Below are 115343 nucleotides of genomic sequence, written 5' to 3' on the forward strand. Positions count from 1 at the left end.
TGAGAGACCGGCTGTTCTATCCACTGACAGGAGCGGCAGCGTCCGGCGTCATAGAGTGCGCACTGCATATGAAAACCTTAAGAAACACGAGGGCTGCGATTATACACATTATTGCAGGCGGAAGAACCGCCGGCTCGAAGCTGGTGCAAATAGCAGGAACAGAACCAGCATATCCGGCAGTTTTTGCATCACCAGTGAATGGAAAATCTCACGTCGCGACTCACCGGGTATGCTGAACAGCTCCGGATAGCCATAGCCCAGCGAGGCGGCCCACAGGTAGCCTGCGGCTGTGATCTGCGTCAGCAGATACACCCAGCGCGCCCAGTTACGGCCTTTCACCAGCGAGAACGCACAGTAGATCTCAATAAACACCAGCATCAGGCTGCTGAGAAACACCAGCGTCAGATTCCACGTCTGCGCGCTGCGGTGAATAAATTCCCCCATTCCGCGCGGACCCAGCGTGTTCATTATCATCAGCACATCCAGACAGCGGATCATAATAATGGCGAGCGCCGCCACCTGCACCAGTGCAGGGACGTTCGGACGGGCGTGCGAATGACGTGTTTTTTGTAAGAATCCCAATGTTTTTACTTCCCTGAAAAACAGTGCCGCGTCATACGCGGCACATCACTGGAAATAGTAATTCCTTCAGCCGCGTCTTGCACGCTGGATATCGCGCACACGCTGTTTTTCCGCGCGCGCCATCAAATACCAGGCGATAAATCCGACAATTCCGACCACGCCAAGGATGATGGAGGCCAGGGCGTTGATCTCCGGATTCACCCCCATCCGCACGCTGGAGAAGACCAGCATCGGCAGCGTCGTCGCGCCCGGTCCCGACACAAAGCTGGCGATAACCAGATCGTCGAGCGAGAGCGTGAACGCCAGCAGCCAGCCGGAGATCACCGCCGGCATAATCATCGGCAGCGTGATGATGAAAAAGACCTTCAGCGGCGTGGCGCCGAGATCCATCGCCGCCTCTTCAATGGAGCGATCCAGCTCGCGCAGCCGCGAGGAGATGACCACCGCCACATATGCCGTACAGAAGGTGACGTGCGCCAGCCAGATGGTGAGCATCCCGCGATCCGCTGGCCAGCCGATGGCGTGCGCCAGCGCGACAAACAGCAGCAGCAGCGACAGTCCGGTGATCACGTCCGGCATGACCAGCGGGGCGGTGATCATAAATGCAAAACCATTTGCCCCGCGGAAACGGCCAAAGCGCACCATCACCAGCGCGGCAATCGTGCCCAGCACGCAGGCCATCGTCGCCGCCAGCGCCGCAATGGTCAGGCTCAGCCCCACCGCGCTCATCATCGCATCATCGTGGAACAGCTCGCTGTACCAGCGCGTCGACCAGCCCGCCCAGACGGTGACCAGCTTAGAGCTGTTGAACGAGTAGATCACCAGCATCAGCATCGGCGCATACAGGAAGGTAAAGCCGATAATCAGGATCGCAATTCGCCACGGGGAGCGTACTACCGGTAAGTTGTTCATCCGTGGTCTCCCATCTGTTTCTGCTGATGTTTATGGAACCACATGATCGGCACGATCAGCAGCAGTAACATGACGATCGCCACCGCCGAGGCCACCGGCCAGTCGCGGTTATTGAAGAACTCCTGCCACAGCACGCGGCCAATCATGATGCTGTCCGGGCCGCCGAGCAGTTCCGGGATCACAAACTCCCCAACAGCCGGGATAAACACCAGCATCGATCCGGCGATGATTCCGCCTTTGGTGAGAGGGACAATGACGCTGAAGAAAGTCTTCAACGGGCGTGCGCCGAGATCCAGCGAGGCTTCCACCAGCGAGTAATCAATACGCGTCAGCGCCGTATAGATCGGCAGCACCATAAACGGCAGATAGGCATAGACAATCCCGATATACACCGCAAGGTTGGTATGCAGGATCGTCAGCGGCTGGTCGATCACCCCAAGCCACAGCAGGAAGTTATTCAGTATGCCGTTATTCTTCAGGATCCCCATCCACGCGTACACGCGGATCAGGAACGACGTCCACGACGGTAAAATGACCAATAGCAGTAAAATATTTCGCGTCGACGGCTTGCTGTGCGCCACTGCCCACGCCAGCGGGTAGCCCATCAACAAGCAGCAGATCGTAGAAATAGCCGCAACCTGTAACGACTGCAAATAGGCTTCGAAATAGAGCGGATCGTCGGTCAGTTGCAGGAAATTACCGAGGTTTACGGTCAGCGTCAGCTGCCCGTCGGCCCACTCCCACAGATCGGTATACGGTGGGATCGCCCGCGCCATCTCCGCCAGGCTGATCTTAAAGACGATCAGGAACGGCAGCAGAAACAGCAGGATCAGCCAGATATAGGGCATGGCGATGACCAGCTTGCGGCCATGCGCCATCTGTATGCGCGCCAGCCAGAGCGCGAAACCGCCCGGTTTTTTGACGCGGGCTGGAGGTTCAAGTGTACTCATGACCGCTCCTTATACCGTCAGGACTACGCAACTGTCCGCATCCCAGCAGAGGCTCACTTCGTCGCCCCAGGTTGGCTGTCCCTTGCGATACCGGTGTTCGTTCTGTAACTGGGCGCTGAGCATCTGGCCGCTTTTCAGGCGCACATGGTAAATCGACAGATCGCCGAGATAGGCAATGTGCACCACTTCGCCCACGGCAAAGTTATAGCCATCGGCGGGCGGCTCATCGCAAAGCATGATTTTTTCCGGGCGCAGGGCAACGTAAACCGGCACGTTGTCCACCACGGAGTTATCAGAATCAACCTTCAGCGGGTGTACCAGCCCCGGCGATTCAATCACCAGACCGTCGTCCTGGCGCTCCTTCAGCAGCCCTTCGAAGACGTTCACCGAGCCGATGAACTCCGCGCTGTAGCGGGTTGTCGGGTGTTCGTAAATCTCTTCCGGCTCGCCGATCTGCACGAACTTACCGCGATTCATGATCGCAATGCGCCCGGCCATGGTCATCGCCTCTTCCTGGTCGTGAGTCACCATCACGCAGGTCACCCCCACGCGCTCGAGGATATCCACCACTTCCAGCTGCATCCGGTCGCGCAGCTTTTTATCCAGCGCGCCCATCGGCTCGTCGAGCAGTAATAATTTTGGACGCTTCGCCAGACTTCTTGCCAGCGCCACGCGCTGACGCTGGCCGCCGGAAAGCTGATGCGGCTTACGCTTCGCAAACTCCTGCATATGCACCAGGCTCAGCATCTCCGCCACGCGCGCGGTGATTTCGGCTTTCGGCAGTTTGTCCTGCTTCAGGCCGAAGGCGATGTTCTGCTCGACGGTCATGTGCGGGAACAGGGCATAGGACTGGAACATCATGTTGATGGGCCGCTGGTACGGCGGCACGCTGGAGAGGTCTACCCCATCCAGCACGATCTGCCCGGCGGTGGGCTGTTCAAACCCGGCCAGCATGCGCAGCAGGGTCGATTTACCGCAGCCGGATGCGCCGAGCAAAGCAAATATTTCACCTTTGTAGATCGTCAGGCTGACATCGTCCACGGCATGCTGGCCGTCGAAGGATTTGGTGAGGTTACGAATTTCAAGAAGCGGGGTCAGCGCTTTACGGACTTTCGCCTGCGGGCGGGGGATCGCGTCATTCACGGGGTGCTCTCCGGCATAGATCAACACTGGTGCAAACGCACCGTCAGGGTGCGCATCGCCGGGCGGCGCTAACGCTTGCCCGGCCTACGGTATTTGTCGGCCCGGTAAGCGACGGCGCTACCGGGCAACGATATCAAACGCCGTTACTTACCACTTTTCACCTTGGTCCACGCGCGGGTACGCACACGGTCAATTTTTGGTTCCTGCACTTTCAGGGTGAAGAGCTTGGCAAACACATCGGCTGGCGGGTAGATCGCCGGATTATTGCGGATTTCTTCGCTCACCAGCGGCTCGGAGGCCTTGTTACCATTGGCGTAGTAGACGTGGTCGCTGATGTGAGCAATCACGTCCGGACGCATCAGGTAGTTGAGGAACTGATACGCTTCCTCTTTGTTTTTCGCATCAGCCGGCATCGCGAAGACGTCGAAGAACGCCAGCGCCCCCTCCTTCGGAATGAAGTAGGAAACATTCACGCCGTTTTTTGCCTCTTTCGCGCGGTTCGCCGCCTGCCAGACGTCGCCCGCCCAGCCGATGGCCACGCAGATATCCCCGTTCGCCAGGTCGTTGATGTACTGAGAGGAGTGGAAGTAGCGAATATTCGGACGCAGCTTCAGTAGCAGGTCGGTCGCCGGACCGGTGTAGTCGTCGGCCTTGCTGCTGTTTGGATCTTTGCCGAGATAGTTAAGCACGGTGGCGAAAATCTCTTCCGGCGCATCGAGGAAAGAGACGCCGCAGCTTTTCAGCTTCTCGAGGTTTTCCGGCTTCAGCACTACGTCCCAGCTGTCCAGCTTGACGTCCGGGCCCAGCGCCGCTTTGACTTTATCCACGTTATAGCCAATACCGGTGGTCGCCCACAGGTAAGGCATCGCGTATTTGTTGTCCGGATCGTGCTTCGCCACCAGCTTCAGCACGTCCGGATCGAGGTTTTTCCAGTTCGGTAATTTGCTCTTGTCCAGCGGCTGGAAGACACCGGCGGTCAGCTGACGCTCCAGGAAGCTTGCCGACGGCACCACCAGGTCGAAACCGGTGCTGCCCGCCATCAGTTTGCCTTCCAGCACTTCGTTGGAATCGAATACGTCGTACACAACCTTAATGCCGGTCTCTTTTTCAAAATTGGCGACGGTATCCGGCGCAATATAGTCAGACCAGTTATAGACGTGCAGCGTTTTTTGTTCCGCAGCGAGCGTGCCGGCAGAGACGGCCATCAGAGCACCCGCAACCAGACCCGATAACCATTTTTTATTCAAGGCGATCATATTGTTATTCCTTCTGAAAGCTCGTTAACAAACGAACCAAAACTGTGCAGCCTGAAGATATGCAATAATCATGCATAGTTTGTCGCTCTGCCCGAAATAAAATACCCCCCTCATCCCGGCAGGTTCCGCTCGCTTTTTTAAGCACCGCAAGAATAACTGTAGCCCGTGTCTCCGGCTATAGCCCAGACGAAAAAACGCCTTTTATCAATTTTTTATGCAGATTATGTCTACGTGATAAGCCGAAACGGCCGGAGAGGAGGTGAAAAATTCTTTAAAGAAAGGTTAAAAGCAGCAGAAAAAACGGTGTTATGCAGCCGCTCTGGCAGCGACTGCGCAAAAGTCAGACAGGCTTAGTGGAGAAAATTGGGAGATGCATCATTATTCTCGGCGTCATCTTCCGCACTATACAGCAGGTGATGTGCGTTGGCTTCCATCATGACCATGGAAATTTGCTCTTCGCTCAGGCGCATAAACCAGGCGAACTGCTTGAACGAGAGCCCCGCGCCGGAGAATAAAGACTGGCAAACCACCAGCTTTGGCAGATTATCATCCTGTATGTCGAGAAACGCTTTCACCGTCAAAGAACTGGCGTTGATCGCTGACAGATCGGATGCCAGCGCCAGCAGCGCGGACGGCTTTACTTCAGCCAGCGCGGAGAAAAGGATCACGTCGTTAATCAGATCGATTTTGGCATCGAAAATGCCGTCGAAATTTTGCATGTGAGGCAGATGCAGCGCCTGGCAGGAGTCGCATTCGAAGAAAGTAATACCGGCATCATCGAGCCATTGACGTAACGTATCCAGTGTAGGTACGACCTGTAAATCCATCGCAGTGCAGCCTCTTAAATAAAAACGTTGTCCAGATTACGCAAAAAGTGCGCGCCGATCCATTTAACCGCCCGTTTTCAGGCAAAATCCCGGCGTCGCATGGCGTTCAATCCATGCAATCATTTTACCTGCAATATCGACGCCTGTGGTTTTTTCCACCCCTTCCAGCCCCGGCGAGGCGTTAACTTCCATCACCAACGGCCCGCGGTCAGCACGCAGCAGATCGACCCCCGCCACGTCCAGGCCCAGCGTCTGCGCCGCTTTCACCGCAATCTCACGCTCGCGCTCGCTGATAAGGGCCACCCGTGCGATACCGCCGCGGTGAAGGTTAGAGCGAAAATCGCCCTCTTTCGCCTGCCGCTCTATGGCGGCCACCACTTCATCGCCCACCACAAAGCAGCGGATGTCGCACCCTTTAGCCTCTTTAATATACTCCTGCACCAGAATATGGGCATTCAGACCGCGAAACGCATCGATCACGCTTTCCGCCGCCTGACGCGTCTCCGCCAGTACCACTCCAATACCCTGCGTACCTTCCACCAGCTTAATGACCAGCGGCGCACCGCCCACCATGTCGATTAAATCGCTGGTGTCGTCCGGGGAGTGAGCAATCCCGGTGACGGGCAGATCGATCCCCTGGCGCGCCAGCAGTTGCAGCGAGCGCAGCTTATCGCGGGCGCGGGAAATCGCCACGGATTCATTGAGCGGATAGCTTCCCAGCATTTCAAACTGGCGCAGCGCGGCCGTGCCGTAATAGGTGACCTGGGAGCCAATACGGGGAATTACCGCATCAAAATGCGGCAATTTGCGGCCTTTGTAATGAATCGACGACGCCGCAGGGTCGATGTTCATATAGCAGGACATCGGATCGAGGATCTCAACCTGATGTCCGCGTTTCGCCGCCGCTTCTCGCAGGCGTTTACATGAATAGAGCGTTCCATCCCGGGACAATATGGCAATTTTCACCCTGCACCTCTCTAAAGACATGGTAAAAGCCTGCCTATCATACACGAGGAGCAGGAGGAATGGACTACCGCGTTGCCCAGCCCTGTTTGTGCAGGTAGTCGAGAATGAACGGGCGGTTCTCCTTGATGATGGTGCGACGAATATGGTCGCTCCAGGTGTCGCGGCGGTTGTTGCTGTCGCGCGTCAGATAGTAGTTCGCCAGCTCTTCATCGTATTGATGCAGAACGTCCTGGTCGACCGGCTGGTAGTGGTTTTCATGCACCAGCATCGCAGCAGGAATGCGCGGCTTCAGATCCGGGTTATCCGCCGGCCAGCCGAGGCACAGACCAAACAGCGGCAGCACGTGTTTCGGCAGCTTCAGCAGTTCCGTCACGCTTTCGATGTTGTTACGCAGCCCGCCAATATAGACGCCGCCAAGCCCCAGTGATTCCGCCGCCGTGAACGCGTTTTGCGCCATCAGTGCCGTATCCACAACGCCCAGCAGCAGCTGTTCCGCCAGCCCCAGCTCGGCCTCAGGACAGATTTGCAGGTGACGGTTAAAATCGGCGCAGAACACCCAGAACTCAGCCGCCTGGGCAACGTGCTTTTGTCCGCCCGTCAGCGTTACCAGCTGCTCACGCATCGCCGGATCGGTGATGCGGATAATGGAGCTGCACTGCAAAAAGCTGGAGCTGGAGGTACCTCTTGCGCTGTCGATGATCGCGTCCCGCTGCGCCTGGGTAATTGGCTCATCGGTGAAATGGCGAATGGAACGGTGGGAACGAAGCAGGTCAATGGTTGGCGTCATTTTGTCTCTCTTTGTGTTGCGTAAAACGTATGGCAGCCAGTATAGGCAATGATCCACCTGATGTAATTGGCGAAACATAGCCTGACTGTATCAAAGTGACAGGTGAAACCTTCTTTCCATGACGGCAGGTTATCGTGCACTATAGGCGCTATTCGCCGTCAGGCTTGTTTTTTGAGGAGAGAGAAATGTTTGCAGTAATTTTTGGTCGTCCAGGATGCCCTTACTGTGTGCGCGCGAAAGAGCTGGCAGAGAAACTGACTGAAGAGCGTGATGATTTCAACTTCCGTTATGTGGATATCCACGCGGAAGGCATCACTAAAGCCGATCTGGAAAAAACCGTGGGTAAACCGGTTGAAACCGTGCCGCAGATCTTCCTCGATCAGAAACACATCGGCGGCTGCACCGATTTTGAGGCCTACGCCAAAGAACACCTGGGCCTGTTTGCGGCTCAGTAATGCGAAGACGCCCTCACCCTGAGGGCGTTTTTATTTACGGTGCTTCCGCTGTTGCAGCAGGCTGCGCGTAAATAAGAAACAGAGCGCGCCCAGCGCACACCAGAAAACGCCACTCAGTAGCCACGCCACTTCCTGCCAGACGCTTCTCGACGAGAGAAACAGCACGCGCATCAGAAGCAGGCAGAGCGGGGCCGCAAGCATTGCCCCAATAAGCGGCATCACCACCTCGCCTTTACGTGAGAGAAAACCGGCTACTACCCCCGGCAGGATGAAGAACAACAGGCCCAGCTCGGGATGACCGGACGCTCTGAAGGCGCCTTTCACGTTAAAAGCGAGTGACATGCAAACGACCGTAAACAGCAAAAAACAGCTGATTACGCCAGCCCAGTTTCGTTTAAAGTTCAAACTATCCTCCTGACTTATCTCTATCAAATACAAAAATCGTCCGGTGGACGCCCAGTCAGATAAAGCAATGCGGCAATCCTTGCCAAAGCACGCACAGAAGTCGTGCGATAATAGGTGGCTGTCGGTAGCTATTACGATTAAACTAACCGACTGCTAGTGTTTAGGGTATTTATCAGGAAGCAGGGAGATGCAAAGTGATTCCCTGACTCTGAAAACAGTAGCCCAAATTGTCCTTTCATTCAACAACTTACTGGTAAACAAGAAGTTAGCCTCCGTGAATATAAACGTCGCAGACTTGTTAAATGGGAATTACATCCTGTTATTATTTGTGGTACTGGCGCTGGGCCTTTGTCTGGGTAAATTACGCCTGGGTTCAGTTCAACTTGGTAATTCCATTGGCGTTTTAGTCGTCTCCCTGTTATTAGGTCAACAACATTTCAGTATTAACACGGACGCGCTTAACTTAGGTTTCATGCTGTTTATTTTTTGCGTAGGCGTGGAAGCCGGTCCGAACTTTTTTTCCATTTTCTTCCGAGACGGCAAAAATTACCTGATGCTGGCGCTGGTGATGGTCGGCAGCGCCCTGCTGATTGCGTTAGGGCTGGGCAAGCTGTTTGGCTGGGACATCGGCTTAACGGCCGGTATGCTGGCAGGCTCGATGACCTCCACACCGGTGCTTGTCGGCGCGGGCGATACGCTTCGTCATTCTGGCATGGCCGGCACGCCGCTTTCCTCCGCGCTGGACAACCTGAGTCTGGGCTATGCCCTGACCTATCTGATTGGTCTGGTGAGCCTGATTGTTGGCGCGCGCTATCTGCCAAAACTTCAGCATCAGGATCTCCAGACCAGCGCCCAGACCATCGCCCGCGAGCGCGGCCTGGACACGGACTCCAAACGTAAAGTTTACCTGCCGGTGATCCGCGCCTACCGCGTCGGGCCGGAGCTGGTTGCCTGGACCGACGGGAAAAACCTGCGCGAGCTGGGGATCTACCGTCAGACCGGCTGCTACATCGAACGTATCCGTCGTAACGGCATTCTGGCAAACCCGGACGGTGACGCGGTGCTCCAGATGGGCGATGACATCGCCCTTGTTGGCTACCCGGACGCCCACGCGCGTCTCGATCCGAGCTTCCGCAACGGGAAAGAGGTGTTTGACCGCGACCTGCTGGACATGCGTATTGTCACCGAAGAGATTGTGGTGAAAAACCACAATGCCGTGGGTCGCCGTCTGGCACAGCTGAAGCTGACCGACCACGGTTGTTTCCTCAACCGCGTGATCCGCAGCCAGATTGAAATGCCTATCGACGATAACGTGGTGCTCAATAAAGGCGATGTGTTGCAGGTTAGCGGCGATGCCCGACGTGTTAAAACCGTTGCCGACCGTATCGGCTTTATCTCAATCCACAGCCAGGTGACGGACCTGTTAGCCTTCTGCGCCTTCTTCATTGTCGGCCTGATGATCGGGATGATCACCTTCCAGTTCAGCAACTTTAGCTTCGGCATTGGTAATGCAGCCGGTCTGCTGTTCGCCGGGATCATGCTGGGCTTCCTGCGAGCGAACCATCCCACCTTCGGCTATATCCCTCAGGGTGCGCTGAACATGGTGAAAGAGTTCGGTCTGATGGTCTTTATGGCGGGTGTCGGCTTAAGCGCCGGGAGCGGCATTGGCAATGGCCTGGGTGCGGTCGGCTGGCAAATGTTGGTTTCCGGACTTATCGTCAGCCTGGTACCGGTGGTGATCTGTTTCCTGTTCGGCGCTTACGTGCTGCGCATGAACCGCGCCCTGCTCTTCGGCGCGATGATGGGCGCGCGCACCTGCGCACCGGCGATGGAGATCATCAGCGACACCGCGCGCAGCAACATCCCGGCACTGGGGTATGCGGGCACCTATGCTATCGCTAACGTACTGCTCACGCTGGCAGGTACGCTGATCATCATCATCTGGCCAGGACTCGGATAAGTCTCAAGTTTGCGCGTGGTGAAAATTATTTTCGTTACGCGCAGAACTTTTTTATCAGGGGGCAGTCATAACTAGTGCCACTGCTTTTCTTTGATGTCCCCAATTTGTGGAGCCCATCAACCCCGCCGTTTTGGTTCAAGGTTGATGGGTTTTTTGTTTCCTGAAATTAATACCCTTCCCTATCAATTACTTATAACACTACCTTATTTCCATGGCGGTATAGCTGATCTTCTTGCGCGGTTAAATTTTGCCTGGTCAATATCTTAAAAGAACAACGATTGAGCGTAGATATGATCGGGTTTGAACTTCGATACAGGCAGCTGGCATAAGCTGGAACGAATTAATCCACCTGATGACAGGAAAAGGAATGAAGGCTTCATCCGGGTATAGCGGCAGAAGTCTACATAAAGCTCGCTCACCACTCCAATTTCGGAATCGCTCTTCTGAAACCGGAATTTATTTAGGTCCCATGTATGCGTTCACATATCGCGTGCAATTGTATTGAGGTTATTGACGGTGGATATCACTACCCTTGCCCGTAAATGGGGCTCAAGACTACTTAAGGCCGTCTGGTTTGTGTTAATTAGCTTCCTGGCAGGACGTATGCTGGGTCCTTCAACAGCTTATATTAACCACGACGTTGCAACTGCTATTTGCGGCTTCATCTATGGTGATATTAATGGGGAGACAATGTACGAAACATATACAAATATTGATATTTTGATTCTGTTAACATCTGCAACGATCGTCTGTCTCATAACATTGAAGATATTCAACAAAACCAGGAATCATTAATCTTCTAATCCCGCCCTGTCTGTGGCTCAAAGACGACGGCTCAACGTAGTGGTACTTCACTGAGGGCATTTATTTGCCCTTATTGCCCTTCCCTCACCTGCCACAAACATATATGATTTAATGTATATGATAAAAAAACACGCAGGATCCCCAGATGCTTCACCCCGTTCAGCTCTTCAAAACCCTCTCCGACGAAACGCGCCTCTCCATCGTCATGCTTCTGCGTGAGGCGGGCGAGTTGTGCGTCTGCGATCTCTGCTCCGCTACCAACGAGCCGCAGCCGAAAGTCTCGCGCCATATGGCCTTACTGCGCGAGGCCGGGCTGGTCATCGATCGTCGTGAGGGTAAATGGATCTACTACCGTCTCTCTCCCAACATGCCCGCGTGGGCGGCAACCGTTATCGATAACAGCTGGAACTGCCTGCGAGAAGAGACACGTATGAAGCTGAAAAACCGCCTCCCGGGCTCTTGCTGACCACGACACATTCACAAAAACAGATATAACGGAGTAAAAGATGTTTCTGGCAGGGGCTATTTTTCTGTTTACGCTGGTACTGGTTATCTGGCAGCCCAAAGGGCTCAGTATCGGCTGGAGTGCCACCATTGGCGCCGCGCTGGCGCTGGCGAGCGGTGTGATCCACGTTAACGATATTCCGGTGGTCTGGAACATCGTCTGGAATGCGACGGCCACGTTTATCGCGGTAATCGTTATCAGTTTGCTGCTGGATGAGTCCGGTTTTTTCGAGTGGGCGGCGCTGCACGTTGCTCGCTGGGGAAACGGTCGCGGGCGGTTGCTGTTTACCTGGATCGTGCTGCTGGGTGCGGCCGTGGCGGCGCTGTTCGCCAATGACGGTGCGGCATTGATCCTGACGCCTATCGTTATCGCCATGCTGCTGGCGCTGGGGTTCAGCAAGCAGGCCACGCTGGCGTTCGTGATGGCGGCGGGATTTATCGCCGATACCGCCAGCCTGCCGCTGATTGTCTCCAACCTGGTCAACATTGTGTCGGCGGACTTCTTTAAGCTGGGCTTTAGCGAATACGCCTCGGTGATGATCCCGGTTGATATCGCCGCAATTGCCGCAACGCTGGTGATGCTGCATCTGTTCTTCCGCAAGGAAATACCGCCGGAATATGACCTGGCAAAACTCCGCGAGCCTGCTTTGGCCATTCACGACCTGCCGACGTTCAGAACGGGCTGGATCGTGCTGCTGCTACTGCTCGTCGGTTTCTTTGTGCTTGAACCTCTGGGTATCCCGGTCAGCGCTATCGCAACAACTGGCGCGCTGATTTTGTTTGCCGTTGCTAAACGCGGGCACGCCATTAACACCGGAAAAGTGCTGCGCGGCGCGCCGTGGCAAATTGTTATCTTCTCGCTGGGGATGTATCTGGTGGTGTATGGCCTGCGCAACGCCGGGCTGACGGAGTCTCTTTCAGGCGTTCTTGATTACTTAGCCGGGTACGGACTCTGGGTCACCACGCTGGGAACCGGATTTATCACCGCCTTCCTGTCATCCATAATGAACAATATGCCAACGGTGCTGATTGGCGCGCTCTCCATTGAGGGTAGTGCTGCAACAGGGTTGGTTAAAGAGGCGATGATTTACGCTAACGTGATTGGCTGCGATTTGGGGCCGAAAATTACCCCCATCGGGAGCCTGGCTACCCTGCTATGGCTTCATGTGCTGGCACAGAAAAACATGACTATTACCTGGGGCTACTATTTCAGGACGGGCATCATAATGACGCTGCCAGTTCTCTTTGTGACGCTTGCCGCGCTGGCGCTACGTCTCTCCTTCACACTGTAATGAGTAACGGATATGAGCCATATCACTATCTACCACAACCCGGCCTGCGGCACGTCGCGCAATACGCTGGAGATGATCCGCAACAGCGGTACGGAACCCGAAATTATTCTCTATCTTGATAACCCACCGTCGCGTGATGAACTGACCAGGCTGATTGCAGATATGGGGATTTCCATAGGCGATCTGCTGCGCAAAAACGTCGAGCCTTATGAGCAACTGGGCCTTTCACAGGGACATTTCACCGACGACCAGCTTATCGATTTCATGCTGCAATACCCTATTCTGATTAACCGTCCGATTGTGGTGACGCCGCTGGGTACCCGTCTGTGCCGCCCTTCTGAAGCCGTTCTCGACATCCTTCCGGACGCGCAAAAAGGGGCATTTACGAAGGAAGATGGCGAAGTCGTCGTTGACGCCAGCGGGAAAAAAATCTCCTGACATCAGGCGTGGCCGGGGCGAGCGCTATCAGATGGTATCCTCGCCCGCAATCCGCCCCACCATCACCCGGATCTCCTCCCGGGTTAACGGCGACCGGTCGGTTACAAAATGCAGCGTCATTCCCTCGATAAACGCATCCAGCGCACGGGCGGTGGCCGGATCAAACCACTGCTCAAGCGTAGTCTGGCTCATCTTCATCCAGTCCTGCATCACCGTTTTCAGCGCGGCGCTGCGGTGCATAAACGCGTATAACTGATACATCAGCGCCATATTGTGTGGCGTGGTCACGGCTGAACTGTGGATCAGCGTGGTAACGGCCTCGCACGCCCTCTCCCGCCCGGTCACCCCCGCGAAGAAATCCCGGTACTGCTGAGACATCTGCTGCGTAAACCACGTGAAGGCCTCCTCCAGAAGCGACTCCATCCCGTCGAAATAGTAGGTCATCGACCCTAGCGGCACGCCTGCGCAGGTGGCAATTTTGCGGTGCGTGACGGCATGAATACCGTGCTCAGCAATGGTGTCCAGCGTCGCCTGGAGTATCTTCTCGCGGCGGTTAGGGTCGTTCGGTGGTCTGCTCATAAAATCCTCATCCAGTTTGTGTACAAATGTACACAAAGTTGCTAGTGTTGTCGCTATTGTTGTACTTCTGGTGCTGATCCCAATGACGCTAACTTCTCCTCGCAAAGCCCTGCATCTGCGCATGTGGGCGCTGTTTATGTTCTTCTTCATCCCCGGGCTGCTGATGGCTTCCTGGGCAACGCGCACCCCGGCAATCCGCGATACGCTGTCCGTCTCGACGGCGGAGATGGGGATCGTGCTGTTTGGCCTGTCGATTGGCTCGATGAGCGGCATCCTCTGCTCGGCCTGGCTGGTGAAGCGCTTTGGCACGCGCGCGGTGATTCGCACCACCATGTGCTGCGCCGTGGTGGGAATGCTCGGTCTGAGCGTGGCGCTGTGGTTCGCCTCGCCGCTGATGTTTGCCCTTGGGCTGATGGTATTTGGCGGCAGCTTTGGTGCGGCGGAAGTGGCCATTAACGTCGAGGGGGCCGCCGTCGAACAGGCGATGAACAAAACGGTGCTGCCGATGATGCATGGCTTTTACAGCCTCGGCACGCTGGCGGGCGCGGGCGTGGGGATGGCGCTGACGGCGCTGGGCATTGCGGCCAATGTGCACATTTTGCTGGCGGCGCTGGTCTGTATTATCCCGATCCTCACCGGCATCAGGGCTATTCCCGCAGGCACAGGACAACACGCCACGGACGAACAGAAGTCTGCGGAAAAAGGGTTGCCCTTTTATCGTGATTTCCAGCTAATGCTGATTGGCGTGGTGGTGCTGGCGATGGCGTTTGCTGAAGGCTCGGCCAACGACTGGCTACCGTTGCTGATGGTGGACGGGCACGGATTTAGCCCCACCTCCGGCTCGCTGATTTACGCCGGGTTTACGCTCGGCATGACCGTCGGACGCTTTACCGGGGGCTGGTTTATCGACCGTTACAGCCGCGTGGCTGTCGTCCGTGCCAGCGCCCTGCTGGGTGGGCTGGGCATCGCGATGATTATCTTTGTGGATGTGGACTGGATTGCCGGCGTGTCGGTGATCCTGTGGGGACTGGGCGCCTCCCTTGGCTTCCCGCTGACCATTTCCGCTGCCAGCGATACCGGCCCCGACGCGCCGACGCGCGTGAGCGTCGTGGCGACCACGGGCTACCTCGCTTTCCTGGTGGGCCCGCCGCTGCTTGGATTCCTCGGTGAGCACTACGGGTTACGCAGCGCGATGCTGGTGGTATTAGGGTTAGTCATTATTGCCGCCCTGGTGGCGCGAGCGGTGGCAAAACCGGAAGCAGAAACAACGTCAATGGAGAAGGGATATGAGCGTTAAACTGATTGCAGTCGACATGGATGGCTCCTTCCTGAGCGATGCGAAAACCTATAACCGCGCGCGTTTTCTGGCGCAGTACGCGCGCATGAAAGCGCAAGGCATCCGTTTTGTGGTCGCCAGCGGAAACCAGTACTACCAGCTGATCTCATTTTTCCCGGAGATCGCCCATGAAATTGCCTTCGTCGCCGAAAACGGCGGCTGGGTGGTAGATGCGGGCGAAGACGTGTTTAACGGCGAACTGTCGAAAGAGCATTTTCTGACCGTCGCCACCCTGTTAAACGACGTGCCCGGCATTGAGATAATTGCCTGCGGAAAAAACAGCGCCTACACGCTGAAAACGTATAACGACCTCTTCAAAGAGATTGCTGCGAAATACTATCACCGCCTTGAAAGCGTCAGCAGCTTTGACAACCTCAACGATATTTTCTTCAAATTCGGGCTAAACGTCTCTGACGACGAAATTCCGCGCATTCAGGCGCTGCTGCATGAGAAGCTTGGCGACATCATGGTGCCGGTGACCACGGGACACGGTAGTATCGACCTGATTATCCCCGGCGTACACAAAGCTAACGGCCTGCGGATCCTGCAAGCGCGCTGGGGCATTGAGGACAGTGAAGTGGTGGCCTTTGGCGACAGCGGTAACGACGTGGAGATGTTGCGCCAGGCTGGGTTTGGCTTCGCGATGGCCAATGCCAGACCGCATATTAAAGCGGTGGCCCGCTATGAAGCGCCGAACAATAATGACGAAGGGGTTCTGGACGTAATTGATAGGGTGCTGGATGGGAGGGCGCCGTTTAATTGATTCCGTGCGCTCTGGTGCCCTCACCCTAACCCTCTCCCACAGGGCTGAGGGTTCCCCACAAAATAATGCCTGCACAGACGGCCCCCTCTCCCTTGAGGGAGAGGGCTGGGGTGAGGGGGAACATACGGCTCTGGTGGTCATTCCGTTCACTTTATGTTCCTTGCTACTCTGTCACGACATGACCGGTGAACGTGCCAGGGTGGCTCAGTCGCCACCACCCTGGCGACCCGGGCTTCCGGCGGAAAATCGCCGCTTCGCGGTGCCTTCGGCTTATTCCTTCCGGCTTATCGGGGACGGGCGGAGGTAACATCCCTGTAAAGCCCGCCCTCTCGGCGCATCCCTGCGCCTCGCCCCGGCCTACAGGAAACGCCTCAGCGATTTACAGCCGGACCGAGGCATCGCTGAAAGCCCTCAGTTATTCTGAGGCAACGTTATCGCTTTTGCTTTCAAATTACTGGGGATCCCTCAGCCCACAGGGAGAGGGAACTGTCCCGAGCTCGCCCACGGGGGAGAGGGAATAAGGATTACGGTTGCAGCGCGTTTCCGACGCGTTTGTCCTTCAGGAACACCACCATCAGACCTACCCACAGCACACCGTTTGCGAGATTGAACAGGCTGAAGAGCCCGTTTCCGCCAAACGCATAAGCATGCTTGCTCACCTCAATTCCGACGGTGAAAATCAGCATTTGCAGCATCCCCATCGCGGCAGACACCGTGCCTTTACTCATTTCACTGGCGAACAGCGTCAGGCGTACCAGACCGGCATTCGCCACGCCGATACCAAACGCGTAAATGCTCAGCCCCGCCGTCATCCACAGGTACGCATGAGACGAGGCTACGGTCGCCACCGCCGCGATAATCAGCCCTGCCGCTATGGGCCAACCGCCCATAATAATCAGCGAACGCACGGTACGGCGTGACGTCAGACGCGCCAGCACCAGGTTACCGATAATCAGCGCGCCAAAAATCGGCACCTGTAACAGGCCATACTCATAGCTGCTAAGCTGTTCGCCGCTGATGATAATGACCGGCGACTGGGCAATCCACGCCAGCAGCGGCAGGCTGACAAAGCCCGTCGCCAGTGCGCCCGCGACGAAACGGCCATTTTGCAGCACCGCCTTATAGTCACGCCCCAGCTCTTTAAGCGAGAGCTTTTCGCCCAGGCGGGTGGCGGTCTCCGGCATCGCACGGTGCAGACCAAAGAAAGAGATGGCCGCAAGCGCGGCAAAGAGCACGAACATCCCTTCCCACGGCGCGACGTGGACCCATGCGGCTCCCACCAGCGGCCCCAGAAGCGGTGCAATCAGCGCCACGTTCGCCATCAGCGCGGTAATTTTGATACATACCGCCTCCTCAAACGACTCCTGAATAGCGGCGTAGCCCACGGCACCAATAAAGCACAGGCTCACGCCCTGAAGAAAACGCAGCAACGTGAACTGCTCAATGTTCTGCGCCAGCAGCGTGGCGAGACAGGTGACGATAAACCATACCACGCCCGTCAGCATCACCGGGCGGCGGCCAATACGATCCGACAGCGGCCCTAAAAGCCACTGTAAAAACATGCCGCCCGCGAGATAGGCGGTCATCGATGTAGGTACCCACTCAATACCTGCGTTGTACTGCTCAACCACAGCCAGCATGCCTGGCTGGATCATGTCGTTGCCGATGTAGGTAGAGAATTCGTAAAGCACCAGACACAGAGGAAAAAGTAACGCCTGACGACCCAGACGATTACCGGAAGAAGAACGGTTTATCATGCAATCTCTTTAATATGAAAAAATCGCGATGAGTGTAATGAATTGTCGCTGTCTGAGATAGCAAATTAACGTGAAAAAACAGAAATAAGGCACTTATCGTTGTTGTTTAAGGTTTCCTTAAGTTGCCCTCCTTATGATAGTGCTATTTCACGTTATTGACCGAAACTATGACACACGCCGTCAGCCCTTCAGAATTATCTAAGTTACCGACAAATAAGACAAAACGCCTTTACCGTTTGCCTGCCCGCTTTTATGGTTATCAGCTTTTCGTGCTGATCGTCCTTGCGCTGCTTTTTACCTGGCTTTCGCGTGATGAATCGCTTGACCGATGGATCACCGGCTTCTGGTATGACGCGGCGACGCATCATTTCCCGCTACAGCAAAATCCGCTGCTGGATCTGCTCAACCATCGGCTGGCGAAATATGTGGCCATTGCCCTGGCCGTCATCGCGCTGGTTTACGGGACTTACAGACGCAATGCCCGGCTGGTGACAGCCGCGCTTCTGATGGGTCTGGGCGCGCTCGTTGTAGGAGCCCTGAAAAGCATGAGCCACCACAGCTGTCCGTGGGATCTGGTGGAGTATGGCGGCAAAGCCGTCTCGTATCCCCTGTTCAGCGCGATTCCGGCAGACAGCGGACCGGGACGCTGCTTTCCCGGCGGCCACGCCTCAAGCGGGTTTATGGTGATGGGGCTGTTTTTTGCCTTCTGGCGTGAACGTCCACGCCTGGCCTGGACCTTTGTCGCGTTGGGCGTTGTTATGGGGCTGCTGATGGGATTCGGGCAGGTCATGCGCGGCGCGCATTTTTTCTCTCACAACCTGTGGGCCGGGTGGTGGGTCTGGTTTTCCCAGGTGCTGGTTTACGGGCTGGTTTCCGCCTGGTTTGCTAAAGAGTAACGAGATTATGTTAGAAAATCTGAACTACGAACTGTTTTACCTGCTCAACGCCACGCCGTCGTCACCGGAATGGATGATCGATCTCGCCACCTTCATTGCGAAAGATGTGATCAGCATCGTACCGGCGCTGGCGGTGATCCTCTGGTTATGGGGACCTCGTACACAGGTCACCGCCCAGCGCCATCTGGTGATCAAAATGGCGATGGCGATCGGCGTCAGCGTGCTGGCAAGCTACGTGCTGGGCCACGCCTTCCCACACGATCGTCCGTTTGTCGATCGCGTCGGCTACAACTTCCTGCACCATGCGCCGGACGACTCGTTCCCGAGCGATCACGGCACGGTGATCTTCACCTTTGCGCTGGCCTTCCTGTTCTGGCATCGCCTGTGGTCCGGCGTAGTGCTGATGGGCGTGGCGGTCGCCATCGCCTGGTCCCGCGTCTACCTGGGCGTGCACTGGCCGCTGGATATGGTCGGCGGTTTCCTGGTGGGACTGATGGGCTGCGTCAGCGCAGCCATCCTGTGGAGCCTCTTTGGTCCGGCGCTTTATCGTGGATTATCACAGGCCTATCGCGTTCTGTTTGCCCTTCCGATCCGCAAAGGCTGGATACGTGACTAACCCCGGTCCGTCAGGTTACACTTGAGCCCCCGCCCTGCGGGGGCTCACTTTTTTAGCCCGAGGATCTATGGAAACACGTCGCGATGACCGCATTGCTCAGCTGCTCCAGGCGCTGAAGCGCAGCGATAAGCTGCATCTTAAGGAAGCCGCTACCCTGCTTGGCGTGTCTGAAATGACCATTCGTCGCGATCTGAACAGCGACAGCGCCCCCGTTGTGCTGCTTGGCGGGTATATTGTTCTGGAGCCGCGTAGCGCCAGCCATTATCTGTTAAGCGATCAAAAAACACGCCTGGTGGAGGAGAAGCGCAAAGCCGCGCGGCTCGCCGCCTCGCTGGTGCAGCCGCATCAAACGCTGTTTTTTGACTGCGGTACGACAACCCCGTGGATCATCGAGGCCATCGACAGCACCGTTCCGTTTACCGCCGTCTGTTATTCGCTAAACACCTTCCTTGCCTTGCAGGAGAAACCGGCGTGCCGGGTGATTTTGTGTGGCGGCGAATTTCATGCCAGCAACGCCATTTTCAAACCGCTGAATATTCAGGACACGCTGAGCAATGTATGCCCGGATATCGCCTTTTACTCTGCGGCGGGCGTGAATGTGAAACAGGGGGCAACCTGTTTTAATCTTGAAGAGTTACCGGTGAAACAGTGGGCGCTCAACGCCGCACAGCAGCATGTGCTGGTGGTTGATCACAGTAAATTTGGCAAGGTCCGTCCGGCAAGGATGGGTGAACTGTCGCGCTTTGACGCCATCGTCAGTGATTGCCGCCCGGATGACGAGCTGGTGGCATACGCGAAAGCGCAGCAGGTGAAGTTGATGTATTGAGGTTATGCCGGGTGGCGGCTTCGCCTTACCCGGCCTACAACGGCTCGAACGTAGGCCGGGTAAGCGCAGCGCCACCCGGCAAAAACTTAGCTGAACCAGCTGCCAAACCAGCCGTGGAATTTCATTAACACAAAGTCCCATATCCGGCTGAAGAAGCCGCCCTCTTCCACCGCTTCCATTACCACCAGCGGACGCTGCTCAATGGATTTGCCGTTAAGCTGGAAATCTATCGTCCCGACCACCTGGCCTTTTTTTAACGGCGCGGTCAGCTGTGGCTCGGTCAGGGTATAGCTCGCTTTCAGGTTTTTCAGCTGGCCGCGTGGAATGGTGACGGACCCCGCTTCACCTGCCCCCAGGTTTACTTCACTTTTATCACCAAACCAGACGCGCTGGCTGACGAAGGTGGCGTCCGGCTTAATCGGCGTGACGGTTTCAAAGAAGCGGAAACCCCAGGTCAGCAGTTTTTCTGACTCGTTAAAACGAATGCGGTCGGTTTTCGTGCCCAGCACCACCGAGATCAGGCGCATATCGCCCTGCGTCGCAGAAGCCACCAGGTTGTATCCGGCCCCGGCAGTTGTACCGGTTTTCATGCCGTCCACGTTAACGTTACTGCTCCAGAGCAGGCGGTTACGGTTAGGCTGGCGAATATTATTGAAGGTAAACTCTTTCTCTTTATGGATGGCGTACTCATCCGGAACGTCATGGATCAGCGCTTTGCCCAGCAGCGCCATATCGCGCGCGGTACTGAACTGACCCGGCGCATCCAGGCCGTGAACGGTTTTAAAGGTGGTATTGGTCAGACCCAGTTTTTTCGCGTAGCCATTCATCAGCCCAATAAACGAGTCCTGACTGCCCGCGACGTAATCGGCCAGCGCAATACAGGCATCATTTCCCGACTGAATAATGACCCCTTTATTCAGATCGGAAACGGAGACCTGATCACCGGGCTTCAGGAACATCACGGACGAGCCGCGCAGCGCCGGGTTACCGGTCGCCCAGGCATCTTTCCCGACGGTGACCATGTCATTCAGCTTGATCTTGCCTGCTTTTAACGCCTGGCCGACCACATAGCTGGTCATAATTTTCGTCAGGCTCGCCGGGTCGAGTTTTTCGTCGGCGTTACCTTCCGCCAGCACTTTCCCGCTGGCGTAATCCATCAGGATCCAGGCGCGCGCATCAACAGGCGGCGCTTCGGGCGCTGTCTGTTCCGCCGCATGAAGCGTTGGGGCAAAAAGGAAAAGCAGCGCCGAGCCTGCCGCCAGGCTGCGCAGAGAAGAAGTTTTTTGCGTCATAAATGCCACCCGAGTGTCCATTCTAAAAATCACGTCACAATCACCGTGTCGCAAGAAGCGATGAGTAATAGCGCACTACAGCCTTCAAAGAAACCTGTTCCAGGTAAAGTTTTTAAAGTTTATGCAATAACATTCAGATACGCTTTGGTTGCGGCGTTTTTTTTAGCATCTGTTGCGTAATTGTTAGGTTTATCTCACCATGGCGAAAAGCTGACTCGGATTCACATCTCATCGGGAGTAAATATGATTACGCTGTGGGGCAGGAACAATTCGACTAACGTGAAGAAAGTGCTCTGGACGCTGGAGGAGCTGGATTTACCGTTCAACCAAATTATGGCTGGCATGGCGTTCGGGGTGAATAAAGACGCCGACTATCTGGCGATGAACCCAAACGGGCTGGTGCCGTTGCTGCGCGATGACGAGACAGACGCCACGCTGTGGGAGTCCAATACCATTGTGCGTTATCTCGCCGCGCAGTACGGCCAGGGTCGCCTGTGGGTTGAAAATCCGGCCCAGCGCGCGCAGGGCGAAAAATGGATGGACTGGGCAAACCAGACGCTTTCCCCAACGCACCGCGTGATCCTGATGGGGCTTATCCGTACGCCGGAAGCCGATCGTGATTATCCCGCCATTCATGCCGCCCAGGACGCGTGCGAGTCGCTGTTTGCGATGATGGACGACGAACTGGCGAAGCATACCTGGTTCTCCGGCGACACGTTCGGCGTGGGCGATATCGCCGTCGCCCCCTTCGTCTGGAACCTCACTAACATGGGTCTCAGCTGGACCCCGCGCCCTCACCTTGAGCGCTGGATCCAGCAGCTCAGCGAGCGCCCGGCGTATCGCAACGTGGTGATGATCCCGGTGACCTGATTACGACCCGGACGGGCTGACTTTCCAAAGCTGCCCGTCCGTCTCGTCGGTCAGCACGTACAGATAACCATCCGGCCCGACGCGCACATCGCGGATACGCTGATCTTTATCCCCAAGAATTCGCCCATCCTCCGTCACGGTATTACCCTTCACGCTCAGCACGATGACGTCTTTCTCCTTCAGCGCGCCGATAAACAGCTTGTTTTTCCACTGCGGGAAGACGTCGCTGTTGTAGAACGCCATGCCGCTGACGGCGGGCGACACTTTCCAGACAAACAGTGGTTTTTCGGTGCCTTCAACGTGCTCGCCTTTTGCTTCCGGGATTTTCAGGCCGCTGTAATTGATCCCGTGCGTCGCCAGGGGCCAGCCGTAGTTTTTGCCCTTCTCAGGAATGTTAACCTCATCCCCACCGCGTGGTCCGTGTTCGTTGAGCCACAGCGTGTCACTCCACGGGTTCATCGCCATTCCCTGCGGGTTGCGAATGCCATAGGACCAGATTTCCGGGCGCGCTCCGGCGGTGTTCACAAACGGATTATCCGGTGGCACTTTTCCGTCCTCCGTCAGGCGCACCACCTTGCCCTGAAGCTTGTCCAGATCCTGCGCCGTCGGGCGCTGGTTGTTTTCACCCAGGCCAATAAAGAGATGGCCTTTGCCGTCGAACACCAGCCGTCCGCCAAAGTGGTTGCCGCTAGAGAGCTTCGGCATCTGTCGGAACACCACCTGGAAGCCCTCAATGCGCGACAGGTCATCGCTCAACCGCCCATAGCCCACCGCGGTACCCGCTTTGCCATCATTACCTGCCTCGGCGAAGCTGAGCCAGACCCGCCGTGATTGTGCAAAATCCGGGGCCAGCGCGACGTCCAGCAGTCCGCCCTGGCCGCTCGCCCACACTTTCGGCACGCCGACAATCGGATCGGAGAGCCCTTTCCCTGCCTGCCAGTGCTTAAGCTGCCCGTCTTTGAGCGTGATGAGCAGCCCCTTGTTATCTGGCAGAAACGCCAGCGACCAGGGGTGATCCAGTTTTGTCTGTAGCACGTCGACCTTAACCGTCTCAGGCGCTGCAAGCAGTGAAAGCGGGAATAACAAGACTGGAAGGAAAATCAGCGAGGATCGAGGCATAACGCACTCCTTTATCGACATATGGCTTAAAGATTAGCCACTGTTCCCGGGTGCGTTACCACTTTTACAAAAGCTTAATCAGAAGGGGGAGTTGCCTCCCCCGGGTTCAGTGCCGGGCAAGCGTTTCCGGCTTGTTCAGACACATGATGCAAAGCGCGAGCGTGGTCAGGCAGTTTTCAAGCTTCTCCGCGTTAACGGCAATAAAATTCGGGCAGTCGTGACGTCCGTTCATCAAACAGACCCCGGCGATGGAGAGCACCTCGGCGGCGCGGCGCAGCGCCACTAATTCGCTTTCAGCGTAGTGCGCTTTCAGGATGGGTGCTTTTTCACGCATGAAATTGCAAAGTTCAAAGAAGTTATCACGCAGATTTTCGCTTTCGCTGACTGACATATACCCTTTCGCCTTGCGGAGTTGCAGATATGCAGCCAGGTCGATTCGGGCGTTGATCAGCTTGTTAAGCAGATCGCGTTTCAGTCTGTCAACGGACATGCTATTCCTCCTCTGTCAGCCATGTTACCTCATTAAGAATAAGGTCATTTTTTGTACAATGTAATGCCTGGGATCAATAAACGATAACTGATTAACATTCTTTACAATGTTACAACGATTGCCGGCCTCAACTGCGCCATCAAGAGTGTATAAATCCCCTGCGATACGCTGTAAAATCCCGCCCTGATAACTCCATAATTGATGAATTTTTAACCTATGAGCAATGTTACGCACCCGCCGAAAATCGGCTTTGTCTCCCTGGGCTGCCCGAAGAACCTGGTGGACTCCGAACGCATCCTGACTGAACTTCGCACTGAAGGCTATGACGTGGTGCCAAGCTACGACAACGCCGACATGGTGATCGTCAACACCTGCGGCTTTATCGACAGCGCGGTTCAGGAATCCCTGGAAGCCATTGGTGAAGCCCTGACGGAAAACGGCAAAGTGATTGTGACCGGCTGCCTGGGCGCAAAAGAAGACCAGATCCGTGAAGTGCACCCGAAGGTGCTGGAGATCACCGGTCCACACAGCTACGAGCAGGTGCTGGAACATGTTCATCACTACGTCCCCAAACCAAAGCACAACCCGTTCCTGAGCCTGGTGCCGGAACAGGGCGTGAAGCTGACGCCGCGCCACTACGCCTACCTGAAAATTTCCGAAGGCTGCAACCATCGCTGCACCTTCTGCATCATCCCGTCGATGCGTGGCGATCTGGTGAGCCGTCCGATTGGCGAGGTGCTGGCAGAAGCCAAACGCCTGGCCGACGCGGGCGTGAAGGAGCTGCTGGTCATCTCCCAGGACACCTCCGCCTACGGCGTGGACGTTAAACACCGTTCCGGTTTCCACAACGGTGAGCCAGTGAAAACCAGCATGGTCGGCCTGTGCGAGCAGCTGGCTAAGCTCGGGATCTGGACGCGTCTGCACTACGTCTACCCGTACCCGCACGTTGACGATGTGATCCCGCTGATGGCGGAAGGCAAAATCCTGCCGTACCTGGATATCCCGCTACAGCATGCCAGCCCGCGCATTCTGAAGCTGATGAAACGCCCTGGCTCCGTTGACCGCCAGCTGGCGCGCATCAAGCAGTGGCGTGAAATCTGTCCGGATCTGACCCTGCGCTCCACCTTTATTGTCGGCTTCCCGGGTGAAACCGAAGAAGATTTCCAGATGCTGCTCGACTTCCTGAAAGAGGCGCGTCTGGATCGCGTCGGCTGCTTCAAGTACAGCCCGGTTGAAGGCGCAACGGCCAACGAGCTGGCGGACCAGGTACCGGAAGAGGTAAAAGAGGAGCGCTGGAACCGCTTTATGCAGCTGCAACAGCAGATCTCTGCTGAACGCTTGCAGGAGAAAGTGGGCCGCGAAATTCTGGTGATTATCGACGAAGTGGACGAAGAAGGCGCGATTGGCCGCAGCATGGCGGATGCGCCTGAAATCGACGGCGCGGTGTACCTGAACGGCGAAACCAACGTCAAGCCGGGCGATATTATTCGCGTGAAGGTCGAAAACGCCGACGAGTATGATTTGTGGGGCAGCCGGGTTTAATCTCCCCACGCCTCTGTTCCAGGCCGGGTAAGGCGTCGCCGCCACCCGGCACATTCCACAGCACTACCCTTTTATCCGCGGATCCAGCGCGTCGCGCAGCCCATCCCCCAGTAAATTAAACGCCAGCACGGTCAGGAAAATCGCCAGGCTCGGGAAGATCGCCACGTGTGGCGCAATCACCATATCCGCCCGCGCCTCGTTCAGCATCGCGCCCCACTCCGGCGTCGGCGGCTGTGCGCCTAACCCCAGAAACGACAGGCTGGCCGCCGAGATAATCGACACGCCTATGCGCATGGTGAAATAGACCACGATAGACGAGACCGTTCCCGGCAGAATATGGCTGAACAGGATGGTGGCATCGCTGGCTCCCATGCTGCGCGCCGACTCGATAAAGGTCTGCTGCTTCAGCACCAGCGTGTTGCCACGTACCAGACGCGCGAAAGCGGGAATCGAGAATACCGCCACGGCGATGATGACGTTCGCCATGCCGCTGCCCATCACCGCCACCACGGCAATCGCCAGCAGAATACCGGGAAAGGCAAACAGCACATCGCAGATACGCATGATGATGCGGTCCCACCAGCCTTCGTAGTACCCGGCCACCAGCCCCAACACGGTGCCAATTGCTGCGCCCATCAGCACCGCAAAGACCCCGGCCGCCAGCGAGATCTGCGCCCCTACCAGCACGCGGCTGAAAATATCGCGCCCGAGCGAGTCCACGCCAAACCAGTGCATCATCGACGGTCCATCGTTCAGCCGGTCGTAATCGAAGTAGTTTTCCGCATCAAACGGGGCTAACCAGGGGGCGATAATCGCCACCAGGATCAGCAGTAACACAAACAACCCGGCGACCATAGCGACGGGCTGACGACGGAATCGACGCCAGAACTCAATCCACGGGGTGCGAATATGGTCCGGCCTGATCCCCGGCATAGCGTTTAAAATGGCCTGGCGACGCCAGTTCAGTAATCGCATCTTACTTATACCTGATGGCCGGGTTAATGGCGGCGTATAGCACATCCACCACTAAGTTGATAAGAATAAACTCCAGCGAGAAAAGCAGGACTTCAGCCTGAATGACCGGATAGTCACGCATATCGACCGAGTCGACCAGCAGGCGCCCCAGCCCCGGCCAGTTGAAGACCTTCTCAACCACAATAGAGCCGCCCAGCAGGAAGCCGAACTGTAGCCCCATCATCGTGACCACCGGTATCATCGCATTACGAAAACCATGCTTCAGAATGACCCATTTCTCACTCACCCCTTTTGCCCGCGCGGTGCGAATGTAATCTTCGCTCAGCACGTCGACAAACGAGGCGCGGGTAAACCGGGCCATCACCGCCGCAACGGCCGCGCCAAGCGTCATAGAGGGAAGAATGTAGTGCTTCCAGGTGTCGGCCCCGACGGTCGGCAACCAGCCCAGCTCAACGGAGAAAATCTGCATCAGTAGCATGCCCAGCGCAAACGCCGGGAAAGAGATGCCGGTGACCGCCAGCGCCATACCGAGCTTATCCGGCCAGCGGTTGCGCCAGACGGCGGCGACAATCCCCGCGCCCAGGCCAAACACAACCGCCCAGCTCATACTGGCAATCGTTAACCAGAAGGTAGGCATAAAGCGGCTGGCAATCTCCTCCGACACCGGACGACGCGACACCATTGAGATGCCGAAATCGCCCTGAAGGACATTGCCAATGTAACGCAGAAATTGCCTGTACAGCGGCTGGTCAAGACCGAGCTGTTTACGCACCAGTTCAATAACCGTCGCATCCGCTTCCGGTCCGGCAATCAAACGCGCCGGATCGCCGGGCAGCATATGGACAAACAAAAACACCAGCACGGCCACAATCAGCAGCGTCGGGATAAGCCCCAGCAGGCGTTTACACACATAATTCAGCATGAGTTTTATTTTAAATCCGCGTCATCAAAGCTAAAGCCCGTATCCGGCATGATGTAAAAACCGGTCAGCGCTTTGTTGTGGGCTGAGACCAGTTTTTCCACCACCAGCGGCACCCACGGCGACTCTTTCCAGATAATGTCCTGCGCCTCTTTGTACAGGCGCGCTTTCTCTTCCGGTTTGGTGGTTTTCAGGGCATCGGCCAGATCTTTATCCACCTGCGGATTACTGTAGAACGCGGTATTGAACAGCGTTGGCGGCCAGTTCTGGGAAGCAAACAGCGGCGACAGGGACCAGTCCGCTTCACCGGTTGAAGCCGTCCAGCCGGTGTAGAACATCCGCACGCCGCTCTCTTTCTGTCCTTTGCCTTCCACTTCCGCCGCTCGCTGTCCGGCATCCATCGCCGTGACCCTGGCTTTAATGCCCACCTGCGCCAGCTGCTGCTGGGTAAATTGCAGCACCTTCTGCGCGGTACTGTGGTTATGAGACGACCACAGCGTGGTGCTAAAGCCGTTCGGATAGCCCGCCTCTTTCAGCAGCTCCCGCGCTTTCGCCGGATCGTACGGCCATGGCTGGTAGCTCTGCGCATACTCGATGGCTGGCGGCATCACGCCCGTCGCGGGAGTGGCGTAACCGGCAAAGGCCACCTTCACCAGCGCCTGACGGTTAATGGCGTAGTTGATGGCTTCGCGCACCTTCGGGTTATCGAACGGTTTCTGCGTGACGTTCATGCTGATGTAGCGCTGCATAATCGACGGGCTGGCCACCAGCTCCAGCTTGCTGTTTTTCGCCAGCAGCGCCGCCTGTTCGTAAGGGATCGGGAAGGCAAACTGCGCTTCGCCGGTTTGCAACATCGCGGCACGGGTATTGTTGTCCACGACAGGACGCCAGGTGATTGTATCCAGCTTCGGCAGCCCCTGCTGCCAGTATCCGGCGAATTTTTTCACCTTCACAAAATCGGTCTGGTTCCAGGTAAGCAGTTCGTACGGCCCGGTTCCCACCGGGTGGAAGCCAATCTCTTTGCCGTATTTTTTCAGGGCGGCGGGCGAAATCATCGCCGTCGCGGGATGCGCCAGAATATTGATAAACGCCGAGAACGGCTCTTTCAGGACGATCTTCACCGTCGCCGGGTCAACCGCCTCGGTGCTGGCGATATTTTTATACAGGTTGTAGCGCTTAAGGCCGTTCTCCGGATTGCTGGCACGGTCCAGGTTGATCTTAACCGCCTCGGCGTTGAAGTCGGTGCCGTCCTGGAACTTCACGCCGGTACGGAGCTTAACGGTATAGACCAGCCCATCGTCCGACACGGTATAGCCTTCCGCCAGCACGTTTTTCAGCTTCATCTCGCGGTCCAGGCCGAACAGCCCCTGGTAGAAAGATTTTGCCACCGCCTGAGAAAGGGTGTCGTTAGCATCATACGGATCCAGCGTCGTGAAGTTAGACCCCACAGCCACCACCACATCTTTCGCCGCGAACGCGGGGGCGGCGGCCAGCGCAGCCGTCACGCTCGCGGCAAGCAGCCATTGACGAGCAACAAAAGGAACCATTGTGTTCTCCTGCCTGTTGTAAGTTATAACCGCGAGAATGCATTGCCCTGACGCGGTGGTGCGACAAAATGACCGGGACCCACCTCACGCAGCGCCACGCGCTCAAGGGTTTCGCCCCGTTTACGAATATTGCTCGGCATTTCGTCCTGCAACAGCACGCGCTGGGCGTGACGATGCTCAGGATCGGCAACCGGTACGGCGGCCATCAGCTTGCGGGTGTACGGGTGCTGCGGGTTTTCAAACACCGCCCGACGGGGGCCGATTTCAACTATTTGCCCCATGTACATCACCGCCACGCGATGGCTGATCCGCTCCACCACCGCCATATCGTGGGAGATAAACAGAAACGCAATGCCTAAATCCCGCTGTAAATCGAGCAGGAGATTGATGATTTGCGCGCGGATGGAGACATCCAGCGCTGACACGGACTCATCCGCAATCACCACCTTCGGATTTAGGGCTAATGCCCGGGCTATGCAGATACGCTGTCGCTGACCGCCAGAAAATTCGTGCGGATAACGCCAGGCATGCTCCGGCTTCAGGCCCACGCGCTCCAGCAGCCACGCGACGCGGCGCTGCGCGGCTTCACCGTCGAGCAGGTTATGCACCCGCAGCGGCTCCATAATCGAGTACCCCACCGTATGGCGCGGATCGAGCGACGCATAAGGATCCTGGAATATAAACTGAATATCCCGGCGTACCGCCTGCAATTTACTGTTAGGTAGCGTGTCGATGCGCTCACCGTTGAAGGTGATGCTCCCCTCCTGCGACGCCACCAGCCTGAGCAGCGCCCGTCCGGTGGTGGATTTACCGCAGCCGGACTCCCCCACCAGCGCCAGCGTTTCGCCCGGCCAGAGATCAAAACTGACGTTTTCAACCGCATGCACTTCGCGCTTCACGCGATTTAGGATCCCGCTACGCAGCGGGAAACGGGTCACCAGGTCACGCACTTCGAGGATTGGCCTGCCGGGAACCACCGTATCCTGCTCGGTTTCGTCTTCCTGCTTGCCCTGTTCGGTCTGTGAGATCAGCGGAAAACGGCGCGGAAAATCACTGCCATTCATGGCCCCCAGACGCGGGACCGCCGCCAGCAGCGCTTTGGTATAAGAATGCACCGGCGCATGAAAGACCTGCTCCACCGTGCCGGTTTCCACGGCATTGCCCTGATGCATAACCAGCACCCGATCGGCAATGTCCGCCACCACCCCCATATCGTGGGTGATGAAAATCACCCCCATCTCCATCTCCTGCTGCAACACCTTAATCAGTTGCAGGATCTGGGCCTGAATAGTGACATCCAGCGCCGTGGTGGGTTCGTCCGCAATGAGTACCGCCGGACGGCACGACAGCGCCATCGCAATCATCACCCGCTGGCGCATGCCGCCGGAAAGCTGATGCGGGTAGCGGGACAAAATCGCGTGCGCCTCAGGGATACGCACCAGCTCCAGCATCCGTTTTGCTTCGTTGAGCGCCTCATCACCGCTCAGTCCCTGATGCAGGCGGATAGATTCGGCAATCTGCTCGCCCACCGGGAAAACCGGGTTCAGGGAGGTCATCGGCTCCTGAAAAATCATCGCAATATCTGCCCCGCGCACACCCTGCATCCGGGACGCGCTCAGCTCGTTGAGATCGATAACCTGACGGTTGCGACGGCGCAACAGCATACGCTCGCTGGTGACCTGCCCGCCCGTCTGCTCAAGCAGACGCATCAGCGCCAGCGCGGTAACGGATTTACCGGAACCTGATTCGCCAACAATCGCCAGCGTCTCGCCGCGTCTGAGCGAAAACGATAAATTCTGTACTGCGGGGATGAACTGCCGCTCTTCCTGAAACGCAATATTCAGTTGGTGGACAGCCAGCACTTCGCAGTTGTCCAGCTCTTCACGGTGCGGCAAGCAATGCCCCCTTATTCACGATAAATGCCTGTGCTGGGCGCATCGCCGGCATACCCCCACGCCCGGTACATCCCTTCACTGTTAAACGGCAGAGCCACGTTGCCCTCCCGATCCACCGCAATTAAGCCGCCAATCCCGCCCAGCGCCGGCAGTTTCTCCATCACTACCCGCTCGCAGGCTTCACTCAGGCTTAATCCGCCGTAATCCATTAGTGCGGTAATGTCATAGGCCGCCAGCGCGCGGATAAACACTTCGCCGGTGCCGGTGCATGACACCGCCGCGGTGGCGTTATTGGCGTAACACCCGGCCCCCGGCAGCGGGCTGTCGCCGACGCGACCGGGAAGTTTGTTGGTCATGCCGCCTGTCGACGTCGCGGCGGCGAGGTTACCGGCTTTATCCAGCGCCACCGCGCCTACCGTGCCCATTTTGCTGCGTTCATCGAGCGGCGCGGCATGGTCCAGCTGCGTCATCCCCGCTGTACGGGCCTCCAGCAGTTGCCGGTAACGCTCCTCGGTGGAAAAAAGCTCGGGCGAGACCGTGTCCATACCGTGCTCGACGGCAAATTTTTCCGCCCCCGCCCCGGCCAGCAGCACATGCGGGCTTTGTTCCATCACCAGACGCGCGGCCAGCACCGGATTACGCAGACGGCTGACGCCCGCTACCGCGCCCGCTTTCAGGGTGACGCCGTCCATCACGCAGGCATCCAGCTCGTGCGTTTCATCGCGCGTAAAGACCGAGCCAATACCGGCATTAAACAGCGGACACTCCTCCAGCAGGCGCACCGCTTCGGTCACCACGTCCAGCGCGCTGTCGCCCGCTTCCAGCATCCGCTGGCCTGTTTCCACAATGGCGTTCAGCGCATCAATATAACGCTTCTCCTGCTCGGGACTGAGCTGTGCACGGGTGATTGCCCCGGCACCGCCATGAATTGCGATAACCGCTTTACTCATTTCGCATCACCCATCAGCCTGGCTGGCTGCTTTTTCTATAAATATCATTATCGTCGACGAATCTTCAGATGATTTTTGAATATAGAAAGACGCAACTGTGATGTAAAGCGTACACCCATCGGGTCATACAGTTAGCCGCACTTTTCTGCCATAATGAGCGCTTTCGTTGTTACTCCGCAGGAGCCCACCATGGATTTTACCGCCGGACTGATGCCGCTTGAGACGGCACTCTCGCAGATGCTTGATCGTATTACTCCCCTGCACGACGTTGAGACGCTGCCGCTTGTGCGCTGTTTTGGCCGTATTGCCGCGCGCGATATCGTCTCGCCGCTGAACGTGCCGGGGTTCGATAACGCGGCGATGGACGGCTATGCCGTACGTCTGGCGGATCTGCAAACGGGTCAGCCGCTGCCGGTGGCAGGGAAAGCGTTTGCCGGGCAGCCGTTCAACGGTGAGTGGCCAGCGGGCACCTGCGTGCGCATTATGACCGGCGCGCCGGTGCCAACGGGCTGTGAAGCCGTGGTGATGCAGGAAGAGACCGAACAAACGGACGACGGCGTGCGTTTTACCGCCAGCGTCAAAGCGGGACAGAATATCCGCCATATCGGGGAAGACATTACCCTGGGCGCAACGGTCTTTGCCGCCGGGCAAAAACTGACGGTCGCCGAACTGCCGGTGCTGGCATCGCTTGGCATCGCGGAGATTGACGTGGTCCGCAAAGTGCGCGTAGCGGTGTTCTCCACGGGAGACGAGCTACAGCTTCCGGGTCAGCCGCTGAACGAGGGGCAGATTTACGACACCAACCGTCTGGCGGTGCACCTGATGCTTGAGCAGCTGGGCTGCGAGGTGATTAACCTCGGTATCATTCCTGACGATCCGCAAAAACTGCGCGCGGCGTTTATCGACGCTGACGCCTCTGCCGACGTGGTGATCAGCTCCGGCGGCGTTTCGGTTGGCGAAGCGGATTACACCAAAACCTTGCTTGAAGAGCTGGGTGAAATCGCCTTCTGGAAGCTGGCGATTAAGCCGGGCAAACCGTTCGCGTTTGGTAAACTTCCGCACAGCTGGTTCTGTGGCCTGCCGGGTAACCCGGTCTCTGCCGCGCTGACCTTCTACCAGCTGGTGATCCCGCTGCTGGCGAAGCTTTCAGGCAACAATGCCAGCCCGCTGCCGGAACGTCTGCGCGTGCGGGCGGCAACGCGCCTCAAAAAATCACCGGGCCGTCTCGATTTCCAGCGCGGCATTCTGGCGCGCAACGCCGACGGCGAGCTGGAGGTGAGCACCACCGGGCATCAGGGTTCGCACATCTTTAGCTCCTTCAGCCAGGGTAACTGCTTTATCGTGCTGGAGCGCGATCGCGGCCACGTTGAGGCGGGCGAATGGGTTGAAGTGGAACGCTTTAACCACCTGTTCGGAGGCTGACATGACGATGGAACTGAGCGACCCGGAGATGATGCGCTATAACCGCCAGATCGTGCTGCGCGGATTTGATTTCGAGGGTCAGGAGGCGCTCAAGGCGGCCAGCGTGCTGGTTGTTGGTCTTGGCGGGCTGGGCTGCGCGGCAGCGCAATACCTGGCTGCGGCGGGCGTCGGCAGCATGACGCTGCTGGATTTCGACACCGTGTCGGTGTCCAACCTGCAACGCCAGACGCTGCACAGCGACGTGACGGTCGGTCAGCCTAAAGTGGAATCAGCACGCACGGCGCTGGCGCGCATTAACCCCAACGTTCAGTTCACCCTGATTGACGCGATGCTGGATGACGACGCGCTGTTTGCGCAGATTGCACGGCATGACCTGGTGCTGGACTGCACCGATAACGTCGCCATTCGCAACCAGCTCAATGCGGGTTGCTTTGCCCATAAAACGCCGCTGATTTCCGGCGCTGCCATCCGCATGGAGGGGCAAATCACCGTCTTCACCTACGCTGAAGGAGAGCCCTGCTACCGCTGCCTGAGCCGTCTGTTTGGCGAGAATGCGCTGACCTGCGTCGAGGCGGGCGTAATGGCGCCGCTGGTTGGCGTTATCGGTTCCTTGCAGGCCATGGAGGCGATCAAAGTGCTGGCGCACTATGGCACGCCCGCCGCGGGTAAAATCGTGATGTATGACGCGATGACCTGCCAGTTTCGCGAGATGAAGCTAATGCGTAATCCCGGGTGTGAGGTGTGCGAAGGTTAAAGCAAACGGCAACCTTCAGGTTGCCGTTTTAGTGTTTGCTCCCTCTCCCTGTGGGAGAGGGTTGGGGTGAGGGCATCAGGCCACACCCATCAAATAGACGTCCGCCCAAACGCCCCCTGCCAGTCCTGCTCAAACTTCACAATTGCCGCATCCACCGCCGGAGAGGTAATAAACTGCTGCGCCACGTCCAGCGGCAGCGTGATGGACTCGCACCCTGCCAGCAGGCAGTCCAGCGCCTGGCGCGGGGTTTTAAAGCTCGCCGCCAGCACTTTTGACTGCGGCGCGTGCAGGGTCAGCAACTGTTGCAGTTCGACCACCGTCTGGATCCCGTCCCCGCCCTGCGCGTCCACGCGGTTCACGTAAGGGGCCACATACTCAGCCCCCGCCAGTGCGGACAACATCCCCTGCGCGGCACCGTACACCGCCGTACCCAGCGTCGGGATCCCTTCCGCTTTCAGCATCTTGATCGCCGCCAGCCCTTCAGCGGTCACGGGCACTTTCACCACCAGGTCATTGATTATCGCGCGCAGCTTACGCGCGTCTTCCACCATCCCCTCGGCAGTCTTCGCCATCACCTGAGCGAACAGCCGGCCCTTGCCGCCCAGCGCGTCGTGCAGCGCGGGCAGCAGCTCTTCCAGGGGGGTTTTACCCGCCGCCACAATGCTTGGGTTAGTGGTCACGCCCGCCAGCGGGAAGATACGCGCCAGCTTTTTGACTGCCGCAACGTCAGATGTGTCGAGATAAAGTTCCATGATGTCACCCTCAAATTTAGCCTGCACTTACCCTATCACAGCAAAACCTGCTCAGGAATTGACCCATATCAAGATAACTTTCATTCGAAAGTAATTTAATCTTCATATGCAATCCGAGGGCAAAAAAATGATCTTCAATATACAGCGTTACTCCACCCACGACGGCCCAGGTATTCGAACCGTGGTATTCCTGAAAGGCTGCTCGCTGGGCTGTCGCTGGTGTCAGAACCCGGAAAGCCGCTCCCGCAGCCGGGACGTGCTGTTTGATGCGCGTCTGTGCCTGGACGGCTGCGACCTGTGCCAGCAGGCGGCACCGGGCTGCATCGAACGCGCGCTGAATGGCCTGGTCATCCACCGCGAAAAGCTGAGTGAAGAGACGCTTGATGCCCTCACCGACTGCTGCCCGACGCAGGCGCTGACCGTTTGCGGCGAAGAACAGCAGGTCGAAGAGATCATGGCGACCGTATTGCGCGATAAACCCTTCTACGACCGCAGCGGCGGCGGGATCACCCTTTCCGGCGGCGAGCCGTTTATGAATCCGGAGCTGGCGCACGCGCTGTTTAAAGCCAGCCACGACCAGGGTATCCACACCGCCGTCGAAACCTGCCTTCACGTGCCGTGGCACTATATTGAGCCGTCATTACCGTACGTCGATCTGTTCCTCGCCGACCTGAAGCATGTCGACGGAGACGTTTTCAAGCAGTGGACGGACGGTTCGGCTAAGCGCATCCTGGACAACCTGAAACGCCTGGCCGCCGCCGGGAAAACGATCACCATCCGCGTGCCGCTGATCCAGGGCTTCAACGCGGATGAAGCCTCCATCACCGCCATTACCAACTTCGCTGCCGATGAACTCGGCGTCCACGATATTCATTTTCTGCCGTATCACACGCTGGGCATGAACAAATACACCCTGCTCGGCCAACCCTACTCTGCCCCTGACAAACCGCTGGATAACCCTGCCCTGCTGGACTTCGCACAGCAGTATGCCTGCCAGAAAGGGTTAACCGCGACCTTACGAGGATAAACTTATGACCACCCTGAATCTCAACACCCTCAGCGAGCGCATCAAGGCGCACAAAACGGCTCTGGTGCATATCGTTAAGCCGCCGGTCTGTACCGAACGCGCGCAGCACTATACCGAAATGTATCAGCAGCATCTGGACAAGCCGATCCCGGTGCGCCGCGCCCTGGCGCTGGCGCATCACCTGGCCAAGCGTACCATCTGGATCAAGCACGACGAGCTGATCATCGGTAACCAGGCCAGCGAAGTGCGTGCCGCGCCGATCTTCCCGGAATATACCGTCTCCTGGATTGAGAAAGAGATTGACGATCTGGCGGACCGTCCGGGCGCGGGCTTTGCGGTGAGCGAAGAGAACAAGCGCGTGCTGCATGCGATCTGCCCGTGGTGGCGCGGCCAGACGGTGCAGGATCGCTGCTACGGCATGTTCACCGACGAGCAGAAAGGCCTGCTGGAAACCGGCATCATCAAAGCCGAAGGCAACATGACCTCCGGCGACGCGCACCTGGCGGTGAACTTCCCGCTGGTGCTGGAGAAAGGTCTCGACGGCCTGCGCGCCAAAGTGGCCGAGCGCCGCTCACACATCAACCTGACGGTGCTGGAAGACCTGCACGGCGATCAGTTCCTGAAGGCGATCGATATCGTGCTGGAAGCGGTGAGCCTGCACATCAAACGCTTTGCCGAACTGGCGCGCGTGATGGCCTCCAGCGAAACCCGCGAAAGCCGCCGCGACGAGCTGCTGGCAATGGCGGAAAACTGTGACGTGATTGCTCACGAGCCGCCAAAAACCTTCTGGCAGGCGCTACAGCTGTGCTACTTCATTCAGCTAATCCTGCAAATTGAGTCCAACGGTCACTCCGTCTCCTTTGCCCGTATGGACCAGTACCTTTACCCGTACTATCGCCGCGACGTGGAGCTGGACCAGAGCCTGGACCGCGAGCACGCCATCGAGCTGCTGCACAGCTGCTGGCTGAAGCTGCTGGAGGTGAACAAAATCCGCTCCGGCTCGCACTCCAAAGCCTCGGCGGGCAGCCCGCTGTATCAGAACGTCACCATCGGCGGCCAGAAGCTGGTCAACGGCGAGCCAATGGACGCGGTCAACCCGCTCTCCTACGCGATTCTGGAATCCTGCGGTCGCCTGCGCTCCACCCAGCCTAACCTGAGCGTGCGCTACCACGCGGGCATGAGCAACGACTTCCTCGACGCCTGCGTGCAGGTGATCCGCTGCGGCTTCGGGATGCCGGCGTTCAACAACGATGAAATCGTCATTCCGGAATTCATCAAGCTCGGCGTTGAACGCGACGACGCCTACGACTACGCGGCCATTGGCTGTATCGAAACCGCGGTGGGCGGCAAATGGGGCTACCGCTGCACCGGTATGAGCTTTATCAACTTCGCCCGCGTGATGCTGGCCGCGCTGGAAGGCGGCCGCGACGCCACCAGCGGCAAGGTGTTCCTGCCGCAGGAGAAAGCCCTCTCTGCCGGTAACTTCGATAACTTCGAGGAGGTGATGGCGGCGTGGGACACCCAGATCCGCTACTACACCCGCAAATCCATCGAAATTGAATACGTGGTGGACACTATGCTGGAAGAGAACGTCCACGATATTCTCTGCTCGGCGCTGGTTGACGACTGCATCGAGCGCGCGAAAAGCATTAAGCAAGGCGGCGCGAAGTATGACTGGGTTTCCGGCCTACAGGTGGGGATCGCCAACCTCGGCAACAGCCTGGCGGCGGTGAAGAAGCTGGTGTTTGACCAGGGTGTTATCGGTCAGCAACAGCTGGCGGCGGCGCTGGCGGATGACTTCGAGGGGCTAACCCACGAGCAGCTGCGTCAGCGCCTGATCAACGGCGCGCCGAAGTACGGCAACGACGACGACAGCGTGGACATGCTGCTGACCCGCGCCTATCAGACCTACATTGAAGAGCTGAAGCAGTATCACAACCCACGCTACGGCCGCGGCCCGATTGGGGGTAACTACTACGCGGGCACGTCGTCTATCTCAGCAAACGTGCCGTTTGGCGCAGCGACCATGGCGACGCCGGACGGGCGTAAGGCGCATACCCCTCTGGCGGAAGGAGCCAGCCCGGCTTCCGGTACCGACCACCTCGGGCCGACGGCGGTGATTGGCTCCGTGGGTAAACTGCCGACGGAAGCGATTCTTGGCGGCGTGCTGCTTAACCAGAAGCTGAACCCGTCGACGCTGGAAAACGACAGCGATCGCCAGAAGCTGATGGTGCTGCTGCGCACCTTCTTCGAGGTGCATAAGGGCTGGCATATTCAGTACAACATCGTCTCGCGCGAAACGCTGCTGGAAGCGAAGAAACACCCGGACCAGTACCGCGACCTGGTAGTGCGCGTCGCGGGCTACTCGGCGTTCTTCACCGCCCTGTCGCCGGATGCGCAGGACGATATTATCGCCCGTACTGAGCATACGCTGTAAGAAAACGCCTGGTGGCGCTGCGCTTACCGGGCCTACAGAGTCTCCCCGTAGGCCGGGTAAGGCGAAGCCACTACCCGGCTTTCTGACTTTCATTCGAAATTAAATTTGTGCTCCTCGTCACCTTGTTATTAGAATGTTTCAAAACGCAGTGACCCAGGAGCACAGTATGACCGTTAAAGTTATCGTCACCGATATGGACGGAACTTTCCTTGATGATGCCAAGCAGTACGATCGTGACCGCTTCCAGGCACAGTTTGAACAGCTTAAAGCCCGCGACATTGAATTTGTTGTCGCCAGCGGCAACCAGTATTACCAGCTCATCTCGTTTTTCCCGGAACTGAAGGATCAAATCTCCTTCGTGGCGGAAAACGGCGCGCTGGTCTTCGATCACGGCGAACAGATTTTCCACGGCGAACTGACCCGCCATGAGTCGCAGATCGTGATTGGCGAACTGCTGAAAGACAAAGGGCTGAACTTTGTGGCCTGCGGGCTGGAGAGTGCCTACGTCAGCGACCAGGCCCCTGACGCGTTCGTGGCGCTGATGTCAAAGCACTATCACCGCTTAAAGCGCATCAGCGATTACCGCGAAATTGACGACGTGCTGTTTAAGTTCTCCCTGAACCTGCCGGACAGCGATATTCCTAATCTGGTGGATAAACTCCACGTCTCCCTGGACGGCATCATGAAGCCGGTCACCAGCGGCTTTGGCTTTGTCGATTTAATTATCCCCGGCCTGCACAAAGCCAACGGCATCAGCCGCCTGCTGAAGCGCTGGAAAATCTCTCCGCAAGAGTGCGTGGCCATTGGCGACAGCGGCAACGATGCCGAGATGCTGAAGCTGGTGAAATATTCCTTTGCGATGGGCAACGCGGCGGAAAGCATCAAAGAAATCAGCCGCTACAGCACTGACGACAACAACCATCAGGGCGCGCTGAACGTCATTCAGGCCGTGCTCGACAACCACTCTCCTTTCGACGTCTGATCCTTTCCTCGCCGGAGTCCTGCTCCGGCACCCTCACTCATTTTCCCGTCCTGTGGCGCAGGTCAAGTTTTTAAACTTGCATTAACTTATTTTTAACTTAAAGTATCGCTTGTAGACATTTTTACTTTCGAATGAAAGATGCGAGGCAGTTATGACCTTTACCAGTGAAACCTTGCCGGCGGATCACAAAGCGGCAATCCGTCAGTTGAAACGTGAGTTACGCGCGCAGATCGGCGACGTGCAGGCGGTGTTCGACAAGCTCAGCGACAGCATTGCCACCCGCGTGGCGGAAATTAACGCCCTCAAAAATAAAGGTGAATCCGTCTGGCCGGTAATTCCGTTTAACGATGTGAAAAACGGCACGATTACCGACGCGCAGCGCGAGGCCGTTAAGCGCCGCGGCTGCGTGGTGATTAAAGGTCACTTCCCGCGCGAGCAGGCGCTGGCGTGGGATCAGTCGATGCTCGACTACCTCGATCTGAACAAGTTTGACGAGGTGTACAAAGGGCCAGGCGATAACTTCTTCGGCACCCTGACCGCCTCCCGTCCGGAGATTTACCCGATCTACTGGTCGCAGGCGCAAATGCAGGCGCGCCAGAGCGAAGAAATGGCGCAGGTGCAGTCGTTCCTGAACCGCTTATGGACGCTCGAGAGCAACGGCAAGCAGTGGTTCGACCCGGACGTGAGCGTGATTTACCCGGATCGTATCCGCCGCCGTCCGCCGGGAACCACCTCGAAAGGGCTGGGCGCGCATACCGACTCCGGCGCGCTGGAGCGCTGGCTGCTGCCGGCATACCAGCAGGTTTTCGCCCGCGTGTTTGACGGCAACGTCGAGAAATACGACCCGTGGAACGCCGCGCACCGTACCGAAGTGGAAGAGTATACCGTCGATAACACCACCAAATGCTCGGTGTTCCGCACCTTCCAGGGCTGGACGGCGCTGTCGGACATGATCCCCGGTCAGGGGCTGCTGCACGTGGTGCCGATCCCGGAAGCAATGGCCTATATTTTGCTGCGTCCGCTGCTGGACGACGTGCCGGAGGACGAGCTGTGCGGCGTGGCGCCGGGGCGCGTGCTGCCGGTTTCCGAGAAGTGGCACCCGCTGCTTATCGAGGCGCTGACCAGCATTCCTGCGCTGGAGGCGGGTGATTCGGTGTGGTGGCACTGCGATGTGATCCACTCCGTCGCGCCGGTGGAAGATCAGCAGGGCTGGGGCAACGTGATGTACATCCCCGCCGCACCGATGTGCGAGAAAAACCTCGCCTATGCGAAGAAGGTCAAGGAAGCGCTGGAAACCGGCGCGTCGCCGGGAGACTTTCCGCGCGAGGATTATGAAAAAACCTGGCAGGACCGCTTTACCGTGAACGATCTCAACATCCACGGCAAACGCGCGCTGGGCATGGTCTAGCTGTCATACAGCCCTTCCCGCTCCACGGCGGTGCGTCGTTTCCCCTGACGTATCCGCCGTACCGACTCCCGCACGGTCAGCGTGCCGTTCAGCAGCAATGTGCCTACCGGTGCATCCGGGCGCATGAGCCGCTGCTGGAGCATGTGTACCGCTTCCGTTCCCAGCTCATCGCGGGGAACATGCACGGCTGTTAATGGAACATCCTGAATCGCCGCCAGGTTAAAGCCGTCGATGCTCATCACCGAGACGTCCTGCGGCACGCGCAGGCCGTGGTTTTTTAAGGCGCTGATGGTGCCCGCCGCCATAAAGTCGCCGCCAACCAGGAATGCCGTCGGCAGGTCTTTTCCCTGCTGCTGATTTAGCCAATCGCTCACCAGCTGCTCCGTCTCTCTGGCGCTGAAGCTTGGCACCACCAGCAGATCGCGCTTGTCGTTGAACGCCAGGTTGTGGGACTGCCACGCGTCGCGGATCCCCGACAGGCGCAGCTCCATGGTGTAGCGACGCAGGCACAGCACGTTCATCACCTCGCGGTGTCCCATCTCGAACAGGTACTCCGCCGCCCGCTCGCCGATGGCGCGGTGATCCGGGGCGACGGCAGGCAGGCGCATGCGGCGGTCCCGGCAGTTAATCAGCATGCAGGGTTTGCCCACGTCCACCGCCAGATCGTGGATATGCGGATCGTCAATACCGAGAAGAATGGCCGCCTGCGTGTCCGGCTCGTTCATCCGCGCCAGAAACAGCTGGGCGTCGCTGTCGTTCTCCTCCAGCGCGCAGTAGCGCAACCGGACCTCGTGGGAGGCAAGCCCTTTGCTCACGCTCTGGATCACGCGGTAGTAAAAGATGTCGGACCGCTCGTCGAAGGCGCGCTGCGGGGCAAAAACCACCAGGCTGTTAAGCAGCAGACGCCCTGCCGCCATGCCGTCCATTACCCCCAGCTCGCGCGCGCACGCCAGCACCTTTGCCCGTGCTTTTTCGCTGGTGTTTGCCTTCCCCGCCAGCACGCGAGAAACGGTGCTGATAGAGAGCTGGGTACGGGTGGCGATTTCGGTGATTTTAAGCCTTTTGTCCATTTTGTGATCTGGCTCCGGATGTGAAATGAAAAAATTTTCACAACATGTTTATCAGGTAATAACTTGCGAGAGGGCAATAATGCCGAAAATTAAACCTCGGTTATGAGAAAGTTTGCACAAAATCCACTATTCCCTGCTCAATTTCTCTCTTAAGGTGAACCTGTCACACAACTTCCATACTAGTTGTATAGCAGCTTAGTACTCTAAAACAGATAACTTTCAAACGCCTGACGCTGTTTGACACCTGAACCTTTGTCCCCTTACCGTCCGTCTTGTGGAGAAGAAAATGAGTCAGGACATTAATAACACCGTTGCGACAAGCAAAACACGTCGCGTCATCAGGAGCCTGCGCTGGTACGTACTGGTGCTGTTTCTTCTCGGCGTGACCGTTAACTACATCACCCGTAACTCGTTAGGTATTCTCGCTCCTGAACTGAAAGAGAGCCTCGGGATCACCACCGAGCAGTACTCCTGGATCGTCGGCGCGTTCCAGATCGCCTACACCATTTTCCAGCCCCTGTGCGGCTGGCTGATTGACGTTATCGGCCTGAAAATCGGCTTTATGGTCTGCGCCGGGATCTGGGCGCTGATGTGTATTTTCCACGCGGGCGCCGGAAGCTGGCTGCACCTGGCCATACTGCGCTTCTTTATGGGGGCTTCAGAGGCCGCCGCCACCCCGGCGAACGCCAAAACCATCGGCGAATGGTTCCCGAAATCAGAGCGTCCCGTTGCTGCTGGCTGGGCAGGCGTGGGCTTCTCCATCGGCGCGATGCTGGCTCCGCCTATCATCTACTTTGCTCACGCCTCGTTCGGCTGGCAGGGCGCGTTTATGTTTACCGGCGTGCTGGCGCTGCTGTGGGTGATCCTCTGGTGGGCGTTCTACCACAACCCCGAGCAGCACCCGAACCTGAGCAAGGACGAGCTGGCGTTTATCAAGCAGGATAACGAACCAGCGCCGGTCAAATTGCCCTTCCTGACCGCGCTGAAAACCGTTTCAAAAAACAAACGTTTCTACGGTATCGCCATTCCGGCCTTTATGGCAGAACCCGCCTGGGCCGTGCTGAGCTTCTGGGTGCCGCTGTACCTCGCCAAAGAGCACGGCATGGACCTGAAGCAGATTGCGATGTTTGCCTGGCTGCCGTTCCTCGCCGCCGACCTCGGCAGCGTGGCGAGCGGCTACCTGACGCGTCTGTATACCCGCCTGTTCGGCTGCTCCCGCGTGAACTCGGTTGTCGCCAGCTCCGTGACCGGCGCGTTCCTGATGATCTCGCTGGCCATCGTGGCCATTACCCGCGACCCGTATATCACCATCGTGCTGATCTCCATCGGCGGCTTCGGGCACCAGATCATCTCCTGCATGCTCAGCGCCCTGGTCGTGGAGTCATTCGACAAAGGCCAGATGGCGACCGTCAACGGCATGCGCGGCTCGGCGGCGTGGATCGCCAGCTTCCTGTTCTCGCTGTTAATCGGTGTGACCGCCGACAAAATCGGCTTTAACCCGCTCTTTATCGCCATGGGGTTCTTTGACCTGATTGGCGCTCTCTTCCTGGTAGCATTTATTGCTGAACGTCGCGCGAAGCGCGCCTGATAGTGGATGTATTGCATATGAAAACCCTGAAAAACTGGACCCTTGATACGCAGTCGGCAAACCATCTGGAACTGCTGGTCGATAGCCAGCACCGCCTGTGCCTGTATGTGCTGGAAGAGAACCTGTTCCGCGTGCTGATCAAGCGTAAAGGCGAGCTGGCGCTGGACCGCACCTGGAGCATCGCACCGGAAAAAGACGTGCCGTGGGAAGGTCGCCGTCGTGACGATATCAGCGGCTTCTCCTGCCCCGCCTGGACGCTGACGCAGCAGGACGATACGTTAACCGTGGCAACCGAGCAGCTGCGCGTCACTGTCCACCAGCCGCTGTGGCTGGAGTGGCACTACCGCAATGACGCGGGCGAGTGGCAGCCGCTGGTCAATGACCGCCCGACCAGCGCCTACCTGCTGAACGCCCACGGTGACGGCGTGGCGCACTATCTCAGCCGCCGTAATGATGAACGTTTTTACGGTCTGGGTGAGAAAGCGGGCGATTTACAGCGCAACGGCAAACGCTACGAGATGCGTAACCTGGATGCGATGGGCTATAACGCGGCCAGCACCGATCCGCTGTACAAGCACATCCCGTTCACCCTCACCCGTCGCGATGACGTGAGCTACGGTCTGTTCTACGATAACCTGAGCAGCTGCTGGCTGGATCTGGGTAACGAGATCGACAACTATCACACCGCCTACCGCCGCTGGCAGGCGGAAGCGGGCGATATCGATTACTACATCTTTACCGGCAAGCGCGTGCTGGACGTCACTAAAGCCTTTGTTCGCCTGACCGGAAAAACGCTGTTCGGACCGAAATGGAGCCTGGGCTACAGCGGCTCAACCATGCACTACACCGACGCGCCGGACGCGCAGAATCAGCTGATGAACTTTATTCGCCTGTGCGAAGAGCATGCCATTCCGTGCGACTCGTTCCAGCTCTCCTCCGGCTATACCTCGATTAACGGCAAGCGCTACGTCTTTAACTGGAACTACGACAAAGTGCCGCAGCCGAAGGTGATGAGCCAGGCGTTCCACGACGCGGGGCTGCGGCTTGCGGCCAACATCAAGCCTTGTCTGTTGCAGGATCATCCCCGCTACAGCGAAGTGGCGGAACGCGGCCTGTTCATTCGCGATTCAGAAACCGATGCGCCTGAACGTTCCAGCTTCTGGGATGACGAAGGATCGCACCTCGACTTCACCAACCCGCAGACGGTGCAGTGGTGGCAGAACGGCGTGACCACGCAGCTGCTGGAGATGGGCATCGACTCCACCTGGAACGACAACAACGAGTATGAAGTGTGGGACGGGGAAGCGCGCTGCTATGGCTTCGGCCAGGAGATCGCCATCAAGCACATTCGCCCGGTGATGCCGCTGCTGATGATGCGCGCTTCGCTGGAGGCCCAGCAGCGCTTTGCGCCGGAGAAACGTCCGTATCTGATCTCCCGCTCCGGCTGCGCCGGGATGCAGCGCTACGTCCAGACCTGGAGCGGCGACAACCGCACCAACTGGGACACCCTGCGTTATAACATCCGTATGGGGCTGGGCATGAGCCTGTCCGGGCTGTTCAACGTCGGGCACGACGTCGGCGGTTTCTCCGGCGACAAGCCGGACGCTGAGCTGTTCGTGCGCTGGGTGCAGAACGGCGTGATGCACCCGCGCTTTACCATTCACTCGTGGAACGATGACCACACGGTGAACGAGCCGTGGATGTATCCGGGCGTCACGCCTGCCATCCGCGGCGCGATTGAGCTGCGCTACCGCCTGCTGCCGTATCTTTACACCCTGCTCTGGCAGGCGCACGCCGACGACGAACCGATGCTGCGCCCGACCTTCCTCGATCATGAGCACGATGCGCAGACCTTTGAAGAGTGCGACGACTTCCTGCTGGGCCGCGACCTGCTGGTCGCCAGCGTCGTCGAAGCCGGGCAGCGCGAGCGCCGCGTCTGGCTGCCGGATAACGAAACCGGCTGGTACGATTTTTACACCCACGCGTGGTATGCGGGCGGGCAAGCGATCGTCCTTGATGCGCCGCTGGAAAAACTGCCGCTGCTGGTGCGCGCCGGGGCCGGTTTGCCGCTCAGCGAACGCATCCGTCACGTGAGCGCCGATAAAGACGATACCCGTGAGCTGAAGCTGTTCCCGGTGAAAGGCGTCGGCACAACCTCGGGGCTGCTGTTTGAAGACGACGGTGAAAGCTGGGGCTACCTGAACGGCAATGCGCTGTGGGTGGAATGGGAAATGGTGTGTGATGGCGCAAGTATCAACCTGAAGGTGAACGCTCGCGGCGACTATCGTCCGGCATGGAAGGCGCTGAAGGTATCATTACCGGCGGAGGAAAAACGTACGCTGCGGGTGAATGGAGTTGAAGGGGGCGAGTGGGTGGTGTAGTGCGGCCTGTAGCCCTCACCCTAACCCTCTCCCACAGGGAGAGGGGATAAAATGTAGGCCGGGTAAGGCGAAGCCGCCACCCGGCTATTTTTTAACTCTCGATACCTTTACTGCGCAGGTAATCTTCGTAGTTACCGGTGAAGTCCACCACGCGCTCTGGCGTAATTTCGATCACGCGGGTCGCCAGCGAGCTGACGAACTCACGGTCGTGAGAGACGAAGATCAGGGTGCCCTGATACATCTCCAGCGCCATGTTCAGGGATTCGATCGATTCCATATCCAGGTGGTTAGTCGGTTCGTCCATCACCAGAATATTCGGTTTTTCCATCATCAGCTTGCCGAACAACATACGGCCCTTTTCACCACCGGAGAGCACTTTGGCGGGCTTTTTGATGTCGTCCTGGCTGAACAGCAGACGCCCCAGAATGCTGCGTACCGCCTGCTCATCGTCGCCTTCCTGCTTCCACTGGCTCATCCAGTCGAAGACAGTCAGATCGTTTTCGAATTCATATTCATGGTCCTGCGCGTAGTAACCAATCTGCGCGTTTTCAGACCATTTCACGGTTCCGTTGTCCGGTTGCAGTTCACCCACCAGGGTTTTCAGCATAGTGGATTTACCCACGCCGTTGGCGCCGAGGATGGCAATCTTCTCGCCCACTTCCAGCAGCAGGTTGAAGTTTTTGAACAGCGGGCCTTCATCGAAGCCTTTGGTGAGGGCTTCCACTTCCAGCGCGTTACGGAACAGCTTCTTGTCCTGCTCGAAGCGGATGAACGGGTTCTGACGGCTGGAGGCTTTAACCTCTTCCAGCTTGATTTTGTCGATCTGACGCGCACGCGAGGTCGCCTGACGCGACTTAGAGGCGTTGGCGCTGAAGCGGCTGACGAAGGATTGCAGGTCCGCAATCTGCGCTTTCTTCTTGGCGTTGTCGGCCAGCAGACGTTCACGTGCCTGGGTTGCCGCCGTCATGTACTCATCGTAGTTGCCTGGATAAACGCGCAGCTCGCCGTAGTCCAGATCCGCCATGTGGGTACACACCATGTTCAGGAAATGACGGTCGTGCGAAATGATGATCATGGTGCTGTCGCGATCGTTCAGCGTCTGCTCCAGCCAGCGGATGGTGTCGATGTCCAGGTTGTTCGTTGGTTCGTCGAGCAGCAGGATGTCCGGGTTAGAGAACAGCGCCTGCGCCAGCAGCACACGTAGCTTCCAGCCTGGCGCAACTTCGCTCATCGGACCATAATGCTGTTCAACAGGAATGCCGACGCCCAGCAGCAGTTCGCCCGCACGCGCTTCCGCAGAGTAGCCGTCCATTTCGCCGTATTGCGTTTCCAGGTCGGCCACTTTGTAACCGTCTTCTTCGCTCATCTCAGCGAGACCGTATATACGATCGCGCTCCTGCTTCACTTCCCACAGCTCCGCATGCCCCATGATCACGGTGTCGAGCACGGTGAACTCTTCGAAGGCGAACTGATCCTGACGCAGCTTACCGATGCGCTCGTTAGGGTCGAGCGACACGTTACCGAGCGTTGGCTCCAGGTCACCGCCGAGGATCTTCATAAAGGTGGATTTTCCGCTACCGTTGGCACCAATCAGGCCGTAACGGTTGCCGCCGCCAAATTTGACGGAAATATTTTCGAACAGCGGCTTACTGCCAAACTGCATAGTGACGTTGCTGGTAACTAACACGGAGAGATTCCTGCGAAAAGTGTGATAAACGCGGCATTATGCCACAATTCCGAATTGAGATCCCGTGTTGCAGTAATCCACTAAACTTTAACAAAATCGAAAAAAATGTGATTTCGTACACATCTGAATTCCCAGTTAACGGGAATGCACATATAATGCGCTCCCATTACTGATTCAGACTTATCAACTCATCGCCAGAATGGCTTAGATACCTCGCATAACATGAACATGAAATTAACAACGCTTTTTGCGGCGGCGTTAGCCGTAGTAGGTTTTTGTAAGACCGCGTCTGCGGTGACGTATCCCCTGCCGACAGACGGAAGCCGTCTGGTGGGTGAAAACCAGGTGGTGACGGTGCCGGAAGGTAACACTCAGCCGCTGGAATACTTCGCGGCGCAGTATCAGCTCGGCCTGTCTAACATGCTGGAAGCGAACCCGGGCGTTGACCCGTATCTGCCGAAAGCGGGTACCGTACTCAACATTCCACAGCAGCTGATCCTGCCGGATACCGTGCACGAAGGTATCGTAATTAACAGCGCCGAAATGCGTCTGTATTACTACCCGAAAGGCACCAACACCGTGATCGTTCTGCCTATCGGTATCGGTCAACTGGGTAAAGACACCCCGCTGAACTGGACCACCAAAGTGGAGCGTAAGAAAGCGGGCCCAACCTGGACGCCGACCGCCAAAATGCACGCTGAGTACATTGCTGCCGGTGAACCGCTGCCAGCCGTTGTGCCTGCCGGCCCGGATAACCCTATGGGTCTGTACGCGCTGTACATTGGTCGTCTGTATGCCATCCACGGTACAAACGCCAACTTCGGTATCGGCCTGCGCGTAAGCCACGGCTGCGTGCGTCTGCGTAATGAAGACATCAAATTCCTGTTCGATAACGTGCCGGTTGGTACGCGCGTGCAGTTCATTAACGAACCGGTGAAAGCGACGTCAGAGCCGGACGGCAGCCGTTACATTGAAGTGCATAACCCGCTGTCCACCAGCGAAGATCAGATCAACAACAACGAAATCGTACCGATTAAGCTGACCAGCGCGGTGCAGTCCGTTACCTCTCAGGCGGATGTTGACACGACCATCGTTGACCAGGCGATTCAGAACCGTTCCGGTATGCCGGTGCGTTTAAACTAATCGTGATAATTAAAAAAGCGGACCTTGAAGTCCGCTTTTTTTTATCCGTTATTCACGATAACGATGCCGCCATGGTCATAGCGATAGTGACAATGGGCGTACTCCAGCGGCGTACCATCTTCCAGATAGATCACCTGCTCTACCTCCAGCACCGGGTCGGTTGGCTCGCAGACAAGGTGCTGCATATCCAGCGCACTGGGCTTCAGCGCCCGCACCACCCGATACGATCCCATGATCTTCAGCCCCAGCGTCTCCTGTACATACCGGAATACCGAACTTTCAAGATGGGTTTTGTTCAGACCGGGGACCAGATTGAGCGGCATTACCGTGGCGTCCAGAGACATCGGCTCACCGTTCAGTAAACGCAGACGGATAAAGTCATAGATCGGCGTATCCGGATTTATCATCAGCGATGCCTGCTCTTTCTCGTTCGGGAAGCGCAGTTCGAAGTGCACCACCTGGCTCGTCACCGTGCCTAAATGTTCCCAGGTTTTGGTCGCCCCAAAGTAGTCGCTGCCGGAGAGATCCCACTGGGAAAGCTGGAGGAAATTTTTGCGGATGAACGTGCCCTGCCCCTGTCGGGTATAGACCAGCCCTTCGACAATCAGCTGACGCATCGCCTGCTGAATGGTCATCCGGCTGGTGCTGAACTCCGCCGCCAGCGCGAACTGGTCCGGCAGCGGTTCATTGGCGGCGTACTGCTGGCTGATGATGCGTTTTTTAATTTCCCGCGCTATGGTGATGTACTTCGCCGCCATCGTCCTTCCTTAAATTAGTGTTCTGTCCCGCTGTTTTTTAAAGCCACTCGCTCGGCAACTTTGAGGAAAGGCAGGTAGAAGAATACACCAAATACGATGATTGCCAACTGCACCACCACCGCCCGCCAGTCCCCCGCCGTCGCCAGCCAGGCGCTGAGGATCGGCGGGGTCGTCCACGGGATCATCACCACGCAGCGCGACATGAACCCCAGCGTGGTACAGAGCCACGCAAAGTAAATCCCGATAGCAGGCAGCAGCACAAACGGGATCATAAGCGGCAGGTTAAAGACTATCGGCAGGCCGAAAATCACCGGCTCGTTGATGTTGAACAGACCCGGCGCCAGCGACAGACGCGCCACCTGCTTCGCTGATTTCTGTCTTGAGAAGATGAAGATAGCGATCAGCAATGAGATTGTGCTGCCCGTCCCGCCCACCATGCCAAAGGTCGGCACAAAGATGTTGTTGATGATATGCGGGATCGGCTGACCGTTGGCGAAGGCCAGCATGTTCTCGTTGGTGTTGATCAGCAGGAACGGCTCCAGCACCACGCTGTTAACGACTGACTGATGAATACCGAGGGTGAACAGAAAGTTACCGAAGCTGTAGATGAAAATCGTCCCCGGCAGGCTGGTGTTGATCAGCCGCAGCGGCTGCTGGATAAAGGTCGTAATGAGATGGATCAGGTCCGTGTGTAGAACGTTTGCCAGTATGGCCGCCAGCACCGCAAACAGGGAGAGCGTGAGGATCGTCGGGATCAGCGCGGTAAAGGATTTGCTCACCGCTGGCGGTACGTTCTCCCCGAGCGAAATGTGCAGTGCTCTGAGCCGTGAAATGGCGATAAACAGCTCGGTTGAGAGCAGCCCAATCAGCACCCCGGCGAAAATCCCGGTGGAGCCAATGTTGGCGAACGTCAGCACCTGGGTGACGTTCACCGTGGCGTCGCTGCCGACGGGGGTAATCTGTAAGCGCATCGGCATCATGATAATGAAACTGCTGACGGCGATAACCACTGCCGAGACCGGATTGTCGAAATCTTTGTTACGCGCCAGCGACCAGGCGATCATCGGGGCCAGCAGCAGCGCGGCGATGTTCAGCGTGCCGTTGATAATCGCCTCGCCCCACACCTTAAATTGCGTAAGCGTGTCGCCCGCAAAAATCCACGGGAACACCACGTTATTCACCAGCACCGCCAGACCGGCAAGGATGAAAATCGGCATTACCGTGGCGAAGGCATCGCGCAGGGAGCGAAGATGCACCTGGTTTGCCAGGCGCGCCGAGAACTCTACAAATTTATCGACAAAAGACTGCATGTGCGGTGTTATTTTTGTTTCAGACATAGCGGAGTGTTCCCATTAATCAGTCACAAAAACGGCCCGGCAGCGTACGGCTTACATCTCGCGTCCGTTGGTATGGATAACCTGTTTTAACCACGCGTAGCTCTTCTTCGGCACGCGCTTCAGGTCTTTCAGGTCGTGATTTTCACGGTTGACGTAGACCACGCCGTAGCGCTTGCGCATGTCACCCTGGGAGCTGAGAATGTCAATCAACCCCCAGCCGAGATAGCCCATCACCTCTGCCCCATCCTCGAATATTGCCGCTTTCATCGCCTCGATGTGCGCCCGGTGGTAGTCGATGCGGTAGGTGTCCTCAACCGGATTCACGCCATCCCAGGACTCAATCACCCCAATACCGTTCTCAATCGGGAATACCGGCATCCGCCAGTCGTTGGCGTAGCGGGTGATGATGGTGCGAAAGCCCAGCGGATCGATCTGCCAGTTCCACTCGGTGGCCTTCAGGTACGGATTGTTTTTCTCGCCGTGCAGCAGGTAATAGTTAACCGGCGTGCCTTCCGGGATGGCATCGCTGTCCAGCGTTTTGCTGGCGTAGTAGCTGAAGGCCATAAAGTCGTTCTTCGTGCGCGCAAACAGCGCGAGATCGTCTGCGCGGTAGATATCGCCGAAGCCCTCCTGCTCCACCACCGCCATTACCGCCGGGCTGTAGCCCTGGCCCGCGAAGACGCGCAGCAGGTTCTGGTTGAGGAATTCGTCGTACTGCTGGGCGCAGAAGATATCGCGCGGTTTGCAGGTGGCCGGATAAATCAGCTGGTGCGCCAGCATGCCGCCCATCAGCTTGCCCGGCTTAGTCTGGTGCAGGTATTCGGTCAGAGTCATGTGCGCCACCATCGCATGGTGCTGAAGCTCATACAGCTCGCGCAGGGTTTGCTCACCTTTCATGTAACCGGAAATGCGAAAAGCTTCCGGCATATGGAAAATGTTCTGCTCGTTGAAGGTCAGCCAGTACTTCACCCGGTCACCGAAGCAGTCGATCATCTTTTTGCCGTAGCGGATAAAGGCGTCCACCACGCGGCGATCGTTGAAGCCGTTGTACTCCTGCGCCAGCGCCAGCGGCATATCGAAGTGGTAGAGACAGACCATCGGCTCGATACCGCGGGCGAGCAAATCGTCAATAAAGCGGTCGTAAAACGCGATACCTTCGTCGTTGAACTCGCCGTCACCCTGCGGGCAGACGCGGCTCCAGGAGATCTGGAAGCGGTAGCAGTTCATGCCCAGATCCTGCATCAGGTCGAAATCTTCCCGGTAGCGGTGGTAGGAGTCGGTCGCCACTTTCCAGTCAGAGATGTTTTCACCGGCTTCCCGAATGTCATACACCGACATCCCCTTCCCGCCCTCATTCCAGGCCCCTTCCGTCTGCATGCTGGATACCGAGTTGCCCCATAAAAAGTTGGCTGGCAGTGATTTGTTCATGGTTGCTCCTAATATGACTAGTCATTTAAATTTCATGATTAGTCATATAGGCGAAGATGAAATGTCGATCAAAGGTGTGGATCGTTTTTTGTGAGGTTGATGGAAATAAAAAGCCCCGGCAGTTGCCGAGGCTAAGTTCCTGTTTAACGTTTAAAGCCCGCTTTCGGCTGCAACTTTTGCCTGGGCAATTGCTCCGGCATTGAATATGGGATGCTCGTGATTGTTCGTTAAGTCACGAACGCGGTAGATTTTCCATGCATCATCTTCACGACGAAGAAATACTTCAAGGTGAATGCTCCTCCCGCCACCTGCCCCTTCCATCACCTGGACTACTTCCCCGTTTAAAAATGGCCTTACGTTTTCCACCCGTAACGCAGGTATCCATTCGCGGGCGTAATCCTGGGTATACGTAAAATAGTCAGACTCTATTAATTCTTGTTCCGGGATTTCCTGAATAGCACCAATGCGAGCAATAGTATCAGCAGAAACATATTTACGCAGTTCGTCGGCAGGATAGGGCCTGGCTTCATTACTGCCGAATGCACAAAGATAGGATTTATAAAATGATTCGGTAGTATCTTTCGCACTCTGATCTTGACTGGCAGCAGAACTACATCCCACCAGCAACATAGCGACTGATAAAAATATCCTTTTCATCAATGCATCCTGTAAATTTTAAAGGATGGTTGCATTTTGCGGTACCCAGGCTCCGGATACATGCTTTTTTGAACAAAATCAGAAATCCACTGCGTGCCGTCATACATAGTCATGTGACCTATGCCGTTTCCTCCGGGATAAGGCTGTATCACAGCCACATCGCCAGCTATTAAAGTCGAACCGGGCGGCAGCTCACGGAATCCAGCACGTAATAATTCCGCCCCATAATCTTTTGCATAATCTGTATTAGGCACCTTAACACCTCCAGCCAGAATCGCCAGACGGGTAAACTTAGCACATTCACTATGAGAGTGCCCCAGCGCGTGTGAACGGAGATACGAAACAGCAACATCTTTATTCCAACTCATTCTTAGTTCCCTTAAGTAAGTAAGAACGGAATTATTGTGCCAGTCATTAACCTGATGTTGGTTAAATAATGCTTAAATTTGTCCGGCCAAAATATTAATTTCGCGCCCAATAAAAAGGCCGGATTCGCTGCGCGGATCCGGCCAGAGTCATCGCTGTTAAAAGATTATCCGCGCGGGGCGTCGCCAAAGACGCTGTAGTCTGGCAGCCGCACCTGCTGATACGGCTCCCAGCCGCCGCCGAGGGCTTTGTAGAGCGCCACCAGATCAAGCGCGCTCTGCACCTGCGCCTGCGCCCGCTGCTGTTCGGCCTGAGCGAGCTGACGCTGGGCGTCCAGCACGTCAATAAAGCTGGCGATCCCCTGCCGGTAGCTGTCGCTGGCGAGATCAAAGGCGTTTTGCAGCGCGTCGATGGTTTTCGCCAGGCCCGCTTCACGCTGCTGGTCGGTGCGATAGCTCACCAGCGCGTTTTCAACGTCGCCGAGCGCCGTCAGCACCGTCTGACGATAGTCCAGCACCGCCGCCCCCTGCTGCGCGCGCGCCACCTTAACGCTGGAGACCAGCCGACCGCCCTGGAAAATCGGTATGGAAACCTGCGGGCCAAAGCTGTAGAAGTGGCTGCTCCAGTCGGTTAGCCAGTTGGATTCGCTGTTGCGCAAGCCAAACTGCCCGGAGAGGGTAAAGCTCGGGAACAGCTCTGCCACCGAGACGCCAATCTGCGCCGTGGCGGCATGGAGATTCGCCTCCGCTTCGCGCACGTCCGGGCGACGGCGCGCCAGGGTGGACGGAATACCGGTCTGCACAATATCCGGCAGGGCAGGCATCGACTGCACGGATTGCAGTTCGGCATCCAGCGCCCCCGGCGGTTTGCCAAGGAGGATCGCCAGCCCGTTCATCGCCTGGCGTTCCTGCGCCTGATACTGCGGCAGCTGCGCTTCAAGGTTGCCCAGCTGCGCCCGGGCGTTCTCCACGTCCATCTGCGGCGACAGCCCGCCCCGCTGGCGGCTTTCGGTCAGATCCAGCGTCTGCTGTGCGCTTTCAATTTGCGTATTAAGCGTGGCAATGATGCTCTGCGCCCCACGCAGCTGTAGCCACGCCCGCGCCACTTCGGCTTCCAGCGAGACCAGCACATCGTTACGCTGCTCGATCGCTGCCCGCTGCTGCGCCTCGGCCGCTTCTACCTGACGGCGCACCTTGCCCCACAGGTCGATTTCCCACTGGGCGTCGAAGCTGCCCTGATAGAGGTTAATCGGCTGCGTCAGCGGGCCTAACGCGCCCCGCAGTTCAGGATCGACATTATTCAACTGGTCGTACACGCCGTGGGATTTCAGCTCCCCTTCCAGCCCAAGCTGCTGGCGCGTCGCCTGCACATTGCCATTCACCGACGGGAAAAACGCCCCGCCGGCCTGGTTAATCTGTTCGCGCGCGCCGGCAATGCGTAATACCGTTTGCTGTAGCGTCAGATTCCCGGCGATGGCGCGTTCAATCAGGCTGTCGAGCTGCGGCGAGCCGAAGGTTTTCCACCAGCGCGGGTTAGTGGCGGCGGAGGAAGTTTGCGATTTCACCGCGCTGTCGCCCTTATCGTTCCAGTGCGTGGTAGCGGGCGGTGCTGGCTGTTGGTAGTCCGGCCCGACGGCGCAACCCACCAGCAGCATCATTATCATCAGGGGGTGTAAACGTCTGTGTATCATCAGTGTGCTCCTGCACTCCCCTCGCTCTTAACCGGCGAGAGCAACAAACAAAACGGAATCAGTAATAAGGCCACCGCGCTCAGAATGGTGAAGACGTCGATGTAGGCCAGAAAGCGCGACTGCTCGATCATCGTCTGGTACATCCGCCCGGTGGCAATGCCGGTCGGATCGCCCACCTGAGTGGTGAAGTTCTGGATCGCCTGGGCGCTTTCGCGTATCTCCAGCTGGAACTGCTCATTAAACGGCGAAGCGTGGTAGGCCAGATGCGCGCTGTGCGCCTGCGAGCGCTCGGTGATCGCCGCCGTCGAGAGCGAAATCCCAATCGAGCCGGCCACGTTGCGGAACATGGTAAACAGCGCCGCCGCGTCGGCGTTAAGCCGCCTCGGGATCGAGATAAAGGCGATGGTGGTCAGAGGCACAAACAGGAACCCCAGTCCAATCGACTGGGCGCTGCGGAACAGCACCAGCGTTTCGAAATCGATATCCGGCGTCAGCGTGCGGGACCAGAAGAACGACACCGCCAGGCAGGTAAAGCCGAAGGCGATGATCCAGCGCGTCTGCACCACCGGCATTAGCTTCAGCACCAGCGGGATGGTCAGCACAATCAGCACCGCGCCGGGCGAGAGCACCAGCCCGGACCAGGTGGCGGTATAGCCCAAATCCTGCTGCGCCAGCTGAGGAATAACCACCGAACTGCCGTACAGGATCATCGCCATCCCCGCCATCAGCAGGCTGGAGATCGCAAAGTTGCGATCCTTCATGCAATGCAGATCCACCACCGGCTTTCTGGCATACATCAGCCAGTAGATGGCGCCGATAATACCGACCAGCGTCAGTACCGCGAAGGTGCGGATAAAGTTCGAATAGAACCAGTCATCATCTTCGCCCCGGTCGAGCATCACCTGCAAACAGCCAAGACCGAGGGCGATCAGGCCGATCCCAGTCCAGTCGACGGTGAGCTTCTCTTCCGACTTTTTCTCCCACGGCGGATCTTCCAGCAGCTGATAGATGGCCAGCACCGTCACAATCCCTACCGGGATATTGATAAAGAACACCCAGCGCCAGGAGTAGTTATCGGTGATCCAGCCCCCCAGCGTGGGGCCGAGTACCGGCGCGACGATAATGGCAATGGATGAAAGGCCAAAGGCTTTGCCCCTGTCCTCCGGCTTAAAGTAGTCGAGTAGCACCGACTGCTGGGTAGGCTGCAACCCGCCGCCAAAGAACCCCTGCATCACGCGGAACAGGATGATTTGCCATAGCTCGGTGGCGATACCGCACAGGAACGAGCAGATGGTGAACATCACAATGCAGATCAGGAAGAACTGTTTGCGGCCAAACAGGCGGCTGAGAAAGGCCGAAATCGGCAGCACGATGCCGTTCGCCACCAGGTAGCTGGTGAGCACCCAGGTGGATTCGTCATAGCTGGCCGAGAGCGACCCCGCGACGTGGGGCAGCGCCACGTTGACGATGGTGGTGTCCAGAATTTCCATAAACACCGCCAGGGTGACCACAATCGCCACCGCCCACGGGTTACTGGCGGGCTTCCAGTTATCGTGGCTGTGATCCGTCATTCCACGGTGACCTTCGGTTCAACCGACAGCCCCAGCGGCAGCGGCTTGTTCGGATCCAGCCCTTTGTCAATCACGATTTTCACCGGTACGCGCTGAACGATCTTCACAAAGTTACCGGTGGCGTTTTCCGACGGGAAGGCGGAGAAGCGCGAGCCGCTGCCCTGCTGGATGCTGTCGATATGGCCTTCCAGCTCCATATCCGGCCAGGCATCGACGGACACGGTCACTTTGTCGCCCGGCTTCATGCGCTCAAGCTGCGACTCCTTGAAATTCGCCACCACCCACACGTTCGGGGAAACCAGCGAGAACAGCGCCGTGCCGGCCTGCACCAGCGTACCGGGCTGGACGTTGCGTTTAGTGACGAAACCGTCGCACGGGGCGCGGACTTCGGTATAAGAGAGGTTCAGGTTGGCGGTTTCCAGCTGCGCTCTGGCCTGATCGACCTGGCGTTCGCGGGCTTCGACGTTGGTCTCCTGCTGGCGGATTTGCAGCTGGACCTGCTCCGCCACCTCCAGCTGCGCCTGGGCGCTGGCCAGCCCCGCCTGCGCACTGCGCAGCTGAGCGTTCGCGGCATCGATACTTTGTTGCGTGGTCGCGCGCGGGTCAACGCCGCGCTGACGGCGGTACTCCGCCTGCGCGTTGGCCATATCCGCCTGGGCTTTAAGTACCTGGGCTTTGGCTTCATCACGCTGGGCGGGATATTGCACCTTCGAGAGCGCCAGCTGCGCCTGGGCCTGATGCAACTGCGCAACCGCCAGCCCAAGCTGGGCCTGAGCCTGATCGCGCTGAGCGGTGGTATCACGCGGATCGATCACCACCAGCACATCCCCTTTTTTCACGCGCTGGTTATCCCGTACGCGAAGTTCTGTGACGTAGCCTGCCGTTTTTGGGGCAATGGTCACTACGTCGCCATCGGTGAAGGCGTCGTCGGTGGTCTCTTCGTTACGGGTTAAAAACCACCAGACCAGCGCCACAATCACCATCACGATGACCACGATACCAAGGATAATTAACGGTTTTTTCCCCGGGCGCTTGCGCTCGTTATTGTTTTGATCCTGCTCGTCAGCAGGTGGGTTTTGATCTTCTGCCATAGTTCAGCAACGGTCCTGTCAGTGAGCGGCATCACACTATGCCGTTCACTAAAGCTAGGACGTTGCTATACATTTGCCAGGAAAAACTGACAAATTGCGCACTATATGAGAAGGAATAGTCCGAAACCGACCGCCGCTGACCAGAGCAGCATCGGGATTGACCATAAATGGAAGCGCCACCAGATGCGGCGATCGTTGGCCATCCGCAGGGCGATGAGGTTAGCCAGCGAGCCGGGCAGCAGCCCAAAGCCGCCGACGTTGACCGCCCACGCCAGCAGTACCGTAGGGGGAACATAGTTAAGCAGCAAAATGGTGGACGGCACGTTACTGATCACCTGCGAGAGACCAATCGCCGTCAGCCATAATCCCGGCTGCGACAGACCGCTGACGCTATGGAGAACGTTCTGCAATACCGGGAGCTGGATCAGCAGATGGACGTCAATAAACATCGCCATAAACACCAGCAGCAGCGTCCAGTCAACGCTCACCAGCACCCGCCGGGCGAGGAACAGGAAGCCGCACGCCACCAACAGAGCGCCAGCCAGCGCCTGGTTTAACTCCAGCGCGATAAGAAAAACGATATACAGCCCCAGGCAGCTCCAGACGAGACGCGGCTGCCACTGGGGGCCGGTTGTACCGCTGTGGTACTGCAACGATTTATTCGGGAAAGCAAACCAGCCCACCGCCAGCAGCGACGCCACGATCGCCAGCGCCAGCGGCGCCATCTGCCCGGTAAATGCGGTAAACGACAGGCCGGAGCGTCCCCACAGCAGAATGTTCTGCGGGTTACCGATCGGCGTGAGCAGCGAGCCCGCATTGACGGCCAGCGCTTCAAAGATAATCAGACGGGTAACCGGTATTTCACACAGCTTACGCAGCGTGAGCGTAAGCGGCACCACGATAAACAACGCCACGTCATTAGTGAGAAACGTCGACAGCAGCGCCGCCGAAAAGACCATGAACAGGGCCAGCTTGCGCTCGGTGGCGAAGCGGCGCACCATTTTGCGCCCCAGCACGTCAAAATAGCCGCTCAGCTCCACGCCTTTGGTGAGCATCATCAAACCGCTCAGGCTAATAATGGTGCGCCAGTCTATGGCCGCCGGCCAGGTGTGCGGCGTGAAGGGCACAAAGACGCTGAGCCCAACGCCAGTGATAAGTAAAAGATGGAAAAAGCGATCGCGTTTCAGGGCCTGCAAGCCGGGGATGTTCATTCAGCGGAGGGACCGTATTTGAGCGTAAATTCGCGGAACTTCACCAGCGTCTCTTCGTTGACGTGGTGTTCCATACCTTCGGCATCCCGACGGGCAATTTCCGGGCTGACGCCCAGCACCAGTAAAAAATTCTCGACGATCTGATGGCGCTCGCGGCTCTCCTGCGCCAGTTTTTCGCCTTCAGCGGTGAGAAACACCCCGCGCCAGGGGATCATCTCGATCAGCCCGACCGACGCCAGACGTTTTAACATTTTGGCAACGGTTGGCTGCGACACCCCAAGGCGTGCGGCCATATCCACCTGGCGCGCTTCTCCAACCTCACGAATCAGATCAGAGATCAGTTCGACATAATCATCAATCAGCTCCCGGCGATGCGCCTCGCGCACCTGGCGGAAGCCTTCCACATGCTCTTCAACGTTCACCAGTTGCGTCGTTTTTTTTGTTGTTGGCTTACCTGCGCGACGGTTCATTGTGCTTCCTCAATGGGGTTGACGCTTCCAGCGCCCTGTAACGGAGCGCACATTGTAAACCATAGCTCTACAAGCACAAAAAATTAACGAATTAGCCATAGCTATACAATATAGCCTGTGCTATATCTGTATGTAATGCAGTCACCCTTCACGGATCGAAGGGATCATGAATCAGGAGGTCTTATGAATGAATTCAAGAGGTGTATGAACGTGTTTACCCACTCTCCTTTTAAAGTGCGCCTGATGCTGTTGAACATGCTGTGCGATATGTTTAACGCCAAACCCCAGCAGGACGACAACTCTTCCCACTAAGCGGCGTCGCGGTACGCCGCTTCATTTTCCTGTCACACTTTCGCTGTAAGCTGGCCTGTTCCCGATTATTTTTGCGTATTTGCAGCCCCCTTCGCAAAACATCTGTTTAGCAACTGTTGACCTTAATTCACGCTCGCACTATCTTCTTGCAGCCCTGCACAATTTGCGGCTCGCTGAAGCGGACCTCTCATTCCCTTTCCACGCACTGTCCGGCAGGCTTTGACCCTTGACGCCAGGGTGAGCACATGGCGTTTTCGTGATAGTGATCTATGAACGTAACCCTGATTGATACACTTGTTACCCGCAGCCGGGGCTTAAGCCCGTGGACGGGATTCTATTTTTTGCAATCGCTGTTGATTAACTTTGCTCTTGGCTACCCCTTTAGCCTGCTTTATGCCGTCGGGTTCACCTGTATTCTTCACCTTCTCTGGCGAAGCGCACCGCGCATGCAGAAGGTGCTTATCGGGATCTGTTCTCTGGTTGCTGCCGCCTATTTCCCGTTTGGCCAGGCCTATGGCGCGCCAAACTTTAATACCCTGCTGGCGCTCCACTCCACCAATATGGAAGAGTCCACAGAGATCCTGACGATCTTTCCGTGGTACAACTACGTGGTTGGCCTTTTCATTTTTGCCCTCGGCGTGATTGCGGTTCGCCGTAAGCCCGTCGGGAAAAAGGCATGGGGTAAAATTGAAAGCCTGTGTCTGGCCTTTAGCGTGGTGACGTTTTTTGTTGCGCCGGTACAAAATCTGGCCTGGGGCGGCGTGTTTAAGCTTAAAGATACCGGGTATCCGGTGTTTCGCTTCGTCAAAGACGTGGTGGTGAATAACGAGGAAGTGCTCGACGAGCAGGCACGTATGGCCGAGCTTTCCACCATGAAAGACACCTGGAACGTGCTGGCGGTGAAACCGAAGTATCACACCTACGTGGTGGTGATCGGAGAAAGCGCGCGTCGCGATGCGCTCGGCGCGTTTGGCGGTCACTGGGATAACACGCCGTTTGCCAGCGCCGTTAACGGTACGCTGTTTACCGACTACGTGGCGGCCAGCGGCTCGACGCAGAAATCACTCGGTCTGACGCTCAACCGCGTGGTGGATGGAAAACCGCAGTTTCAGGATAATTTTGTCACCCTGGCCAACCGGGCAGGTTTTCAGACATGGTGGTTCTCTAACCAGGGACAGATCGGCGAATATGATACCGCCATCGCCAGCATCGCGAAGCGTGCCGACGAGGTACAGTTCCTGAAAAGCGGTGATTTCGAAGCCGATAAAAACACAAAAGATGAAGCGTTGCTAAAAATGACGGCGCAGGTCTTTGCCACCCAGCGCACCCAGCCGCAGCTGATTGTCCTGCACCTGATGGGGTCACACCCGCAGGCATGCGATCGTACCGGGGGAAAATATGCGGAGTTTGTGCAATCCAAAGAGACGTCCTGCTACCTCTACACCATGACGCAAACCGACGATCTGCTCAGCAAGCTGTACGGGCAGCTGCGCAACAGCGGCGACAGCTTCTCGATGGTCTATTTCTCTGACCACGGCCTGGCGTTTAAGGAGCGCGGAAAAGAGGTGCAGTATCTGGCCCACGATGACAAGTTCCAGCAGAACTTCCAGGTACCGTTTATGGTGCTGTCGAGTGATGACAAAACGCATCGCATTATAAAAGCGCGCCGTTCCGCGAACGATTTCCTGAAATTCTTCTCACAGTGGACGGGGATTAAGGCGAAAGAGATAAAAAATGATTACCCGTTTATCTCCGGGAAGAAGGGCCCGCCAGTTTACATTACCAACTTTAAGTTACAGAAAGTCGACTATAACCATCTTGGGACGGATATTTTCGATATTAAGAGTAAGTAATTTCTGCCGTTTCGTGCGGGCTAATGCCCTCACCCTGGCCCTCTCCCACGGGGAGAGGGTACAAACAAAAAAATCCGCCTCAAAGGGCGGATTTTTTACTGGCTCACCGAAGTGATTAGAAGCGGTAACCTACGCCCGCGATCCAGGTGCCAACGTCAACGTTGCGGATACGGCTCTGCTCATAGGAGAAGTCCAGAGCAACGTTTTCGATTGGGTTGAACTGCATACCTGCGCCATAGGAGAAACCATAGTCGCTGTTGCTTGCAGTACGGTTCAGACCCTGGTTTTCGGTCTGCTGGAATTTACCGTAGCCAACACCTACAACACCGTAGATGCTTGCCCAGTCATTCAGGCGGTAAGCAGGACCCGCGGTGATGCCGTAGTACTGACCTTTATTGTAAGAGCCATTTTCAGTACGATCTTTCTCGGTGTAAGTGAAAGAACCGATCACACCCAGCGGGTTGTTGTCTTGCTCGTAACGGTACTTCAGGTTGAAACCGTTGGTTTTGTTCATCACGCCCTGCATATCGCTCTGAGCGTAACCACCAGTTACAGTAGAAGTTGCCGCTACAGCGGTACCTGCGGAAACAGCCAGAACAGCTGCCAGTGCTGAAAGACATGCAATTTTTTTCATAACCACCTCAAATGTGCTTCAAGTAAGTCCGTAAGTTTTAAATATATCAAAAAAATCTGTGAAACTCTTTGTCATTCACGATGTCTAATGCGACCTTTCCTGTAACAGAACATTTCCAGCACCAGCTATCTTGTTAAAATAACTCCAGATTTTCACCTTCAAACGCTAATAGTGCGCGTCATCGCCAGAAAGTTCATCCAGATTATTCCTAATCTTTCAGGCGATAAAAGCATCAACCTTTCCTCATTTTACGGATTTTCCCTGGATTTTTTTCAACAGTAGCTCAACCGTCGCAGCTTATTTCCATTACACTGCCACTTTTACCTCTTTTGACAAAAATTGACAGGAGAAAGGATGCCAGGTTTACCCCGTAAATCGTCGGTCTGGATGCCGGTGGCAGTCATACTTATCGCGATGATGTCCATACAAAGCGGCGCGTCGCTGGCAAAATCGCTGTTTCCGCTGGTTGGTGCGCCCGGCGTCACGGCGCTGCGTATCGCATTAGGCACCCTGATCCTCGTGGTTATCTTTAAACCCTGGCGGCTACGGTTTAAAAAGGAGCAGCGACTGCCTTTGCTTTTTTATGGGCTGGCACTGGGAGGGATGAACTACATGTTCTATCTCTCTATTCAGACTATCCCGCTGGGGATCGCGGTCGCGCTTGAATTTACCGGCCCGCTGGCGGTTGCCCTCTTCTCTTCTCGTCGTCCGGTAGATTTTATCTGGGTCATACTGGCCGTGCTGGGGCTATGGTTCCTGCTGCCGCTCGGGCAAAGCGTTTCACAAATCGATTTGACAGGGGCAGCTCTGGCGCTGGGCGCGGGGGCATGCTGGGCGGTGTATATTCTCACTGGCCAGCGTGCGGGCGAAGAGCACGGCCCCGCGACGGTCGCCTTAGGCTCACTAATTGCCGCCGTAATCTTTGTCCCAATCGGAATGGCACAAGCGACAGACTCAATATGGCAGTGGTCAATCCTGCCGGTTGGTCTGGCGGTTGCCATTCTCTCTACGGCCCTGCCCTACTCTCTGGAGATGATCGCCCTGACGCGCCTGCCCACGCGCATTTTTGGTACGCTCATGAGCATGGAGCCCGCGCTGGCCGCCATCTCAGGAATGATTTTCCTCGGTGAAACCCTGACCCTGGTACAAACGCTGGCGCTCTGTTCCATTATCGCGGCGTCAATGGGCTCCACCCTGACCATGCGCCCGGAACCTAAAGTGCAAAAAATCGATCTCAACTAGGCCTTAAATTCTGCATGGCTAACCCGCCATGCAGAATATACGCCTCGTCAGTACTTCAAATAATTTCTTACAAACTATCTTGTATTGCCAAAATATTTCACCTGCCCGGCTTCCCGAAGAATGAATTAAGATTGATCTGTATCAACTTTAATAAACTACTTATTTTTCAATCAGTTGATAATACAATCTTACTTTCACTATTAAACCAATAGGCAGAGCCAAACCGCAGAGAAAAAATCCGGTGCTATACTTAGTCCCGTAATTACCTGGGACACAAACATCAAGAGGATATGAGATTATGAGTACCGCTAAACTGGTGAAAACGAAAGCGTCTAATCTGCTTTATACCCGTAACGATGTATCGGATAGCGATAAAAAAGCGACCATTGAGCTGCTGAATCGCCAGGTGGTCCAGTTCATCGATCTTTCGCTGATCACCAAACAGGCTCACTGGAATATGCGCGGTGCAAACTTTATTGCCGTTCATGAAATGCTGGATGGCTTCCGCACAGCACTGGTGACTCACCTGGATACCATGGCCGAACGTGCCGTACAGCTGGGTGGCGTGGCGCTGGGTACCACACAGGTGATCAACAGCAAAACGCCATTGAAAAGCTATCCGCTGGATATCCATACCGTTCAGGATCACCTGAAAGAGCTGGCGGACCGCTACGCGATTGTGGCGAATGATGTTCGTAAAGCGATTGGCGAAGCCAAAGATGAAGATACTGCTGATATCTTCACTGCCGCATCACGCGACCTGGATCAGTTCCTGTGGTTCATTGAGTCCAACATCGAATAATCCCTGCGGATTTTCCGAATAACCCTCGCCCCTGGCGGGGGTTTTGCACATTTATGGTGCGCACTTTTGCCCGCAACGGCCGCAAAAGTGAATAAAATGTAATAATCACCTCACACAACCGTTAACGGAAGATTGTTTTTTCGTCAGATTCTGCGCTAAATATCCCCCTGTCAGAAGACCTTAACGAAGCGCACCAAAACGGTGCTCCATTCTGGTGCAACCTGGCAGAATTGCCACGCTTTTCGTGCAATGCGTGACATCATCCCCTTTGCAAAACAACAGCTTGTAAAATTGGCACGATTTTTTCATTGTGCCTGAGGTTCTCGCAGGGGATCGCCCCGTGGATATAAAAGGAAATGCTATGAAGTCTGTATTAAAAGTTTCACTGGCTGCACTTACCCTGGCGTTTGCGGTGTCCTCGCAGGCTGCCGACAAACTGGTTGTGGCGACGGACACGGCGTTCGTACCGTTTGAATTTAAACAGGGTGATAAATACGTTGGTTTTGACGTGGATCTGTGGGCCGCTGTCGCAAAAGAACTCAAACTGGATTACACCCTGAAGCCAATGGACTTCAGCGGCATTATCCCGGCACTGCAAACCAAAAACGTTGACCTGGCGCTGGCAGGCATCACCATTACCGAAGAGCGTAAAAAGGCCATCGATTTCTCTGACGGCTACTACAAAAGCGGCCTGCTGGTGATGGTGAAAGCGGATAACAACGATGTGAAAAGCGTGAAAGATCTCGACGGTAAAGTGGTCGCCGTGAAGAGCGGCACTGGCTCAGTTGATTACGCGAAAGCCAACATCAAAACCAAAGACCTGCGTCAGTTCCCGAACATCGACAACGCTTACATGGAACTGGGCACCAACCGCGCGGATGCGGTGCTGCACGATACGCCTAACATCCTTTACTTCATCAAAACTGCCGGTAACGGCAAGTTCAAAGCGGTAGGTGATTCTCTGGAAGCTCAGCAGTACGGTATTGCATTCCCGAAAGGCAGCGACGACCTGCGTAACAAAGTTAACGGCGCGCTGAAAACCCTGAAAGAGAACGGCACCTATAACGAAATCTACAAAAAATGGTTCGGTACCGAGCCTAAATAATTTCACCTGACTTCAGGTTTGTAACGCCCGGTGGCGCTTACGCTTACCGGGCCTACGTTTTTCGTTTTTCACCACGGTATATAGGAATACATCATGCAGTTTGACTGGAGCGCCATCTGGCCTGCCATTCCACTCTTGCTTGAAGGCGCTAAAATGACCCTGTGGATTTCGGTCCTCGGTCTGGTTGGCGGGTTGATTATCGGTCTTGTCGCCGGTTTCGCCCGCACCTACGGTGGCTGGATTGCAAATCACATCGCACTGGTTTTCATCGAAGTGATCCGCGGCACACCCATTGTGGTGCAGGTCATGTTCATCTACTTCGCCCTGCCGATGGCCTTCACCGACCTGCGCATTGACCCGTTCAGCGCCGCCGTTGTCACCATCATGATCAACTCCGGCGCCTACATTGCGGAAATTACCCGCGGTGCGGTGCTGTCGATTCATAAAGGGTTCAGTGAAGCTGGCCTGGCGTTAGGTCTTTCCCGTCGCGAAACCATCCGTCACGTGATCCTGCCGCTGGCGCTGCGCCGCATGCTGCCGCCGCTGGGTAACCAGTGGATCATCAGCATCAAAGACACCTCGCTGTTTATTGTTATCGGCGTGGCCGAGCTGACCCGTCAGGGCCAGGAGATCATCGCGGGTAACTTCCGCGCCCTGGAAATCTGGAGTGCGGTCGCCGTTGTCTACCTGATTATCACGCTTGTCCTGAGCTTTGTTCTGCGTCGTCTTGAAAGAAGGATGAAAATCCTGTGATTGAATTTAAAAACGTTTCCAAGCACTTTGGCCCAACCCAGGTGTTGCACAATATCGATTTGAACATCAGGCAGGGCGAAGTGGTGGTGATCATCGGGCCGTCCGGTTCCGGTAAATCCACCCTGCTGCGCTGCATTAACAAGCTTGAGGAGATCACCAGCGGCGATTTGATCGTCGATGGTCTGAAGGTTAACGATCCGAAAGTGGACGAGCGCCTGATCCGCCAGGAAGCGGGCATGGTGTTCCAGCAGTTCTACCTGTTCCCGCACCTCACGGCGCTGGAAAACGTGATGTTTGGTCCTCTGCGCGTGCGCGGGGCCAGCAAAGCGGCAGCGGAAGCGCTGGCAAAAGATCTGCTGGCGAAGGTTGGTCTGGCGGAGCGTGCCCACCACTATCCTTCCGAGCTGTCCGGCGGCCAGCAGCAGCGCGTGGCCATTGCCCGTGCGCTGGCGGTGAAGCCAAAGATGATGCTGTTCGATGAGCCAACGTCGGCTCTCGACCCGGAGCTGCGTCACGAAGTGCTGAAAGTTATGCAGGATCTGGCGGAAGAAGGCATGACGATGGTCATCGTTACCCACGAAATCGGCTTTGCCGAAAAAGTGGCGTCCCGTCTGATCTTCATTGATAAGGGCCGCATCGCGGAAGACGGTAATCCGCAGACGCTGATTGCGAACCCACCAAGCCAGCGCCTTCAGGAGTTCCTGCAACACGTCTCCTGATAACCACACACAGAGCCGGGCATGCCCGGCTTTTTTATGCCGGATTGTTCCCAAAAACTCCCCTCCGCTCCGCGCGCTCTATACTTATCATTTTGCACGATATTTTTGTCGGAGGACGCCGTGCCGTGGATCCTGTTGCTACTGTTTAGCCTGTTTAGCGCGCCATCACTTGCTGTAACCCTTCCCGGCGTCACCACCGGAGCCACCGCCAGCCAGCAAAATGCGCCGCCAGAGCCAGACGCTGAAAAGAAAAAAGCCGCTTACGGCGCGCTTGCCGACGTGCTTGAGAACGACACGTCACGGCAGGAGCTGATCGATCAGCTGAGGAAGGTGGCCGCCACGCCGCCTCAGGATCCGGTTCCAGCTGTTGCGCCGCCGGAAGCCGAAGAAGAAAAAACGGTGCTGGAAAACGTCACCGACATCAGTCGCCGCTACGGGGAAGCCCTGTCGTCGCGTTTTGCCCAGCTCTATCGCAACCTGGTTGGCACCTCACATAAGCCTTTTAATCCTCACACCTTTTCCGCCGCCGCCACCCAGTTTGCTATTCTGGCTGGCGCCGTCTTCATTTTTTACTGGCTGTTGCGCCTGTCTGTCTGGCCGCTTTACCGGAAAATGGGACAGTGGGGACGCAAAAAGAATCAGCATAAAAGCAGCTGGCTGCATCTTCCGGCAATGATTACCGGGGCGTTTGTCATCGATTTGCTGCTGCTGGCCCTGACGCTGTTTGTCGGTCAGCTGCTGGCTGACCGCCTTAATACCGGAAACAAAACCATCGCGTTTCAGCAGGGACTGTTCCTCAATGCGTTTGCCCTGATTGAGTTCTTTAAAGCCCTCCTGCGGTTGATCTTCTGCCCGCGCGTGCCGGACCTTCGCCCCTTCGCCATTTCGGATCAGAGCGCCAAATACTGGGCGGTGCGGCTTAGCGTGCTGAGCGGGTTGATCGGTTATGGCTTGTTGGTTGCCGTGCCGATTATTTCCAACCAGGTTAACGTGCAGTTCGGGGCGCTGGCGAACGTGCTGATCATGCTGTGCATTACCGTCTGGGCGCTGTACCTCATCTTCCACAATAAAAAAGCGATCACCGACAGCCTGCTGCACCTGGCCGATCGCTCCCTCTCCTTTTTCAGCCTCTTTATTCGCGCCTTTGCGCTGGTGTGGCACTGGCTGGCCAGCGCCTATTTTATTGTGCTCTGTTTCTTCTCCCTGTTCGACCCGGGCAATAGCCTGAAATTTATGATGGGGGCGACGTTCAAAAGCCTGGCGATTATCGGCATTGCGGCCTTTGTCTCTGGCCTGCTTTCCCGCTGGCTGTCGAAAACGATCACCCTGTCGCCGCAGGTTCAGCGTAACTACCCGGAACTGCAAAAGCGGGTGAATGGCTGGATGACCGTATCCCTGAAGGTGGCGCGTATTCTGACGGTCTGCGTGGCAATTATGCTGCTGCTGAACGCGTGGGGGCTGTTTGATTTCTGGAACTGGCTGCATAACGGCGCGGGGGAAAAGACCGTTGATATTCTTATTCGTATCGCGCTGATCCTGTTTTTCTCCGCCGTCGGCTGGACGCTGCTGGCAAGCCTTATCGAAAACCGTCTGGTGTCGGATGTCCACGGCAGGCCGCTACCGAGCGCCCGCGCCCGCACGCTGCTAACCCTGTGCCGCAACGCGCTGGCGGTGATCATCAGTACCATCACCATCATGATTGTGCTGTCGGAAATCGGCGTGAATATCGCCCCGCTGCTGGCGGGTGCCGGTGCGCTGGGGCTGGCGATCTCCTTCGGTTCTCAGACGCTGGTGAAGGATATTATCACCGGCATTTTTATCCAGTTTGAGAACGGGATGAATACCGGGGATCTGGTGACCATCGGTCCGCTCACCGGCACGGTCGAGAGGATGTCCATTCGCTCCGTCGGCGTGCGTCAGGATACCGGCGCGTACCACATTATTCCGTGGTCATCGATCACCACCTTTGCCAACTTTGTGCGCGGCATTGGTTCGGTGGTGGCGAATTATGATGTCGATCGTCACGAAGATGCAGATAAGGCGAAGCAGGCGCTGCGGGATGCGGTGAACGAACTGATGGAGATGGAGGATATTCGCGGGCTGGTGATTGGTGAACCATCGTTCGCGGGCATCGTCGGGCTGACGAACACTGCCTTTACCCTGCGCGTGTCGTTCACCACCCAGCCGCTGAAGCAGTGGACGGTGCGCTTCGCCCTCGACAGCATGGTGAAAAAACACTTCGATCTGGCGAACGTGAGAGCGCCGGTGCAGACGTATCAGGTATTGTCGCCGCCCGCTTCGCCGCTCCCTCCGCAGGAGCCGACGCTGTAAACGAGCCGGGTGGCGGCTTCGCCTTACCCGGCCCGAGAAACGATTATTTGCGGCGTTTGTTATCGTCCATAAAGGACCAGGCAATAAAGCGGCTCTGCTTCTGGCCCTGCGCCATCTCTTTTTTAACCACTTTCACCGCGCCGACGTCGGTCAGCGCGCGGTAAAGCGGCGGCAGGTTATCGCCACGGGAGACCAGCGTGGTAAACCATTTCACCTGACGACCGAAGCCCTTACTCTCGGCAATCATGCGCAGAATAAATGCCACTTCCCCGCCCTCGCACCACAGCTCCTGCTGCTGGCCGCCAAAGTTCAGCGCGCCATCTTCAGCCTGGCCCAGGTTACGCCGCTTGCGTTCACTTCCCGCACGAGCGGAGGCGGCGGAGTCGTGGAATGGCGGGTTGCACAGGGTGGCATCATATTGTTCGTTCTTATGAATAATGCCGTTGAAAATAGCAGCGGCATCCTTCTGACGACGCAGACGAACGGCCCGGCTTAACCCCGGGTTAGCGTTGATAATGGCCTGCGCGCTGGCGAAGGCCTCGGCACCGATCTCGCTACCGGTAAACCGCCACTGATATTCATGTGCGCCTATCAGGGGGTAGATCAGGTTCGCGCCCGTACCGATATCAAGCACGGTGGCCTGTTTTGGCACCACGCCGCCATTGTCATCCGCCAGCAGATCGGCAAGATGATGGACGTAATCCGCACGTCCTGGCACCGGTGGGCAGAGAAAGCCATCCGGGATGTCCCAGTGCGTAACGCCATAAAAATGGGCCAGCAGCGCTTTGTTCAGCGTCTTAACCGCCAGCGGATCGGCAAAGTTTACCGACGGTTCACCGGCTGGTGTCTGAACAATAAAATCCTGCAATTCGGGGCAGCTCAGGCACAGGGCTTTCATGTCGTAGCGGCTACGGTGGCGGTTACGCGGGTGCAATCCCGGCTTTTGGGAAGTCATGGCATTCTCCTTTAAACAGCCGCGTAAGATACCCTGTGACGGCGCGGGGGTAAATATCTGTCTGAGTCGCACAAAAAAACGACAAAAATCATCGACCTGTATGTCTATGATCTGTCAACAAATTGTCAGAATTTATCGTTCAAAAAATAAGCAGATCATCATCAAATTTTTGCGCTAAATCACACGCGTCAGGCTTCTAAACTTAAGAGGAATCACCTGTTGTTTCCCCTGAGGATGTGATTATGAAAAAATATCTGACCTTTATTATTGCGGGTGCGCTGGCAGGCGCATCTTTCTCAGCCTGGTCCGTTCAACCTCTGACCGACAGCAACGACACCAGCCAGCTACGTGCGGCGGGGACGGTCTCTGTCAGCCGGGCAAGCAACCTTGATGACCTTCAGGACAAGCTGGCCGAAAAAGCGCGTCAGGAAGGGGCTAAAGGCTTCGTGGTGAACGCTGCCGGTGGTGATAACCATATGTACGGCACCGCGACCATCTATAAATAATCGATTTCCTTCCCACACTGCATCTGCCAGGCAGATGCAGTTCTCATTCCCTTCCTTCGCCTTGACTGTGCGTTTTTTAACCCCATATTAAGATGAATGGCTTAAACAGATCAGGAGAACATGATGGCTTCCGGCTGGGCGAATGACGACGCCGTTAACGAACAGATCAACAGTACTATTGAAGATGCGGTCGCGCGTGCTCGCGGTGAAATTCCACGCGGCGAAAGTTTGACGGAATGCGAAGAGTGCGGAGATCCGATTCCTGAGGCACGGCGTAAAGCCATTCCTGGCGTACGGCTATGTATTGCCTGTCAGCAGGAGAAAGATTCGAAAAATGCGACACATTCAGGATATAATCGCAGAGGATCGAAAGACAGCCAGTTACGTTGACTTTCCTTTACCGAAGTTAACCGCGCCAGCCGTTTACTTTACGCTCACGACTTTTAGCGATACGCGTAGCAAATCGTGCCCTTCCGATGGCTTCTGTAAAGCGCATCCACAAGAAGTGTCAATTCCGCTTCTGAATTTATTAATAATCAATAAGTTATTTGTCATTCAATTTTTTTGAGCAACCACGTCAATTCTCTTCGATTTTATCTTCCGCTAAAAACCGTGATACTTATCACATCGACGGAACATCGTCCCTTTAACAGAATAACCTGCGAGAATTGACCTATGAAAACCATCAAATATGCTGTTGCCGCTGTTGCCCTGTCCGCTCTCTCTTTCGGCGCTTTCGCCGTAGAGCCAGTCTCCTCTACTCAGGCACAGGATCTGAACAAAATCGGGGTGGTGAGTGCTGAAGGCGCGACCACGCTGGACGGTCTGGAAGCCAAACTGGCGGAAAAAGCAGCCGCTGCCGGCGCAAGTGGATACACCATCACGTCCACTAACGGTAATAACAAACTGAGCGGTACTGCGGTTATCTACAAGTAATCGAACGAATTATGCTCCACCCTCACCATACCCTCTGGTGATATGCTCCAACCCTCATTGACCCTGTTGTTGTTACCCTTGTTTGCCCGTCCGCCACTGGACGGGCTTTTTTTTGCTTAAAACGACTGTGCCACGCGCTGCAATCCGGCTTCCACGGATGCCACTTCCCCTGCCGCCAGCAGGCAGCAGGCCATTTGCAGCTTGATCGACTGAGGAACCGGCACCTTTCCGGCCAGACACTGTACGATCCAGTGCGCGGTGACCTGCGGATCTTTTGACTCGGGCAAGATCACATCGCAGTTCTCTTCCCCACGTTCCAGTACGACCCGCGTCCCGGCAGGCTCAATCAGCATCAGCTGTGGACAACGCTGCGGGTTGGCATAAACCTCCCCTTCCGTCCCGTGCATCAGCAGCGCCCGCCCGCCGATTTCGGCAAAAAATTGTCCGACCCGCGTCACGTACTCCGGATGGGAGACGCTGGAAAGACGTAGCGCGGCGTCTTCGGCAAACGGCGTCGCCAGCTTCGCCAGGGTGTGGGCGCTGTTACGTACTCCCATTCGCCATCGCATGTCCAGCTGCTTTTCCAGCGGCGGGCAGAGCGCGCGCACGGGAATATAGACCGGCTGGTTCCCCTCCAGTTTGGCCTGCGCCTGGCCAGCATGGAGAGTAGGTTCGATGCCTAATAATTCCAGAATGGTTTCTGTCAGCACGCGCGTTGGATCTTCGCTCACGCCATGCACCACCACCGGGAAACCGAGTTTCTGCAACAGAATAGCCAGCAGCGGCGTGAGGTTTGCCTGCTTACGCGCGCCATTGTAGGTCGGGATCACTATCGGCATCGGCTTCGTGACGGGCGGGGTTAAACGCATCGTCTGCGACTGCATGGCCTCATAAAAACCCCGCATCTCCGCCTCACCTTCCCCTTTGATTCGCAGCGCAATCAGAATGCCGCCCATTTCCAGCTCCGGCACGTCGCCATTCAGCATATGCGTGTACAACGCACGGGCCGTGTCCTGGTCCAGATCGCGAGCATGGTTTTTCCCACGCCCTACCTCTTTGATAATTTTGCGGTAATCCACGACATTTCTCCTGACAGCATCATCTTGTTAACAATATAGCCCGATGGACACGCACCCGATAGTGTTTTGTGATCATTATCAACCTGCTGTTTTCAGATAAAAAAATAAACTCAAGCATTATTTGCAATATTTGTGATTGGGACAAAAGATTCGTCTCTGTCCTTTTTTTGATTAAATAAACATCGAAAAGTCATTAAAGGTCAACGGTGAAACGTCCAGGCAACGTTTTTGCCAGAAACACATCGGGATTTACTATGAACAAGGTTGCATTAGGGTTGTTTATCGCCGCAACGGTGGGATGTTCTGCATCTACATTTGCGGCAACCAACGGTGAAGGGCAGATTAATTTCACCGGAGAAATTATCGATTCTGCTTGCCAGGTCGTGAATGGATTAAGTAATCCATTAGATGTTCAGTTGGGAAAAGTATCTAAAACGGTATTTACCGGCGCAGGCTCTACCAGCACATTAACGAAGTTTGATATTAAGTTAACCAATTGTCCGGAAACCGTAACCTCGGCAGCGATTAACTTCGGTGGTACCCCGGATGCGGATAATAATGCCGCGCTGGCGTTAACGCCCGATACCGATGCGGCTACCGGTGTGGCTATTCAGCTGGTTGACACGTCCGGGCAGCCTGTCAGCCTGTATACCCCTTCGAAGCAATATCCTTTAGCCTCCGGCACGGCGGTTAACGATCTGGAGTTCGGTGCGCGTTATATTCAAACCCAGGCGGCAGTCACCGCAGGCCCTGCTAACTCTGTATCAACCTTCACCGTTATTTATAACTGATCTTATCAATCCTGAGATATTAATGCTTTTGCGAGCATTAATATCTCATCTTTTTATTGAGAAATCTTTATGCGCCACGGTTATTTACTGAGCACTCTTTTACTGGTAGCAGCCTCGGCACAGGCGGGGGTCGTGATTAATGGCACCCGGCTGGTCTATCAGGGAGATAAAAAGGAATCTTCTCTTGGTCTTTCAAACCCGGATACCACGGATTATCTGGTGCAGTCCTGGGTCGATTCTGGCGGTAAAAACCAGGCCAAAGCCCCGTTCCTGATCACGCCGCCGCTTTTTCGTCTGGATGCGAAAGAGGATAACGTCCTGCGCGTAGTCCGTACGGGAGGAAATTTACCGGAAGACAGGGAATCTCTGTACTGGCTGAATATTAAAGCGATCCCGTCCTCGAAGCATGTCGAAGGGGTAAATACGCTGCAAATTGCCATTAATACCCGCATTAAATTGCTCTATCGCCCGTCAGCGGTAAAAGGCAGACCAGAAGATGTGGCCGATAAACTTGAATGGCATCGCGAAGGGAATGATTTAGTGGTGAATAATCCCACACCTTTCTTTATGAATTTTCAGACCGTCACCCTGAATGGTCAAAAAGTCAAAAAAGCCACCTGGGCTGTGCCGAAAACTGAAACGCATTTTGCTTTACCTGGCAACGTCGGAGGTTCTACCGTCGCGTATTCCATTATTACCGATTACGGCAGCATCAGTCAGACATGGTCTAAACCCGTTCATTAATCGTATTACCCGGTAATAAAATCATCATGTACAGCCATAAAAAGCCGTTCACCTGCCGATTTTCGTCATTGCTGATGGCTATTTGTTGCCTGGCAATGGCGATCTTTGCGCAGCAGGTTTTGGCTGATGATTATTTTAACCCTGCCCTGCTGGACATTGATAACCCGCAGCAGGGAAAGACCGATCTGTCTGTCTATGAAAAAGGTCCCGGCCAGGCGCCAGGTAACTATCAGGTCGCGATCTTTATCAATAACAATAAAATTGATACCCGCGACGTGACCTTCAACTTAGTTAAAGATCCACAGGGCACCAGCACGCTCCAGCCTTGTTTTACACTGGACGAATTAAAGAGCCTCGGGATCAAAACGCAAAAATATCCGCAGCTGAGGGCAGAAGGTCAGTGCGCCGATCTACACGCCATCCCTTCGGCATCCGCGACCTTTCGCGTGCGCAATCAGCAGCTGCTGCTGAGCATTCCGCAAAAGGCGCTCGGTCAGGTACCTCGCGGTTACATCGACCCGAAAGAGTTTGACGAAGGGATCAACGCGGGCCTGCTTAATTACAGCGTCAACGCCAGCCAGAGCCATGCGCGCCAGCAGGGTGAAGAGAATAGCAGCAGCCAGTACGTTAACCTGCGTCCCGGCTTCAACATCGGGGCATGGCGCGTTCGTAACTACTCCACTTGGAATCGCAGCACCACGGGTCATGAGGAGAAACAGAAATTCACCTCCGTTTATACCTATGCGCAACGCGATATTGTGGCGATGAAAAGTGACGTGACGGTGGGCCAAAGCACCTCACCTTCCGACGTTTTTGACAGCGTCCCCTATACCGGCGTGGAGCTAAAATCCGACAGCGACATGCTGCCGGACAGCGAGAAAGGCTATGCCCCTATTATTCGCGGCAGCGCCCACAGCAACGCGCTAGTGATGGTCCGCCAGAACGGGTACGTAATTTATCAGAATACGGTCGCGCCGGGTGCGTTCGAGATTAACGACCTCTACCCCACCGGCAGCAGCGGCGACCTCCAGGTCACGGTGAAAGAAACAGACGGCAGCGAAAGCCACTTCGTGGTGCCGTTTGCCTCCGTGCCGGTATTGCAGCGTGAAAAAAACCTGCGCTACAGCGTAACCGCCGGGCGTTATCGCTCTTATGACAAAGACGTTGAAAAGACCCCGTTTGCCCAGGGAAGCGCCATCTACGGTTTACCCTTCGGCTTCACGGTCTACGGCGGCGTGCAGCAGAGTAACCATTATCAGTCACAGGCGATTGGCGCCGGGAAAAACATGGGCGATCTGGGGGCGTTCTCCATTGACGTAATCCGCGCCAGAGCCCTGTTGAAAAAACAGCAGTCCAGCAAGGGTCAGTCATGGCGCATCCGTTACAGCAAAGATTTCGCCGGTTCGGGCACCAACTTTACCCTTGCGGGCTATCGCTATAACAGCAAGGGGTTTTACACCCTGGACGACACCATGGAGTCGTATACCCGCTCCGACGACTGGTCTGCTCCCCAGCAGCGCCGCGCCCGTACCGAAGCCACCGTTGACCAGACGCTGCCAGAAGGCTGGGGGTCGGTCACGCTGAGCATGGTGAAGGAAACTTACTGGAGCCAGAGCCAGAACATGACCTCCCTGAGCGTCAGCTACAACAATAGCTGGCACGGGGTGAGCTACAGCCTCAGCTACAGCATGAACAAAAACACCCAGGACAGCGATGAAGACGGTAACGAGGTGACAAACGACAACCAGTTCTCGCTGAGCGTCTCGGTGCCGCTGGACCGCTGGATGCATAACACCTGGGCCACCTACAACCTGAACAACACCAAAGACGGCACGACGCAGAACATCGGCCTGAACGGCACGGCGATGAAAGAGGACAACCTGAACTGGAACATCCAGGAAGGGCTGAGCAGCACCGGCAGCGGTAACTCCACCAGCATCAACGCCGATTACAAAGCGACCTATGGCGAAGTGAGCGCAGGCGTCAGTCAGGATAAGTATCAGCAGACCCTGAACGTCGGTTTGCAGGGCGGCGTGGTTGCCCATGCGAACGGAATAACCCTGAGCCAGCCGCTCGGTGACACCATCGCGCTGGTGAAAGCGCCGGGCACGCACGGAACCCATATCACAAACCAGACGGGCGTCGAGACCGACTTCCGCGGCTACACCGTCGTGCCGTTTGTTACCGCGTATCGCCGCAACACCATCGCGCTGGATACCGAAACGCTACCGGACAACGCCGACGTCACCCACGCGGCGCAGATCGTGACGCCAACCCGCGGGGCCGTGGTGCGCGCCAGCTTTAATACCCGCGTGGGTAACCGCGTCCTGATGACGCTTATGCAAAAGGGTAAACCGCTGCCCTTCGGCGCAACGGTCACCACCGAGGATAAGGACAGCGAATTTATTGTCGGCAATGACGGTCAGACCTACCTCTCGGGTCTGCCACAGCAAGGGCATCTCAACGTTTCCTGGGGACAGGAGGCGAGCGAGCACTGCGTCGCTGACTATGCGCTAACGGATGAGAAAGAGAAAACCAGCATCATTAACGCTGCCGCGCAGTGTCACTGATCCACCGTTCAGGCTAACGATTATGCAAATGATTAAACAGTGCTTTTTCTTACTGGTTCTGGGAACCGCCGCGTTATTTATGCCGCATGCGAAGGCGACATGCACCACGCCGGATCTGCCCAAAATGATTAACGTGGCCTCTATCTCCGTTCCCACGACGCTGGCCGTTGGCGAAACGATCCCGGGTACAGAGCAGAGCGTTCATGTTGCCGGGCACTGCGATCAGAGTATCGACAGCGGACTGGAAATTGTCTCGTGTTACTACGGTACCGGAGCGGAAATTCCGGGGCTGAAGGGAGTATACGAATCCGGCGTACCGGGTGTCGGGGTCGCATTGATGAACGATCAGGGTCAGCGAATCAGCGGAGCAGGCGGAGTACAGTGCGATTCACGCGGAACGCCTGTTGGCTATGTTTCTGGCGATGGCACACAGTCGTTTAACTTCGACGTCACGCTTGAACTGGTCAAAACAAGCGACGCCGTGACCTCCGGCACGCTGGTGCAGTCTCAGACCGAATTCGGCATTGGCGTTTTCGGTCACGAAGGGATCGGCAGCCCTAACCATATTGCGTATGCAGGTAACGTCATTTTGCATCAGGTCACCTGCTCTGTTTCGCCAAAAAATCTCACCGTTAATTTGGGTGATTTTCCCGTCAGTGATTTTATGAGCGTGGGTTTTTTATCCAGCCCCGCTCAAACGTTTAAAATCACCGTTAACTGTGACACAACCGTTCAGCCTGAGCTAAAAATCACCAGTGCTAACGGCTACGAGACGGCATTCGAGGGGGTGATCAAACTGACGAAGCAGACAGGCATGGCAACGGGCGTCGGGGTGAGAATGCTGTTTGATGACCGCATTGCGACCTTTGATACCTACGTCAACACTCAAAGCCAGGCCGTTGCCAATGAAACGCTGGAGATCCCCTTTCAGGTTCGCTACGAGCAGATCAACGATGTGGTGACGCCCGGCCCCGCCAACACCGTAGCAACCATCACTCTCGCCTATAAGTGACCAACATGAAAAAGACAATCGCGTTTCTGACGATGGGCTTACTGGCCCAGGCCCACGCAGACGATATTCAGATCCAGATGACGGGAAATATTTACGCCAATACCTGCATCATTGACAGCGCCAGCCGCAACCTGACGGTGGACTTAGGCCAGACGGTGTCGGGCAGTTTTAAAGACGTGGGGGATACCGGCGAGTGGAAAGACTTTTCCCTGTCAGTATCGCACTGTCCTGCCACGCTGGCGCTTGCCACGGCCTTTTTCTATGGCCAGGCAGACAGCGTGCATCCGACCAAATTTGCCAATATCGGCAGCGCAAAGGGGCTGGCGCTGGAGCTGGCAGACCGGCAGGACAAAATACTGATTGCCCCGCAGGCCGCCTTTAACGCCGCCATCAATCCGAGCGACCACACGGCAACCTTTCCCCTGTCCGCGCGCTACTACGCCACCTCAATGCCCGTCACTGCCGGGACGTTCAGCAGCGTGATTCAGGTGACATTCACTTACCAGTAGGACCGCGCCTCTTTGCACGGATGCTTTTTGTACGCCCGGCAGAGGGTTTTGCCGGGCGTTTTTTTACCTCCGGCACTTCTGGCTGCTCAATCGGGAAGATCGGCAGCGCATTCAGCAGCCGTTGGCCGTAGTTTTTGGTGAGCAGTCGTTTGTCATAAATCACCACCTCGCCCCAACAGCCGTGGCTACGGATCAAACGCCCGACCTGCTGAATAAGGTTAAACGACGCCGCAGGCAGGCTTTGCACTTCAAACGGATAACGGTTCAGGCTTTTCAGCCATTCGCCTTCGGTGATCACCACCGGGCTGTCGATGGGCGGGAAGGCAATTTTGTGGATATGCACCTGCGTCAGGTAGTCACCTTTCAAATCAAGCCCTTCCGCAAAGGACTGTAACCCCACCAGCACGCTGCGCTCGCCGTTATCAATGCGTTTACGGTGGGTTTCCACCAGCCGATAGCGCGGCTGATCGCCCTGCACCAGCAGGAGCAAGCGCAGATCGGTGACGTGCTCCAGGAAGCGTTGCATCGCGCGGCCGCTGGCAAACAGCACCAGCATACCGGGGTATTTTTTACTCTCAACCTGCTCGCGGAAGTAGGCCGCCATTTCCGCAATATGCTGCTCTTCGTTATCGATAAGCGGCTCATAGTTCATGCGCGGGATCACCAGCTTGCCCTGCTCACAGTGGTTGAACGGCGAGTCCAGGGCCACAAAACGGTCCCCCGCTTTCTCTTTCAGGCCGCTCATTTCCTGCAACCTTGAGAAGCTGTTCAGTGAACGCAGGGTCGCCGATGTCACTACCACGTGCGGCACGCTGCGCCAGATCAGCTTTTCCAGCTGATCGGCCACGCGGATGCCCACGCAGTGGAAGAAAAGATGTACCTGCCCGTCTCGCACTTCGCGGGTGGCCCACTTTGTCACCGGCGCGCCGGACGCCTGCGCCATTGAGGCCAGCCGCCAGAGTTTGCTCTGCGCCTCAAACATGCCCAGCGCGCGGTTCATTTGCAGCAGAATGCGGTGCAAACGCACCACGTCATGGGTACCGGTTTTCTCGCTGAGATCGTTTAAGAACATCTCCGCCAGCCCGCGCAGCTTTTCAAGGTGCTTCGCCAGCTGCTGACAAATTTCCATCACTTCCTGCGGCAACTCCCCCATCGCAAAGCGGTGTTCCGCCTCCTGGGTGGCGGGGAGATACAGGTTAAGAATGTTATTCAGCGAGGCGATGAGGCCGTACACCTCTTCACAGTGCTCGCTCAACCGCTCCGGAACCGCCAGCGGCGGCGTGGTTTTCGGGCGGAACTGCTCCATGCAAGTTGCCACCAGCTTACAGAACAGATCCAGTTGCAGGCGAAACCACGGGGCGGTAATTTCCGCGCTCATCTCCAGCGCATCCCGCGCCACGTCGGGCAGATGATGACCTTCATCGAGCACCAGCAGCAGGTTTTTGGGCTCCGGCAGGACCGCTTCACTCTCCAGTGCGGCCATCACCAGCGCATGGTTGGCGACAACCACCTCCGCTTCCTGAATCTCACGCCGGGCAACAAAGAAAGGGCATTCGCGGTAGTAGTGACAGTTGCGGTTCAGGCAGCTCGCTTTATCGGTGCTGAGCCTGCGCCACAGGTCGTCGCCGATCGCCTGGCTGGTGTGATCCCGCAGGCCGTCCCACCTGTAGCTGTCGAGATCGGCCTTCAGCTTTGCGCACTGCTCCTGCTCCGCCTTGTTGTTTGGCGTCAGCTCGTCATCAAGAAACGCGAGCAGATCCTGCTGGGCGGGTTCACTGCTGGCCAGCGCCGCCAGATTGCGCGGGCAGACGTAGCGCCCGCGACCAAAGGCGGCGGTGAAGCGTAAATCGGGGATAATTTTGCGCAGCAGCGGCAAATCTTTGCTGAAGATCTGATCCTGCAAGGCCACGTTGGCGGTGCTGACCACCAGCGTTTTGTCCTCCTCCCGCGCGATGGCGATGCCGGGAATGAGATACGACAGGGTTTTCCCGACGCCGGTCGGGGCTTCAATCGCCAGATGTCGCCCGTCGTCCCCGGCGAGCGTTTTTGCCACGTCGGCAATCATCTGCCGCTGCGGCGCTCGGGGGATAAAATCGGGGATCTGCTGCTGTAGCGCCTTATACCAGGCGCCTATTTGCGCTTTCAGCGCAGCGGTTAAAGCCATCGGAAAACCTGAAATACTGTATAAACAGCCACTATTGTGGCACTTTCTCTCCGCTGCCGCAAAAAGAAAAGCCCGGCTTTACGACCGGGCTTCCAGATTACTGCGGGTTAGCAGGTTTACGCGGGCGGCGTCGGCGCTGCCCCTCGCCTGCCGGTTTCCCTTCGCCGCTACGCCACGGGTTTTCACCGGCTGGTTTGCTGTCGTTATTACGACGCGGCGGTTTGCCCGAAGATTTCGGCGCGCCACCTTCTGAACGACGCGGCTGCTGACCGCGACCACCGCCGCCCTGACCGCGTCCGCCACCCTGACGACCGTTCTGAATTGGCTCGGCTTTGATCGACGGGTCCACTTCATAGCCCGGGGTTTCAATGCGCGGGATCTCTTTCTTCAGCAGGCGTTCAATGTCGCGTAGAAGCTTGTGTTCATCCACGCAAACCAGAGAGAGCGCTTCCCCGGTTGCCGCCGCACGGCCGGTACGGCCGATACGGTGAACGTAATCTTCCGGCACGTTTGGCAGCTCGTAGTTCACCACGTGCGGCAGCTCTTCGATATCCAGACCGCGTGCGGCGATGTCGGTCGCCACCAGCACGCGAATGTCGCCAGATTTAAAGTCCGCCAGCGCGCGGGTACGCGCGCCCTGGCTCTTGTTGCCGTGGATCGCCGCGCTGCGGATGCCGTCTTTATTCAGCTGTTCCGCCAGGTGGTTGGCGCCGTGCTTGGTGCGGGTAAAGACCAGCACCTGCTGCCAGTTGCCCTGGCCGATCATCTGGGAGAGCAGTTCCCGCTTGCGCTTCTTATCTACAAAGTGCACGTGCTGCGTCACCTGCTCGGAGGCGGTGTTGCGGCGCGCGACTTCCACTTCCAGCGGGTTATGCAGCAGCTTTTCCGCCAGCGCCTTGATCTCGTCGGAGAAGGTCGCGGAGAAGAGCAGGTTCTGACGACGCGTCGGCAGCTTCGCCAGCACGCGACGAATGTCGTGGATGAAGCCCATGTCCAGCATACGGTCGGCTTCGTCCAGCACCAGGATTTCGATGTTATCGAGCTTCACCGCGTTCTGGTGTTCCAGATCCAGCAGACGTCCCGGTGTTGCCACCAGCACGTCCACGCCGCCGCGCAGCTTCATCATCTGCGGGTTAATGCTTACCCCGCCGAAAACTACCAGCGAACGAATGTTGAGGTAGCGGCTGTATTCACGCACGTTCTCGCCAATCTGGGCCGCCAGCTCGCGGGTTGGGGTGAGGATCAGCGCACGCACCGGACGACGGCCTTTGGCGTGCGGCTGGTTTTTTACCAACAGCTCCAGCAGCGGCAGGGTAAAGCCCGCGGTCTTACCGGTACCGGTCTGCGCGCTTGCCATCAGGTCACGGCCCTGCAAAACGGCCGGAATGGCCTGCTGCTGGATAGGGGTTGGCTCAACGTAGCCCTGCTCTGCGATGGCGCGCAGAATTTCCGGGTTCAGACCAAGGGAATCAAAAGACATAAAAACTCCGAACCGCCCCGACCATCACAGGTGTAGTTTTCAGGGAGATATAACGAATAGAAGGACAAAAACCACAATGTCGCGAAGGTGCGGAGTGTAGCAGCTTTTGTGACGTGGCGCATAAAATATCCCCGGCGATGACTCGACGTTTGCGCAAATCAGGCATAATCTTAATCAATCGATTGATTAATTTTTAATGCTGCTATGAATACAACCCCAACGACAACCAAAGGCGAACAGGCGAAAAGTCAGCTTATCGCCGCCGCGCTGGCGCAGTTTGGCGAGTATGGTCTGCATGCCACCACGCGGGATATCGCCGCTCAGGCCGGGCAGAATATTGCGGCCATCACCTACTATTTTGGCTCAAAAGAGGATTTATACCTCGCCTGCGCCCAGTGGATCGCGGATTTTATCGGCACCAGCTTTCGCCCGCACGTGGAAGAAGCCACCGCGCTGTTCAGCCAGCCAGAGCCTGACCGGGCTGCCATCCGCCAGCTGATCCTTAACGCCTGTCACAACATGATCCGCCTGCTGACGCACGACGATACGCTGAACCTGAGCAAATTTATCTCCCGCGAGCAGCTCTCCCCCACTGCCGCGTACCAGCTGGTGCACGATCAGGTGATCGCCCCGATGCACAGCCATCTGACCCGGCTGATCGCCGCCTATACCGGACGGGACGCCAGCGATACCGACACCATTTTGCATACCCACGCCCTGCTGGGCGAAGTGCTCGCCTTCCGTCTGGGGCGTGAGACCATCCTGTTACGTACGGGCTGGACACAATTCGATGAGGATAAAGCCGCGCAAATTAGCCAGGTCATTACCTGTCACGTTGATCTGATCCTGCAAGGCTTAACGCAAAGGAGCCAGAAGTCATGAAAAAACCTGTCGCCATCATTCTGGTGGTTGTTGTCTTGCTTGCCGCGGGAACAGGCGGCTGGCTGTGGTATCAGAGCCAGCAGGATCGTGGCCTGACGCTGTATGGCAACGTGGATATCCGCACCGTGAACATGAGCTTCCGCGTTGGCGGACGGCTGGCCTCGCTGAACGTTGACGAAGGCGATGCCATCAAAGCCGGGCAGACGCTGGGGATGCTGGACAAAGCCCCGTTTGAGAACGCGCTGATGCAGGCAAAAGCAGGCGTCTCCGTCGCACAGGCGCAATACGACCTGATGCTGGCGGGCTATCGCGACGAAGAGATCTCCCAGGCGGCCGCTGCCGTTAAGCAGGCAAAAGCCGCCTATGACTATGCGCAGAATTTTTATAACCGTCAGCAAGGCTTATGGAAAAGCCGTACTATTTCCGCCAACGACCTGGAAAATGCGCGCTCATCCCGCGACCAGGCACAGGCGACGCTGAAATCTGCCCAGGATAAGCTAAGCCAGTACCGCACCGGTAACCGTGCGCAGGACATTGCCCAGGCGAAGGCCAGCCTTGAGCAGGCGCAGGCGCAGTTAGCCCAGGCGGAGCTGGATCTGCACGACACCACGTTAATCGCCCCGTCTGACGGCACGCTGATGACCCGCGCCGTGGAGCCGGGCAGCATGCTCAGCGCGGGCAGCACCGTGTTAACGCTCTCCTTAACCCGTCCGGTGTGGGTGCGCGCTTACATTGATGAGCCGAATCTTGGCCAGATGCAGCCGGGCCGCGAACTGCTGCTCTATACCGACGGTCGCCCGGACAAGCCGTATCACGGCAAAGTGGGCTTCGTCTCTCCTACCGCCGAGTTCACGCCAAAAACCGTTGAAACCCCGGACCTGCGTACCGACCTGGTGTATCGCCTGCGCATCATCGTCACCGATGCGGACGACGCGCTGCGTCAGGGCATGCCTGTTACCGTGACCTTAAACGACGGGGAACGACATGAATGACGCGGTTATCCAGCTCAACAATCTGGTCAAACGCTTCCCGGGAATGGCTAAACCGGCGGTCGCACCGCTGAATTGTACGATTCAGAAAGGCTATGTGACCGGGCTGGTGGGGCCGGACGGCGCGGGTAAAACCACGCTGATGCGGATGCTGGCGGGATTGCTGAAGCCGGATGAAGGCAGTGCCAGCGTGCTTGGCCTCGATCCGATCAAAGACGACGCGGCGCTCCACGGCATACTCGGCTATATGCCGCAGAAGTTTGGTCTGTACGAAGACCTGACGGTGATGGAAAACCTCAACCTGTACGCCGACCTGCGCAGCGTCACCGGCGAAACCCGGGAGAAAACCTTCGAGCGCCTGCTGGCGTTCACCTCCCTCGGCCCGTTCACCGAACGGCTGGCGGGCAAACTTTCCGGCGGGATGAAGCAGAAGCTGGGGCTGGCCTGCACGCTGGTGGGCGAACCGAAGGTGCTGTTGCTGGATGAACCCGGCGTCGGCGTGGACCCGATTTCCCGCCGTGAACTGTGGCAGATGGTGCACGAGCTGGCGGGTGACGGCATGCTGATCCTCTGGAGTACCTCATACCTTGATGAAGCAGAACAGTGCCGCGACGTGCTGCTGATGAATGAAGGCGAACTGCTCTATCAGGGCGAACCCACCGAGCTGACGCAAACCATGGCCGGGCGAAGTTTTCTGCTGCACAGCGCGCAGGAATCCAACCGCACGCTGCTGCAACGGGTGCTGAAGCTGCCCCAGGTGAGCGACGGGATGATTCAGGGCCGTTCGGTGCGCGTGATCCTCAAAAAAGAGGCCACCGCCGACGATATCCGGCGTGCGCAGGGGATGCCTGAGATCGACATGACAGAGACCTCGCCGCGCTTTGAAGATGCGTTTATCGATCTGCTGGGCGGGGCGGGAACCTCAGAATCACCGCTTGGCGCCATACTGCACACGGTGGAAGGTACGCCGGGCGAAACGGTCATTGAAGCGAAATCGCTCACCAAAAAATTCGGCGATTTCGCCGCCACCGATAACGTCAATTTTGCCGTGAAGCGCGGCGAGATATTTGGCCTGCTCGGGCCGAACGGCGCAGGGAAATCCACCACCTTTAAAATGATGTGCGGCCTGCTGGTACCAACCTCCGGCAAAGCGCTGGTGCTGAACATGGATCTCAAAGTCAGCTCCGGCAAGGCGCGCCAGCACCTGGGCTATATGGCGCAGAAGTTTTCGCTCTACGGCAACCTGACGGTGGAGCAAAATCTGCGATTTTTCTCCGGCGTCTACGGCCTGCGGGGACGGGCACAGAATGAGAAGATCGGCCGCATGTGCGACGCCTTCGGCCTGACCGATATCGCCTCACACGCTACCGACGCTCTGCCGCTTGGCTTCAAACAGCGGCTGGCGCTGGCCTGCTCACTGATGCACGAGCCGGATATCCTGTTTCTTGATGAACCGACTTCAGGCGTGGATCCCCTCACCCGCCGTGAATTCTGGTTGCATATCAATAGCATGGTGGAAAAAGGCGTGACCGTGATGGTCACCACCCACTTTATGGACGAGGCGGAGTATTGCGACCGTATCGGGCTGGTCTATCGCGGCAAGCTGATTGCCCACGGCACGCCGGATGACCTGAAAGCGCAGGCCGCCGACGACGCGCAGCCAGACCCGACCATGGAGCAGGCGTTTATCACCCTCATTCACGACTGGGATAAGGAGAATACTCATGCGCAGTAACGCCCTCTCCTGGCGCCGGGTGCGCGCCCTGTGCGTTAAAGAGACGCGTCAGATCGTGCGCGATCCCAGCAGCTGGCTGATTGCGGTGGTGATCCCCCTGCTGCTGCTGTTTATTTTCGGCTACGGGATTAACCTCGATTCCAGCAAGCTGCGGGTCGGGATTTTGCTGGAGCAGCAGAGCGAAGAGGCGCTGGACTTCACCCACGCCATGACCGGCTCGCCCTACATCGATGCCACCATCAGCGACAGCCGGCAGGAACTGATCCAGAAAATGCAGGCCGGAAAAATTCGCGGTCTGATCGTCATTCCGGTCGATTTTGCCGCTAACATGGCACGCCCGGGCGCCGATGCGCCAATTCAGGTGATCACCGACGGCAGCGAGCCGAACACCGCGAACTTTGTGCAGGGTTACGCGGAGGGGATCTGGCAGCTCTGGCAGATGCAGCGCGCCGAAGACCGGGGGGAGGAGTTTGAACCGCTGATTGACGTGCAGACACGCTACTGGTTTAACCCCGCCGCCATCAGCCAGCACTTTATTATTCCGGGCGCGGTAACGATTATTATGACGGTGATCGGCGCGATTCTGACCTCGCTGGTGATCGCCCGCGAATGGGAGCGCGGCACCATGGAGGCGCTGCTTTCAACTGAAGTGACGCGCGTCGAGCTGCTGCTGTGCAAGCTTATTCCCTACTACTTCCTCGGCATGCTGGCGATGCTGCTCTGCATGCTGGTGTCCGTCTTTATCCTCGGCGTGCCGTACCGCGGCTCGCTGGTGGTGCTGTTCTTTATCACAAGCCTGTTTTTACTCAGCACGCTGGGGATGGGGCTGCTCATCTCCACCATCACCCGCAACCAGTTTAACGCCGCGCAGGTGGCGCTGAACGCCGCTTTTCTGCCGTCGATAATGCTCTCCGGGTTTATCTTCCAGATAGACAGTATGCCTGCCGTCATCCGCGCCGTGACCTACATTATCCCGGCGCGCTACTTCGTGAGCACGCTGCAAAGCCTTTTCCTGGCGGGGAATATTCCGGTGGTGCTGATTATCAACACGCTGTTTTTAATGGCGTCGGCGTTGATGTTTATCGGGTTGACGTGGATGAAAACCAAACGGCGGTTAGATTAAGGAGCGCGCATGTTTCACCGTTTATGGACGTTAATACGCAAAGAGCTGCAATCCCTGCTGCGCGAGCCGCAAACCCGCGCCATTCTGGTGTTGCCGGTGCTGATCCAGGTTTTACTGTTCCCGTTTGCCGCCACCCTTGAGGTGACCAACGCCACCATTGCCATTTACAACGAAGACAACGGCAAACACTCCGTCGAGCTGACGCAGCGCTTTGCGCGTGCGAAAGCCTTTACCCACATCCTGCTGCTGAAAAGCCCGCAGGACATTCAGCCCACCATCGACACGCAAAAAGCGCTGCTGCTGGTGCGCTTCCCGGCGGATTTCTCCCGCAATCTGGATACCTTCCAGACCGCGCCGATGCAGCTGATCCTCGACGGGCGTAACTCCAACAGCGCCCAGATCGCAGCCAACTACCTCCAGCAGGTGGTGAAGGATTACCAGCAGGAGCTGATGGACGGCAAACCGAAGCCCAACAACAGCGAACTGGTGGTGCGCAATTGGTATAACCCAAATCTGGACTACAAGTGGTTTGTGGTGCCGTCGCTGATCGCCATGATCACCACCATCGGGGTGATGATCGTCACCTCCCTCTCCGTCGCTCGCGAGCGCGAACAGGGCACGCTGGATCAGCTGCTGGTCTCTCCGCTCGCCACCTGGCAAATTTTCGTCGGCAAAGCGGTGCCGGCGCTAATTGTCGCCACCTTCCAGGCCACCATCGTGCTGGGGGTGGGAATTTGGGCCTACCAGATCCCGTTCGCCGGATCGCTGGCGCTGTTTTACTTCACGATGGTGATTTACGGGCTGTCGCTGGTGGGGTTTGGGCTGCTGATCTCCGCACTATGCTCAACGCAGCAGCAGGCGTTTATTGGGGTGTTTGTCTTTATGATGCCGGCGATTTTGCTTTCTGGGTACGTTTCGCCAGTGGAGAACATGCCGGTGTGGTTACAGGATTTGACGTGGATAAACCCGATTCGTCACTTCACGGATATCACCAAGCAGATCTATCTGAAGGATGCGAGTCTGGATATTGTGTGGGGAAGTTTGTGGCCGCTACTGGTCATCGCGGCCACTACGGGCTCAGTGGCCTATGCGATGTTTAGACGGAACATCGCGTAGCTTTTTCTCTTTGGTGAGCAACGACACCACCGCGGGTCCTGCGAGGATAGCCAGACCCGCCAGGGCCAGCAGCAGGTTGTTTTGCAGCACGCGTGACAACAGCCACAGGACGATCATTGCCGCACCAAAATACCAGGTGGTGGTGAGCTCTTCGAGCACATCTCCCACTTCGCGCCAGCGCGCGTCGTGATGACGCTGTAAAAACAGCATCGACAGCACGGTCACGCCGTAAACCACGCATAACCCTAAGCCAACACGCACCAGCGTGCCGCTCATCCAGCCCATCACCAGTACGGCCACGACCAGTAAATGCAACATTATCTGCCAGCAACTCAAACCGGTTGCGACACGAACGCGTTGTTGCCACTTCATGGCTTCTCTCCTGAAGGATTTTTCTCTGCTAATTCAGACTACCGCACTTTACGGAAAATTCCGTAACGCCGCATCTTTTTGTGACGCCTACTACACTTTATTTTCATCGGGATAGTCACCCAGGAAGGTGTTTATGAGCAAAAAAACGCAGCATTTCTCGCTTAAGGTGCTGACGATAAACATTCATAAGGGCTTCACAGCATTTAACCGCCGCTTCATTTTACCGGAGCTGCGCGACGCGGTGCGCACCGTCAGCGCCGATATTGTCTGCCTCCAGGAGGTCATGGGCGCGCATGAAGTGCACCCGATGCATTTCGAAAACTGGCCCGACACGCCCCACTACGAGTTTCTGGCGGATACCATGTGGAGCGATTACGCCTACGGGCGCAATGCGGTCTACCCGGAGGGGCATCACGGTAACGCGGTGCTGTCGCGTTTTCCTATCGAGCATTATGAGAACCGGGACGTCTCCGTTGGCGAGAGTGAAAAACGCGGGCTGTTATACTGTCGTATCACCCCCCCAGAGCTCGATTTTCCCATTCATGTAGGCTGTGTTCATCTTGGCCTGCGTGAAGCCCACCGTCAGGCCCAGCTACAGATGCTGGCAGACTGGACAAATGCGCTGCCGGAGGGCGAGCCCGTGGTGGTGGCCGGTGATTTCAACGACTGGCGACAGCGTGCCAACCATCCGCTGAAGGTGAATGCGGGGCTGGAGGAGATTTTTACCCGCGCACGCGGTCGTCCCGCGCGAACGTTTCCGGTGCGCTTCCCCCTGCTGCGCCTTGACCGCATCTACGTAAAAAATGCCCACGCCAGTAGCCCGACGGCGCTGGCCTTGCTCAACTGGCGACATCTCTCCGACCATGCCCCACTCAGCGCGGAGATCCACTTATGAAATGCACATGGCAGGAAGGTAACCGTATTACGCTGCTGGAAAATGGCGATAACTATTATCCGGCGGTTTTTGAGGCGATTAGCCACGCACAGCAGAAAGTCTTTCTGGAAACGTTTATCTGGTTTGAAGATGACGTGGGCAGGCAGTTGCATAGCGCACTGCTGCATGCCGCTCGTCGCGGTATAAAAATCGAGGTCCTGCTCGACGGATATGGTTCGCCGGATCTCAGCGACGAATTTGTTAACGAGCTCACCGCCGCAGGGGTGGTGTTCCGCTATTACGATCCCGGCCCGCGTCTGTTCGGCATGCGCACCAACCTGTTCCGCCGTATGCACCGCAAAATTGTGGTGGTGGATGAAACGGTGGCCTTCGTGGGCGGCATTAACTACTCCGCCGAGCATATGTCGGATTACGGTCCCGAAGCGAAACAGGACTACGCGATCCGTATCGAAGGGCCGGTAGTGCAGGACATCCAGCTGTTCGTGCTGGAAAACTTACCCGGCAAGGAGGCCGTCCGCCGCTGGTGGCGACGCCGTCACCGCCCGGAGGAGAACCGCAAGCCCGGCGAGGCGCAGGCCCTGTTCGTCTGGCGTGATAACGAGGAGCATCGGGACGATATCGAGCGTCATTACCTGAAGATGCTGGCGAACGCGAAGCGCGAGGTGATTATCGCCAACGCCTATTTCTTCCCCGGTTACCGGATTTTGCATGCCATGCGCAACGCGGCCCGACGCGGCGTGAGCGTGAAGCTTATCGTGCAGGGTGAGCCCGATATGCCGATTGTGAAGGTGGGCGCGCGTCTGCTCTATCGCTATCTGGTCAAAAGCGGCGTGCAGATCTATGAATATCGCCGCCGCCCGCTGCACGGCAAAGTCGCCGTGATGGATGACCACTGGGCGACCGTCGGCTCCAGCAACCTCGATCCGCTGAGCTTATCGCTGAATCTGGAAGCGAACCTCATCATCCACGATCGCCAGTTTAATCACACCCTGCGCGATAACCTTCAGGGTCTTATTAATAAAGACTGCGTGCGTGTGGATGAGTCCATGGTGCCGAAACGGAGCTGGTGGAACGTGGGCATCGGCGTGGTGGTGTTCCACTTCCTGCGCCACTTCCCGGCCATGGTGGGCTGGCTGCCCGCGCATACGCCGAAACTGGCGCTGGTGGATCCGCCTGTGCAACCCGAAATGGAAACCCAGGACCGCGTAGAGGCGGAAGATGGAGGGAAAACCTGATGTCGAAATCTCATCCTCGCTGGCGGCTGGCGAAAAAAATCCTGACCTGGCTGTTCTTTATTGCCGTCGCGGTCCTGCTGGTGGTGTATGCCCAGAAGGTGGACTGGGAAGAGGTGTGGAAAGTTATTCGCAACTACAACCGGACAGTCCTGCTGGGTGCCGTTGGGCTGGTGATTGTGAGCTACCTGATGTACGGCTGCTATGACCTGCTGGGACGCGCCTACTGCGGGCATAAGCTTGCCAAACGGCAGGTTATGCTGGTGTCATTCATCTGCTACGCCTTTAACCTGACGCTGAGCACCTGGGTGGGCGGGATTGGTATGCGCTATCGCCTGTACTCCCGCCTTGGCTTACCGGGCGGCACCATTACGCGTATTTTCTCCTTAAGCATAACCACCAACTGGCTGGGGTATATTCTGCTGGGCGGGGTGATTTTCACCATCGGCGTGGTGCAGCTGCCTGCGCACTGGTACATCGATGAGGCCACTCTGCGCATTCTGGGCATCGTACTGCTGCTGATCATCGCGGCCTACCTGTGGGCCTGCGCCTTTGCCAAACGTCGTCACATGACCATTAAAGGCCAGAAGCTGGTGCTGCCGTCATGGAAGTTTGCCGTCCTGCAAATGGTGGTTTCCAGCGCCAACTGGATGGCGATGGGGGCTATTATCTGGCTGTTAATTGGCGAAGATGTGAATTACTTCTTCGTGCTGGGCGTGTTGCTGGTAAGCAGTATTGCCGGGGTGATTGTGCATATTCCGGCGGGTATTGGCGTACTGGAAGCGGTGTTTATCGCGCTGCTTGCGGGGGAGCATGTGTCTCACGGGACGATTATCGCCGCCCTGCTCGCGTACCGCATGATCTACTACTTCCTGCCGCTGGCGCTGGCAACGGTCTGTTATCTGGTGCTGGAGAGTCGGGCGAAGAAGCTGCGCGCGAAGAACGAGAAGGCGATGGCAAAATAAAAGCAAAACGGCAACTTCGTTGCCGTTTTTAGGGTTTGTTCCCTCTCCCTGTGGGAGAGGGTCAGGGTGAGGGCATCAGACAGCGCCACCCTCACTAACGACGGTTGCCGAAGATACGCAGCAGCATCAGGAACAGGTTGATGAAGTCCAGATAAAGCGTCAACGCGCCCAGAATCGAGTATTTGCGCAGGTTTGAACTGTCACGAACATCAATTTGTTCACCGATGTTTTTCAGCTTCTGGGTGTCGTAGGCGGTTAAGCCCACGAAGATCACCACCCCGATATAGGTCACCGCCCACATCAGCGCGTCACTTTTCAGCCACAGGTTCACCAGCGACGCCAGCACAATCCCAATCAGCCCCATAAACAGCATGTTGCCGAAGCCGCTCAGGTCACGTTTGGTGGTGTAACCGTACAGGCTCATCACACCGAACATCCCGCCGGTCACCACAAAGGTGCTGGCGATGGAGGAGTAGGTGTAAACGATGAAAATACTGGAAAGCGTCAGCCCGGTCAGCGCCGAATAGAGCATAAACAGCGTGGTCGCCATACCCGAGCTGAGCTTGTGCACCAGCCCGGAGAGCACAAATACCAGCGCCAGTTGCGCAATAATCAGCCCAAAGAAGGTGATTTTGCTGGAGAAGATAAACATCATCAGTTCAGGCGTGTTTGCCGCATACCACGCGATAAACGCGGTAAGCAGCAGGCCAACCGTCATCCAGCCATATACCTGAGCCATGTAGGTTTGCAGCCCGCTACGGGTCTGCTGAACTATCGAATCGGAACGCGGAAATCGGTCCATGATTCACTCCTGATTAAGTAAACACACATGTTAAGACTAACACATCCACGTAAACCTGTTACCAACGGCTGGCGGCATGCTTATCGCTGTCGCGTGATTCCACCCAGCGCTCACCTTCCGGCGTCGCTTCACGTTTCCAGAACGGCGCTTTGGTTTTAAGATAATCCATGATGAACTCCCCCGCCGCAAACGCACTCCCGCGATGGGCGCTGGTGACGCCGACAAACACAATCTCTTCGCCGGGCCACATTTCGCCGATGCGATGGATAACCGTAACGCGTCCCAGCGGCCAGCGGCCTCGCGCCTCTTCGACAATGGCCGCCAGTGATTTTTCGGTCATCCCCGGATAGTGCTCCAGCGTCAGCGCTTTTACGCTGTCGCCGAGGTTGTGGTTACGCACTTTTCCGGTAAACGTCACGACCGCGCCGTCTTCATCGCGCTCTGCCAGCCAGCTGTATTCGGTACCGACGCTAAAGCGCTCAGGGCCGACCAGAATTCGGGTTTCCGTCATCTTAACCCCCTGTTACCGGCGGGAAGAAGGCCACTTCGTCCCCATCGGCCAGCGGGTGGGTCAACTCCACCAGCGTCTGATTCACGGCGGCCAGCAGTTTGCCTTCATCCAGCGCCAGCGCCCAACGGTCGCCTTGCGCCGCCAGATGCGCGCGCAGGGCGGCGACGTTTTCGAAAGAGCCGTCCAGCGTCAGGCTGTCGGTATTGACCAGCTCACGGACCTGGGCAAAAAAAAGCACCTTAATCATGGCTTTCTACCTTAAAATCGCCGGATTTGCCGCCGCTTTTTGCCAACAGACGCACCGGGCCAATCACCATATCTTTCTGCACCGCTTTACACATGTCGTAGATGGTCAGCGCCGCCACGGAGGCCGCCGTCAACGCCTCCATCTCCACGCCGGTTTTCCCGGTTAAGCGGCACAAGGACTCGATACGCACGCGATTATGCGCCGGCTGCGCCTGCAAATTTACCTCCACTTTGCTGAGCATCAGCGGATGGCAGAGCGGAATGAGGTCCCAGGTACGTTTAGCGGCCTGAATACCAGCGATACGGGCGGTGGCAAACACATCACCCTTGTGATGGCTGCCGTCGATAATCATCGCCAGCGTCTCCGGCAGCATGGTGATGAACGCTTCAGCACGCGCCTCGCGCACCGTTTCGGCTTTGGCGGAGACATCCACCATATGCGCTTCGCCAGCGGCGTTTATGTGGGTCAGTTGTGACATAGCTTATTTCTTTAAATGGGGATGGAAGTTACACGGACGGGTACGAGCATCCAGCTGCGGGGCAATAATGTTTTCCCACGCGGTGCGGCAGGCTTTGGTCGACCCCGGCATGGCGAAGATCAGCGTCTTGTTCGCCACCCCCGCGACAGCACGGGACTGAAGCGTAGAGGTACCAATCTCTTCAAACGAGAGCATGCGGAACACTTCGCCGAAGCCTTCCACTTCGCGATCGAACAGCGGGAGCAGCGCTTCCGGCGCCTGGTCGCCTGCGGTAAAGCCGGTGCCGCCAGTGATCAGCACCACCTGGACGTCATCGTTCGCAATCCACTGTGAGACCTGAGCGCGAATGGCGTAACGGTTTTCTTTGACGATCGCTTTATCAACAATCTGGTGTCCGGCTTCGTGTGCCGCCTCGCGCAGCCAGTGGCCGGAGGTATCATCCTCTTCACCACGACGTTCGGAAACGGTAAGAATAGCAATGCGTGTCGGGATAAATTCCGCGCTTACTTGACTCATCTTCTGGTTCCTTCTAAAGCCTGATTACCCGCCGATATAGGACAGGTTCTGAGTAATGCCGGTGTTGCCCTGATGCAGGAAATGGGTCTGCTTTTTGTGCGTCAGCGCCTCGGAAATGCGTGCTTCAAGCGCGTCCTGTTGAGCGTCATCTTCCAGCAAATCGCGCAGATCGACGCCGCCATCCCCGAACAGGCAAAGATGGAGCTTGCCAACGGAGGAGACACGCAGGCGGTTGCAGCTGGCACAGAAGTCTTTTTCATAGGGCATGATCAGGCCGATTTCGCCTTCATAATCCGGATGACAAAAAACCTGCGCCGGGCCATCGCTGCGCTGGCGGATCTGATGGATCCAGCCGCGTTTCAGCAGCTCGTCGCGCAACACCATGCCGGAAATATGGTGACGGCGGAACAGCTCGCTGCCCTCGCCCGTTTCCATCAGCTCGATAAAACGCAGTTGAATGGGACGGGATTTAATCCACGCCAGGAAGGTGTCCAACTGATGGTGGTTTACGTCGCGCATCAGCACCGTGTTGACTTTGACTTTTTCGAACCCGGCGGTAAACGCCGCATCGATGCCGTCCATCACCTGGCGGAACTTGTCCTGACCGGTAATGGCGTGAAACTGCCGGGCATCAAGGCTGTCCACGCTGACGTTGATCGCCGTCAGCCCCGCATCGCGCCAGTACGCCACGTCACGCGCCATGCGGTAACCGTTGGTGGTCACCGCGATCTGGCGGATACGTTCGTTTTCACGCACGGCGGCAATAATGTCAGGGAAATCACGACGCAGGGAGGGCTCTCCCCCGGTAAGACGCACTTTTTCCGTGCCGAGTTCCGAGAACGCACGCGTAACGCGGCGTACTTCATCCACGGAGAGAAAGCCATTATTGGTGACGCTGCCCGGCTTGTAGCCATCGGGCAGGCAGTAGGTGCAACGGAAGTTGCACACATCGGTAATCGACAGACGCAAGTAGTAAAACTTACGCGCGAAAGCATCAGTAAGTTGTGAAGCCATGTACACCTTTCCAGATCGGGAGGCACAGTCATTTCTTTCTGTACCCTGGTGGCAAATCCGCCACGGCCAGGGCGCCATATCTCTCGACACAGGCGCCAGGGCTAGAGTGTATGTTTTCAGTTTTGAAAACGTGGTTATGGCGATAGTAGCGTGGAAATCGCCACTTCGCCATTGTCGCTTTTCGCTATATAAATTTATACATAACGATGTTATCGTGCATTTTCACTACAGAATACGCAAAAACAGCGCTTTCGCATTGATATACGTCATTATGGATTGTGAGAGGCATCGTCTTTTAGGAGTAGTTGCGTTACTGTGACGCAAGCTTAACAGGATAAGGAATAGGTATGCGCAATCGCACTTTTGCGGATCTGGACCGCGTGGTCGCTCTTGGCGGAGGTCACGGGCTGGGACGGGTTATGTCGTCGTTATCGTCACTGGGCTCACGCCTGACGGGCATCGTGACAACAACGGACAACGGCGGCTCAACCGGGCGGATCCGACGTGCTGAAGGCGGGATAGCCTGGGGCGACATGCGCAACTGCCTCAACCAGCTCATCACTGAGCCAAGCGTGGCCTCGGCGATGTTTGAGTACCGTTTTGGCGGGAATGGCGAACTTTCAGGCCATAACCTTGGAAATCTGATGTTAAAGGCGCTGGATCACCTGAGCGTGCGCCCTCTGGAAGCGATCAATTTAATTCGTAACCTGCTAAAAGTGGATGCGTTCCTGATCCCAATGTCCGAACAGCCGGTAGATTTGATGGCGATCGATGCTGACGATCACGAAGTGTATGGTGAAGTGAATATCGACCAGCTTCTTCTGCCGCCAAAAGAGCTGATGACCTACCCCAGCGTACCCGCAACGCGTGAAGCGGTAGAAGCGATTGGCGAGGCCGATCTGATCCTGATTGGGCCGGGAAGTTTTTACACCAGCCTGATGCCGATCCTGCTGGTGAAAGAGCTGGCGCAGGCGCTGCGCAGAACGCCTGCGCCCATGGTCTATATCGGTAATTTAGGCCGCGAACTCAGCCCGGCGGCGGCAAGCCTGTCGCTGGCGGATAAGCTGGACCTGATGGAACAGTACGTTGGTAAGAAAATTATCGATGGTGTCGTGGTCGGACCGAAAGTGGATGTATCAGGGATTGGCGATCGCGTGGTGGTACAGGAGCCGCTGGAAGCCAGCGATATTAAATATCGCCACGACCGCCATCTGCTACGCGAGGCGCTGGAGAAGGCGATTCAGGCATTAGGTTAGGTTCGTTTTGTGCGGCCTGATGCCCACACCCCGGCCCTCTCCCACAGGGAGAGGGAGAAAACGCCACCGGGCAAAAAATTCACGATGCCGCAATAAACAGATCCCGCAGCTGATGCAGCTGATCGCGGATTTGCGCAGCCTCTTCGAACTCCAGGTTCTGCGCATGCTGCATCATCTGCCCTTCCAGCTCGTGGATCTTCTGCTGCAACGCTTTCGGCGTCAGCGCGACGGTATCCTCTTCCACCACTGAACGGGCCTTGCCGCGGCCTTTCGCTTTGGTCTTCGCAATGTTCTGACCCAGCGCCAGGATATCCACCACCTTCTTGTTCAGCCCCTGCGGCGTGATGCCGTGCTCTTCGTTATAGCGCTGCTGCTTCTCGCGACGACGTTCCGTTTCGCCAATCGCTTTGGCCATCGACGGGGTGATTTTATCCCCGTACAGGATCGCCTTCCCGTTGACGTTACGCGCGGCGCGGCCAATGGTCTGGATCAGCGAGCGCTCGGAACGCAGGAAGCCCTCTTTGTCCGCGTCCAGAATCGCCACCAGCGACACCTCCGGCATATCCAGACCTTCTCGCAGAAGGTTAATTCCTACCAGCACGTCGAACTCGCCCAGACGCAGATCGCGGATGATCTCCATACGCTCCACGGTATCGATATCCGAGTGCAGATACCGCACCTTCTCGCCGTGTTCTTCCAGATACTCCGTCAAATCTTCCGCCATACGTTTGGTGAGCGTGGTAACCAGCACGCGCTCGTTGATGGCGGAACGGGCACGTATTTCCGAGAGCAGATCGTCCACCTGCGTCGCCACCGGACGCACCTCGATAATCGGATCCAGCAGCCCGGTCGGACGCACCACCTGGTCCACCACGTCATCACCGGATTTTTCCAGCTCGTAGTTGCCCGGCGTCGCCGATACGTAGATGGTCTGCGGAGCAAGCGCCTCAAATTCTTCAAACTTCATCGGACGGTTGTCCAGCGCTGACGGCAGTCGGAACCCGTACTCCACCAGCGTCTCTTTACGCGCGCGGTCACCGCGGTACATCCCGCCGATCTGGGGGATCGTAACGTGTGATTCGTCGATCACCAGCAGGCCGTCCGCCGGAAGGTAGTCAAACAGCGTCGGCGGCGCTTCGCCCGGCCCGCGCCCGGATAGGTAGCGCGAGTAGTTTTCGATGCCGGAGCAGTAGCCCAGCTCGTTCATCATCTCCAGATCGAACTGGGTACGCTGGCTCAGGCGTTGCTCTTCCAGCAGCTTATTGTTCGCCAGCAGCACCTTGCGGCGGTCCGCCAGCTCAATTTTGATCTCTTCCATCGCCTGCACGATACGCTCGCGTGGCGTCACGTAGTGCGTTTTCGGGTAGATGGTGAAGCGCTGGATCACCGACTCGACGTGACCGGTCAACGGATCGAACAGCGACAGGCGTTCAACCTCTTCGTCGAACAGCTCCACGCGCAGCGCCATGTCGTCCGATTCCGCCGGGAAGATATCAATCACCTCGCCGCGCACGCGGAAGGTCCCGCGCTGGAACGCCTGATCGTTACGGGTGTACTGCAACTCCGCCAGACGGCGCAAAATCGCCCGCTGATCGATGATCATCCCCTGCGTCAGGTGCAGCATCATCTTGAGATAGAGATCCGGATCGCCCAGGCCGTAGATCGCCGACACCGAGGCCACCACCACCACATCACGACGCTCCAGCAGCGCCTTGGTCGCCGACAAACGCATCTGCTCGATATGTTCGTTCACCGAGGCATCTTTCTCGATAAACGTGTCGGAGCTGGGAACGTAGGCTTCCGGCTGGTAGTAGTCGTAGTAGGAGACGAAATACTCCACCGCGTTTTCCGGGAAGAACTCTTTCATCTCACCATACAGCTGCGCCGCCAGCGTTTTGTTCGGCGCGAGGACCATCGTCGGACGCTGGAGATCGGCAATGACGTTGGCAATGGTGAAGGTTTTGCCCGAACCGGTAACCCCCAGCAGAGTCTGGTGCGCCAGCCCGTCCTCCAGCCCCTCTTCCAGGCGACGAATAGCCTCGGGCTGATCCCCGGAAGGACGGAAAGCAGAATTCAGTTTAAACGGTTTACTCATGGGCGACGACCTGATGACAGAATAAGCGGCAGGTGAGTAATTTTACTCGTTGTGGCCAGGATTGCCAGTAAAAAACACTGGATGAAAAACCAGTGGCGTGTCAGGATATTTAGCGTAGCGCAGAGAGGATTAGAGCGTTCGCGAGCCAAATTTCGACTGTGACAAAATAAAACACCAGCCTCAGGGGGTTATCCCCAGAACTATTACTTTTTTAACATTTGTCAAGGGCGGTTATGAAAGTTTTATGGCAACAGGTGTCGCTGGCGTTGAGGGAATTGCTTTTATCTAATTCGTTAAAAAATAAAGACTAATTTATTAAGCCGCGTTTCCCATCAATTTGGTCGTAACCCGCGTATTCTCTCGCTTATCGCGTGTTTTCTAACTCTAATGCACAAGGTTATCCACAGGAATAGTGGATAACTGCCTCCAGCCCGTACAGCATGCACTTCAGCAAATTCCCGGTTTTTCCCACGAAGCGGCAGTAAAAAATTTTTATCACTCTTTTTTGCCTGAAAAACGTTCATTTTTTCATAAGCAACTGGCGAGATCTTAATCACAATTCTGTCATTTCTCCTGCACCACGATTCGACATACGCGGCACCGGGAATGTGCATTTCGTATAAACGTACTGCTTTTGATAGTGAGTTATTCCTAAAAATGGCCTTTTTTTAATCATTATGAAGTTCCTGGCAGGCGTTTTGCAGACATCACTCTGTGCATCACCCCCACACATTTTTAAGGAGAGAAAGATGTTGAGTCTGCGTGCTGTAAATCAGTTTTACGGAAGCCAACATACGCTATGGAACGTGAATATCGATTTCCCGCAAGGCATCTGTACGGGCATTGTTGGCCTGCCTGGCATGGGTAAATCCACGCTCATGAACTGCATTACCGGAAAGGTGCCCGTTGAGAGCGGCACCATCATCTGGCATGAGGCTGGCGCGCCGCCGCGTAATTTGCTCAGCCCTGCGTCAGCATTCACGGCGCCGCCGACGATAGGCTACGTCCCGCAGGATCGGCGGATATTTTCCCAGCTGACCGTCGATGAAAATCTGCATATCGCTATGCGGGCGACAGGGAAACCTGACCCGACATCAAAAAGTGACGTGTATGCCCTGTTTCCGGAGCTCTATCCGCTGCGACAGAGCCGTGCCTCTTCGCTGTCCCCTGACGACCAGTATCAGCTGGCCCTCGCCAGTGCGCTGGTTAATCGCCCGCGCGTGTTGATTCTGGATGAGCCCATGCATGGCGCAGGGCACGGTTTCGCGCGCAGGCTGGGGCAGCTGCTGGTGCGGCTGAATCGGGAGCTGGGAATGACGGTGCTGTTAGCTGAGCAACAGCTGTCGTTTATCCGCCGGGTAGCGGATCGTTTCTGCATGCTCTATCGCGGGCGTAACGTGGCACAGGGCCACGTTAACGAGCTGGATGACGACCTTATTGCGCACTGGATGGCGCGGGACATAAGGCGCTAAGGTCAAGATAGCGTCCGGTTTCCGCCTGCTCTGCGCCGTCGGCAAGCCACGGGATCTCGCCGAGAAACGGCGCAGGCAGCCCCCGCTTCAGCGTCGCCAGATACTCAGCATGACGTTTACCCGGCGCAACCACGTCATTGGCAATCCACCCTGCCAGACGCAACCCGGCCTGCTGCACGGCCTGAGCGGTCAGCATGGCGTGATTGATACAGCCAAGCTTCACGCCGACCACCAGAATGACAGGAAGCTGCTCGGCCTGCACCCAGTCAGCAAATGTCTGCTCGTCGGACAGCGGGGTAAACCAGCCGCCAGCCCCCTCCACCAGCACCCAGTCGGCCTGCGTTTCCAGGTCGCGTAACCCGGAAGAGAGCACCGAAAAATCAATCGGACGATCTTCATCGGCGCTGACGATGTGCGGCGAGGTGGGTTCAGCAAAGGTATAGGGGTTCACCGCAGAATAGGCCAGCGCAAGGCTGCTATTACGCTGTAGCGCCAGCGCATCGGTATTGCGTAAGCCTTCCGGCGTCATCTCGCTGCCGGAGGCTACGGGCTTATACCCGGCAGTTGTTTTCCCCAGCAGACGCGCCGCCTGCAACAGCGCGGCGCTGGCAACCGTTTTACCGACTTCAGTGTCCGTGCCGGTAACAAAATAACGTTCAGTCACGTTCAATAATCCCATGAAAAAGATGATAAGAGAGCGGGAACCGGCCCCGCTCCTGCGGCCAGGCCAGCTCGAGACGCTGGAGTTGTCCGCGGGTAAGGGGTTTCTTCTCCCGTCCGGCGTGCAGGTGCGTCGCGCCTATGCCCTTAAGCGATCGCATGGCGCTTAACGCATCGCTAAATTCGAGGGTGACGGTCTGGACCACGCTGCGATAGCGCCAGCCTGCCAGCGCCTGAGTGACCTGTTCGTGCGAGAGAAACCGGTTGGCATGAGGCTGTGCATCCACTGCCCTCCACGCCTGATTCAGCTCCGGCAACGAACTTTCCAGCAGGGTGGTAAAGGCCACCGCTCCGCCGGGCCGCGCCACGCGGTATAACTCGCGTAGGGCCTGCGGCAGGCTGGCGCACCACTGCACCGCCAGATGGCTCCAGACGAGGTCAAACAGCGCATCCTCCAGCGGGATGGCCTCGATATCGGCCACCAGATAACGGTCTGCTGACTGCTGCTGGCGGGCTTCATCCAGCATCTGCGCGGATAAATCCAGCGCCGTGACGTGGCTACCTGTTGCGCGCCAGTAACGGCTATTGCCGCCTGGCCCGCAGCCTGCGTCGAGCACCTGCGCAAAACGCCCGTCACCGAGCGCGGCCAGCAGCCCGCGGGCGCTCAGGCGTTGCAGCTCATCGTGCTGTGAATAGCTTTGCGCTGCCCGGCCAAACGCGGCGGCAACGGCCTGTTTATTGACGAGAGACATACAGTGCCTCCAGAAGCGTATCGATATCCTGCGGCTCATGCGCTGCCGTGAGCGTCAGACGCAAGCGCGCGGTGCCTGGTGGCACGGTGGGTGGGCGGATCGCCGTGACCCACTGCCCGCGTTCTCGTAGCGCCTGTGCCACCATCAGCGCCCGATGGTTTTCACCCACAATCACGGGCTGAATGGCGCTGTGCGAGTCGGTAAGCCGGTAAGACAGCTCGCTTATCCCCCGGCGAAAACGCTGAATATGGTCGGCCAGGCGCGCTCGGCGTTCAGCGCCGTCTTCGCCGCGGATCACCGCAAGCGACGCAGAGAGCGCCACGGCCTGCGCCGGGGGCATGCTGGTGCTGTAGATCAGGTGACGGGCGAACTGCACCAGGTAATCGGCCACCGGCTCGCTGCACAACACCGCGGCGCCGCTGACGCCGAAGCCTTTGCCGAAGGTGACCACCAGCAGTTCCGGCCTGACGCGTTGCTGGTGCGCGCTTCCGCGCCCCTCCTCGCCGGTGACGCCAATGCCGTGGGCATCGTCGACCAGCAGCCAGGCGTTCTGCTGTTTTGCGACGTCATGCAAGGTGGCAAGGGGCGCGCTGTCGCCGTCCATGCTGAATACCCCTTCCGTCACCGCCAGCTGAAGCCCTGAACAGGGTTTACCCAGCAGGACGTTCAACTGAGAGGCATCGTTATGGGCAAAACGCCGCAGCTGCGCCGGGCTGAGACTGGCCGCTTCAAGCAGAGACGCGTGGCTCAGGCGGTCCGCGATGATGCGGTCGTCTTTGCCCATCAGGGCGGCAATCACCGCCTGATTCGCGGCAAAACCGGAGATAAACAGCAGCGCCCGCGGGTAGCCCAGCCAGTCGGCCAGCTCTTCCTCCAGCGCCTGATGCGCCGTGGTGTAGCCGCTGACGTGCCCGGAGCCACCGCTGCCCACGCCGTAACGATCCGCGCCCTGCTGCCAGGCGCGAACGATCTGCGGGTGCTGGCTCAGTCCCAGATAATCGTTGCTGGAGAAATTACAGAACCGCTCTCCTTCCCGGGTGAGAAAACGGCCTGCACCGTTTTCCACTACCCTGCGCACCCGAAACGCATCCGCCGCCCGCCGCTCGTCGAGCGCGGTCCTGATACGTGCCTGCCAGGTCATACGGCTGCCGCGTTGTAGAACTGGTCGGTGTCGGCGTTAAAAATCTGCTGCTCCAGCTGCTGCTGTTGCTCGTTATCCCCCGCCTGTACCCCGGTCTGGTGTGTGTTCAGCCCCAGCTTGCGGAACAGCTGGACATCTTTGTCCTCTTCCGGGTTTGGCGTGGTCAGCAGTTTGCAGCCGTAGAAGATGGAGTTGGCCCCGGCCATGAAGCACATCGCCTGGGTCTGCTCGCTCATCTGCTCGCGACCGGCAGAGAGGCGAACGTAAGAGGTCGGCATCATGATGCGCGCCACCGCGATGGTGCGGATGAAATCGAAGGCATCCACGTCCTCGTTATCCGCCAGCGGCGTGCCTTTTACCTTCACCAGCATGTTGATGGGCACGCTTTCCGGCGGGGTCGGCAGGTTTGCCAGCTGTAACAGCAGGCCGGCACGATCTTTTACCGTCTCGCCCAGTCCCACGATCCCGCCGGAACAGACCTTGATCCCCGCATCACGCACTTTATCCAGCGTGTCCAGACGCTCCTGATAGGTACGCGTGGTGATGATGTTGCCGTAGAACTCCGGCGAGGTATCAAGGTTGTGGTTGTAGTAATCCAGCCCCGCCGCCGAGAGACGCTGCGCCTGCTCTTCGTTCAGCGTACCCAGGGTCATGCAGGCTTCAAGCCCCATCTCCTTCACCCCCTTCACCATCTGCTCCAGATAGGGCATGTCGCGGTCATGCGGATTTTTCCACGCCGCGCCCATGCAGAAGCGGGTCGAGCCAGCGTTTTTGGCCTTGCGCGCGGAGTCGAGCACTTGCTCGACTTCCATCAGGCGCTCGGATTCGAGACCGGTTTTATAGCGCGCGCTTTGCGGGCAATATTTGCAGTCTTCCGGGCAAGCCCCGGTTTTGATCGACAGCAGCGTGCTGACCTGAACATGACGCGGATCGAAGTGCTGGCGGTGCACCTGTTGCGCCTCAAACATCAGCTCCAGGAAAGGTTTATTGAATAATTCAGTGACTTGCGACATCGTCCAGCGTGCGTGGTGAGCCATCGGGCTTCTCCAAAGGGTTTTGTTAATTGTCGGTTCGGTTTATACTTGTAAACCTAAAACTTTTCAAAATGGTTTACAAGTCGATTATGACCCAGGACGATCTCGCCTTCGACAAGCAGCATATCTGGCACCCTTACACCTCCACGACCCGCCCCCTTCCCGTCTATCCGGTAGCCTCTGCCCACGGCTGCGAGCTGCATCTCGCCAGCGGCGAGCGGCTTGTTGACGGGATGTCCTCCTGGTGGGCGGCGATCCATGGCTACAACCACCCGCGTCTGAACGCGGCGATGAAAGCGCAGATTGACCAGATGTCACACGTGATGTTTGGCGGGATCACGCACCAGCCCGCGGTGGATTTATGCCGTCGCCTGGTAGCGATGACGCCTGAATCGCTGGAGTGTGTTTTCCTGGCCGACTCCGGCTCGGTGGCCGTGGAAGTAGCGATGAAAATGGCGTTGCAGTACTGGCATGCGAAGGGCGAAACGCGCCAGCGGTTCCTCACCTTCCGCAACGGCTATCACGGCGACACCTTCGGGGCGATGTCGGTGTGCGATCCGGACAACTCCATGCACAGCCTGTGGAAAGGCTACCTGCCGGAAAACCTGTTTGCGCCAGCCCCGCAGAGCCGCTTCGACGGCGAATGGGACGAGATGGACATGGTGGGCTTCGCGCGGCTGATGGCGGCCCATCGCCACGAGATTGCCGCCGTTATTCTCGAACCGATTGTGCAGGGCGCGGGCGGAATGCGGATCTATCACCCCGAGTGGCTGAAGCGCATTCGGAAGATGTGCGACCGCGAAGGAATTTTGCTGATTGCCGATGAGATCGCCACCGGCTTTGGCCGTACCGGGAAGCTGTTTGCCTGCGAGCATGCGGGGATCGCGCCGGATATTCTGTGCCTGGGGAAAGCGCTCACCGGCGGCACCATGACGCTCTCCGCCACGCTTACCACGCGCCAGGTTGCCGACACCATCAGCGACGGCGACGCGGGCTGCTTTATGCACGGCCCGACGTTTATGGGCAACCCGCTGGCCTGCGCCGTGGCAAGCGAAAGCCTCGCCATTCTGGAGAGCGGCGCGTGGCAGACGCAGGTGGCGGCGATTGAGGCGCAGCTGAAGCAGCAGTTAAGCGCGGCGGCGGAAGCGGAATACGTCGCGGACGTCCGCGTACTGGGCGCCATCGGGGTAATCGAGACAACGCATCCGGTGAACATGGCCGCGTTGCAGCGCTTCTTCGTTGCCCAGGGCGTGTGGGTGCGACCTTTCGGTAAGCTGATTTACCTCATGCCGCCGTACAGCATTTCTGCGGATCAGCTCCGCAAGCTGACCGGGGCAGTGGTTGAAGCCGTTAACACTTCAGCGCATTTCGCGATTTAACCCCATGCGTTACACTTTCTGAATGAGTGAGTAACGTGGGAAATCGGATGAAAATCATCAGTAAAGATTTGCGCGACGGCGAAAAGCTGCCGGAACGTCACGTGTTTAACGGGATGGGTTATCAGGGGGATAATATCTCTCCCCATCTGGCGTGGGACGATGTGCCAGCGGGAACCAAAAGTTTTGTTGTGACCTGCTACGATCCGGATGCGCCAACCGGGTCGGGCTGGTGGCACTGGATCGTGGCAAACCTGCCCGCCGACACGCGCGTATTACCGCAGGGCTCCGGTTCCGATCTGGTTGCTCTGCCTGACGGTGCGATTCAGACGCGCACTGACTTTGGCAAAGCGGGCTACGGCGGCGCGGCGCCGCCAAAAGGGGAAACGCACCGCTATATCTTCACCGTGCACGCGCTGGATGTAGACAAGATTGAGGTCGACGAAGGGGCGAGCGGCGCGATGGTAGGCTTTAACGTGCATTTCCATTCGCTGGGTAGCGCGTCGATTACGGCGATGTATTCGTAATCGTGCGGGCTGATGCCCTCACCCCGGCCCTCTCCCACAGGGAGAGGGTTAGGGTGAGGGTAAAAATCACAGCACGGAAGGCAATAACCCCACCAGCCGCCCTTCTTCCAGAAGCTGCATCGCCTTATCAATATCCGGCGCAAAGAAGCGGTCGTCATCGTAGTGCGTAACGTGCTCGCGCAGCGTATGACGCGCCTGCTCCAGCAGCGGGCTGGATGTTAGCCCTTCGCGCAAATCAATACCCTGACACGCCGCCAGCCACTCCACCGCCAGCACGCCGCGGGTGTTAGAGGCCATCTCCCACAGACGACGCCCGGCAGCCGGGGCCATCGACACGTGATCTTCCTGGTTGGCTGAGGTTGGCAGGCTGTCCACGCTGTGCGGGTGCGACAGCGCCTTGTTCTCGCTTGCCAGTGCCGCGGCGGTGACCTGGGCGATCATAAAGCCCGAGTTCACGCCGCCGTTACGCACCAGGAATGGTGGCAGCTGGGACATGTGCTTATCCATCATCAGCGCGATTCGACGCTCAGACAGCGCCCCGATTTCGGCAATCGCCAGCGCGATATTATCTGCCGCCATCGCCACCGGCTCGGCGTGGAAGTTGCCGCCAGAAACCACCTCGTTTTCCTGGGCAAACACCAGCGGGTTATCGGACACCGCATTGGCCTCCACCAGCAGCACTTCTGCCGCCTGGCGCAGCTGCGTCAGGCATGCGCCCATCACCTGCGGCTGGCAGCGCAGGGAATACGGATCCTGCACCTTCTCGCAGTTGTGATGCGAATCGGCAATGTCGCTGGTATCAGTAAGTACGTGGCGGTACATGGCAGCGGCATCAATCTGACCGCGCTGGCCGCGCACCTCGTGAATACGCGCGTCGAACGGACGACGCGAGCCGAGCACCGCCTCGGTGGTCAGCGCACCGCACACCACCGCGGAGGCGAACAGATCTTCCGCTTCAAACAGGCCGCGCAGCGCGAAAGCGGTCGAGGCCTGCGTGCCGTTGAGCAGCGCCAGCCCCTCTTTTGCCGCGAGGGTAATCGGCGTTAACCCGGCTTTTTTCAGCGCCTCTTTCGCAGACAGCCACTCGCCCTGCCAGCGCGCCTGGCCTTCACCCAGCAGGAGCAGTGACATATGCGCCAGCGGCGCCAGATCGCCGGAGGCGCCGACGGAGCCCTTCGCCGGGATCCACGGATAAACTTCCGCATTGACCAGCGCCATCAGCGCCTGGATCACGCTCAGACGAATGCCGGAAAACCCACGCGCCAAGCTGTTGATTTTCAACACCATCATCAGGCGGACGATCTCATCGTCCAGCGGCTGGCCAACCCCCGCCGCGTGCGACAGCACCAGCGAACGCTGTAAATTCTCCAGATCGTGCGTGGCGATGCGGGTCTGCGCCAGCAGGCCAAACCCGGTATTAATGCCGTAGGCGGTGCGCCCCTCCGCCACAATCGCCTCCACGCAGGCCACGCTGTCGTTAATGGCACGGTGGGCGCTTTCATCAAGGGAGAGTGTCACCGGCTGACGCCAGACGTGACGCAGCTGTTTGAGCGTCAGCGAGCCGGGAGTAAGTGTTAACGCGTTCATGCAGGCTTTCCTTGTGTGGCGGGGATCATCGGCAGGTTCAGCCCCTGCTCTTTGGCACAATCAATGGCAATCTCGTAACCCGCATCCGCGTGACGCATCACGCCGGTTGCCGGGTCGTTGTGCAGCACGCGAGCGATACGCGCGGCCGCTTCATCAGTTCCGTCACAGACGATGACCATCCCGGAGTGCTGGGAGAAGCCCATCCCGACGCCGCCGCCGTGGTGCAGCGACACCCAGGTCGCGCCGCTGGCGGTGTTCAGCAGGGCATTCAGCAGCGGCCAGTCGGAGACCGCATCCGAGCCGTCGCGCATGGCTTCGGTTTCACGGTTCGGACTGGCGACAGAGCCGGAGTCCAGGTGGTCGCGGCCAATGACGATCGGCGCGGAGACTTCGCCGCTGCGCACCATTTCGTTAAAGGCGAGGCCGAGTTTTTGCCGCCACTCCAGCCCGACCCAGCAGATACGCGCCGGCAGGCCCTGGAAGTTAATGCGCTCGCGCGCCATATCCAGCCAGCGATGCAGGTGTTCGTCATCGGCGACAATCTCTTTCACTCTGGCATCGGTTTTGTAGATATCCTCCGGATCGCCGGACAGGGCAACCCAGCGGAACGGCCCGATGCCGCGGCAGAACAGAGGACGGATATAGGCGGGCACGAAGCCGGGGAATTCAAAGGCGTTATTCACCCCCATTTCTTTCGCCATCTGGCGGATGTTATTCCCGTAATCAAAGGTCGGAATACCCATCTTACTGAAGGCCAGCATCGCGGAGACGTGTTCCGCCATGGCGCGTTTAGCCGCCAGTACCGTGCCCTCAGGATCGGTTTCCGCTTTTTGCTGGTAGTCTTCCCACGTCCAGCCTTTTGGCAGATAGCCGTGGAGCGGATCGTGAGCGCTGGTCTGGTCGGTGACCAGATCCGGACGCACGCCGCGCGCCACCAGTTCCGGCAGAATATCCGCCGCGTTGCCGCACAGGGCAACCGACACGGCTTTGCCTTCAGCGGTGTACTTTTTGATGCGCGCCAGCGCGTCATCGAGGTTGTCGGCCTGTTCATCGACATAGCGGGTACGCAGACGGAAATCGATGCGGCTCTGCTGGCACTCAATGTTCAGGGAGCACGCGCCCGCCAGCGTCGCGGCCAGCGGCTGCGCGCCGCCCATGCCGCCCAGTCCGGCGGTGAGCACCCAGCGGCCTTTCAGTGAGCCGTTATAGTGCTGACGGCCCGCTTCCACGAAGGTTTCATAGGTGCCCTGCACAATCCCCTGGCTGCCGATGTAGATCCAGCTACCGGCGGTCATCTGGCCGTACATGGCCAGCCCTTTTGCGTCCAGCTCGTTGAAGTGTTCCCACGTCGCCCAGTGCGGCACCAGGTTGGAGTTGGCAATCAGCACGCGGGGCGCATTTTTATGGGTTTTGAATACGCCAACCGGTTTGCCGGATTGCACCAGCAGCGTTTCGTCGTTTTCGAGATTCGTCAAAGACTCGACAATCGCGTCATAGCACGCCCAGTAGCGTGCGGCGCGGCCAATGCCGCCGTAGACCACCAGCTCGTGGGGATTTTCTGCTACCTCAGGATCAAGGTTGTTCATCAACATGCGCAGCGGTGCTTCGGTGAGCCAGCTTTTTGCGGTGAGCGTGGTGCCGCGCGCGGCGCGGACATCCTGCTTGCGGTATTTATCTGACGACATTGTGTGTTCCTCATAAGGGACAGATGATGCATTTAGATATACTTGTATAGACAAGCACACACAAGGTCGGATTTAACAAAAAAGATACAATTTTGCTATATTGCGTTAGCGATCACGCTTATAAAACTTATGACATAAAGTGGCCCTGCAACCGGTAGCGATTTCCCGGGAACAGCAGCTTCGCATGCGACACAATTTGTGAGGACGACCAGGTACGACGGCGGATCAGCAGGCAGGGATCGTGCTCTTTAATACGCAACAGCTCGCATTCCTGCGGCGTGGCGCGCACGGCTTCCACGATATGCTCCCCTTCCGTCAGCGGGGCGACGAGCGAGAGATACGCATGCGGTGTGGTTTGGGTGTAATCCTGATTCAGATAGTCCGGTATCCGCTCCGCGTTGACGCAGCGATCTTCAATCTGGACCGGAATGTCGTTCTCATAGTGCACCATCACCGAATGGAAAATCCGGGTGCCCTCGGTAACGTTCAGCTCGATGGCCTGTTCGGCGCTGGCCTGCGTCTCTTCAAGCACCAGCACCTCGCAGTGGTGCTGATGGTTGCGGGCGGCAATTTCATCGGCAATGCTGCGGATTTCAAACAGCGCCGACTGTCCTTTTGGCTCCGCCACAAATGTCCCCACCCCTTGCAGGCGCACCAGCAACCCTTCATCGGTCAGTTCACGCAGTGCGCGGTTGATGGTCATTCGGCTAAAGCCAAACTGCGCCACCAGCTCGGCCTCGGACGGAATGCGGTCATGCGGGCGCCAGACGCCGGCTGCGATTTTTTCGCTGATCGCCTGCTTCACCTTTTCGTAAAAAGGCGCGGGAGGGCTCGGCTGCGGCAGGGGCGAGCGTGAAAACATCATGACTCCTTGAATGTTGTTATGCCCACCAGTGAGCAATTTGCCAGGCCAGTCGGGCGGCGAGCTTAGCGCCCTGACCGTCCCGATCGTAGTGCGGATTAAATTCCACCAGATCCGCCGCCTGTAGTTTACCGCTTCGGCAGATACGCTCAATCACCGGGAACAGATCCAGCGCCGGGATCCCCAACGCCGCAGGGGCGGACACGGCGGGCATTTCTGCGGCAGGCAGCACATCGAGGTCAACGGTGAGATAAACCCGGTCTGCCTGCGTAAGCACGCTATCCAGCGCGGATAGCGCATCCCGGCGAAAATCGAGATCTTCAACCAGCGTCACGTTCAACCGCTCAGCTTCCTCCCACAGCGCCTGAGTATTCGCCGCACGGCTTACCCCCAGGCAGGCGTAGTGAAACACCCGAGACTGAGACGCGCAGTAGTGCGCCAGCTGGCGGAACGGCGTGCCGGACGTTGCCCGTTCAGCCTTGCGTAAATCGAGGTGCGCATCCAGGTTGATCACCGCAATGCGATCGTTCGGAAAGGCGTCCAGCACGCCGCGCCCGTGCGCCCAGGCGGTTTCATGTCCACCGCCGAAAACCAGAGTACGCATCCCGGATTGCTGGCACGCGGTTATGGCCTCGCTCAGCGCCTGCTGTGCCGCCTCCAGCGCGTGTCCTTCAACATAAACAGAACCCATATCCACGAGGCGCGCATGCCCCTGATGGCTCGCCATATTCGCCAGCGCGCCGCGCAACACATCGGGCGCCTGTGCAGCACCGGGCCTGCCCTGGTTACGCTTAACCCCTTCATCACATTCAAAGCCCAGCAGGGCAATGCCTGACGGCACGGGAGAAAAGTGTTCGCGCTGCTGTATGGTCTGGAAGAGACGTTTCGCGGTGCTGGACTCGGCGCTGTCGTCACGCCCCTGCCAGACCTGCGGGGAGACGGGATGCCACAGTTTCATGCTACCTGCCCCCGAAACACGCGTTGATACAAAGGATTCCGCCCCGGCTCGTAAACCATCTCAACCGGATGATTCGCCTCCCAGACGACGAAATCAGCCACATAACCGGGCTTTAACTGCCCGTGCGTCGCAGCACGTCCTAGCGCCTGCGCCGCATGCCGCGTCACGCCAGCCCAGGCCTCTTCCGGCGTGAGGCCAAACTGGACGCAGGCCATGTTCATTGCCAGATGCAGGCTGGCAAACGGACTGGTGCCCGGGTTGTAGTCGGTAGCCACCGCCATCGGCACACCCTGCTCTCTGAGCTGAGCCACCGGTGGACGCTGGCGCTCCTGAAGAAAATAGAACGCGCCGGGGAGCAATACCGCCACCGTGCCGCTTTGCGCCATCGCCTGAATACCTGCATCATCGAGATACTCAATATGATCGGCCGACAGCCCTTTATACTGGCTGACCAGCGCCGCGCCGCCAAGATTCGACAGTTGTTCTACATGCCCTTTTACCGGGATCCCGAGCGCGGCGGCGGCCCGGAACAGGCGCTCGGTTTGCGCCGGGGTAAAGCCGACGTTTTCACAAAACACGTCCACCGCTTCAAATAACTCTTTTTGCCACAGCGTGGGCATGATCTGCTCACAGACCAGCGCCAGATAGGCATCCGGATCTTGTCGGTACTCGGCAGGAACGGCATGCGCGGCCAGCAACGTCGGGCTGATATCGACCAGATTATTCAGGCTGAGCTGGCGGGCAACCAGCAGCATTTTCTCTTCGGCTTCGGCATTCAGACCGTATCCTGATTTTATTTCAACGGTCGTTACGCCTTCATTCATCAGCCGCTGGAGTCGCTGCTGCGCCACCGTCAGGAGCGTTTCCGGCGAACTGTTGCGGGTGGCCGTGACCGTGGCGTTAATTCCGCCGCCCTGCGCGCTAATGGTCTGATATGACACGCCGTTAAGCCGTTGCTCCCATTCCGCTGCACGATCGCCGCCGAACACCAGGTGGGTGTGGCAATCGATCAGGCCGGGAGTAACCAGACGCCCGTCGAGATCGACACACTGACAATGCCCGGAGGGGATCTCGGATTCAGGAATAATGGCCAGAATCGTCTGGCCGCGCACAACGAGGGCATGTTGTTCTCTCAGGCCGTAGGGTTCCGCCTCGCCTGTCGCCAGGGTTGCCAGTCGCGCATTTCGCCATATAACATCATCGGGATTAAGCTGCTGCATGTGCCTTCCACTTGTCATGGGTTGTATAGACATTTATTTTCATCTGCCGCCTGCTGTCAACCGCATTGGGGGAAAATGTTATTTATTTGTGATGACTTTCCCGTCGCCTGCGGGCAAAAATGCAACTTTTCCGGTTTTTATCTTCCCGTTTCGCTCAACTTAGTATAAAAAAGCAGGCTATTTCGTCTATCCAGATAAGACTTGCATACCCAGGAGCATTACCTTGAATATTTCCAGGATTTCCCGTCTGGCGTTGGCACTCGCCTTTGGCGTGACTTTATCCGCTTGCAGTTCAACACCACCGGATCAGCAACCTTCTGAGCAGGTTGCTCCGGGCACCGCTTCCCGTCCGATCCTGTCAGCGGCTGAAGCGAAGAACTTCACCCGTGCGCACTATTTCTCGGCGATGGATCCCAATGCAGCCCCGTGGACGCCTTCTTCTATTAACCTGCCGAAACAGCCAGACTTCGTTGTCGGCCCGGCCGGGGCGCAGGGCGTTACACACACCTCTATTCAGGCAGCCGTTGATGCCGCAATCACCAAACACAGCGCATCTCGTCAGTACATTGCCATCCTGCCGGGTGAATACGAAGGAACCGTTTATGTTCCGGCGGCACCGGGAAGCATTACACTTTACGGCCTGGGCGAAAAAGCGGTCGACGTAAAGATTGGCCTGGCGATTGATTCAGAGATCGACAGCACCACCTGGCGCCATCTGGTAAACCCGGCCGGTAAATACATGCCAGGTAAACCGGCGTGGTATATGTTTGATAACTGCCAGCGCAAGCGTGCCGCCACCATTGGCGTGATGTGTTCGGCGGTATTCTGGTCACAAAACAATGGCCTGCAATTGCAAAACCTGACCATTCAGAACACCCTGGGCGACAGCGTTGACGCAGGTAATCATCAGGCCGTGGCGCTGCGTAGCGATGGCGACAAGGTACAGATTAACAACGTCAATATCCTGGGCCGCCAGAACACCTTCTTCGTGACCAACAGCGGCGTGCAGAATACCCTTCAGAACAACCGTCTGACGCGTACTCTGGTCACCAACAGCTACATTGAAGGCGACGTGGATATGGTCTCTGGCCGCGGCGCGGTGGTATTTGATAACACCGACTTCCGCGTGGTGAATTCACGTACGCAGCAGGAAGGTTACGTCTTTGCACCGGCCACGCAGTCTAACCTGTTCTATGGCTTCCTGGCCGTGAATAGTCGCTTTACTGCTGCTGGCGATGGCGTGGCGCAGCTTGGTCGCTCTCTGGACGTGGACTCCGCCACTAACGGCCAGGTAGTGATCCGCGACAGCGTGATTAACGAAGGCTTTAACATGGCGAAACCGTGGGCGGATGCGGCGATCTCGAAACGTCCTTTCTCCGGCAACACCGGCACGGTGGATGATAAAGACAACGTGCAGCGTAACCTGAACGACGCTAACTTCAACCGCATGTGGGAATACAACAACCGCGGTCTGGGTAGCAAAGTGGTTGCTGAGCCGAAGCAGTAAAATGCCTGCTGCCGGGTGGCGGCTGCGCCTTACCCGGCCTGCCACATGCATTAACCGCGCATAAAAAACCTCGCATTTGCGAGGTTTTTTTTCGTCTACGGATCAATGAGCGTTAATCACAACCCACATCGGCCCTTGTCCGACCGCATAGCGTCCTTTCTCTTCCAGTAGACCCTGCACGCCCTGGATTTCATAGAGCGCAATGTGGTGGGATTTCTGCCCCGCCGCAATCAGGTACTTGCCGCTGTGGTCGACATTAAAGCCGCGCGGCTGGGTTTCAGTTGGCTGGAAGCCTTCAACTGCCAGAACGCTGCCGTCTTCAGAGACGCTGAAGACGGTGATCAGACTGGAGGTACGGTCACAGGCATACAGGTGACGGCCATCCGGCGTGATGTGAATGTCTGCCGCCCAGCGTGTGTCAGAGAAATCAGATGGCATCATGTCCAGCGTCTGTACGCACTCGATCTGCCCGTTAGGATCGTTCAGCTCCCACACGTCTACCGAGCTGTTCAGCTCGTTAACGACATAGGCATACTGCTGATTCGGATGGAAGACCATGTGGCGCGGGCCTGCGCCTTCAACGGTGGTGACTTCCGCCGGGCTCTGCGCGACCAGATGGCCGTCATCGCTCAGGGTAAACAGGCAGATGCGGTCCTGCTTAAGCGCTGGCACCCACAGCGTGCGGTTATCCGGCGAAATGTTGGCTGAGTGGCAACCTTCGAGCCCTTCTACCACGTCGACGGTTTCAACGGGAATACCGTCTTCCAGGCGGGTGACGCTCACGGAGCCTGCATTGTAGGAGCCGCTGAAGATAAAGTTGCCTTTATGGTCAGTGGAAATATGGGTCGGGCTGCCCGGCAGCGGGGCTTCTGCGGTATAGGTCAGCGCGCCGTCATCCGGGGAGATGCGGTATGCCAGTACGCGGAATTCGGGGCGTACGCCGACATAAAGAAAACGTTTATCCGGGCTGACGACCATCGGCTGCACCTGGCCTGGCACATCAACAACCTGAACCAGCGTAAGCGAACCTTCTGTATTCAAACGCCAGACATGGATCTGCTGACTTTCAGGACTGGCGGTATAAACGGTTTGTTTCATGAATACTCCTGATTATTTTTAACGGTGAATGCTGAATTGTAGTCCGGGATTTTGCAGGGTTCCGCTCTCGGTGTACCATCCCGACAGACCTTAAATTCAACATTAACCCGGAAGAAAAAATGACCTCGCGAGTGATTGCCCTGGATTTAGACGGAACACTGCTTACCCCTCAGAAAACCCTGCTCCCCTCTTCTCTTGAGGCCCTCAAACGAGCCCAGGAAGCGGGGTATCAACTTCTCATCGTAACGGGTCGACATCACGTAGCCATTCATCCTTTTTATCAGGCACTGGGCTTAGATACACCTGCAATTTGTTGTAATGGCACCTATTTGTATGATTATCAGGCAAAAAAGGTTTTAGCCTCCGATCCGCTTCCCGTTACGCAGGCGCTGCAATTGATTGATTTACTGGATGAGCACGCCATTCACGGCCTGATGTATGTGGATAACGCCATGGTGTATGAACGCCCTACCGGCCATGTGATCCGCACCAGCAACTGGGCTCTGTCTCTGCCGGAAGCGCAGCGTCCGGTGTTTACTCAGGTTTCCTCCCTGCGCCAGGCGGCGGAAGACGTCGAAGCAATCTGGAAATTTGCCCTGACCGATGAAGACACCGCCAAACTGAATACCTTCGCAAAACTTGTCGAGCATACGCTGGGTCTGGAATGTGAATGGTCCTGGCACGATCAGGTGGATATCGCCCGCAAAGGCAACAGCAAAGGAAGGCGTCTGACCCAGTTCGTTGAATCGCAGGGCGGATCAATGCAGGACGTAATTGCTTTCGGCGATAACTATAACGACATCAGCATGCTGGAAGCGGCCGGAACGGGCGTGGCGATGGGTAATGCCGATGACGCGGTGAAAGCGCGCGCTGACGTGGTGATTGGTGATAACACCACCGACAGCATCGCGCAGTATATCTATACCCACCTGCTGTGATCAGGCGGTTATGGAAACGCTCTTGATTTGCGCGTAAAGCCACAGGCCAGGCTTGATACCCAGCTCATCCCTGGCCCACGGGCTGATGCGCGCCCACAGCGTTCTGCTGCCCACTTCCAGCTGCACTTCCACCTGGCCGTTATCATCAAAACACTGCGCCACTTTTGCGCGCAAAATATTGCGGATACTGGTTTGCAGCGGCGGTTGCAGGACCAATGAGACATCCGACGCCTGAATGCGGATCCGTAACGTGGACTGAATCGGCGTATCGATTTTATTCACCCACAAATGCTGATCGCCCAGCGCCAGCGCGGTCATCGCGTAGTGCGGATGGTGCTCCAGCACGCTCACCTTCAGAATGCTGCTCTGCTGCTCCTTTGGCAGCCATGGATGCATAACGCTGCTGCCCCACACCTCCTCCAGATTGCCGAATGCCTTCACCCTGCCCGCTTCGAGCACCAGCACTTTGTCGGCCAGATGTAAAATCTCATCCAGCGAATGGCTGACGTAGAGCATTGGCACATTGATTTCCCGCGCCAGACGTTGCAGATACGGCAGCAGCTCGCGCTTGCGCGGAATATCCAGCGAGGCCAGCGGCTCATCCAGCAGCAGCAGTTCCGGCGCGGTTAACAGGGCGCGGCCAATCGCCACACGCTGTTTTTCACCACCCGACAGCGACGACGGCAGACGATCCAGCAGCGGTTCGATGCCCAGCAGCGCCACCAGCTTATTGAACTGTCCGGCCATGCTTTTTGCCATGCCGTAACGCAGGTTCCCGCGAACGCTGTAGTGCGGAAACAGGCGCGCATCCTGAAACACATAGCCGATACGGCGTTTGTCCGGTGACAGGCAGACCTTCTTCTCCGCGTCATTTAAGACGCGGTTATTTAGCACAACACGGCCAGACTGGGGACGCGT

108 protein-coding genes and 1 riboswitch (2 of these 109 cut by a window edge) are annotated in these 115343 nt (G+C 57.1%); of the genes, 51 read left to right on the top strand and 57 right to left on the bottom strand.

Going from position 1 to position 115343, the window contains the following annotated elements; translation table 11 throughout:
• From rlmC to nfsA, 9 genes are all read right to left on the bottom strand, one after another.
• Positions 1–68 carry the start of a 23S rRNA (uracil(747)-C(5))-methyltransferase RlmC gene (gene rlmC / locus SK53_RS08280; protein ID WP_048209036.1) on the bottom strand. It extends 1060 nt beyond the left edge of the window, so 68 of the gene's 1128 nt are visible here — the first part of the coding sequence; the start codon lies at positions 66–68; its stop codon lies beyond the left edge, outside the window.
• Positions 69–108: 40 nt separating this feature from the next.
• Entirely contained in the window at positions 109–606 is a 498-nt protein-coding gene (locus SK53_RS08285) for a YbjO family protein (protein WP_086527936.1), read from the bottom strand.
• A 42-nt stretch (positions 607–648) separates the two neighbouring features.
• Complete coding sequence (gene potI / locus SK53_RS08290) at positions 649–1494, bottom strand: putrescine ABC transporter permease PotI (protein ID WP_003858378.1); 846 nt, start codon at positions 1492–1494, stop codon at positions 649–651.
• Positions 1491–2444: a putrescine ABC transporter permease PotH gene (gene potH, locus SK53_RS08295; RefSeq protein ID WP_003858381.1), complete on the bottom strand. Its 954-nt coding sequence runs from the start codon at positions 2442–2444 to the stop codon at positions 1491–1493. Before potH ends, potI begins: the two co-directional genes overlap by 4 nt.
• A 9-nt stretch (positions 2445–2453) precedes the next feature.
• Positions 2454–3587 (bottom strand): putrescine ABC transporter ATP-binding subunit PotG, encoded by a 1134-nt coding sequence (gene potG, locus SK53_RS08300; protein WP_017693732.1) that lies wholly within the window; start codon positions 3585–3587, stop codon positions 2454–2456.
• A 143-nt stretch (positions 3588–3730) separates the two neighbouring features.
• The gene (gene potF / locus SK53_RS08305) at positions 3731–4843 is read right to left on the bottom strand and encodes a spermidine/putrescine ABC transporter substrate-binding protein PotF (protein ID WP_022650689.1); all 1113 of its coding nucleotides are present in this window, start codon (positions 4841–4843) and stop codon (positions 3731–3733) included.
• A gap of 350 nt (positions 4844–5193) precedes the next feature.
• Positions 5194–5670, bottom strand: a complete 477-nt coding sequence (locus SK53_RS08310) for a YbjN domain-containing protein (RefSeq protein WP_003858385.1) — start codon at positions 5668–5670, stop codon at positions 5194–5196.
• A gap of 63 nt (positions 5671–5733) precedes the next feature.
• A complete protein-coding gene (gene rimK / locus SK53_RS08315) occupies positions 5734–6636 on the bottom strand; it encodes a 30S ribosomal protein S6--L-glutamate ligase (protein ID WP_048209039.1) in 903 nt (300 codons plus the stop codon).
• A gap of 64 nt (positions 6637–6700) precedes the next feature.
• A complete protein-coding gene (gene nfsA / locus SK53_RS08320) occupies positions 6701–7423 on the bottom strand; it encodes a nitroreductase NfsA (RefSeq protein WP_003858388.1) in 723 nt (240 codons plus the stop codon).
• A gap of 185 nt (positions 7424–7608) precedes the next feature.
• Between nfsA and SK53_RS08325 the strand changes: the two genes are divergently transcribed.
• The gene (locus SK53_RS08325; RefSeq protein WP_006809455.1) at positions 7609–7878 is read left to right on the top strand and encodes a GrxA family glutaredoxin; all 270 of its coding nucleotides are present in this window, start codon (positions 7609–7611) and stop codon (positions 7876–7878) included.
• A gap of 30 nt (positions 7879–7908) precedes the next feature.
• On the opposite strand, the gene SK53_RS08330 is transcribed toward SK53_RS08325, so the two are convergent.
• Positions 7909–8283: an inner membrane protein YbjM gene (locus SK53_RS08330; RefSeq protein ID WP_017384878.1), complete on the bottom strand. Its 375-nt coding sequence runs from the start codon at positions 8281–8283 to the stop codon at positions 7909–7911.
• 274 nt (positions 8284–8557) lie between these two features.
• Here SK53_RS08330 and SK53_RS08335 point away from each other — a divergent pair, with 274 nt between their 5' ends.
• The 4 genes from SK53_RS08335 (at position 8558) to arsC (ending at position 13281) form a co-directional block, all read left to right on the top strand.
• Positions 8558–10243: an aspartate:alanine antiporter gene (locus SK53_RS08335; protein ID WP_032610193.1), complete on the top strand. Its 1686-nt coding sequence runs from the start codon at positions 8558–8560 to the stop codon at positions 10241–10243.
• Between the two features lie 949 nt (positions 10244–11192).
• Complete coding sequence (locus SK53_RS08345; protein ID WP_022650686.1) at positions 11193–11513, top strand: metalloregulator ArsR/SmtB family transcription factor; 321 nt, start codon at positions 11193–11195, stop codon at positions 11511–11513.
• Between the two features lie 40 nt (positions 11514–11553).
• Positions 11554–12843 carry an arsenic transporter gene (locus tag SK53_RS08350; RefSeq protein WP_022650685.1) on the top strand — a complete coding sequence of 430 codons (1290 nt, stop codon included), beginning with the start codon at positions 11554–11556 and terminating at the stop codon, positions 12841–12843.
• Between the two features lie 12 nt (positions 12844–12855).
• Entirely contained in the window at positions 12856–13281 is a 426-nt protein-coding gene (gene arsC, locus SK53_RS08355) for a glutaredoxin-dependent arsenate reductase (protein WP_032608927.1), read from the top strand.
• Between the two features lie 27 nt (positions 13282–13308).
• On the opposite strand, the gene SK53_RS08360 is transcribed toward arsC, so the two are convergent.
• Positions 13309–13860: a TetR/AcrR family transcriptional regulator gene (locus tag SK53_RS08360; RefSeq protein ID WP_048209040.1), complete on the bottom strand. Its 552-nt coding sequence runs from the start codon at positions 13858–13860 to the stop codon at positions 13309–13311.
• Between the two features lie 82 nt (positions 13861–13942).
• On the opposite strand from SK53_RS08360, the gene SK53_RS08365 reads away from it, so the two are divergent.
• Both SK53_RS08365 and SK53_RS08370 read left to right on the top strand, forming a co-directional pair.
• Complete coding sequence (locus tag SK53_RS08365; protein ID WP_022650682.1) at positions 13943–15157, top strand: MFS transporter; 1215 nt, start codon at positions 13943–13945, stop codon at positions 15155–15157.
• Positions 15147–15959 (top strand): Cof-type HAD-IIB family hydrolase, encoded by an 813-nt coding sequence (locus tag SK53_RS08370; RefSeq protein WP_015571023.1) that lies wholly within the window; start codon positions 15147–15149, stop codon positions 15957–15959. The genes SK53_RS08365 and SK53_RS08370 overlap by 11 nt, the downstream gene beginning before the upstream one ends.
• 524 nt (positions 15960–16483) lie before the next feature.
• Here SK53_RS08370 and SK53_RS08375 read toward each other — a convergent pair.
• The gene (locus SK53_RS08375; protein ID WP_022650680.1) at positions 16484–17716 is read right to left on the bottom strand and encodes an MFS transporter; all 1233 of its coding nucleotides are present in this window, start codon (positions 17714–17716) and stop codon (positions 16484–16486) included.
• A gap of 167 nt (positions 17717–17883) precedes the next feature.
• Between SK53_RS08375 and SK53_RS08380 the strand changes: the two genes are divergently transcribed.
• The 3 genes from SK53_RS08380 to deoR all read left to right on the top strand — a co-directional run bounded on the left by SK53_RS08380 (position 17884) and on the right by deoR (position 20054).
• Positions 17884–18612 (top strand): phosphatase PAP2 family protein, encoded by a 729-nt coding sequence (locus SK53_RS08380; protein WP_032657833.1) that lies wholly within the window; start codon positions 17884–17886, stop codon positions 18610–18612.
• Between the two features lie 7 nt (positions 18613–18619).
• Complete coding sequence (ybjG, locus tag SK53_RS08385) at positions 18620–19228, top strand: undecaprenyl-diphosphate phosphatase (RefSeq protein ID WP_003858405.1); 609 nt, start codon at positions 18620–18622, stop codon at positions 19226–19228.
• A 67-nt stretch (positions 19229–19295) separates the two neighbouring features.
• Positions 19296–20054: a DNA-binding transcriptional repressor DeoR gene (gene deoR, locus SK53_RS08390; protein WP_022650678.1), complete on the top strand. Its 759-nt coding sequence runs from the start codon at positions 19296–19298 to the stop codon at positions 20052–20054.
• Positions 20055–20140: 86 nt separating this feature from the next.
• On the opposite strand, the gene dacC is transcribed toward deoR, so the two are convergent.
• Entirely contained in the window at positions 20141–21346 is a 1206-nt protein-coding gene (dacC, locus tag SK53_RS08395; RefSeq protein WP_022650677.1) for a serine-type D-Ala-D-Ala carboxypeptidase, read from the bottom strand.
• A gap of 243 nt (positions 21347–21589) precedes the next feature.
• Between dacC and SK53_RS08400 the strand changes: the two genes are divergently transcribed.
• On the top strand, positions 21590–22216 hold the full coding sequence (locus tag SK53_RS08400) for a glutathione S-transferase family protein (RefSeq protein WP_003858411.1): 627 nt from the start codon (positions 21590–21592) through the stop codon (positions 22214–22216).
• Here the strand turns inward: SK53_RS08400 and SK53_RS08405 are convergent, their stop codons facing one another.
• Positions 22217–23335 (bottom strand): PQQ-dependent sugar dehydrogenase, encoded by a 1119-nt coding sequence (locus tag SK53_RS08405; RefSeq protein WP_048209043.1) that lies wholly within the window; start codon positions 23333–23335, stop codon positions 22217–22219.
• Positions 23336–23441: 106 nt separating this feature from the next.
• On the bottom strand, positions 23442–23825 hold the full coding sequence (gene bssR, locus SK53_RS08410; protein WP_003858412.1) for a biofilm formation regulator BssR: 384 nt from the start codon (positions 23823–23825) through the stop codon (positions 23442–23444).
• 216 nt (positions 23826–24041) lie between these two features.
• Here bssR and rimO point away from each other — a divergent pair, with 216 nt between their 5' ends.
• Positions 24042–25367: a 30S ribosomal protein S12 methylthiotransferase RimO gene (gene rimO / locus SK53_RS08415; protein WP_022650675.1), complete on the top strand. Its 1326-nt coding sequence runs from the start codon at positions 24042–24044 to the stop codon at positions 25365–25367.
• A 63-nt stretch (positions 25368–25430) separates the two neighbouring features.
• Here the strand turns inward: rimO and gsiD are convergent, their stop codons facing one another.
• From gsiD to iaaA, 5 genes are read right to left on the bottom strand one after another with little or no spacing between them, the layout of a single operon-like run.
• On the bottom strand, positions 25431–26342 hold the full coding sequence (gene gsiD, locus SK53_RS08420; RefSeq protein WP_003858425.1) for a glutathione ABC transporter permease GsiD: 912 nt from the start codon (positions 26340–26342) through the stop codon (positions 25431–25433).
• Position 26343: 1 nt separating this feature from the next.
• Positions 26344–27264 (bottom strand): glutathione ABC transporter permease GsiC, encoded by a 921-nt coding sequence (gsiC, locus tag SK53_RS08425; protein WP_006809475.1) that lies wholly within the window; start codon positions 27262–27264, stop codon positions 26344–26346.
• 5 nt (positions 27265–27269) lie between these two features.
• Positions 27270–28808: a glutathione ABC transporter substrate-binding protein GsiB gene (gene gsiB, locus SK53_RS08430; RefSeq protein ID WP_023324374.1), complete on the bottom strand. Its 1539-nt coding sequence runs from the start codon at positions 28806–28808 to the stop codon at positions 27270–27272.
• A 23-nt stretch (positions 28809–28831) separates the two neighbouring features.
• Positions 28832–30703, bottom strand: a complete 1872-nt coding sequence (gene gsiA / locus SK53_RS08435; RefSeq protein ID WP_048209045.1) for a glutathione ABC transporter ATP-binding protein GsiA — start codon at positions 30701–30703, stop codon at positions 28832–28834.
• A gap of 11 nt (positions 30704–30714) precedes the next feature.
• Positions 30715–31653, bottom strand: coding sequence for a beta-aspartyl-peptidase (gene iaaA, locus SK53_RS08440; protein WP_023315701.1), 939 nt, complete (start codon positions 31651–31653; stop codon positions 30715–30717).
• Positions 31654–31842: 189 nt separating this feature from the next.
• Between iaaA and moeA the strand changes: the two genes are divergently transcribed.
• Positions 31843–33075 carry a molybdopterin molybdotransferase MoeA gene (gene moeA, locus SK53_RS08445; protein WP_045343722.1) on the top strand — a complete coding sequence of 411 codons (1233 nt, stop codon included), beginning with the start codon at positions 31843–31845 and terminating at the stop codon, positions 33073–33075.
• Position 33076: 1 nt separating this feature from the next.
• Positions 33077–33829: a molybdopterin-synthase adenylyltransferase MoeB gene (moeB, locus tag SK53_RS08450; RefSeq protein ID WP_048209047.1), complete on the top strand. Its 753-nt coding sequence runs from the start codon at positions 33077–33079 to the stop codon at positions 33827–33829.
• 89 nt (positions 33830–33918) lie between these two features.
• Here moeB and fsa read toward each other — a convergent pair whose 3' ends face one another.
• Entirely contained in the window at positions 33919–34581 is a 663-nt protein-coding gene (gene fsa, locus SK53_RS08455) for a fructose-6-phosphate aldolase (protein WP_017384896.1), read from the bottom strand.
• A 127-nt stretch (positions 34582–34708) separates the two neighbouring features.
• Here fsa and SK53_RS08460 point away from each other — a divergent pair, with 127 nt between their 5' ends.
• The 4 genes from SK53_RS08460 (at position 34709) to SK53_RS08475 (ending at position 40435) form a co-directional block, all read left to right on the top strand.
• Positions 34709–35608 carry a glycyl-radical enzyme activating protein gene (locus tag SK53_RS08460; RefSeq protein ID WP_008501194.1) on the top strand — a complete coding sequence of 300 codons (900 nt, stop codon included), beginning with the start codon at positions 34709–34711 and terminating at the stop codon, positions 35606–35608.
• A gap of 4 nt (positions 35609–35612) precedes the next feature.
• On the top strand, positions 35613–38045 hold the full coding sequence (locus tag SK53_RS08465; protein ID WP_048209048.1) for a formate C-acetyltransferase/glycerol dehydratase family glycyl radical enzyme: 2433 nt from the start codon (positions 35613–35615) through the stop codon (positions 38043–38045).
• A 166-nt stretch (positions 38046–38211) separates the two neighbouring features.
• Positions 38212–39027, top strand: a complete 816-nt coding sequence (locus tag SK53_RS08470; protein ID WP_048209049.1) for a Cof-type HAD-IIB family hydrolase — start codon at positions 38212–38214, stop codon at positions 39025–39027.
• Positions 39028–39178: 151 nt separating this feature from the next.
• Positions 39179–40435: a DUF1479 domain-containing protein gene (locus SK53_RS08475; protein WP_048209050.1), complete on the top strand. Its 1257-nt coding sequence runs from the start codon at positions 39179–39181 to the stop codon at positions 40433–40435.
• On the opposite strand, the gene SK53_RS08480 is transcribed toward SK53_RS08475, so the two are convergent.
• Positions 40432–41505, bottom strand: a complete 1074-nt coding sequence (locus SK53_RS08480; RefSeq protein WP_048209051.1) for a LacI family DNA-binding transcriptional regulator — start codon at positions 41503–41505, stop codon at positions 40432–40434. The two genes, SK53_RS08475 and SK53_RS08480, sit on opposite strands and share 4 nt — an antisense overlap.
• Before the next feature lie 286 nt (positions 41506–41791).
• Between SK53_RS08480 and SK53_RS08485 the strand changes: the two genes are divergently transcribed.
• Together SK53_RS08485 and SK53_RS08490 are read left to right on the top strand one after the other, a co-directional pair.
• Entirely contained in the window at positions 41792–43093 is a 1302-nt protein-coding gene (locus tag SK53_RS08485) for an MFS transporter (protein WP_048209052.1), read from the top strand.
• Between the two features lie 17 nt (positions 43094–43110).
• Positions 43111–45474, top strand: a complete 2364-nt coding sequence (locus SK53_RS08490) for a glycoside hydrolase family 31 protein (protein WP_048209053.1) — start codon at positions 43111–43113, stop codon at positions 45472–45474.
• A 91-nt stretch (positions 45475–45565) separates the two neighbouring features.
• Here the strand turns inward: SK53_RS08490 and SK53_RS08495 are convergent, their stop codons facing one another.
• The gene (locus tag SK53_RS08495; protein WP_003858434.1) at positions 45566–47161 is read right to left on the bottom strand and encodes an ABC-F family ATPase; all 1596 of its coding nucleotides are present in this window, start codon (positions 47159–47161) and stop codon (positions 45566–45568) included.
• A gap of 222 nt (positions 47162–47383) precedes the next feature.
• Between SK53_RS08495 and ldtB the strand changes: the two genes are divergently transcribed.
• On the top strand, positions 47384–48304 hold the full coding sequence (ldtB, locus tag SK53_RS08500; RefSeq protein ID WP_003858435.1) for a L,D-transpeptidase: 921 nt from the start codon (positions 47384–47386) through the stop codon (positions 48302–48304).
• A 41-nt stretch (positions 48305–48345) separates the two neighbouring features.
• On the opposite strand, the gene SK53_RS08505 is transcribed toward ldtB, so the two are convergent.
• The 10 genes from SK53_RS08505 to mntR form a co-directional block, all read right to left on the bottom strand.
• A complete protein-coding gene (locus SK53_RS08505) occupies positions 48346–49062 on the bottom strand; it encodes a GntR family transcriptional regulator (protein WP_048209054.1) in 717 nt (238 codons plus the stop codon).
• 14 nt (positions 49063–49076) lie between these two features.
• Complete coding sequence (locus tag SK53_RS08510; protein ID WP_048209055.1) at positions 49077–50399, bottom strand: PTS sugar transporter subunit IIC; 1323 nt, start codon at positions 50397–50399, stop codon at positions 49077–49079.
• 51 nt (positions 50400–50450) lie between these two features.
• A complete protein-coding gene (locus SK53_RS08515; protein WP_048209056.1) occupies positions 50451–51827 on the bottom strand; it encodes a glycoside hydrolase family 1 protein in 1377 nt (458 codons plus the stop codon).
• A 150-nt stretch (positions 51828–51977) separates the two neighbouring features.
• Complete coding sequence (locus SK53_RS08520) at positions 51978–52484, bottom strand: YqhG/Tai3 family protein (RefSeq protein ID WP_048209057.1); 507 nt, start codon at positions 52482–52484, stop codon at positions 51978–51980.
• Positions 52484–52852: a hypothetical protein gene (locus SK53_RS08525; RefSeq protein ID WP_048209058.1), complete on the bottom strand. Its 369-nt coding sequence runs from the start codon at positions 52850–52852 to the stop codon at positions 52484–52486. Before SK53_RS08525 ends, SK53_RS08520 begins: the two co-directional genes overlap by 1 nt.
• A gap of 164 nt (positions 52853–53016) precedes the next feature.
• On the bottom strand, positions 53017–54540 hold the full coding sequence (locus SK53_RS08530) for an efflux transporter outer membrane subunit (RefSeq protein ID WP_048209059.1): 1524 nt from the start codon (positions 54538–54540) through the stop codon (positions 53017–53019).
• Positions 54540–56111, bottom strand: a complete 1572-nt coding sequence (locus SK53_RS08535; protein ID WP_048209060.1) for a DHA2 family efflux MFS transporter permease subunit — start codon at positions 56109–56111, stop codon at positions 54540–54542. Before SK53_RS08535 ends, SK53_RS08530 begins: the two co-directional genes overlap by 1 nt.
• Entirely contained in the window at positions 56108–57202 is a 1095-nt protein-coding gene (locus tag SK53_RS08540; protein WP_048209062.1) for an HlyD family secretion protein, read from the bottom strand. Before SK53_RS08540 ends, SK53_RS08535 begins: the two co-directional genes overlap by 4 nt.
• Before the next feature lie 101 nt (positions 57203–57303).
• Positions 57304–58413, bottom strand: a complete 1110-nt coding sequence (locus SK53_RS08545) for an anion transporter (RefSeq protein WP_048209063.1) — start codon at positions 58411–58413, stop codon at positions 57304–57306.
• Complete coding sequence (gene mntR, locus SK53_RS08550; protein WP_048209064.1) at positions 58410–58883, bottom strand: manganese-binding transcriptional regulator MntR; 474 nt, start codon at positions 58881–58883, stop codon at positions 58410–58412. Before mntR ends, SK53_RS08545 begins: the two co-directional genes overlap by 4 nt.
• A 183-nt stretch (positions 58884–59066) precedes the next feature.
• On the opposite strand from mntR, the gene mntS reads away from it, so the two are divergent.
• Entirely contained in the window at positions 59067–59195 is a 129-nt protein-coding gene (gene mntS / locus SK53_RS08555) for a manganase accumulation protein MntS (RefSeq protein ID WP_017384915.1), read from the top strand.
• A 269-nt stretch (positions 59196–59464) separates the two neighbouring features.
• The gene (locus tag SK53_RS08560; protein ID WP_032608903.1) at positions 59465–61048 is read left to right on the top strand and encodes a phosphoethanolamine transferase; all 1584 of its coding nucleotides are present in this window, start codon (positions 59465–59467) and stop codon (positions 61046–61048) included.
• Between the two features lie 115 nt (positions 61049–61163).
• On the opposite strand, the gene ompX is transcribed toward SK53_RS08560, so the two are convergent.
• Positions 61164–61682 (bottom strand): outer membrane protein OmpX, encoded by a 519-nt coding sequence (gene ompX / locus SK53_RS08565; protein ID WP_003858450.1) that lies wholly within the window; start codon positions 61680–61682, stop codon positions 61164–61166.
• A 354-nt stretch (positions 61683–62036) separates the two neighbouring features.
• Between ompX and rhtA the strand changes: the two genes are divergently transcribed.
• The 6 genes from rhtA (at position 62037) to ybiO (ending at position 68634) form a co-directional block, all read left to right on the top strand.
• A complete protein-coding gene (rhtA, locus tag SK53_RS08570; RefSeq protein WP_022650655.1) occupies positions 62037–62924 on the top strand; it encodes a threonine/homoserine exporter RhtA in 888 nt (295 codons plus the stop codon).
• A gap of 298 nt (positions 62925–63222) precedes the next feature.
• Complete coding sequence (dps, locus tag SK53_RS08575) at positions 63223–63726, top strand: DNA starvation/stationary phase protection protein Dps (protein WP_000100801.1); 504 nt, start codon at positions 63223–63225, stop codon at positions 63724–63726.
• Between the two features lie 361 nt (positions 63727–64087).
• Positions 64088–64831 (top strand): glutamine ABC transporter substrate-binding protein GlnH, encoded by a 744-nt coding sequence (glnH, locus tag SK53_RS08580; RefSeq protein ID WP_003858455.1) that lies wholly within the window; start codon positions 64088–64090, stop codon positions 64829–64831.
• A 93-nt stretch (positions 64832–64924) separates the two neighbouring features.
• Positions 64925–65584, top strand: a complete 660-nt coding sequence (gene glnP / locus SK53_RS08585; protein ID WP_003858462.1) for a glutamine ABC transporter permease GlnP — start codon at positions 64925–64927, stop codon at positions 65582–65584.
• Positions 65581–66303, top strand: coding sequence for a glutamine ABC transporter ATP-binding protein GlnQ (gene glnQ / locus SK53_RS08590; RefSeq protein WP_003858465.1), 723 nt, complete (start codon positions 65581–65583; stop codon positions 66301–66303). The genes glnP and glnQ overlap by 4 nt, the downstream gene beginning before the upstream one ends.
• Before the next feature lie 120 nt (positions 66304–66423).
• Positions 66424–68634: a mechanosensitive channel protein gene (ybiO, locus tag SK53_RS08595; protein ID WP_045331575.1), complete on the top strand. Its 2211-nt coding sequence runs from the start codon at positions 66424–66426 to the stop codon at positions 68632–68634.
• Between the two features lie 43 nt (positions 68635–68677).
• Here ybiO and rlmF read toward each other — a convergent pair whose 3' ends face one another.
• The gene (rlmF, locus tag SK53_RS08600; RefSeq protein WP_023315680.1) at positions 68678–69589 is read right to left on the bottom strand and encodes a 23S rRNA (adenine(1618)-N(6))-methyltransferase RlmF; all 912 of its coding nucleotides are present in this window, start codon (positions 69587–69589) and stop codon (positions 68678–68680) included.
• 242 nt (positions 69590–69831) lie between these two features.
• Here rlmF and mcbA point away from each other — a divergent pair, with 242 nt between their 5' ends.
• The 3 genes from mcbA (at position 69832) to ybiJ (ending at position 71031) form a co-directional block, all read left to right on the top strand.
• Positions 69832–70095, top strand: a complete 264-nt coding sequence (mcbA, locus tag SK53_RS08610; protein WP_003858470.1) for a DUF1471 family periplasmic protein McbA — start codon at positions 69832–69834, stop codon at positions 70093–70095.
• Between the two features lie 123 nt (positions 70096–70218).
• Positions 70219–70485 carry a DksA/TraR family C4-type zinc finger protein gene (locus tag SK53_RS08615; protein WP_003858472.1) on the top strand — a complete coding sequence of 89 codons (267 nt, stop codon included), beginning with the start codon at positions 70219–70221 and terminating at the stop codon, positions 70483–70485.
• A 285-nt stretch (positions 70486–70770) separates the two neighbouring features.
• Entirely contained in the window at positions 70771–71031 is a 261-nt protein-coding gene (ybiJ, locus tag SK53_RS08620) for a DUF1471 family protein YbiJ (RefSeq protein ID WP_003858474.1), read from the top strand.
• Positions 71032–71147: 116 nt separating this feature from the next.
• Here the strand turns inward: ybiJ and ybiB are convergent, their stop codons facing one another.
• Positions 71148–72110: a DNA-binding protein YbiB gene (gene ybiB, locus SK53_RS08625; protein ID WP_023324357.1), complete on the bottom strand. Its 963-nt coding sequence runs from the start codon at positions 72108–72110 to the stop codon at positions 71148–71150.
• 254 nt (positions 72111–72364) lie between these two features.
• Here ybiB and SK53_RS08630 point away from each other — a divergent pair, with 254 nt between their 5' ends.
• The 5 genes from SK53_RS08630 to SK53_RS08650 all read left to right on the top strand — a co-directional run bounded on the left by SK53_RS08630 (position 72365) and on the right by SK53_RS08650 (position 77736).
• The gene (locus SK53_RS08630) at positions 72365–72901 is read left to right on the top strand and encodes a fimbrial protein (RefSeq protein WP_048209067.1); all 537 of its coding nucleotides are present in this window, start codon (positions 72365–72367) and stop codon (positions 72899–72901) included.
• Between the two features lie 69 nt (positions 72902–72970).
• A complete protein-coding gene (locus SK53_RS08635) occupies positions 72971–73645 on the top strand; it encodes a fimbrial biogenesis chaperone (protein WP_023315677.1) in 675 nt (224 codons plus the stop codon).
• A gap of 26 nt (positions 73646–73671) precedes the next feature.
• Positions 73672–76215 (top strand): fimbria/pilus outer membrane usher protein, encoded by a 2544-nt coding sequence (locus SK53_RS08640; protein WP_156174852.1) that lies wholly within the window; start codon positions 73672–73674, stop codon positions 76213–76215.
• A 22-nt stretch (positions 76216–76237) separates the two neighbouring features.
• Positions 76238–77227 (top strand): fimbrial protein, encoded by a 990-nt coding sequence (locus tag SK53_RS08645; RefSeq protein ID WP_048209071.1) that lies wholly within the window; start codon positions 76238–76240, stop codon positions 77225–77227.
• A 5-nt stretch (positions 77228–77232) separates the two neighbouring features.
• Positions 77233–77736 carry a fimbrial protein gene (locus SK53_RS08650; RefSeq protein WP_003858483.1) on the top strand — a complete coding sequence of 168 codons (504 nt, stop codon included), beginning with the start codon at positions 77233–77235 and terminating at the stop codon, positions 77734–77736.
• On the opposite strand, the gene dinG is transcribed toward SK53_RS08650, so the two are convergent.
• Positions 77723–79900: an ATP-dependent DNA helicase DinG gene (dinG, locus tag SK53_RS08655; protein ID WP_023315673.1), complete on the bottom strand. Its 2178-nt coding sequence runs from the start codon at positions 79898–79900 to the stop codon at positions 77723–77725. The genes SK53_RS08650 and dinG overlap by 14 nt on opposite strands.
• A 97-nt stretch (positions 79901–79997) precedes the next feature.
• The gene (rhlE, locus tag SK53_RS08660; RefSeq protein WP_003858487.1) at positions 79998–81380 is read right to left on the bottom strand and encodes an ATP-dependent RNA helicase RhlE; all 1383 of its coding nucleotides are present in this window, start codon (positions 81378–81380) and stop codon (positions 79998–80000) included.
• Positions 81381–81584: 204 nt separating this feature from the next.
• Here rhlE and cecR point away from each other — a divergent pair, with 204 nt between their 5' ends.
• Genes cecR through SK53_RS08685 form a run of 5 tightly spaced genes read left to right on the top strand, consistent with a single transcriptional unit; the run spans position 81585 to position 87225 of the window.
• On the top strand, positions 81585–82262 hold the full coding sequence (cecR, locus tag SK53_RS08665; protein WP_003858489.1) for a transcriptional regulator CecR: 678 nt from the start codon (positions 81585–81587) through the stop codon (positions 82260–82262).
• Positions 82259–83254 (top strand): secretion protein HlyD, encoded by a 996-nt coding sequence (hlyD, locus tag SK53_RS08670; protein WP_023315672.1) that lies wholly within the window; start codon positions 82259–82261, stop codon positions 83252–83254. The genes cecR and hlyD overlap by 4 nt, the downstream gene beginning before the upstream one ends.
• A complete protein-coding gene (locus tag SK53_RS08675) occupies positions 83247–84986 on the top strand; it encodes an ATP-binding cassette domain-containing protein (RefSeq protein WP_045336976.1) in 1740 nt (579 codons plus the stop codon). The genes hlyD and SK53_RS08675 overlap by 8 nt, the downstream gene beginning before the upstream one ends.
• Positions 84976–86109 carry an ABC transporter permease gene (locus SK53_RS08680; RefSeq protein WP_045336977.1) on the top strand — a complete coding sequence of 378 codons (1134 nt, stop codon included), beginning with the start codon at positions 84976–84978 and terminating at the stop codon, positions 86107–86109. The genes SK53_RS08675 and SK53_RS08680 overlap by 11 nt, the downstream gene beginning before the upstream one ends.
• 9 nt (positions 86110–86118) lie before the next feature.
• A complete protein-coding gene (locus SK53_RS08685) occupies positions 86119–87225 on the top strand; it encodes an ABC transporter permease (protein ID WP_008501150.1) in 1107 nt (368 codons plus the stop codon).
• Here SK53_RS08685 and SK53_RS08690 read toward each other — a convergent pair.
• On the bottom strand, positions 87187–87597 hold the full coding sequence (locus SK53_RS08690; protein WP_045336979.1) for a YbhQ family protein: 411 nt from the start codon (positions 87595–87597) through the stop codon (positions 87187–87189). The genes SK53_RS08685 and SK53_RS08690 overlap by 39 nt on opposite strands.
• 133 nt (positions 87598–87730) lie before the next feature.
• Here SK53_RS08690 and SK53_RS08695 point away from each other — a divergent pair, with 133 nt between their 5' ends.
• Genes SK53_RS08695 through SK53_RS08705 form a run of 3 tightly spaced genes read left to right on the top strand, consistent with a single transcriptional unit; the run spans position 87731 to position 90689 of the window.
• Positions 87731–88492 (top strand): endonuclease/exonuclease/phosphatase family protein, encoded by a 762-nt coding sequence (locus SK53_RS08695; RefSeq protein ID WP_023315668.1) that lies wholly within the window; start codon positions 87731–87733, stop codon positions 88490–88492.
• Positions 88489–89727, top strand: coding sequence for a cardiolipin synthase ClsB (clsB, locus tag SK53_RS08700; RefSeq protein ID WP_003858503.1), 1239 nt, complete (start codon positions 88489–88491; stop codon positions 89725–89727). Before SK53_RS08695 ends, clsB begins: the two co-directional genes overlap by 4 nt.
• Positions 89727–90689: a lysylphosphatidylglycerol synthase domain-containing protein gene (locus SK53_RS08705; RefSeq protein WP_003858505.1), complete on the top strand. Its 963-nt coding sequence runs from the start codon at positions 89727–89729 to the stop codon at positions 90687–90689. The genes clsB and SK53_RS08705 overlap by 1 nt, the downstream gene beginning before the upstream one ends.
• 94 nt (positions 90690–90783) lie before the next feature.
• Here SK53_RS08705 and SK53_RS08710 read toward each other — a convergent pair whose 3' ends face one another.
• From SK53_RS08710 to moaA, 6 genes are all read right to left on the bottom strand, one after another.
• Positions 90784–91491: a Bax inhibitor-1/YccA family protein gene (locus SK53_RS08710; protein WP_003858508.1), complete on the bottom strand. Its 708-nt coding sequence runs from the start codon at positions 91489–91491 to the stop codon at positions 90784–90786.
• 58 nt (positions 91492–91549) lie between these two features.
• Entirely contained in the window at positions 91550–92002 is a 453-nt protein-coding gene (gene moaE, locus SK53_RS08715; RefSeq protein ID WP_003858509.1) for a molybdopterin synthase catalytic subunit MoaE, read from the bottom strand.
• Between the two features lies 1 nt (position 92003).
• On the bottom strand, positions 92004–92249 hold the full coding sequence (gene moaD, locus SK53_RS08720) for a molybdopterin synthase sulfur carrier subunit (RefSeq protein WP_003858510.1): 246 nt from the start codon (positions 92247–92249) through the stop codon (positions 92004–92006).
• The gene (gene moaC, locus SK53_RS08725) at positions 92242–92727 is read right to left on the bottom strand and encodes a cyclic pyranopterin monophosphate synthase MoaC (RefSeq protein WP_003858511.1); all 486 of its coding nucleotides are present in this window, start codon (positions 92725–92727) and stop codon (positions 92242–92244) included. Before moaC ends, moaD begins: the two co-directional genes overlap by 8 nt.
• Before the next feature lie 3 nt (positions 92728–92730).
• The gene (gene moaB, locus SK53_RS08730) at positions 92731–93243 is read right to left on the bottom strand and encodes a molybdenum cofactor biosynthesis protein B (RefSeq protein ID WP_003858514.1); all 513 of its coding nucleotides are present in this window, start codon (positions 93241–93243) and stop codon (positions 92731–92733) included.
• A gap of 24 nt (positions 93244–93267) precedes the next feature.
• The gene (gene moaA / locus SK53_RS08735) at positions 93268–94257 is read right to left on the bottom strand and encodes a GTP 3',8-cyclase MoaA (RefSeq protein WP_003858516.1); all 990 of its coding nucleotides are present in this window, start codon (positions 94255–94257) and stop codon (positions 93268–93270) included.
• Positions 94245–94378, bottom strand: a riboswitch (molybdenum cofactor riboswitch). Its footprint overlaps the gene before it by 13 nt.
• A 226-nt stretch (positions 94379–94604) precedes the next feature.
• Here moaA and yvcK point away from each other — a divergent pair.
• Entirely contained in the window at positions 94605–95513 is a 909-nt protein-coding gene (yvcK, locus tag SK53_RS08740; protein ID WP_023299636.1) for a uridine diphosphate-N-acetylglucosamine-binding protein YvcK, read from the top strand.
• A gap of 79 nt (positions 95514–95592) precedes the next feature.
• On the opposite strand, the gene uvrB is transcribed toward yvcK, so the two are convergent.
• A complete protein-coding gene (gene uvrB, locus SK53_RS08745) occupies positions 95593–97608 on the bottom strand; it encodes an excinuclease ABC subunit UvrB (RefSeq protein WP_003858519.1) in 2016 nt (671 codons plus the stop codon).
• A gap of 749 nt (positions 97609–98357) precedes the next feature.
• Here uvrB and SK53_RS08750 point away from each other — a divergent pair.
• Positions 98358–99080: an ABC transporter ATP-binding protein gene (locus SK53_RS08750; RefSeq protein WP_003858522.1), complete on the top strand. Its 723-nt coding sequence runs from the start codon at positions 98358–98360 to the stop codon at positions 99078–99080.
• Here the strand turns inward: SK53_RS08750 and bioD are convergent.
• From bioD to bioB, 4 genes are read right to left on the bottom strand one after another with little or no spacing between them, the layout of a single operon-like run.
• Entirely contained in the window at positions 99043–99744 is a 702-nt protein-coding gene (gene bioD / locus SK53_RS08755) for a dethiobiotin synthase (protein WP_003858523.1), read from the bottom strand. The genes SK53_RS08750 and bioD overlap by 38 nt on opposite strands.
• Positions 99737–100492, bottom strand: coding sequence for a malonyl-ACP O-methyltransferase BioC (bioC, locus tag SK53_RS08760; RefSeq protein ID WP_032608895.1), 756 nt, complete (start codon positions 100490–100492; stop codon positions 99737–99739). The genes bioD and bioC overlap by 8 nt, the downstream gene beginning before the upstream one ends.
• A complete protein-coding gene (bioF, locus tag SK53_RS08765) occupies positions 100476–101633 on the bottom strand; it encodes an 8-amino-7-oxononanoate synthase (protein ID WP_048209076.1) in 1158 nt (385 codons plus the stop codon). The genes bioC and bioF overlap by 17 nt, the downstream gene beginning before the upstream one ends.
• Positions 101630–102670, bottom strand: coding sequence for a biotin synthase BioB (gene bioB / locus SK53_RS08770; RefSeq protein WP_048209077.1), 1041 nt, complete (start codon positions 102668–102670; stop codon positions 101630–101632). The genes bioF and bioB overlap by 4 nt, the downstream gene beginning before the upstream one ends.
• A 68-nt stretch (positions 102671–102738) precedes the next feature.
• Between bioB and bioA the strand changes: the two genes are divergently transcribed.
• Together bioA and SK53_RS08780 are read left to right on the top strand one after the other, a co-directional pair.
• On the top strand, positions 102739–104046 hold the full coding sequence (gene bioA / locus SK53_RS08775; protein ID WP_048209082.1) for an adenosylmethionine--8-amino-7-oxononanoate transaminase: 1308 nt from the start codon (positions 102739–102741) through the stop codon (positions 104044–104046).
• Positions 104047–104093: 47 nt separating this feature from the next.
• Positions 104094–104570 (top strand): kinase inhibitor, encoded by a 477-nt coding sequence (locus SK53_RS08780; protein ID WP_003858531.1) that lies wholly within the window; start codon positions 104094–104096, stop codon positions 104568–104570.
• 66 nt (positions 104571–104636) lie between these two features.
• On the opposite strand, the gene hutH is transcribed toward SK53_RS08780, so the two are convergent.
• From hutH to hutI, 5 genes are all read right to left on the bottom strand, one after another.
• The gene (hutH, locus tag SK53_RS08785; RefSeq protein WP_032608890.1) at positions 104637–106157 is read right to left on the bottom strand and encodes a histidine ammonia-lyase; all 1521 of its coding nucleotides are present in this window, start codon (positions 106155–106157) and stop codon (positions 104637–104639) included.
• Entirely contained in the window at positions 106154–107842 is a 1689-nt protein-coding gene (gene hutU, locus SK53_RS08790; protein WP_048209084.1) for a urocanate hydratase, read from the bottom strand. The genes hutH and hutU overlap by 4 nt, the downstream gene beginning before the upstream one ends.
• Before the next feature lie 127 nt (positions 107843–107969).
• Positions 107970–108704 (bottom strand): histidine utilization repressor, encoded by a 735-nt coding sequence (locus tag SK53_RS08795; protein WP_003858534.1) that lies wholly within the window; start codon positions 108702–108704, stop codon positions 107970–107972.
• A 19-nt stretch (positions 108705–108723) separates the two neighbouring features.
• A complete protein-coding gene (gene hutG, locus SK53_RS08800; protein WP_003858535.1) occupies positions 108724–109662 on the bottom strand; it encodes a formimidoylglutamase in 939 nt (312 codons plus the stop codon).
• Positions 109659–110882 (bottom strand): imidazolonepropionase, encoded by a 1224-nt coding sequence (gene hutI / locus SK53_RS08805; RefSeq protein ID WP_003858536.1) that lies wholly within the window; start codon positions 110880–110882, stop codon positions 109659–109661. The genes hutG and hutI overlap by 4 nt, the downstream gene beginning before the upstream one ends.
• A gap of 223 nt (positions 110883–111105) precedes the next feature.
• On the opposite strand from hutI, the gene SK53_RS08810 reads away from it, so the two are divergent.
• A complete protein-coding gene (locus SK53_RS08810; protein WP_003858537.1) occupies positions 111106–112389 on the top strand; it encodes a putative acyl-CoA thioester hydrolase in 1284 nt (427 codons plus the stop codon).
• Positions 112390–112491: 102 nt separating this feature from the next.
• Here the strand turns inward: SK53_RS08810 and pgl are convergent, their stop codons facing one another.
• Entirely contained in the window at positions 112492–113487 is a 996-nt protein-coding gene (gene pgl / locus SK53_RS08815; protein ID WP_022650634.1) for a 6-phosphogluconolactonase, read from the bottom strand.
• Positions 113488–113606: 119 nt separating this feature from the next.
• Here pgl and SK53_RS08820 point away from each other — a divergent pair, with 119 nt between their 5' ends.
• Positions 113607–114425, top strand: a complete 819-nt coding sequence (locus SK53_RS08820) for a pyridoxal phosphatase (RefSeq protein WP_023324340.1) — start codon at positions 113607–113609, stop codon at positions 114423–114425.
• Here SK53_RS08820 and modC read toward each other — a convergent pair whose 3' ends face one another.
• On the bottom strand, positions 114426–115343 hold the 3' portion of the coding sequence (gene modC / locus SK53_RS08825; RefSeq protein WP_048209091.1) for a molybdenum ABC transporter ATP-binding protein ModC. The gene runs 141 nt beyond the window's last position; the window shows 918 of its 1059 coding nt (coding positions 142–1059); its start codon lies beyond the right edge, outside the window; it ends in the stop codon at positions 114426–114428.

The organism is Enterobacter sp. MGH119, assembly GCF_001037675.1.
GTDB lineage: Bacteria > Pseudomonadota > Gammaproteobacteria > Enterobacterales > Enterobacteriaceae > Enterobacter > Enterobacter hormaechei_C.

Coding starts and splice junctions, on each gene's coding strand:
- SK53_RS08405 (WP_048209043.1), bottom strand. CDS start 23,335: ATGCCTCGATCCTCGCTGATTTTCCTTCCAGTCTTGTTATTCCCGCTT.
- moaA (WP_003858516.1), bottom strand. CDS start 94,257: ATGGCTTCACAACTTACTGATGCTTTCGCGCGTAAGTTTTACTACTTG.
- SK53_RS08460 (WP_008501194.1), top strand. CDS start 34,709: ATGATCTTCAATATACAGCGTTACTCCACCCACGACGGCCCAGGTATT.
- SK53_RS08310 (WP_003858385.1), bottom strand. CDS start 5,670: ATGGATTTACAGGTCGTACCTACACTGGATACGTTACGTCAATGGCTC.
- moaC (WP_003858511.1), bottom strand. CDS start 92,727: ATGTCACAACTGACCCACATAAACGCCGCTGGCGAAGCGCATATGGTG.
- SK53_RS08705 (WP_003858505.1), top strand. CDS start 89,727: ATGTCGAAATCTCATCCTCGCTGGCGGCTGGCGAAAAAAATCCTGACC.
- SK53_RS08780 (WP_003858531.1), top strand. CDS start 104,094: ATGAAAATCATCAGTAAAGATTTGCGCGACGGCGAAAAGCTGCCGGAA.
- potH (WP_003858381.1), bottom strand. CDS start 2,444: ATGAGTACACTTGAACCTCCAGCCCGCGTCAAAAAACCGGGCGGTTTC.
- SK53_RS08505 (WP_048209054.1), bottom strand. CDS start 49,062: ATGGCGGCGAAGTACATCACCATAGCGCGGGAAATTAAAAAACGCATC.
- hlyD (WP_023315672.1), top strand. CDS start 82,259: ATGAAAAAACCTGTCGCCATCATTCTGGTGGTTGTTGTCTTGCTTGCC.
- iaaA (WP_023315701.1), bottom strand. CDS start 31,653: ATGAGTAAAGCGGTTATCGCAATTCATGGCGGTGCCGGGGCAATCACC.
- SK53_RS08485 (WP_048209052.1), top strand. CDS start 41,792: ATGAGTCAGGACATTAATAACACCGTTGCGACAAGCAAAACACGTCGC.
- potF (WP_022650689.1), bottom strand. CDS start 4,843: ATGATCGCCTTGAATAAAAAATGGTTATCGGGTCTGGTTGCGGGTGCT.
- bioB (WP_048209077.1), bottom strand. CDS start 102,670: ATGGCTCACCACGCACGCTGGACGATGTCGCAAGTCACTGAATTATTC.
- mcbA (WP_003858470.1), top strand. CDS start 69,832: ATGAAAAAATATCTGACCTTTATTATTGCGGGTGCGCTGGCAGGCGCA.
- moaD (WP_003858510.1), bottom strand. CDS start 92,249: ATGATTAAGGTGCTTTTTTTTGCCCAGGTCCGTGAGCTGGTCAATACC.
- SK53_RS08480 (WP_048209051.1), bottom strand. CDS start 41,505: ATGGACAAAAGGCTTAAAATCACCGAAATCGCCACCCGTACCCAGCTC.
- SK53_RS08525 (WP_048209058.1), bottom strand. CDS start 52,852: ATGAGTTGGAATAAAGATGTTGCTGTTTCGTATCTCCGTTCACACGCG.
- SK53_RS08325 (WP_006809455.1), top strand. CDS start 7,609: ATGTTTGCAGTAATTTTTGGTCGTCCAGGATGCCCTTACTGTGTGCGC.
- cecR (WP_003858489.1), top strand. CDS start 81,585: ATGAATACAACCCCAACGACAACCAAAGGCGAACAGGCGAAAAGTCAG.
- SK53_RS08675 (WP_045336976.1), top strand. CDS start 83,247: ATGAATGACGCGGTTATCCAGCTCAACAATCTGGTCAAACGCTTCCCG.
- rhlE (WP_003858487.1), bottom strand. CDS start 81,380: ATGTCTTTTGATTCCCTTGGTCTGAACCCGGAAATTCTGCGCGCCATC.
- hutH (WP_032608890.1), bottom strand. CDS start 106,157: ATGAACGCGTTAACACTTACTCCCGGCTCGCTGACGCTCAAACAGCTG.
- ldtB (WP_003858435.1), top strand. CDS start 47,384: ATGAACATGAAATTAACAACGCTTTTTGCGGCGGCGTTAGCCGTAGTA.
- bssR (WP_003858412.1), bottom strand. CDS start 23,825: ATGTCCGTTGACAGACTGAAACGCGATCTGCTTAACAAGCTGATCAAC.
- SK53_RS08515 (WP_048209056.1), bottom strand. CDS start 51,827: ATGAACAAATCACTGCCAGCCAACTTTTTATGGGGCAACTCGGTATCC.
- SK53_RS08360 (WP_048209040.1), bottom strand. CDS start 13,860: ATGAGCAGACCACCGAACGACCCTAACCGCCGCGAGAAGATACTCCAG.
- mntR (WP_048209064.1), bottom strand. CDS start 58,883: ATGAACCGTCGCGCAGGTAAGCCAACAACAAAAAAAACGACGCAACTG.
- SK53_RS08470 (WP_048209049.1), top strand. CDS start 38,212: ATGACCGTTAAAGTTATCGTCACCGATATGGACGGAACTTTCCTTGAT.
- gsiD (WP_003858425.1), bottom strand. CDS start 26,342: ATGCGATTACTGAACTGGCGTCGCCAGGCCATTTTAAACGCTATGCCG.
- clsB (WP_003858503.1), top strand. CDS start 88,489: ATGAAATGCACATGGCAGGAAGGTAACCGTATTACGCTGCTGGAAAAT.
- SK53_RS08370 (WP_015571023.1), top strand. CDS start 15,147: ATGAGCGTTAAACTGATTGCAGTCGACATGGATGGCTCCTTCCTGAGC.
- SK53_RS08820 (WP_023324340.1), top strand. CDS start 113,607: ATGACCTCGCGAGTGATTGCCCTGGATTTAGACGGAACACTGCTTACC.
- potI (WP_003858378.1), bottom strand. CDS start 1,494: ATGAACAACTTACCGGTAGTACGCTCCCCGTGGCGAATTGCGATCCTG.
- SK53_RS08535 (WP_048209060.1), bottom strand. CDS start 56,111: ATGACGGATCACAGCCACGATAACTGGAAGCCCGCCAGTAACCCGTGG.
- SK53_RS08750 (WP_003858522.1), top strand. CDS start 98,358: ATGTTGAGTCTGCGTGCTGTAAATCAGTTTTACGGAAGCCAACATACG.
- SK53_RS08685 (WP_008501150.1), top strand. CDS start 86,119: ATGTTTCACCGTTTATGGACGTTAATACGCAAAGAGCTGCAATCCCTG.
- hutI (WP_003858536.1), bottom strand. CDS start 110,882: ATGCAGCAGCTTAATCCCGATGATGTTATATGGCGAAATGCGCGACTG.
- pgl (WP_022650634.1), bottom strand. CDS start 113,487: ATGAAACAAACCGTTTATACCGCCAGTCCTGAAAGTCAGCAGATCCAT.
- glnP (WP_003858462.1), top strand. CDS start 64,925: ATGCAGTTTGACTGGAGCGCCATCTGGCCTGCCATTCCACTCTTGCTT.
- SK53_RS08475 (WP_048209050.1), top strand. CDS start 39,179: ATGACCTTTACCAGTGAAACCTTGCCGGCGGATCACAAAGCGGCAATC.
- moaB (WP_003858514.1), bottom strand. CDS start 93,243: ATGAGTCAAGTAAGCGCGGAATTTATCCCGACACGCATTGCTATTCTT.
- SK53_RS08630 (WP_048209067.1), top strand. CDS start 72,365: ATGAACAAGGTTGCATTAGGGTTGTTTATCGCCGCAACGGTGGGATGT.
- ybiJ (WP_003858474.1), top strand. CDS start 70,771: ATGAAAACCATCAAATATGCTGTTGCCGCTGTTGCCCTGTCCGCTCTC.
- deoR (WP_022650678.1), top strand. CDS start 19,296: ATGGAAACACGTCGCGATGACCGCATTGCTCAGCTGCTCCAGGCGCTG.
- SK53_RS08490 (WP_048209053.1), top strand. CDS start 43,111: ATGAAAACCCTGAAAAACTGGACCCTTGATACGCAGTCGGCAAACCAT.
- fsa (WP_017384896.1), bottom strand. CDS start 34,581: ATGGAACTTTATCTCGACACATCTGACGTTGCGGCAGTCAAAAAGCTG.
- gsiC (WP_006809475.1), bottom strand. CDS start 27,264: ATGCTGAATTATGTGTGTAAACGCCTGCTGGGGCTTATCCCGACGCTG.
- glnH (WP_003858455.1), top strand. CDS start 64,088: ATGAAGTCTGTATTAAAAGTTTCACTGGCTGCACTTACCCTGGCGTTT.
- SK53_RS08365 (WP_022650682.1), top strand. CDS start 13,943: ATGACGCTAACTTCTCCTCGCAAAGCCCTGCATCTGCGCATGTGGGCG.
- bioA (WP_048209082.1), top strand. CDS start 102,739: ATGGTTTACAAGTCGATTATGACCCAGGACGATCTCGCCTTCGACAAG.
- SK53_RS08350 (WP_022650685.1), top strand. CDS start 11,554: ATGTTTCTGGCAGGGGCTATTTTTCTGTTTACGCTGGTACTGGTTATC.
- SK53_RS08465 (WP_048209048.1), top strand. CDS start 35,613: ATGACCACCCTGAATCTCAACACCCTCAGCGAGCGCATCAAGGCGCAC.
- moeA (WP_045343722.1), top strand. CDS start 31,843: ATGGATTTTACCGCCGGACTGATGCCGCTTGAGACGGCACTCTCGCAG.
- SK53_RS08375 (WP_022650680.1), bottom strand. CDS start 17,716: ATGATAAACCGTTCTTCTTCCGGTAATCGTCTGGGTCGTCAGGCGTTA.
- SK53_RS08690 (WP_045336979.1), bottom strand. CDS start 87,597: ATGAAGTGGCAACAACGCGTTCGTGTCGCAACCGGTTTGAGTTGCTGG.
- rlmF (WP_023315680.1), bottom strand. CDS start 69,589: ATGACTTCCCAAAAGCCGGGATTGCACCCGCGTAACCGCCACCGTAGC.
- hutG (WP_003858535.1), bottom strand. CDS start 109,662: ATGAAACTGTGGCATCCCGTCTCCCCGCAGGTCTGGCAGGGGCGTGAC.
- dacC (WP_022650677.1), bottom strand. CDS start 21,346: ATGACGCAAAAAACTTCTTCTCTGCGCAGCCTGGCGGCAGGCTCGGCG.
- SK53_RS08510 (WP_048209055.1), bottom strand. CDS start 50,399: ATGTCTGAAACAAAAATAACACCGCACATGCAGTCTTTTGTCGATAAA.
- rhtA (WP_022650655.1), top strand. CDS start 62,037: ATGCCAGGTTTACCCCGTAAATCGTCGGTCTGGATGCCGGTGGCAGTC.
- mntS (WP_017384915.1), top strand. CDS start 59,067: ATGAATGAATTCAAGAGGTGTATGAACGTGTTTACCCACTCTCCTTTT.
- SK53_RS08520 (WP_048209057.1), bottom strand. CDS start 52,484: ATGAAAAGGATATTTTTATCAGTCGCTATGTTGCTGGTGGGATGTAGT.
- moaE (WP_003858509.1), bottom strand. CDS start 92,002: ATGACGGAAACCCGAATTCTGGTCGGCCCTGAGCGCTTTAGCGTCGGT.
- SK53_RS08695 (WP_023315668.1), top strand. CDS start 87,731: ATGAGCAAAAAAACGCAGCATTTCTCGCTTAAGGTGCTGACGATAAAC.
- gsiB (WP_023324374.1), bottom strand. CDS start 28,808: ATGGTTCCTTTTGTTGCTCGTCAATGGCTGCTTGCCGCGAGCGTGACG.
- SK53_RS08530 (WP_048209059.1), bottom strand. CDS start 54,540: ATGATACACAGACGTTTACACCCCCTGATGATAATGATGCTGCTGGTG.
- SK53_RS08650 (WP_003858483.1), top strand. CDS start 77,233: ATGAAAAAGACAATCGCGTTTCTGACGATGGGCTTACTGGCCCAGGCC.
- dps (WP_000100801.1), top strand. CDS start 63,223: ATGAGTACCGCTAAACTGGTGAAAACGAAAGCGTCTAATCTGCTTTAT.
- SK53_RS08400 (WP_003858411.1), top strand. CDS start 21,590: ATGATTACGCTGTGGGGCAGGAACAATTCGACTAACGTGAAGAAAGTG.
- dinG (WP_023315673.1), bottom strand. CDS start 79,900: ATGGCTTTAACCGCTGCGCTGAAAGCGCAAATAGGCGCCTGGTATAAG.
- SK53_RS08680 (WP_045336977.1), top strand. CDS start 84,976: ATGCGCAGTAACGCCCTCTCCTGGCGCCGGGTGCGCGCCCTGTGCGTT.
- nfsA (WP_003858388.1), bottom strand. CDS start 7,423: ATGACGCCAACCATTGACCTGCTTCGTTCCCACCGTTCCATTCGCCAT.
- SK53_RS08345 (WP_022650686.1), top strand. CDS start 11,193: ATGCTTCACCCCGTTCAGCTCTTCAAAACCCTCTCCGACGAAACGCGC.
- SK53_RS08640 (WP_156174852.1), top strand. CDS start 73,672: ATGTACAGCCATAAAAAGCCGTTCACCTGCCGATTTTCGTCATTGCTG.
- SK53_RS08560 (WP_032608903.1), top strand. CDS start 59,465: ATGAACGTAACCCTGATTGATACACTTGTTACCCGCAGCCGGGGCTTA.
- SK53_RS08635 (WP_023315677.1), top strand. CDS start 72,971: ATGCGCCACGGTTATTTACTGAGCACTCTTTTACTGGTAGCAGCCTCG.
- ompX (WP_003858450.1), bottom strand. CDS start 61,682: ATGAAAAAAATTGCATGTCTTTCAGCACTGGCAGCTGTTCTGGCTGTT.
- SK53_RS08710 (WP_003858508.1), bottom strand. CDS start 91,491: ATGGACCGATTTCCGCGTTCCGATTCGATAGTTCAGCAGACCCGTAGC.
- yvcK (WP_023299636.1), top strand. CDS start 94,605: ATGCGCAATCGCACTTTTGCGGATCTGGACCGCGTGGTCGCTCTTGGC.
- bioC (WP_032608895.1), bottom strand. CDS start 100,492: ATGTCTCTCGTCAATAAACAGGCCGTTGCCGCCGCGTTTGGCCGGGCA.
- SK53_RS08645 (WP_048209071.1), top strand. CDS start 76,238: ATGCAAATGATTAAACAGTGCTTTTTCTTACTGGTTCTGGGAACCGCC.
- SK53_RS08545 (WP_048209063.1), bottom strand. CDS start 58,413: ATGAACATCCCCGGCTTGCAGGCCCTGAAACGCGATCGCTTTTTCCAT.
- SK53_RS08795 (WP_003858534.1), bottom strand. CDS start 108,704: ATGTTTTCACGCTCGCCCCTGCCGCAGCCGAGCCCTCCCGCGCCTTTT.
- SK53_RS08380 (WP_032657833.1), top strand. CDS start 17,884: ATGACACACGCCGTCAGCCCTTCAGAATTATCTAAGTTACCGACAAAT.
- SK53_RS08615 (WP_003858472.1), top strand. CDS start 70,219: ATGGCTTCCGGCTGGGCGAATGACGACGCCGTTAACGAACAGATCAAC.
- rimO (WP_022650675.1), top strand. CDS start 24,042: ATGAGCAATGTTACGCACCCGCCGAAAATCGGCTTTGTCTCCCTGGGC.
- hutU (WP_048209084.1), bottom strand. CDS start 107,842: ATGTCGTCAGATAAATACCGCAAGCAGGATGTCCGCGCCGCGCGCGGC.
- uvrB (WP_003858519.1), bottom strand. CDS start 97,608: ATGAGTAAACCGTTTAAACTGAATTCTGCTTTCCGTCCTTCCGGGGAT.
- moeB (WP_048209047.1), top strand. CDS start 33,077: ATGACGATGGAACTGAGCGACCCGGAGATGATGCGCTATAACCGCCAG.
- bioF (WP_048209076.1), bottom strand. CDS start 101,633: ATGACCTGGCAGGCACGTATCAGGACCGCGCTCGACGAGCGGCGGGCG.
- SK53_RS08540 (WP_048209062.1), bottom strand. CDS start 57,202: ATGGCAGAAGATCAAAACCCACCTGCTGACGAGCAGGATCAAAACAAT.
- ybjG (WP_003858405.1), top strand. CDS start 18,620: ATGTTAGAAAATCTGAACTACGAACTGTTTTACCTGCTCAACGCCACG.
- arsC (WP_032608927.1), top strand. CDS start 12,856: ATGAGCCATATCACTATCTACCACAACCCGGCCTGCGGCACGTCGCGC.